The organism is Olsenella sp. KH3B4 (assembly GCA_900111695.1).
Lineage (GTDB): Bacteria > Actinomycetota > Coriobacteriia > Coriobacteriales > Atopobiaceae > Tractidigestivibacter.
This window is the reverse complement of sequence record FOHD01000009.1, coordinates 1-85,414: the sequence shown is the minus strand read 5'-3', so window position 1 is coordinate 85,414 and position 85,414 is coordinate 1. Positions and strand designations below refer to the sequence as shown.

Sequence of the window (85,414 nt, the reverse complement as noted above, 5' to 3'; positions counted from 1 at the left end):
CTGCTTGGGGACGTTCACCGTGAGCACGCCGCCGTCCATCTTGGCGGTTAGGCCCTCGGTCGCGGCGTCCTTAAGGTACACGCCACGCGTGGCGCTCCACTCGCCGGTCTCCTTGTGGAGGTAGTTCTTGCCCTTCTCCTCGTCGGACTCCTTCTTGTCAACGCTGACGGAGAGCCTGCCCTCGTTGAGCTCGACGTCGACCTCGTCCTTCTTGACGCCAGGGAGCTCGGCGGTGACCACGTACTTGTCGCCCGCGTCCTCGACGTTCATCTTGAAGGCCACGTCACCATCGGTGGTTGCCAGCGGAGCGAAGAAGTCGTCGAACGCGTTGAACGGCCAAGCCCTGCGAAGTGCCTTCTCGTAGTCACTATAAGGAACCATGCCAGCCATCGTTACCACTCCTTCTATGTGGTGGAAGCCCTTTCTCTGGGCTTCCTCGGGTTCACTTGTATATGTTCCCCGCTGTGGTTTTCTTATACAACTAATCTAAGATTTTCTGAGTTCATTTCACTTAGATTTTTTTCAAACGCCGAGGTACAGAAGTCGTCCCGGACAAAAGTTTCGTTCGAAAACTGCCCCAAGAGAGACGGTACCCCTGCCAACACGGCAGTCGCCAGCGGGTCTACAGATGGCGCGAATCGACGGTTGGTGGCAGTTTTTCTGAGGTACCCCAAGTACAAAGCAATTCGAAGTCTGATAAACCGCAGGTCAGAGAATTGCAACTGCGACGCAGGCACATAAGAGTTCTTACAAAAACTGCCACCAACCGGAACTATTGTCGCGCTGTCTGGAACGGGGGGGGTGATTCCCATGGCACTGTTGAGAAGGAATTCGACGTTTGCGACCCTTCCCAACCGCAATTCCGTCGATTTTCTTCTCAAAAGCAACGACGGGCACGAAGGCGTGAGAGCTGCCCAGCACCACGGGCGCCACCGGGAGTGGCAGGATATGAGCTAGCGTGCACATAGACACGAGAGGAGAGACGCATGGCACGAAGCGACGGCTCGGGGCGCGACGGCACGACAAGGGCACGGCTTGTGGCCGCCGCCGTCCTGGCAGCCGCTTGCCCATTGCTAGCCCTACTCTTCTCGCAGCCAAACCTGCAGGCAAGCCTCTTTCCCGGCTACCGGCGGCTCTCGAAGTCCCTCATGGCCGCCCTGGCAACGGTCGCCTCCGTGGCCCCCTTCGCCATCTGGGATTGGCTCACGGTGGGACTTGTGGCGACCGCCATCGCAACGTTGGTGCGCCGCATGTGCCGCCACCAGCGCATCCTCCCGTGGCTTTCGATGGTAGCGCTGATCGCGGCCGCAACGGCGTTCCTGGGCACTGCTGGCTGGGCGCTCAACCACTATGCGCCGGAGCTCTCCCAGGACCTTGGCCTCGAGGTGGGCCAGTACAGCGAGGACCAGCTCGCAAGCGCAACCTCGTACTACCTTGACCAGGCAGCCGCCCGCGCGTCTCTTGTTCCGCGCGAGGATGACGGCACACTCTCCCGCCAGGACTTCTACGAGTTGGCGCGCATCGCTGGGGCATCGTATGCCCCGCTCGCCCAGCGCTACGAGGTCTTCTCGGGAAGCACCGCGCCCGTGAAGTCGCTGCTGCTCTTTGGCGAGCCCCTCCTCTACAGCGGCCACACGGGGATCTTCTGGGCGGCGACGGGAGAGTCTAGCGTGCCGCTCGACACCGCGACCGCCGAGCTCCCGTTCACTATGTGCCACGAGGCGGCGCACCGCCTGGGCATCGCGAGCGAGGAGGAGGCCAACTTCTCGGCGTTTCTCGCCTGCACGGCAAGCGACGACGTGCGCTTCTCGTACTCCGGCTACTACTCCGCCTTCAACTACTGCGTGAACGCCCTTGTGGCAGAGGACCCCGAACGCGCCCAGCAGCTGGTCTCGGACGCGCTCGCAGGCGAGAACGGCGCCGGCGTGGCACTGGTCCTCCAGGACCGCGCCACAACCCAGGAGCACTACCAGGCGTTTGAGGGCCCCTTCGAGGACGTGGGCACCACCGTCAACGATACCTACCTCAGGAGCTTTGGCGAGAAGGCCGGCGTGCGCTCGTACGGCCTGGTTGTAGACTACCTGCTCGCTTGGCTTGACGCGTAGCGCTCCGCGGTGCGGCGGATGCGGTCTGCCTGCTGCCGCTCCTCCTCGGTGGGTACTGGCAGGTGAGAGCTCAGGTCCGCGGGGACGTCGTGCCCGTAGCGTACGATGTCGTTCTCGAGGACGCCCGCCGTGTCCTCGGGCAGGTATACCGAGAGGCTCCCACCCCTGCAGACAAACTCGGCGCAGCCGTCGTCGCCCACGCAGGCGTCGGACTGTCCGCCCAGCACCGAGACCCATCGCTCGCCGGCATGGCGCGACCCCACGTACATGCGCTTTGCTCCGCCGTTGCGGTCGGTGAGCACGCAGGCGACGCCCGATCCGCCATGGCGCCCGTCGCCCTCGCGCGTCCAGCCCACAACGTCGGGGTCGTCGAGATAGTCGTGCTGAGGTCCGTAGGCAAAGCGACGACGCAGCTCCATGAGCAGCGGCAGCTCGCGCACGGCGGGAATGTTGCCGTCGTTGGGCATACCAAAGAGGTCACCGTAGAAGACGCAGGGATAGCCCGCCTCGCGCAGCAGGATGAGCGCATAGGCCGAGGGCTTGAACCACTCCTCCACAAATGACTGGAGCGCCTGGCCGGGCTGGGTGTCGTGGTTCTCCACAAAGGTGACGGCGCGCGTTGGATCGGCCGCCACAAGGGTGTTGTCGAAGAGGTGCCGCAAATCAACGTTTCCAAACGAGCAGGATGCCTGGTAGAGACGATAGTGGAGCGGCACGTCAAAGAGGCTCATGGTCCGCTCGGCCCCAAGGTAGGCCTGAAGCTCGCCCACGTCTGGCGACCAGTACTCCCCCACCGTGAAGAGCTCCTTGCCAAACTCCTGGCGCAGGGCCGACAGCCAGCGAAGGAAGAACCGACGGTCCATGTGCTTGAGCGCATCAAGCCTAAAGCCGTCGAGGTTGCACGTCGAGAGGTACCACTCGCCCCAGCGCAGCAGCTCGTCGTAGACGGGCTGGTACATCTCGTCCACGTCACAGCCCATGAGATAGTCGTAGTTGCCATTGTCGCGACGGTCTACCTGCTCACTCCAGTGCTTACCGTCAAAGAGGTAGATGGCATTCGCGTGCGTTGCCTCGTCGTAGTCCACGCCGTGGAAGCAGGTCCAGTTCCACTTGAAGGCAGAGTACTTGTCGCCGCGTCCAGGAAAATCAAAGCGCGTCCAGGCGGTGATGCCATGCGGCGCCGAGACGGGCTGCTCTCGGTTGTACGAGGCCACCTCGGTCGCGCGAACACGCTCGGTGCCATCGGCTCCCATGCGGTGATCGAGAACCACGTCGGCCAGGGCCTGCATGCCTGCCTCATGAATGGCGTCGATGGCGGACAGATACTCCTCGCGTGTGCCGTACTTGGTGCGCACAGAGCCTTTCTGGTCAAACTCGCCCAGGTCATAGGTGTCATACACACCGTAGCCAACGTCGTTTGCGCCGGCCATGCCCTTGTAGGCCGGCGGCAGCCACACGGCCGTGATGCCGTTGTCCGCAAAGAGCTGGGCATCCTCGGCCAACCGGCGCCAGTGTCTGCCGTCCGCGTCGAGGTACCACGAGAAGCCCTGGAGCATCGTGCCGTTCATGCGTGCCTACCCCAGCCTGGCGGGATGCGCGCAAGCCGCGATGGCGGCAATGATGGCGAGAAGCACAGCCGGCGCAAAGCCGATGGCCCCCAGCACAAGCGACGCCACAAAGAGCCACCAGAACACACGCAACCCCGCGCGAAGCGTCCACCCCAGGATGCGGAAGACACCAACGACCAGCGCGAACACCAGCCACGCGCCCAAGACGGCAAGCATGACAGGGGCAACTATCACGGCGAGAAGCGACGCGAGAAGAAACGTAATCATGTGGACCTTCCTTTCGGGGCGTACGCAAGACGCGTCCGTGGGGGAATCCTACCCGTTTTAACAGCGGACAAGCGGCAGCCAGGACGTCTTCGCGCGGTCTTCTCTGCGATTTGTGAAACACACTTGAAACAATGTTGCCAACGTGTTACAAAGGTCTTGTAAAAACTGAAGGCCGTTTAAGAAAGTCGCAGGTGACGGCATATGCCCATGAGTTCTGGTCCGCTCTTTATCCTCGCCGTGTTTCTCTTCATGATTGCGCTGCTGGCTGGCGCCGTGCTCGTGGCGGCAGCGGCACAGGCAGTTGTGAACAGGCTGCGCGGACAGCGCGGTCCGCAGCAGAACGCGACCACCTATCCCACCATGCTCTATCCGCGCTACTAGGCACCGGTCAGAGGAGACACGCGACGGCCCGGACGGAATGCCCGCCCGGGCCGTTCTCATGTGCAGGCGCACCTACTGGCTACCCCCTACGCGCAGCTCCTAGTCGCAGCTGGTGAAGGCCTCGCAGCGTGAGGGTTGCATCGACCTCGGCCGCGTGCGACATGAGCGGGGCCACTCGCTCGGCACCGCTGCCGGTAAGCACGACGCGCGCCTCGCCTCCAAGCTCGGAAAAGACCCGGTCGAGCAGGCCATCAACGCGGGCCACCTCGCCAAAGACCACGCCGGACTGCATGGCCTCGCGGGTGGAACGGCCAATGGCCGCCTTTGGCGTATGCAGCTCGATGACGGGCAGACGTGCTGCCGCGCGCGAGAGCGCCTGCGCCCCAAGCGCGAGTCCTGGCGCGATGATGCCGCCGAGAAAGACCCCCTCGCCGTCGAGAACCTCGATGTTCATGGTGGTTCCAAAGTCGACCACAACAAGCGGCGCCCCATAGGTTGCGCGCGCCGCCACCACGTCGGCAATGCGGTCGGGGCCAATCTCTGCCGGATCGCGGTAGCGCATGCGCAGGCCCGTCTTGAGGCCCGGCCCCACCACAATGGGGCGCGTGTGGCAGGCCGTTGCCAGGGCCACCGACCACGCCTCGGTGAGCGATGGCACCACACACGAGAGAACCGCATCGAGTGGTGGCTCCGCAAAGGTTGCCGCGCGCTCGGGCGCGAGCGAGCGCTGCTCGGCCACGTCCCGCGCCAGCACGCCCAGGACCTGCGCAACCTGCATGCGGGCCTCGTCTGCCGTGAGGCGCGCGGGCGTGGTGAGCTCCCAGGTGCCCAGCGGCTCGTCCGTCTCGCCAGCGTCTGCCGAGAAGAGCCCGAAGCCCGTGGAGGTGTTGCCCACGTCAACGGCAAGGACGCAGTGCCTCTCGCCCGCGGCAGAGCCGGCCTGCTCGCTCTTTCCCATGTGCGCTCCCTTCTCCGCCAACGCGCGTGCCGTCCACGCACCCCATCGCCGCTGTAGCCATTCGCTATACTCTAGCAAGTCCGCGCGCAGGTCCGGCGCACGGGCACCGGTAACCCGACTCCTCGGCCAGCGCACGCCGGCCACCAGGGGGGAGCGGATATACGCAAAGGAGAACAACATGGACAACACCTCTGGCCGCGCCTCGTGGCGTGGGCAGCTGACGGCGCGTGGCGTCGTCATTGGCTGCATTGGCTGCGTCATTATCACCGCCTCCTCGGCATACACGGCGCTCAAGCTTGGCGCGTTGCCGTGGCCAATTGTGTTTGCGGCAATCGTCTCGCTCTTCTTCCTCAAGCTTCTGGGCAACGCCAGCCTGAACGAGGCGAACGTCACCCACACCATCATGTCTGCGGGCGCGATGGTTGCGGGCGGGCTTGCCTTCACCATCCCCGGTGCGTGGATGCTGGGGTACGCCGACGAGGTGGGCTTTTTGCAGATGCTCATCGTGGCGCTTGCCGGCACGGGACTGGGCCTTGTTGCCACGGCGATCATCCACCGGCACTTCATTGTTGACGCAAGCCTGGAGTTTCCCATGGGGGCCTCTGCGGCACAGACCCTGCGCGCAACCGAGGCCGGTGGAAAGACGGGACGCCGCCTCTTTGCGTCGATGGGACTTGCCGGCGTCTACGCCGTGCTGCGCGACGCGCTTGGCGCCGTGCCCGCCATGCTGGCTGCGCTCCCCATCCCTGGCGTGAGCTTTGGGATCTACAACTCCCCCATGATGCTCTCGGTGGGCTTCCTCGTGGGCGGCGTGGCGGTTGCCTGGTGGTTTGCCGGTGCCCTGCTCGCCAACTTTGGCATTGTGGTGGCAGGCAGCGCGGCGGGGCTTTGGGCCGTCGACGCCGCGCAGGGCATCGTGAAGAGCCTGGGCATGGGGCTCATGATGGGCGCCGGACTGGCTGTGGTAGCCAAGGACATCGTGCCGCAGCTCGCGAGCATCGCGCGCGGGGTGCGCGGCGCGGGTGACGCGCGCGGAGCCAACGGCACCGGCGCGGCGGAGTCGCTCGTCACCGGCAGCGTGCGAACCGACGCCGGAACGTTTGCGGTGCTTGCCGCCGCCATCGTGGTCCTCATGTGCATGGGACTTGGGCTTCCGCCGGTCGTGAGCGTTGTGGTGGTGCTTCTCGCCTTTGTGACCACCGCCATGAGCGCGCAGTCGTGCGGGCAGACCGGCATCGACCCCATGGAGATCTTTGGCCTCATCGTGCTGCTGCTTGTCTCGGCCTTTGCACAGGTACGAGAGGTGCAGCTCTTCTTCATTGCCGGCGTGGTCGCCGTTGCCTGCGGTCTTGCAGGAGACGTGATGAACGACTTCAAGGCCGGCAACATCCTTGGCACCGACCCTCGCGCCCAGTGGCTGGGCCAGGCAATCGGCGGCGTTCTGGGAGCCGTGGTCTCGGCGGCCGTCATGATGGCGCTGGTAGGGGCCTACGGGCCTGACGCCTTTGGCCTGGGCAAGGAGTTTGTCTCGGCACAGGCGAGCGTCGTTGCAACGATGGTCTCGGGAATCCCCAGCGTTCCCGCATTTGTGATTGGCCTTGCGGCCGGAATCGCGCTCTACTGGGCGGGACTTCCGGCCATGATGCTGGGGCTTGGCGTCTACCTGCCGTTTTACATGTCGTTCACCGCTGCGCTTGGTGCCGCGCTCAAGTGGGTCATCGGCCGCGTTCGTGCCGCGCGCGCGGCCAGCCTGCCCGAGGACGACCGTGCGGCGCAGGAGGCCGGCGTGGTCATTGCCTCCGGCGTGCTGGGTGGCGAGTCGATCGTGGGCGTTATTATCGCGATGGTGAGCGTCATCGCAGGGCTTACGGCGTAGGGTGGCGAGCGCGCTGCGGCGCCGTTCTGGCACCGCAGCGCGCATCCCCGCAGCTACGCGTTGAACACGTAGTGATCCAGGCGCTCAAACGCCTCCTGCACCCGAGAAAGCGGCAGCGCGAGGTTCATGCGCACGTGGCAGGGCCCATGGAACGCGCGGCCGTCCTGCCAGTCAACGCCCACGCGCCAGCCAGCATGTTCAAGCCACTCGATGTCGCGCCCGTGGGCCTCGCACCACTCGCTGCAGTCGAGGAACAGCATGTAGGTCCCCTCGGGCTTGCTCACGCGCACGCCCTCGAAGCGCTCGCGGATATACCGGCACGCCCAGGAGACGTTGCCGTCCAGTACCTGCAGCAGCTCCTCAAGCCACGCCTCACCCTCGCGGCCATACGCGCCGATTAGCGCATGCATCGAAAGCACGTTCATCGAGTTGTAGCAGGACTTTCTGCTCTTTGCCACAACGCGGTCGCGCAGGTAGTCGTCGTAGATGATGTGGTAGCTTCCCACAAGCCCCGCCAGGTTGAAGGTCTTGCTCGGCGCATACAGCGCCACCGTGCGCCGGCGGGCGTCCTCGCTCACGGACTGCGTCGGTACATGCGTGTGCCCCGGCAGCACCAGATCGGACCATATCTCGTCGGAGATCACCACGCAGCGATGCTCGCGATAGATCTCCATCGCTCGCTCGAGCTCCCAGCGCTCCCACACGCGCCCACAGGGATTGTGGGGCGAGCAGAATACCGCCACGTGGATGTGGTTCTCCTCCAGCTTGGCGGCCATGTCCTCATAGTCCATGCGCCAGACACCCTGCTCGTCCTTGACCAGCGGCGACAGCACTATCTTGTATCCGTTCTCCTCTATGCAATGCGTAAAGCCAATGTAGGTTGGGCTGTGGAGAAGAACGGCATCACCCGGCGCGGCAAAGGCGGTGAGCGTGGATACAACGCCGCCCAACACGCCGTTCTCGTAGCCAATGTGATCAGCCGTCAGGCCGTGCACGCCGTTTCGTCGAGACTGCCAGTCAATAATGGCCTGGTAGTACTCATCGCGCGGCGAGAAGTAGCCAAACGCCGGATGCTGGATGCGCTCCGCCATAGCGCGCGTGATGGAGGGAGCCGTGGGGAAGTTCATGTCGGCGACCCACATGGGGATGGCATCGAAGCCCTCCGCCGGCGCGTCCGGAGCCATGCCGCCCGAGCCCAGCGCGTCGACCGCAATGGCATCCATGCCGTGTCGTTCCATAATTGATGTGAAGTCGTACGTCATGCGATCTCCTCTCGCCAGTCCTTGCACACATCCACCCAGCCCCGCGACACCGAGCAGCGCTCAAGCTCGGGAAGGGTGAGGCCAATCGCGCTGCTCTCGCTTCCCGCCGCAGGAAACACGAGGTCAAAGCGGCGCAGCGAAACGTCCAGGTACGTGCGCACGCCTGGCCTCACGGCAAACGGGCAGACGCCGCCCATGGGATGGCCTACCACCCGTGGCAAATCATCGGGCGACACAAAGCGCGGCTTTGTCCCAAACTCGCGCTTAAAGGCAGAGCTCCAGAGCTTTGCGTCACCCGCGCACACCACAAGAACGGCGCCCTCCCCCACCACGCACGCCATTGTCTTGGCAATGCGCGCCGGCTCGCAGCCCAGGTCGCGCGCAGCCAGCTCCACCGTGGCACTCGACTGGTCAAACTCGATGATTTTCTCAGCAACGCCAAAGGGCTCCAGATACGCTCGGACGCTCTCGACGGACATGGGCGGCATCCCCTCTCGAAGGGCTGCCCACTCGCCGGGCAGCATCACAAGAGAGTAGCCTATCACCGCTGACCGTAGGACTGCCCGGCGCCGAGAACCCCTTCCTCGTGCGAGGCAATGCCGTCGCTCTTGCGCAGCGCACGCTTGTTGACCAGGTGCTCCTTCCAGCCGTATGAGAGCTGGGGCGGCACGGGCGTATCCAGCTCAACGTGGCCAAAGGCGTTCACCACCCGCGTTCCGCAGGCAAGATCTCGTTCGCGCGAGAAATCCGTGATGTAGTTGGCGTGCACGTGACCGTGGACCATGAGGGCAGGACGCCAGCGTTCGAGCAGCACGTTGAAGCACTCGAAGCCGCGGTGCGGTAGGTCGTCCAAGTCCCCCACTCCACGTGCGGGAGCGTGGGCGAGAAGCACATCAAAACCGCCCAACAGACGGATGCTCGGCTCGACCTTGCGAATGCGGCGACGCATCTCCTGCTCGGTGGACATGTAGGTGCCGTCCTTGTAGCGCATGGAGCCGCCCAGTCCAACAATGCGCAGGCCGCGGTACACGTAGACGGAGTCGTCCACGCAGATGCAGCCCAGGGGCGGTTTGCGCCGATAGCCCTCGTCGTGGTTGCCGTGCACGTAGAGCACGGGACACGTGAGCATGGTGACGAGAAACTCGAGGTAGTCGGCATCGAGGTCACCCGCCGCCAGGACAAGGTCAACCCCCTCGAAGCGCGAGCGCCTGAAGTTGTCCCACAGCATGCGCTCCTCGACGTCGGCGATTGCAAGGATCCTCATGGCAGCGGCCCCCCGGCCACACCGCCGGCTAGCGGCCCCCCGGTCGCGCCGCCGGCCGGCCTCCCGGTCGCACCGCCGGCCACCGACGTCTCGTCGACGGGATGCCAGTTGTCGGGAAGGACGCCCTCCACGTTGTCGTTGAGCCAGTCCATGGACACCACGTCCTGCTCCCTCAGCCTGGGAGAGCCATCCGGCTGCACCACACCCATCTGGCTTCTCAGCTCTCCCGCAAAAGGCTCGAGCACGCCACGCTCGATGCCGCACGTAAGCTGCTCGACAAGCTTGCGCGAATAGTAGGGCAGATCGTCCGAGAGCCGCAGCCCAATGACGCCCGACGACATGCCGTACCAGTAACTTACCGCCTGCGGTCGCCCAGCGTCGCCGCCGTCCTGCCAGGATCCGTTGAGAAGCCCCTGGACAATGAGCTCGTAGTAGCGGCCCCAGTTCCACACCGGCAGGGCAAGGTTGTGCACGCGCCCGTTAACCATCTGGTAGAGCCCCAGCGCAAGTGGGTCGTCCCATGGCGCGGTAACGTCCGAGCCCGACATCACGGTGACGCCCTCGTCGGCCATCCGGTGGTAGAGGGAGTCGCCGCCACGCGTCGACCAGACCAGCCGCACCTTGACCTTGGGGTCAACCAGCGCCGCACCTATGGCAAAGGCGTTTATCTCGGCCACCGAACCAAACATAGGGACGTTAGCCTGGTAGCCCACGCGATGGTTGGTGGCAAAGCTCGCGGCAAGCGCACCCGTTACAAACTTGGCCTCATACATGCGCCCGTAGTAAGAGCGCACGCGACTGTGCGGCAGGTTGCACGAGCAGTTGAGGAAGCGCACCTCGGGATGGGTGATGGCCGCCTTGGCCGTGCTTGCCATGAGCGTGGGCGAGCACGTGAAGATCACCCGCACGCCCTGCTCGACAGCTGCGTCAACCACGGCCGTGAAGTCGTCTGAGGAGGAGCAGTCGTCGTACGCGATCGTCTGCACTGAGCCGCCAAAGTGTTTCTCGACCTCAAGACGACCGGCATCGTGGGCGCGCGCCCAGCTCGAGGTTGCAAGGGGCCCCTCGTAGAGAAACGCCAGGCGAAGCGGGTTGGCTGGCGAGTAGGGCGTGCGGTACGAGAGCCGCGAGAGAACGCCGGCGCGGGAGGTGGGATCTGCCTCCGGCTCGCTTACCAGCACCACATCCTCACGCGGACCGGCAAGAGCAAGCTCTGCCCACAGGCGGCCAAGGCGTTCGACCACAATGGAGGGCGGTGTGTCCAGAAGACGCTCGTCCGGGAAGTAGCTAAGGTACGCGAGAAGCGCGTCGCCGCAGGTTACGTCCAGGTGCGATCCGCCCGCACGCTGGTAGAGGGAGCGGAAGTACTGGTAGGTTGCGGTAAGCTCGCGAACGGCGTCATCGGGCCAGGGGGAGCAAAGATCGCGGCCGAGAAGCGCGGCAAGGCGCCGATAGGAGCCCTCGCGGGAAAACTCGATGTCGTAGGTGGGCACGGCTCGCCAGAACTCGAGGAACTCGCCGTAGAGCCGACGCTCCGGTGCGTCCCACGGGCGCGGGAGCAGGCGCGTGACCTCGGCCTCGATGGAATAGGCGCCAAGGTAGCGCATCACAGAGGTGCGCTTGTTGCCCTCCTCGACGTAGAAGCGGTGCATGTACTCGTAGACCTTGACGGGATCGCGGAAGCCCTCAGTGGTCTGGATGGTGTAGAGGTTCGACCACTTGGCGGCGAACTCCGTAGTGGGCGCAAGCACAGGCATAAAGGTGCGCGAGAAGGAACGCTGGCGGCCCTCGGTACGCGTGCCGGCCACCATCTCGAGGGGGATCTCCATGGTGCCCACGTGCACTTCGCCGACGGTGTCCCCGGGAGCAAGGACAGAGTCGAGCGCAGGCAGGTAGGGGTAGACGCCTGCCGAAGCGTCACGGCGCAGGTCGCGTTCGCCGCGACGGAGGGCCTTTCTGTACTCCTCGCTCATGGTGGCGGACGTCTCCCTTCGTGCGCACGACTTGTTCAGACAAGTATACCGTCGCAGGAGAGAATGCGCAGGCGAGAAGGCCGGAGCCGTGTGGGTCCGGACGCCACCCAAGGGCGCTACCCTCACTCCAAAAATCGGTACCGTTCGCCAATAAATCCTTGCCGTTTACCTCAACAAAGCCACGTCGTAATTTTCAACTTCGTTACCTAACGTCACCACTAGATAGCGTAGAATCTACCGCACAGTTTCAGAGCAAATGCGATGACAGGGCGAGTACTTGCCATTCCATCCCACAGCAAGCGGGCAAATTGAGAACCTGCGGTGGCTGGCAAGGAACATTCCCTCGAGCTGCTCGGGCGAACGCGCGCCGTCTCTGGGTCACCCCCCACGCAGACGGCTTGCAACTACCTCGGGCCGGAGTCCACCGTAACGGGCATCGGGAGAACGCACCACGTCTCACCTGAAATCGCATTTCTCACATGGAATAGGTTGTGCAGGAAGCGAGAGGTGACCATGGAACTTCGAAGCGATGCCATAAAGCGGGGCTTGGCCCGCGCTCCACACAGAAGCCTGCTCAAGGCCGACGGTCTCACGGACGAGGAGCTTGAACGTCCACTTGTGGCGGTTGTCTCGTCTCAGAACGAGGTCATCCCCGGCCACATCCACCTGGACAAGATCGCCGAGGCGGTTAAGGCCGGCGTCCGCATGGCAGGCGGCACTCCGCTGCAGGTAAACACCATTGGCGTCTGCGACGGCATCGCCATGAATCACGAGGGCATGCGCTTCTCGCTCACCAGCCGAGAAGTAATCGCCGACTCCGTCGAGTGCGCCATCCAGGGCCATCAGTTTGACGCCATGGTCCTCATCCCCAGCTGCGACAAGATCGTCCCCGGCATGCTCATCGCCGCCTGCCGCCTGGACATCCCCACCGTGCTGGTTTCCGGCGGCCCCATGCTCGCCGGCCGCGGTCGCCATGGCGAGGAGACCGACCTCAACAGCCTCTTTGACGCCGTGGGCCAGGTGACCGCTGGCACCATGACCGAGGACGAGATGCACTGGCTCGAGAACACCGCCTGCCCCACCTGCGGCAGCTGCTCGGGGATGTTCACCGCCAACTCCATCTGCTGCCTGGCCGAGGCCCTGGGCATCGCGCTTCCCGGCAACGGAACCATCCCTGCCGTCTACTCCGAGCGCATCCGCCTGGCAAAGCACGCCGGCATGAAGGTCATGGAGCTGCTCGAGAAGGGCATCACGGCCCGCAAGATCATCGACGCTCGCGCCGTACGCAACGGCATGGCGCTCGACCAGGCCTTTGGCGGCTCGACCAACACCATGCTGCACCTCACGGCCATCGCTCACGCCGCCGGCTGCCCCGTGACCATGGACGACTGGGACAAGGCCTGCTCGGCCACGCCCAACATCGTGCGCCTGGCACCCGCCGGCCCGCTCCACATCCAGGACCTGAACGACGTGGGTGGAGTCTCTGCCATCATCGGTGAGCTTGGCCGCTCCGGTCACCTTGACCTCACGGCCAACACCTGCCACGGGACCATGGGCGAGTGGGTCGAGCAGTGCCCGCCCGTCGACGGCAAGGTGGTTCGCCACATCGACAACCCCTACTCCCCCGATGGCGGCCTCAAGGTTATGCGCGGCTCCCTCGCGCCGGACTGCGGCGTGGTCAAGAAGAGCGCCGTCGATCCCAGCATGTACAAGCACACCGGCCCGGCGCGCGTCTTCGACTCCGAGGAGGCCGCCTGCGAGGCAATCTTTGGCGGCAAGATCAACCCCGGCGATGTCGTGGTAATTCGCTACGAGGGTCCCGCCGGCGGCCCCGGCATGCGCGAGATGCTCACCCCCACCTCCGCCATCTGCGGCATGGGGCTGGCAAAGTCCGTCGCGCTCATCACCGACGGCCGTTTCTCCGGCGCGAGCAAGGGCCCCTGCGTTGGCCACGTAAGCCCCGAGGCCGCAGCTGGCGGCCCCATCGCCCTGGTGCATGAGGGCGACCAGATCTCCATCGACATCGAGGCGGGCAAGCTCGACCTGCTTGTCAACGAGGACGAGCTGGCGCGTCGCCGCGCAGCCTGGGAGCCGCCCGCGCCCAGGTACACCACCGGCGTGCTCTCCCGTTACTCCAAGCTCGTAACCAGTGCAGACAAGGGGGCATACCTGTCATGACGAACACCGACAGCCATGCGGCGTCCGTCGCCGAGAAGCTCGCGCGCAAGCAGACTGCCATCGAGGGCAAGCCCTTTGGCATGGGGTCGCACTCCGAGTACGAGGGCAAGACCATGACCGGCGCCCAAGCGATCATCGCAAGCCTGGAGTGCGAGGGGGTCGACACGATCTTCGGCTACCCCGGTGGCCAGGCCATCAAGATCTACGACGCGCTCTATGACTCCAAGCGCATCCACCACGTGCTGGCCAGGCACGAGCAGGGCGCCACGCACATGGCCGACGGCTATGCCCGTGCCACGGGCAAGGTGGGTGTTGTTCTCGTCACCTCTGGTCCCGGCGCCACCAATACCGTGACGGGCATCATGACCGCCTACATGGACTCCGTTCCCCTGGTAGTCATCACCGGCCAGGTCACGCGCGGCGTCATTGGCACCGACTCGTTCCAGGAGTCCGACATCGTGGGCATCACCATGCCCATCGTGAAGCACTCCTTCCTGCTGCAGTCGACCGACGACCTCACGCGCACCTTCCGCGAGGCTTTCTACATCGCCTCCACCGGCCGACCAGGCCCCGTCCTCATCGACATTCCCAGTGACCTCTCCGGCGCGCAGATGGTCTTCCACTACCCCGACTCCATTAGCATCGCCAGCTACAAGCCCACCTATCGCGGAAACGCGCGGCAGGTCAAGCAGGCAGCAAAGCTCATCATGAAGGCCAAGCGACCGCTCATCTACGCAGGCGGCGGCATTGTGACGAGTCACGCCTGCCAGGAGCTGGTCGAGCTTTCCGAGACCATGGACATCCCCGTGGTGACCTCGCTCATGGGCAAGGGCGCCATGCCCTGCTCGAACAAGCACAACCTGGGCCCCGTGGGCATGCACGGTTCGAAGTACGCCAACATGGCCGTCATGGAGTGCGACCTGCTCATCGCCGTGGGCGCGCGCTTCTCAGACCGCGTGACCGGCAAGGTCTCGGAGTTCGCGCCACACGCCAAGATCATCCACATCGACATCGACCCTGCCGAGATCGGCAAGATCGTGAACCCAACGGTGCCCATCGTGGGCGACGCCAAGGTGGTTCTCGCCTCGCTCAACGAGCGCCTGCACAAGGAGGGCGCCAAGCCCGTGGATGACGGTTGGTTTGCCGAGGTCTGCTCCTGGCGCGAGCGCTGGCCGTTCTACACCGACGACTTTGCCAGCACCATCGACTACCCCGACAAGATCGCACCCGAGGTCGTGCTCTCCATGCTCTCGGACAAGCTTGATCCCGAGGCATCCATCGTCACCACCGAGGTGGGCCAGCACCAGATGTGGGCGCACCAGAACATCCACCGCGAGCACGCACGCACGTTCCTCTCGTCCGGCGGTGCCGGCACCATGGGCTTTGGCTTCCCAGCTGCCATTGGCGCCAAGATCGGCTGCCCCGACGACGAGGTGGTCTGCATCGCCGGCGACGGCTCGTTCCAAATGAACGTGCAGGAAATGGCAACCGCCATCCAGGAGAATGCGCCCGTCAAGGTGATGATCATCGACAACAGCGCCCTAGGCATGGTCTACCAGTGGCAGAAGCTCTTCTACCACGAGCGCTACTCGTTCACCAAGCTGCCCGATGTCCCCGACTTTGTGAAGCTGGCAGACGCCTACGGCTGGCGGGGCAAGCGCATCTCTCGCCCCGAGGAGGTCGAGGGCGCACTTGACGAGATGCTCGCCTCCAAGGAGCCGTACCTTCTGGACGTGGTGATTCCCACGGACCAGACCGTCTACCCCATGGTTGCCCCCGGCGCACCCATCGACGACATCATCGGCGCCCTGGACGTGACGCTCGGCGGCGTACGCGTCTCCGGCAAGGGCTTTGGCAAGGACGGTCGCCCCGCTACCGCGGACGGCGAGAAGGACGGTGACGAATGATGAAGCACATCCTCTCCGTGCTGGTCGAGAACAAGCCGGGCGTGCTCTCGCGCGTCACTGGCATGATCAGCCGCCGTGGGTTCAACATTGGCTCGCTCACCGTCGCCCCCACCGAGGACGAGAACCTCTCGCGCATGACCATCATCGTCGAGGCCGACGACGTGGGATTCGAGCAGATCACCAAGCAGCTAAACAAGCTCGTCTCGGTCTTCAAGATCTCGGACCTCACCGAGGACGACGCCATCGAGCGCGAGCTCATCCTCTTCAAGGTGCAGTGCTCTCCGGAGCGCCGCCACGAGATCATCGAGATCGCCGGCGTCTTCCGCGCCAACATCGTGGACGTGGGCAAGAACACGCTCACGGTGGAGGCAACGGGCACCGAGAGCAAGCTCGACGCGCTCGAGGATCTCTTCCGCAGCTACGGCATCCGCCAGCTCACGCGAACCGGCAAGATTGCGATGTCGCGCGGGCACGACCAGTAGCACCCCCGCGACGGCGCGAACGCGCCACAGCTACGGCGCCTGCGCTCAGGTCCCACACACGGTTCAACCCGCCGACCGGCGGATGAACATAGAAGGAAGCGGCACAAACGAAAGGAAGCATGACATGGCCGTCACCATCTACTACGAGAAGGACTGCGACCCCTCGATCATCAAGGGCAAGAAGGTCGCCATCATTGGTTATGGCTCCCAGGGTCACGCCCATGCGCTGAACCTCATGGACTCTGGCGTCGACGTGCGCGTCGGCCTTCGCGAGGGCTCCAAGTCCGCTGAGAAGGCCCGCGAGCACGGCCTCAAGGTGACCGACATGGCGACTGCGGCCAAGGAGGCCGACGTCGTGATGATCCTGACCCCCGACGAGACCCAGCCGGCGGTCTACAAGGAGTTCATCGAGCCCAACCTCGAGCCGGGCAACACCCTCGCCTTCGCTCACGGCTTCAACATCCACTACGGCTACATCAAGGCTCCCGAGGGCGTCAACGTGATCATGGTTGCCCCCAAGGGCCCGGGCCACATCGTGCGCCGTCAGTTCACCGAGGGCTCCGGCGTGCCTGACCTGGTCTGCGTCGAGACCGACGCCACCGGCGATGCGTGGCCTCTCGCCATGTCCTACGCGTGGGCCCTGGGTGGCGCCCGCTCCGGCCTCATCAAGGCGACCTTCGCCGAGGAGACCGAGGAGGACCTCTTTGGTGAGCAGGCCGTTCTCTGCGGTGGCCTGGTCGAGCTGGTCAAGGCTGGCTTCGAGACCCTCACCGAGGCTGGCTATCCCGAGGAGCTTGCCTACTTCGAGTGCTATCACGAGATGAAGATGATCGTGGACCTCATGTACGAGAAGGGCATCCACTTCATGAACTACTCCATCTCCAACACCGCCGAGTACGGCGAGTACTACGCCGGTCCGCTGGTGATCAACGACAAGTCGCGTGAGGCCATGAAGTACATCCTCAAGCGCATCCAGGACGGTTCCTTCGCCCAGGAGTTTGTGGACGACTGCAACAACGGCCACAAGAAGCTCCTCGAGGAGCGCGAGAAGATCAACACGCACCCCATCGAGACCACTGGCGCGCGCGTACGCTCCATGTTCTCCTGGCTTGCAAACGGCGAGGACTAACCTCGAAGCCGCGTGAGCTTGGCATTGCTGCATGATTGCCCCGCCGGGACCACCTTCCGGCGGGGCTTTTTGTGCCTTGAACGGGGGTGAGACAAAGGTGAGACAAAGGGACAGTCCCTTTGTCTCATGGAGCGAAGCGCCTTGTCCATCACGCGAATTCGATCCGTTTGCTAGTCCCTTCCAGCACTATGCAAGAGCGTCGTCGAAACAATTCGACATGTGTGCCCGTGCGCTGCATGAGGGCTATTCCATCGAAAGTCTTCCAGACAAGGAGCCAATTTCCAGCATTGCATACATGGCACCCATTGCTTCCAAATCAGCCACCAGCGAGCGAATGCATGTTATGCCTTCGGCTTAGCTCACAATGCAATTCCGAACTATTTTCAATGATGAGATGGAGAGATGCGGACTGGATTTCGCACAAAAATGGTCTATCGGACGGCGGAATCGCAATCGCTGCATAAAAATGGGTTATCGGACAGTGCCCCGACTCTACTGAAATCAAATATATAACTATATATACTCTGGTTCGCATGACATTTAAATAATATGCATAATCTTGCATATATAGTTGCAGGTTTGATGTTTGTAGCCTGGACACACTGTCCGATAGAGCATTTTTATGCACGGATTCCCAAATCCCTGTCCGTTAGAGCATTTTTGTGCAGCGCATGAGACAAAGGGACAGTCCCTTTGTCTCATGGGGAGGCGGGGTCATGCGCATAGCGTTGATAACGGGTGCGTCGAGCGGCCTGGGGCGCGAGTACGCGCGCTGGGCGAGCGAGCACGGCAATTACGACCAGATCTGGGCAGTAGCCCGCAGGCACCAGCGCCTCCAGGAGCTGGCGGTAGAGCTCTCAACGCCCGTACGGCCAGTCACTCTCGACCTCACTGAGAAGACCTCGATCGCGCAGCTCGAGGGGCTTCTCGACCAAGCGGCGTCGCAATGCGAGGCGCGTGGCGAGAAGTTCACGGTGGCCCTTCTCGTCAACGCGGCCGGCCTGGGGAAGTTTGGCACGTACGCCGACCTCACCTGCGAGGAAGTCGACACGATGGTCGACCTCAACTGCCGTGCACTTGTCGACGTGACGCAGGCAGCTCTCTCGCACATGGAGCGCGGCGGGCGCATCATCCAGATAGCGTCGAGCGCCTCGTTTCAGCCGCTGCCCGGGCTGAACGTCTACGCGGCAAGCAAAGCGTTTGTCCGTAGCTACACGCGTGCCCTCCGCTTTGAGCTGCGCGGACGCGGCATCTTTGTGACGGCGGTATGTCCGCTGTGGGTGAAGACCGAGTTCATCGACGTCGCGCGGCAGACGGCCAATGGTCAGACCGTGCGCCACCCCTTCCCCGTGCTTAGCGCGCGCCGGGTGGTTCGCTGGTCAATGCTGGTAAACGCCCTAAACTACCCCGTTGCCACGTGCTGCGTGACGGGGCTCCTCATGAGGATTGCCGACAAGATCATCCCCGCGCCCCTGATCATGTGGATCTGGGAGGGCCTGCGCCGCGTATGAGCGCGGGACCTCAGAAAGCCTGAAAGGTGCGCGCCAACAGACGGGTGTACCATGACAGCCCACTGTCCGGAAGAAGTCAGGAGTACCAGTGCAAGAGGGAGCAAAGCCAGCCGCCCGTGAGGTCTTGACAGCCGCGTGGCCGGTCATGCTCTCCTACGTGGCCGTGGGCCTTCCCTGTGGCGTGCTTGCCGCCAAGGCCGGCATGACGCCGCTCATGAACTTTGTCCTTGGGTTCTCGTACCTCTCTGGCGGCGGACAGTTCATGATGAGCAACCTGTGGCTGGCCGGAGCCCCGCTGGGCTCGATCATCGCTTCGGTGGCGGCCATCTCCACGCGCTTCGCGCTCTACTCGGCATCCCTCGCGCCGCACCTCAAACGCTTTGGGCGCAGGCAGTCGCTGGCCATTGCGTGCTGCTACACGGAAGAGGCGTACGGCATCACGCTCTCGCGCCTTGCCTCGGGCGAGACGTGGACTGCCGGCCACGCCCTTGGCCTCAACGTGTGCGTGCAGCTCACCTGGGCTCTTTCGTGCGCGGCCGGCGCCGCGCTTGGCTCCGTGGTCGACATCCCCACCGCCATCGCAGGCTTTGCGATGACCTCGCTCTTCATCTACCTGCTCTACTCGCAGCCCCACACGCGCGGCACCGCATGCGCTGCGCTAGGGGCGGCGCTCACCGTTGCGCTCTGCAAGTGGAGCGGGTTGGCAGGTGTGGCCGTGCCGCTTGCGGCGCTTGTGGGCGTAGGCGCGGGGATGGCGTCGGGACTCGCGCCGCGCCGACGTAACGGTAACGGCAGCGCCCCGGCCGCGCCCGCCGCAGGAGGTGACGCGCGATGAGCACCTCTCAGTTCCTCGTGCTGTGGCTCTTCTCGTTCGCGTTCATCCTCGTGTGCCGCGTGGCACCCGTAGTCGCCCTGCGCGGGCGACCCCTCTCGCCGCGCGTGGTGGAGGCGCTGGGCTACATCCCGCCGGCCGCCTTTGCGGCCCTGGTTGCAAACGACCTGCTCTCCCCCACCATGTTCGACGCCGGTCTGTGGGCGGGGCTCATGCCGCTGGTGGCGGCGGGTGTGGTGGTGCTCGTGGCATGGCGAACCCGCTCGATGCTATGGTGCTGCGTGTCGGGAGTCGCAGCGTACGTCCTGCTCTCCCTTGTCTAGCGGTGCCAGGTGGCTGGAGGAGAAAGCATGGTCGAGCAGAGCTTTAGCGTCGAGGGCGAGAAGGCCACCCTCCGTGCGATAGAGCCGGCTGCAGGTGGCAACGCTCCCCTGGCCAGCGTTCCCGTGGTCTACCTTCACGTCTTTGAGGGTGACGGGGCAGACGTGTGGCGGCGCCTTGGCGAGGGGACCAGGCAGTCCATGGCACTCGTGGCGATAGAGCCTAGGAGCTGGGATAACGACCTCACTCCGTGGCCAGCCCCGCCCACGTTTCGCGGCGCCAGGCCCTACGAAGGCTTCGCGGAATCACAGCTCGAGCTTCTCGGCCGCGCAATAATGCCCGAGGCCGAGGCGCTTCTCGCCCAGCACGGCATGGCGCCGGCCTTCTCGGCGCTTGCGGGCTACTCGCTGGCGGGGCTCTTTACCGCGTGGGCGGCAACGCGGTGCAGCCTTTTCGAATGCGTTGCCAGTGTGTCGGGCTCGCTGTGGTATCCGGACTTTGTCAAATACGTCGCAGGTAACAGGCCAAATTCCACCGTGCGGCGCGCGTACTTCTCGCTTGGGGACGCCGAGCCGCGCACGCGCAACCGCACGATGCGGAGCGTGCTCGAGGACACACGCCGGGTTGCGGAGCGCTTCGAGCAGTTTGGCACCGCAACGCGGTTTGAGCTCAATCCCGGCAACCACTTCACCGATGAGGACCTGCGCACCGCCCGCGGCATTCGCTGGCTGCTGGATAGCGATGCAGAGACGGGACCCGCAGGCGAGACGCGCTAGGCCTGGCCTGGGGCGGCATCTGGCAGATCGCAGACGTCCTCGAAGTGCGTAATGCCTGCGTAGGGCGCCAGACGGGGGTCCGCCATGAGCGCGCGAGCCTCCTCGGCCCTGTCCCAGTAGTGCATGGGGAAGAGCGCGTTGGTACCCACAACGTCCATGAAAGCAGCAACTCCTGCCGCTGGATCCTGAAGGCGTGGGTCGAGTGGAACAAACGCCAGGTCAACGGCGCTGTTGGCAATGCGCGAGAGCTCCGTGCGGAAGAACTTCTCGGATGCCTCGTTCTGTTCGGCCGGGCGCGCCCACTGCCAAGAGTTGAGATCACCCGAGAAGTAGACCGAGGTACCGCATGCGTGGACGAGAAATGCCACGCCCTCGTCGTTGGACTCGAGGGTCTGGATGGAGAGCGTGCCGGGGGCTGCCCCAGGAGCGACAGGTAGCTGCAGCTCGTAGGTTGCGTGCGGCTCGACAGAGATCACGCGCGCATCCGCCGGCGCGTCTGCCGCGACGTCCTTGTCCAGCACGTAGCGCACGTCTGCGAACTGCTCGCGCAGCGGCCAGATGCACTGCCCGTAGTGGTCGTGGTGCTCGTGCGAGACAAACACGATAAGCGGCAGGTCTCGCCGAAGCTTGGGAAGCTCGCCCGTGTACCAGTCAAAGAGCAGCGTGCAGGCGGTAAGCTCGACGGCAAAGCCGCTGTGGTAGATGTGCGTGACGCGCATGGTTTGTCCTTTCTGGCCGTGCTGCCGGGGGCAATGGCTGAGGCAATCGCGGGTACTACTCCGCCCAGAAGACGCGACCGTCCTTGCGCGCAGGCTGGGCCTTCTCGGCGTCAGGGTAGCCAATCACCACGTGGCCGATGCCCTCGTAGTCGCCCTCCACGCCCAGACTTGCCAGCAGCTCCTTGTAGCGAGGCTCCTCGAACTCCTCCTTGGCACGGTGGATCCAGTGGCCACCCAGGCCAAGCGACTGCGCGGCAAGCAGCATGTTCTCGATGGTCGCCGAGCCGTCGTACACGCGCGTGGGCATTGCTGCGCTGGCGAGAACCACAAGGACAACGGGCGCGCCATAGAACGGATCCATGCCCTCTGGGGCACCCATGATACGGCGGTTCTCCTCGGCCAGCTCGTCGCGAAGCTTGCGGTTGGTCACGGCAACGATGATGGGAGACTGCTTGCCCATGCCCGAGGGCGCCCACAAACCCGCCTCGATGACGCGCTCGACCAGCTCGCGCGCAACGGGAACCTGCTTGAACCTTGGGGTGCTGCGACGTTCACGAATGCATTTCTCGACCTCGTTCATAGCTCCTCCAATGTGGTTGAAACGCGCGGCCTGCCCATGCATGGCCTCGCTCCCTCGTCTCCCTGGGCGGCTCCCCGGCGGCCCTCGGCTGCTCCCCCAGCTGCGTTCCCTGCAGAGAATATCGCTCTTTCTTAATCATCGCTTACGTTTGCCCAGTTGTTGCCTATCGGTTTTAGGAAATAGCGATAATCTGCGCAAGCCGAGGCCAATGAGACCCCCCCAGAGAGGGGCAAGCTCACTCAGCTTGCGCCTACGCAGCCACCTGCTGGGCGAGAAGCACGGCGGCCATGCCCAGGCCGGCGCTCAACATCACGTACGCCACGGCGACCAGCGGCTCACCGCGCTGCACCAGACCAACGCTTTCGAGCGCAAACGTGGAAAACGTCGTAAACCCGCCGCAGAGGCCCACCTTGAGAAAGAGGACGAGCCGCGAGTCAAGCTCGTGACCCGCAGCAACAGTGGCAACGATAAGCCCAATCACAAACGCGCCCACAATGTTGGTGAGAAGGGTCGCCAGCGGGAAACCCGCGTCTCCCACACTCTTGAACGGCGCAAGCGAGATGAGGTAGCGGAGAAGCGAGCCAAGCGCTCCCCCAGCGCAGACGGCAAGGCAATCAAACAGCGCAGGCATGGTCGCGACCTTCCAAACGAGACGAGCGGGATTCCGCCCAACGCAGAAGCCATCAGCACCATGCGGTTTGGCGAGCGCGCCCGCCGGGGAGGCCTCATTCCCTGGCGGGCAGCGTAGCACAGTCGACAGATGCCTGCCCATCCGACTCTCTGGGCCACAGCAGGCCCTTTTCCTCAAGACGCAAGACTTCCCGACCACCCACCTGGCACAAATTGACGGTTGGGGGTAGCTTTTTCGGGGGTGTCCCAAGTACAAAATGGTTCAATGTTTGTTAAACCGCAGGTCAGAAAATTGTTATATGCATCCATACATATCAATTCTTTTCCGAAAACTGCCACCAACCGTCAATCTGTACTGGCGGGTTCGAAGAAAGCATCCAAAAACGGCCGGTAATTGGACAAGGCGTGGGGAACGCCAGTCACGCCGAGGCCTTCAGCCCCGCGTTACCAAGGCTTAACAAAAATAGGGGTTGCGACAGCAGGCATAACGGGCGTAAAGTGTGCCGCAACAAGCACAAACTGCCCAAGCGGCAAGATTCACGAGAGGAGCGCCAGAGATGAACCGCATCGCCACTAACGTCGCACGTATGTCCATGAACTGGTGGTGGCGCGATTCGCAAGCGGTCGGTCGATCGTGAGTCTCTCGCGCCATATATTCGCGAACTAAGAGGGCTCCCGGTTTGACCGGGGCCCTCTTTTTTGTGCAAGCACACCCAACGAGCTATTCGAAATCACACACAGCGTCATCAAGCAGAAGGGAACAAACCATGTCCGAGAACACCACCAAGCAGCAGGCCCGCACCGTCACCTCCGAAGATCACGGCAAGCTCGACGTCCGCGCCCTGGTGCTTCTCGCCGTCCTGCTCGCAGCAGGCTTCATCCTCAACTTCACCGTGGGCAAGGCCATCGCCAGCGTCTCCGGCGGCATGATCAGCCCCGAGTTCATCATCTCGGCATTCTGCCTCACCATCCTGGTCATTCGCCCCAACGTCCCGCAGGCCTTGGTAATCGGCCTCATCTCCGCGGCCGTAATCCAGATCACCACCACCTCCCCCTTTGTTGACTTTGCTGCCGAGGGCGTGGCCGCCATGCTCATGGCCGTCATCGTGAGCGCCGGCATGCGCGGCGGCGCCAAGAAGTTCGTGCCTGCCATCGGCACCTTCGTCACCACCGTGGTCTCCGGCGTCATCTTCATGGTCATCCGCATCGCCATGGTCGGTGCCGCCCAGGAGCTCGCCGCCGCCATGCTCCCCGTGGTCTTGGCAACCGGCATCTTCAACGCCATTCTCGTCCAGGCCCTCTACATCCCCGTGTGCAAGGCCCTCAAGGTCAACGACTAGCCCGCCCTCGACCACACCTCCGCAAGCAGCGCAAACGAAAGGAACCCACCATGTCCCAGCAGAACGCAAGCCAGGCACGCACCGTTACCACCGCCGAGCACTCCGGCACGGCCGATGTCTCCTCGCTCGTCCTTCTCGCCGTCCTTCTTGCCGCAGGCTTCATCCTCAACATGACCGTGGGCAACGCCCTTGCCATCGTGGGCATCAAACCGCAGTTCATCATTGCCTCCTACGCGCTGGCAATCCTGCTCTCCAACGCCGGCTTTGGCCAGGCGGCCGTCTTTGGCCTGGTCTCGGCCGCAGTCATCCAGCTCACCACCTCGATTCCCGGACTTAACTTCGCAACCGAGCTCGTCGCCGCACTGGTGATGGCCGCCCTCATCCGCCGTCCCATCGAGATCGGCGGCCGCAACGTCACCCCGCTCGTCGCCGCGTTCCTGACCACGCTCGTCTCGGGCGCGCTCTTCGCCGTGGCCGGCACGCTCATCATGGGAGCGGCGCTCGGCACCGTGGTTGTGAAGATCCCCCTCGTTCTGGGCACCGCCGTCTTCAACGCCGTCGTGGTGCAGGCGCTCTACTTCCCCCTCAAGAAGGTCCTCAAGAAGTAGTTCCGCTAGGATAGCGAACCGCACGTGAGACAAAGGGACAGTCCCTTTGTCTCACGTATGGGGCAGGGGTACCCTTGCCTCCACTCCAACATTGGCATGAGACAAAGGGACTGTCCCTTTGTCTCACGAAAGGCTCTTATGACCGCACGGGAAGATAAGTCCATCATCGAGATGAGCCACGTAACGTTCTCTTACGACGCGCCCGCCGAGGGCGGCGCCGAGAACAGCGAAGACGCCGCGCTGCGCGACGTGTCGCTGAGCATCGGCGAGGGCGAGTTCGTGGGCGTGATTGGCCCCTCGGGCGCCGGCAAGTCCACGCTCGCCTCCGTGATGTCGGGCGCCATCCCCCACCACTACCACGGCGCCCTTTACGGCGCCACGCTGGTGGACGGGCACGACACCTGCGACGTATCGCTCACCGACATCTCGCAGATAGTTGGCAGCGTGCTGCAGGACATCGACACCCAGATGGTTGCCTCGGTGGTCGAGGACGAGATGCTCTTTGGCCTCGAGAACTTTGGGGTGCCCCACGACCAGATTGAGGAGCGTATTTCCCAGACGCTCGAAACCGTGGGCATCTCCAACCTGCGCGATCGCGAGATAGCCACGCTCTCGGGCGGCCAGAAGCAGAAGGTGGCCATCGCCGCCATTCTCGCCATGCGCCCTCGCGTCCTGGTGCTCGACGAACCCACCGCCGCGCTGGATCCCGCTTCCTCCAAGCTCGTCTTTGACACGCTGCGCAAGGTGCGCGAGGAGGGCGTCACCGTGGTGGTCATCGAGCAGAAGGTGGCGCTGCTTTCGGAGTACTGCGACCGCATCCTGGTGATGAGCAAGGGGTCGCTCGTGCTCGACGGCGCGCCGCGAGAGGTCTTCTCGCACGGCGACGAGCTGCGGCGCATTGGCGTCGACAGCCCGCGCGTGGCGCGCGTGTACAACTCGCTTGCCAAGGACGGCCTGGTGGCGGGCGGTGCGCCGTGCCTTACCGTGCCCGAAGCCAAGACCCTCATTACCGGATTGATACAGCCAGCGTCCAAGACCAGCTGCCACGTGGCGAGCGCCGAGGAGGGCACGCGCGAGGCGGGCTTCCGCGCCGGCTCCAAGCACGTAGCCGCGCCGCGCCCGCATGCGGAGGGCGCGCAGCCGGTGGTGAGCCTCGAGGACGTGAGCTTTGCCTACCCCGGGGGCACGGCTTCCGTCGACCACCTGAACATGCGGGTGTTCCCTGGCGAGGTCGTGGGCATCGTTGGCCAGAACGGCGCCGGGAAGACCACGCTCACCAAGCTCCTTAACGGCCTGCTGCGCCCGGCTTCGGGCACCGTACGGTTGGCGGGTCTCGACACGCACGAGGTTCCCACCAGCGCAATTGCCGCCCACTGCGCAACGCTCTTCCAGAACCCGGACTACCAGCTCTGCAAGGACACCGTGCTTGAAGAGGTCGCCTTTGGCCTCACGTTGCAGGGCGTGGACGAGAAGGACGCGCGCACGCGGGCGAGCGCGGTGATCGAGCGCTTTGGGCTGCCTGCGGACGAGGCGCCCTTCTCGCTCTCGCGTGGTCAGCGACAGATGGTCGCCCTGGCCTCCGTGGTGGTGACGGAGCCGGAGGTGGTCCTTCTCGACGAGCCCACAAGCGGCCTTGACTACCGCGAGTGCATGACCGTGATGGACACGGTGAGCGAGATGGCCGAGCGCGGCTGCGCCGTAATCATGGTCTGCCACGACATGGAGGTTGTCTCGGACTTTGCCGAGAGGATCGTGGTCATGGCAAACGGGCACATCCTCGATCGCGGGGGCACGCTCGAGATGTTCTCCAACGCGGAGCTCATGCGGGAGGCAAGCGTGAAGGCGCCGCAGGTCATCGAGCTGTCAGAGGCACTCGCACGCGAGCTGTCACCCGAGTTTGCCGGTATCAGCCAGGTGTCTGGCATCGTCGACCTCACCGAGGAGATGGTACGCCGTGGTTAACGTGATCGACTACGTGCCGGGAGACACCCTGCTGCATCGGCTGAACCCGGTGACAAAGCTGGGCATTGCCGCAGCAATCATCGTCGCGATGTTTCTGGCCGACACCTACCCCATGCTGCTGGCACTTCTCGCCCTCACCTTTGCGCTGGGCGCGTATGCGCACGCCACGTCCAAGCTGGTCTCGCTGCTCAAGCTGCTGGTGCCGCTGGCGGTGGTGATGCTTCTGCTGCAGACCGCGTTTGTGCGCGGAGGCGAGCCGGTAGTTGCGTGGATGACCACGGACGGCCTGGTCACGGGTAGCAAGGCATGCCTGCGCCTTCTGGGTGTGGCGCTGCCGCTCATTCTCATGCTGAGCGTAACCAAGCTCAACGACCTTGCCAACGCCTGCGTTGAGGTACTGCACATTCCGTACCGCTACGCGTTCACGTTTACCACGGCGCTGCGCTTTGTGCCGGTGTTCAGCCAGGAGATGAACGCGATTATGGAGGCGCAGACGGCGCGCGGCGTTGAGTACGACACCAAGAACCCCATCCGTAAGCTGCAGCTCATGCTGCCGCTGTGCGTGCCGCTGCTGGTGAGCTCGGTGGGCAAGACCGACGCGACGGCGCTTGCCGCCGAGCAGCGCGGCTTTTACCTGCGCACGCGCGAGAGCAGCTTCAAGCGCTATCCCATGGCGGGTCGCGACGTAGCGGTGCTCGTGGCATGCGCCGCGCTGGTGGTTGCCGGCGTGCTGCTGTAGCGGCGAGCGGGGCGCGGGCCGGAGCCGCCGAGGCCGGTCGCGGGCCGGGGCGCCACGAGGCCACTTTTGGCAGCAACTCCGCACGTAGCCCCCGCCGTGGCGTCAATCCGGCGCCACGGCGGGGGCTACTCTGCATCAAAGCCGCAAAGCGCCTAGAGCTTCTCGTCCAGGCCATGAAGCATGTCGGCAGACCTTCTCAGCGCCTCTAGCTCGTCCGGGAGAAGGTCAATCTCCACAATCTCCTTGGCACCGGTACTGTCGACAATCGTAGGCACCGAGAGGAACGTGTCACGGATGCCGTACTGCCCGTCGAGGTAGACCGAGACCGGCATGATGCGGTTCTCGTCAAAGAGAATCGACTTGGCAATGGAAGCCGTGCTTGACGCAATACCGTAGCAGGTGTTTCCCTTGCGGCTGAAGATGTCCCATCCGGCCTTCACCGTGCGCTTGCGCAGCTCGTCGGGGGTAACGCCACGCGTGCGCGAGGCATTGTCGCGCAGCACGTCGTCCACGCGCTTGCCACCAATGGTTGCGCTGTTCCACGAGACAATCTCCGAATCGCCGTGCTCGCCGAGAACAAAGGCCTCGACGCTGTTGGAGGCCAGGTCGTACATGTCGGAGAGCGCACGGCATAGTCGTGCCGAGTCCAGCAGCGTGCCAGAGCCAATGACGCGCTCGCGTGGCAGACCCGAGAGCTTCCACGTGTAGTAGCTCATCACGTCGACGGGGTTCGAGACAACCAGGAAGATGCCGTCGAAGCCCGACGCCATGACCTGTTCGACCACCGAGCGCACCACACCCAGGCTGGGCTTGAGCATCTCGAGTCGGTCGTTGGAGTCCTTGGGCATGGGCGCCGCCGCAGTGATGATGACAATGTCTGCGTCCGAGCATTCGCTGTAGTCGCCGGCGTGCACGTTAACGTTGCGGTTCATAAAGAAGACCGAGTCGCGCATGTCGGGCGCCTCGCCCACCGCATGCTCGTGGTTTACGTCGATGAGACACACATCACCACAAAGCCCCTGGTTAATGATGCTGAACGCGGTGGTCGAGCCGACCTTGCCGGCGCCCACGATAACGACCTTGGTGTCCTTGAAGCTCATGTGGTTCCCCTTTCTGGCTCGCGGACGCTTGGACTGCCAGGCAATGCCAGGGGCCAGCGCCACGTGACGAGCCTAGCCCCACGCACAGGCGCACTCAAGACCACTCACGATTCCTCGCAGCACAAGCGCAATTGGCAGGCTGGGAGTCACCTTGGACAGTTGACATGCTTGCTCAGGCGAGTAGGGCACGTGCACAAAGCCAGCGCGTACTGCGGAATGGGACGTCGCAAGCGCATGAAGTGCCGAGAAGAGCACCGCGTTGCAAACGTAGGTTCCCGCGGAGTACGAGACTGCAGCTGGGACGCCAGCATCAATCATTGCCTGTGCCATTGCACGAACGGGCAGAGTCGAGAAGTACGCATCCGGCGCGCCCGCCGAGAGGCGCATGCCTTGCGGTTGCGCGCCGTCGTTGTCGGAAATGCGCGCGTCGGCGTAGTTTATGCCCACGAACTCAGGCGTCACCTTGGCACGGCCTCCCGCCTGACCCAGGCAGAGCACGACGGAGGGGTTCTCGCGCCGGATTGCGTTAAGCACGGCAGCCGGCCCGCGACGAAACGACACGGGGATTCGCTCGCAGACCACGGCTCGGCCGGCAATGACTGTGGGCAGCGCATTTGCCACCTCCCACGAGGGGTTTGTTTGCTCGCCGCCAAAGGGCTCGAAACCCGTGACCAGGATCTTCTCCATACGTGCCACCTCCCGTGGACAAAGAGTCGCGCTCACCCAGAAGACGGGTGCCCGGCAGTACTCTAGCGGTCGAAGGTGAACGTGATGCCGATAAAAGGCTGCCAGCCGCCGCGTTTCTTGGCTGCCCTGCGGCGGTTCTCCTCTTCTTGCTCACGGTCCTCCTCGTTACACATGCGCTTGAATTCCTCGAAGCTAAGCTCTCCGCTACGGTACTGCTCAAGTGCGTCATCCAGCTCATCATGCATGTAGCTTGCCATAGCGGCCTCCTGACCTGGGACCAACGTACCAAAGCCGTTGCTTTGGATTGGACCGAATATACCCGACGGACGCGACAATAATTAGGGATTCAGGATTGGATACCGGGAGGCTCGCGCACGTATTGCAGACGTCATTGGGAGAATGCCGCGGATTCCGAACGGTTAGGATTTTTCCGAACGGTTAGGGTGCCTTAAACTGCGAGGGCGCGCGGCATCCCCGGACATGCCGCGGATTCCAAACGGTTAGCCCGTCTTAAACGTTCGGTTTTTTCCGAAACTTCGAATTGCGGCGGCAACTGGGCGGGCGGTAATGCGCCAAAGCGCTGGCCGGCGCGCAAAACTGCCTCCCACGCGAATTACCTGCGTCTCCCCCACCTCGCCATAAAGTTAGTCTATTCTTACACGCTGCTAATTACGCTTTGGCAGCCGCCGCACCGCGCACCGCTGCCGCACCGCGAACCGCCGTGCCCAACGCCAACCGCGGGCAACCGTCCGCAGGAGGAGGGACACTATGATGGACAAGAGGCTCCTGACACTCGTACCAGGGGCAATGCGACACGTGCTCGCTACCGTGGGCTGGCAGTGGCTCGGCCTCGTGGGCAACGTGCTTCTCAGCTGGGAGATCTGCCGCGTCGTTGGCGCGCTCCTTCTCGGCACCGCGCCCAGCATCCCAGAGGCCGCGTTCGCCCTGGCCGCGGCCCTCGTCGCACGCCTGGCGTCCACGCGGCTCTCTGCCCGCGAGTCCTTCGTCGCGTCACAGGACGTGAAGGGCGCGCTACGTCGTCGAATATACGAGAAGCTCCTACGCCTTGGCACCGGGTACGCGCAGGACGTCTCCACCGCCGAGGTCGTGCAGCTTTCCGTCGAGGGCTGCGAGCAGCTCGAGACGTACTGGTGGGCGAGACAAGCGTGGACCAAGTGGACCCGGCAGCTCTCTCGCGCCACGTAACCATGGTCGCCGCAGATGCTCACGTGTTCTCCGGCACCGTGCGCGAGAACCTTCTTATGGCACGGCCCGAGGCAACGGATGACCAGCTGTGGGCGGCGCTCAAGACGGCTCGCCTTGACGGCGTTGTGCACGAGCGCGGTGGCCTGGACATGGCAATCGAGCAGGACGCGGCAAACCTCTCTGACGGCCAGCGTCAGCGTCTGGCGCTTGCGCGGGCGCTTCTCCACGACACTCCGGCCTACGTCTTTGACGAGGCAACGAGCAACGTCGACGCCGAGAGCGAGGAGCAGGTCATGGCGGCCGTCCGCGAGCTCTCGCGCGAGCGCGCGGTACTCGTGATCTCTCACCGCCTGGCAAACGTGGTTGACGCGGCGCGCATCATGTGGCGGATGCTGGGCTTTGTGAAGCCCCTGGCAGGCGTCATGGTTGTCTCGGTAGCCTGTGGCGTCGTGGGCTTCTTGACGGGCTTGACGCGCACACGCGAGCTGGTGGAGACAGAACGGGAGGTGCGCCAGGCAGGTGCCCGCGGATCCTCTGCCGTGAGCGCCGTGATCCTTCTCGCAACTATTGCCGAGCTCGCGCTTGGAGCGCAGCTTGTGTCTGGGGGCGACGCAACGCCCGAGGCCACCGTGCTGGCAACGGTCTTTGTGCTCTCGAGCTTTGGCCCGTTCGCGGCGCTTGCCAACCTGGGTGCAACGCTTCAGGGCACGCTTGCCTCCGGTGCGCGCGTGCTGGAGATCCTGGACGAGAAACCCCAGGCGGATGAGGTCGAGAACGGCGTCGTCGTGACCTTCTCGGACGCCTCCGCCGAGCACGTGGACTTCTCGTACGGGGCCGAGAAGGTCCTCTCGGACGTCTCCGTGCGCATCCCCGCGGGACGCATCGTGGGCATCTCCGGCCGCAGCGGATCTGGCAAGTCGACCCTGGCGCGTCTGCTCATACGCTTCTGGGACGTTGACCAGGGCCGCAAGGCATCGATACACGACTTCATCGAGAGCCTGCCCGAGGGCTACGACATCATGGTGGGCGAGCTTGGTGGGACGCTCTCCTCGGGCGAGCGGCAGCGCCTGGGGCTGGCCCGCGCGTTTCTCCACGACGCACCGTTCCTGCTCCTGGACGAGCCCACGAGCAACCTCGACTCACTCAACGAGGGCCAGGTGCTGCGTTCGCTCGACGAGGAGCGCGGGCGGCGAGCGCCGGACCCTGGCGGAGGAGAGCTTGAGGTGCTCTCGCGGCCAGGGCCCGGCGTAACTGTAAACAGCCGCGATTTGGCCGTCCGGCATTGGTGATGCCGTTGTTTTTTTGGACGCACGGCCCTGTTCGTCTCGCGTACCATTAGGCCATCGAGCAAGCTTGCGCACCGCTCGATTGGACATCCACTTTCTAGAGAAAGGTGAAGGCGCACTTATGGCATGGCTGTCATCACAACGCACCCGAAACCAACTATGCGCAGGTGGTTGGCCATGCTAGTCAAGGTTCCCCTCGAACTTGACGAGTGCCTGCAGCCACAATGGGATCGTACGCGGCTGGCATTTGTCTGCGCCCCGCTCGGCTTTGGCAAGTCCGAGTTTGCACGCCGCATGCTCCAGGGTCTTGACGTGCTCAAGATCGATGCCGCCGCTGTCGACGTTGCTCGGGCAGTGACCGTCCAAGATGCCGAGAAGCACGATGCCGTCCTTGTCGACAACATCCACGACTCTGTCACCAACAAGCAGGGATCCGCACTGGCAGCCGTTGTCTCTCGCTGCACCAGCACGCGCTTTGTCTTCCTTTCCCGCGCACCCATGCCCGGCTGGCTCACCCCCTTCTTCGCCAACGGAGAGCTGCTCATCGTTACCGCAGAGGACCTCTTCTTCACCGACGCGGACATCGCCCACCTACTTATCGCAAATGGGATTCCCTCCACGCCCGAGCTTGTGGAGCGCATCGCGACCGCGTCCGAGCGCTATCCCATGGCGGTTGCCACGGCTGTTGTTCACATCCTGCGCGACGGTGACTCAACTTGGGAAGCAAGCCTCCGCAACGAGGTCATGACATACTTCGAGAGCGAGTTTGAGCGCCGCTTTGACGAGAAGACCCAGGACGTCCTACTTCTGGTTCCCCTCTTCGACACCATTGACGACGACCTTATCGTCAATGCGCTTGGAGAGGAGGAGGGGTCGCGCCTGCTGAACGCCCTCCATCACGCGACGAGCTTCATCACTCGTGAAGCAAACACGTGGAAGGTCAGCGAGGGAATGCTCGACTTCTGCAAGTGGGAGCGTGCTCGTAGGCGCGATAACGTTGCTTCCATCGATATTGTCAACCGAGTCATTGGCTATTACGAATCCCGGGGAAACTTCAAGAGCGCACTTGAGCTTTGCTCACGGCTCAAGGATCACAGCCGCATGCTCGCCATCCTCGACGAGCACGCACGCCTCAACCCTGCAAGCGGCAGCTACTACGAGCTTGAGCACTACTGCCACGAGCTGCCAGAGGATGTTGTTCTCTCTTCTCCGCGCCTCATGCGCATCATGTCCATGCTGGAGTCCATGGCCATGAGCATCGCAAGGTCGGAGGGCTGGTACGACGCACTCGAAAACTACGCAAAGGCGCCTGAGCGCACGGCCGAGGAGCGTCGCCTTGCCCAGTCCTACCTGGCCTATCTTGACATTTCGCTTCCCCATAGGCAGCCGGCAAGCATCGTCGCTTCCGTTTCTGCGCTGGCCAAGATGCGCGGGGGCGACAACCCCGAGCTTATGCTCTCTGTTACAAGCGGCCTGCCAAGCGTTCTCAACGGCGGACGCGACCTGAGTCCTTGGGTCCCGTCCGACGATACGACCGCCCGTGCGATAAGCAGGGTTGCAAGCAAGGCGCTGGGGCGCATGGGCGTGGGCATTGCAGAGATCGGGCTGTGCGAGAGCAAGTTCGAGAAGGGCGAGGACGTAACGATCTACCTCGCACGGGTTAACGCCATGCTCCCCAGGATACAGCGTGCCGGGACCCCTTCGCTCGAGTTCGCCGCCGTGGGAATCCAGTGCCGCTGCCTAATCGATCAGGGAGACGCGCGCCAGGCGCTCTCTCTTCTCGGTGCGCTTCGCCGCCGGCTCTCGCAGGACGATAGCCCCGAGACCAGACGTATCCTCATGAACCTCGAAGCACTGCGCTGCCGTGCGTGGATGCGGCTGGGCGAGTGGGAACGCGTCCACACTTGGCTGGAGGAGAATGCGCCGGACCTCTCGGAGCGACTCTTCTACATGGATCGATACGTCTATATCACCGTTTGCCAGGCGTACACAGCGGAGGGACGCTTTTCGGAGGCCCGCATGCTCATGGCGGCGCTCACCGAATACATCACGCTGTGCGGCAGGGTCATCGACACCATTCACTTTGACATTCTGGCGTCGATTGCGGCGTGGCGCCTTGGCGAGAAGGACTGGGGTCGGTGGCTTTCGCATGCGCTGGCAGCGGCGCGCTGCTACGGATACGTGCGCACGATCACGCAGTACGGTGGCGCGGTGCTGCCGCTCCTGCTGGAGTTCTCCGAGCGCGACGATATTAGCGACGCCGAGAAGGAGCAGCTTGCGCGGCTGATCAAGGGGGCGCGTGCGCAGGCGTCGTTCTATCCGCAGCTCCTTGCTGGCACAGTCGACCCCTCCGAGCTGCCCTCCATTCAACTCACCGAGACCGAGCGACAGGTCCTACGCCTCATCTGCCAGAACAAGACCAACGCCGAGATTGGCGAGCTTCTCGGCGTGAAGCTGTCCACGGTGAAGACCCACGTGTGTCACATCCTTGCCAAGCTGGGCGTAAGCCGCCGCGCACAGGCAGCGAGTGAGGCACAGCGGTTGCGGCTGGTGTAGGAGCACGGGGGCGAGGGCGGCCACGAGGGCGGCGGTGGCGGCGCCGGGTGCTGGGGCGGGCGCGGCGGCGCTGGACGCGGGGGCGCCGGGCTTCTCGCCGTCACGCAAACGCGTAGCTGGTCATCGATATAGCGCCGAGGTTGCGAACGTCATTGAAGACCTCGGGCTTCTCGCCCTCGGAGGCGCCAAGGACCGTAAGCAGCGGCAGGTAGTGGTCGGGCGTGGGCACGGCGTAGGACGCATGCGGCAGCCGCTCGTAGGCAATGACCTTCTCGTCATCGCGCGCCTCTACCGCGGCGCGCACCGCGGAATCAAACTCGATGCAGGCAGGCGTGCCCGCGGGGTTGTTCCAGTCGGCCTCGCGCAGGTTGTGCACCACGTTGCCGCTTCCCAGCACCACAAACCCCTCGTCGCGCAGAGGTACAAGGCGACGTCCCAGGTCATAGGCGTAGCGGGCGTCGGCCAGGCCGTTCACCGAGAGCTCCACCACAGGCACGTTGGCCTTGGGGAGCATGTGGTGGAGCGGAGTCCAGACGCCGTGGTCGATGCCCCAGGTGTCGTCCACTTCCACGTCGCTGCCCAAGAGCTGCCTCACGCGAGCGGTGAGCTCGGCGCTGCCGGCAGGGCGATACTTGATCGCGTAGAGCTCCGGCGGGAAACCGTACATGTCGTTCACCTGACGCGGCGTGGGGTCGCTCTGCACGAGCGTTCCTCGCGTGAACCAGTGGGCCGAGACGGCGAGAATCGCGCGCGGCTCGTCTGCCAGGATTTTCTCGCCCATTGCGCGCAGACCGTGCGCCACCTCGTCATCGCGGAGCGCCATCATGGGATCGCCGTGGCCCACAAACACCGTCATCTGCCTTTTGTTTGCCATCTTGTCCTTCATTGTCGAGACTTGTCCATTAATGCTACTTGGTACTTGTTTTGTATCTACCTTCTGGGCTCTATTCTACGCGGCGAGAAATGCCATGCAATAGGTATCTTTTAAGGTACCGAGAACGACAGCTTGGCGCGCCACTCCTGCCCCGGCGGCTCCGATGGCCCCGGCTGCCCCGGCGCCGCACCCCCTTCCCGGAGAATATCGCTATTTCTTAATCCTCACCGAGGTTTCCCCAGTTGGCGCATGGCCGTTTTGAGAAATAGCGACATTCTCTGCAGATCGAGTCGGGAGGGTCGCAGTGGCGGCGAGAACCTCGGCACCGTCGTCGGCCGTAATCAACCCCGCTAGCCGCGCTAGCCAGTCGCTCTTCTCGGCACTACAATTGTCCCCGCCATATACCCCATCCCCGTACGGAGGCACCAATGAGAGACATCCAGGACTCGTGCAAGGTTGCCGTGGTACAGTCGCGGCCCCGGCCGTTCGACCGCGATGCCTGCCTGGCCGGGGCACTTGACGCCATCCACCGCGTGGCGGAGGAGCGCCCAAGCGACCTCGTTGTGCTGCCGGAGCTCCTCATTCCCGGCTATCCTCACGGTATGACCTTTGGCTTTGTGGTAGGCGCTCGCGAAAGCGGCAGCAAGGAGCTGTGGAAGCGCTACTACGACGGTTCGGTTGTGGTAGGCGGCCCGGAGACCGAGGCCATAGCAGCCGCGGCGAGAGAAACGGGTGCCTGGGTGAGCGTGGGCGTTTCCGAGCGCGACGCCACCTCGGGCACGCTCTACAACACCAACCTGGTCTTTGCGCCCGACGGCCACCTTGACGCCTGGCACCGCAAGCTCAAGCCCACCGGCGCCGAGCGCCTGGTGTGGGGAGACGCGCAAGACCACTACTTCCCTGTGAGCCAAACGCCGTGGGGCCCCATGGGCACCCTCATCTGCTGGGAGAACTACATGCCGCTGGCGCGTGCGGCGCTCTACCAGAAGGGCGTGGCCATCTACCTTGCCCCCAACACCAACGGCAACCCCGAATGGCAGGCAACGGTCGAGCACATCGCCATTGAGGGTCGCTGCTTTGTGGTGAACTGCGCCCCCTACCTGCTGCGCGACGATTATCCGGCAGATCTTCTCGCCTCGCCCGAGGTGGCGCGCCTGCCCGAGGTGGTGTATCGCGGCGGCTCGAGCGTAGTCGACCCATTTGGCCACCCCGTACCTGGAGGGGAGCCGCTCTGGGACAACGACGGCATTCTCTACGCCACGCTCGACATGCAGGAGGTACCTGCGTCGAAGTGGGAGTTCGACCCCGTGGGGCACTACGCGCGCCCCGACGCCGTGCGACTAGAGGTGAACGACATCTAGCCCCCGGCGCCACGCGGGATTGGGATTAAGTTCCCCGGCAATGGGATCCCATTCCCCGGCAATGGGATTCCATTGCCGGGGAGTTCAATCCCGCGGCGGGGCGCCCTAGCCCCGGTAGTAGTACACCGCAATCTGCGTGCGGTTGCGCAGCCCCAGCTTCGCGAGGATCGACGAGATGTGGTTGCGCACCGTCCCCTCGCTCATGTAGAGCGCCTCCGCAACCTCCGCGTTGCTCATCCCGTCCGCAATGGCGCGCACCACCTCTCGCTCGCGCTCGGTGAGCCCACGCATCTGGGGCTCCCCCTCCCGCGGCCGCTGCGCGCTGGCAGAGAGCTCCGCGGCCCTTGCCAGCACCTCGCCCTCAAGCACGCTCTGCCCCGCCATCACCGACCTCAGCGCCGGCGCGATGGTGGCCACGTCCTGCTTGATGAGGTAACCGCGTGCCCCAAGACGCAGTGCCCGCACAATGTAGTCGTCGTCAGAGAACGTGGTGAGAAAGACCACGCGCGCGGCGGGATCGGCGGCCAGGATCTTCTCGGCAGCGCTCAGCCCGTCTCCCCCCGGCATCTGGATGTCCATAAGCACCACGTCGGGCGAGCAGGACGAGAAAAGCGAGACGGCATCCTCGCCGCTCGTTCCCGTTCCAACCACCTCGACATCTGGCTCCGCACCGAGAATAGTCGCCAGCGAGCGCACCACAATAGCGTCGTCGTCCACCACGATGACCCTCATGCCTGCCCCTTCCTGGGAATCGACGCGAACACCGAGAAGCGCCGCCCGTCCGAGCTCACCAGCAGCGTGCCGCCAAGCCCCTCAACCCGCTCGCGCATGCCGCGCAGCCCCATGCCGCGCCCCTCGAGGCCAGCCGCGTCCGCCGGCACGTCGCCGTCGTTCTCGACGCGCAGCTGCCAGATGCCGGGAAGCTCCGCCGCCCGTACCGTCGCGTGCGCGGCACGCGCGTGGCGGGCCGCGTTCGTAAGCGCCTCGCGCGTAACGGAAACCAGGCAGCGGCTCACCTCGGCGGGTGGCGCAGCCTCAAAGTTGCAGGCCACGTCTACGCGAGCGATGCCGCTCTGGCCGGCCAGCCGGTTGAGCTCAACGCCCACATCGACGGCCGAGTCCTCCAGCGCGTGGACGCTTGCGCGCATGGAGGTGAGCGCCTCGCCCAGCCCGTCAGAAAGCTCGCCCAGCTCCGCCACGACATCGGGATCCGCGCGGTGCACCACCTTGAGCGCCTCAACCTCGAGCACCAGCCGCGTGAGCTGGTGGCCCACGGAGTCGTGAATCTCGCGAGCAATGCGCGTGCGCTCTGCCAGCGCGGCGGCGTGTGACTCGTACTCGCGCGCGTCCTCGAGCTCGCGGTTCTTCTCGCGCAGGTCAATGACCTTATCCTGGAGGTCGTCCTGCAGGCCGTGGAGCTGGCGCTCAAGCCCAACGGCACGTCCGCAGCGCAGAGAAAGCGCCAGCGAGCAGGCCACCAGGGCGAGAAGAACCGCCGCCGTCCCCCCGGCCAGCCCCGCCAGCCACGTCCACACGACGCAGCACGGCGCCAACGCCAACACCCACCGCGCGCGAATGCGGGGCAGGTCGTAGCACGTGAGCGGCAGCGCCGCCCAAGCCCCCGGCACCAGCGCGGCAGCCACGCACGCCGCACAGCACACGGCCTCGGCGGCAACCGGCCGCCGCCCGCGGGCAAGCTCGAAGCCAGCGCTCGCGCCCACGGCAACGAGCAGCGCCACCACGCACACGACGTCCACCTCGCCCGTCAGCGCCACAAGGGCCAGACAGGCGAGAAGCGCCACACACTTGTCGGCAATTCTTTCCATGGCCGCAATTATACGAACGCCGTAAGCGTCCCCGCGCTGCGCGTCGCTCATCGGCTAAACCCATGACATTTGTCACCCCTCACCTGCGCAAGCGGTGACACCCCTCACTTCCCGCGCAGCAACAACAGCGCAACACTATTCCCAGGGCAGACGAGAGGAGCCACCATGGCGTCGAGCGAGGCCGTCGTTCGTATCCGCAACCTGGTCAAGCGCTACGGGGAGCTAGTGGCCGTGGACCACCTGTCGTTGGACATCGCCCCGGGCGAGGTCTTTGGGCTTCTCGGCCCCAATGGCTCGGGCAAGACCACTACCATCAACTGCATCCTGCAGCTCCTCTCGTACGACCATGGCGAGATAGAGCTCTTTGGCCAGCCCATGCGTCCCAACAGCTACCAGCTCAAGCGCCGCATCGGCGTGGTGCCGCAGGAGGTCGCCGTCTTTGACGAGCTCACCGTGCGCGAGAACGTGGACAGCTTCTGCGCACTCTACGTGAGCGACCGCGCGCGCCGCCGCGAGCTGGTGGACGAGGCCATCGAGTTCGTGGGGCTCCAGAAGTTCGAGGGCTTTCGCCCCAAGAAGCTCTCCGGCGGCCTGCTTCGGCGCCTCAACATCGCCTGCGGCATCGCGCACCGGCCCGAGCTCATCATCATGGACGAGCCCACCGTAGCCGTGGACCCGCAGAGCCGCGAGTCGATCCTCTCGGGCATCGAGCGCCTCAACGCCGGGGGCGCCACCGTCATCTACACCTCGCACTACATGGAGGAGGTCGAGCGGCTCTGCTCGCGCATCATGATCATGGATCACGGGCGCAGCGTGGCAAGTGGCACCGCCGACGAGCTCAAGGGCATGGTAGGCACGGGCGAGAAAATCTCGGTGGAGGTGGACGAGATGGACGATGCCACGCTCGAGCACGTGCGGTCGCTTCCCCACGTGCGCGCGGCCGAGATGGACGCCAGCGTGCTGCACGTGCAGTGCACCTCGGGCGCGCACAACCTGGCGGACGTTCTGGGCGTGCTCTCGGGGGCGGGCGTCTCGTACGGGCGCGTGCTCTCCGAGCCGCCCACGCTGAACGACGTCTTCCTCGAGATCACTGGCCGCGCCCTGCGCGACGAGGCCTAGGGGGCAACCATGCTCGCAAGCCTAAGGAACAGTGTGCTCTCGCTCGTGCGCGACAAGGCCCTCCTTGTGTGGGTGCTGGCCTTCCCCATCATCATGACCTGCATCTTCATGGGTATGTTCTCGGGGATCGAAGACGCTTACACAGCCGTGGGCTCCACGCTGGGCGTGGTGCGTGACGAGAACTACACGGCCGCCCTTGGGCTGGACGAGACAATCCAGGCAATCTCGGACGCCTCATCCGACCAGCGCATATGCGACGTCACCTACTACGAGAGCTCCGCAGAGGCGAAGGCCGCGGCAGACGCGGGCGAGGTTGACGCCTATCTCACGGTGGACGGCGAGGGCACGCCGCAGCTCAACGTTACCCACGCGGGCATCGCCGAGAACGGCAGCCTCCCCACCTCGTTTCTTGTCGAGGTTCTCGACTTCTACTTGCACGCGCGAAACGCCATCGAGAAGGTCGCGGTCACGCGGCCTGAGCTTCTCGCCACCGGCGACGCCCTAAGCGCCTTTACCGGCAACGCCGTCCAGACGGTGCGACTCTCCGCAACCAAGAACCCGCCCAGCGCCGACGCGCGCTACTACTACGCGCTTCTCGCCATGGCTACCGGCATGGGAGCCACCGCCGCAATGGAGTCGGTGCGTCGGCTTCTGCCCACCGCGGGACCGCTGGGCGCCCGGCAGACACTCGCCGCCGTGCATCGCTGGCGCATGCTCGTGGGAGCGCTTCTCGGCGCGTGGCTTTGCCAGCTTGCGTGCCTGATTGCAGCGACCCTCTTCATGTGGGGCGTCGCGGACGTTCCCTTTGGCGAAAACGTTCCGGGTGTGGTTGGCGCGCTTGCGGCGTCGTCGCTCATGGCGTGCGCGGCCGGCGCTCTCTGCGGGACCGCCCCTCGCATGGAGACGGGGATGATATCCGGCATTACCTGCCTGCTCTCGCTCTTCACGGGCCTCTACGGCACTGCCTCGCAGCAGCTTGCAGACTCCATCGAGGCCACAGCGCCGGCACTTGCGCACGTAAACCCCCTCTGGCAGACAACCAACTGCTTCTACGCGCTGCTCTACTACGACACGCCCGGCGCCTTTCTCGAGAGCTTCGCCGCCCTGCTGATGATGGCGCTCGTGTTTCTCGCCCTCGCGTCCTTGCGCATGAGGAGGACCTCGTATGACCACCTTTAGGACCTACCTCAAGATCTTCCTCTCCCACCGGGTCTACATAGCCATCTACCTGGTCATGCTTTCGCTCGTGGGCGTGATAATTGGGCTCTCCACGAGCCAGGCAGCCACAGGCGAGTTCCAGCCGACCTCCGTGAACGTGGCCGTCATTGACCGCGACGGGTCCGAGCTCTCGGCTGCGCTGGCGAGCCACGTGCTTGCGGGCAACAACCAGGTGGACGTTGCGGACGAGAAGCGCGCCATCCAGGATGCCGTTGCCCGCGACCAGGTGAGCTACCTGCTCGTTATTCCCGAGGGCTGGGGAGAGGGACTGCTCGACGCGGCACGACGGGGCACGCAGGCGCCCAATCTCGAGACGTACGTCTCGTACTACTCGGGCGCCGGCAGGCTTGTGGACGTGGAGGCCACCGGCTACGCCGACGGGCTCTATGGCATGGCGGCAACGCTGGGCGGCAGCGAGGCGGACGTGGTTGCCGCCACGGACGCGTCGTGGGAGGGCTCCACGCGGGTGAGCATGATCGAGCAGGCCGCGGCACCGCTGCCGGCGAGCATCGTCACGGCCGCAGAGTTCGCCTCGTACCCCATCTTCTCGAGCGCGATGGTCTGCATCGCGGTGCTCATGTCCTCTGTGGGGCGCCAGCCCGTGCGTGACCGCAGGCTGGCCTCGCCCGAGCCCGCCCATGCGCGCAACCTGGCGCTTCTCGGCGCCTGCGTCACGATTGCGCTTATCGCCTGGGTGTGGAACTTTGGCCTTGAGGTTGTGGTGTTTGGCGGTTCTGCTCTGGGGAGCTCGCCCGTGCAGGTGGCGCTTGTGGGGGCAGCGCTTCTCGTCTATGCGCTGGTGTCCGCAAGCGTGGGCTTTCTCGCCGGGCAGCTTGGCGTGAGCGAGAACGCCGCCAACGCGCTTGCGAACATCCTTGGCATGGTGATGTCGTTTCTCGGCGGGGCGTGGACGGGGCTCTCGCTGCTGCCCGACGAGCTTCTCGCCGTGGCGCACTTCACGCCGGCGTACTGGGCGACGCTGGTGATTGACGGCGCGGCAGGCATGGGCGAGGTGAGCGGCGCGACCGTGATGCCGCTCGTGGGCAACCTAGGCGTGTGTGCGCTCTTTGGCGTGGCGGCGGTGCTCGTGGGGTTGGTGCTGGGTCGCAGCCGCGCCCGCGCCCAGGTGGCCTAGCCCCGCGGGATTAAGTTCCCCGGCAATGGGATTCCATTCCCCGGCAACGGGATCCCATTGCCGGGGAAGAAAATCCCGCGAGCTAGAAGGTGACGTTGCCAAACTCCGAGAGGCGCAGGTCGGGGTTGTGCTCGATGGCCCAGTCCAGGTTCCAGTCGCTCGTGAACAGCAGCAGCCGGCCGCCGCGCATGTCCTCCACGCGGCAGGTCTCGCGCGTGAGCTTGAGCTTACGCACGTCCAGCTCCTCGGGCGAGTTCTGGATCCAGCGGATAATCGAGTACGGCAGCGACGTCCTGCTCACCTCGACGTGGTACTCGCTCTTGAGGCGCTGCTCCAGCACCTCGAACTGCAGCACGCCAACGGCGCCCACAATAACGCTCTCGAGGCCCGTCCCAAGCTCGCGGAAGATCTGGATCGCGCCCTCCTGCGCCAGCTCCTCCATGCCCTTCACGAACTGCTTGCGCTTGAGGGTGTCCACCTGCGTGATGCGGGCGAAGTGCTCCGGCGCAAAGGTGGGGATGGGCGGGTACTGCACGCGCATGCCCGGCGCGCAGATGGTGTCGCCAATCGAGAAGAGGCCCGGGTCGAAGAGGCCCACGATGTCGCCGGCGTACGCCTCGTCCACAGTGGCGCGGTCGTCTGCCATCATCGCCGTACCGGTTGCAAGCTTGATGGTGCGGTCACCTTGCATGTGGTAGGCGTCCATGCCGCGCTCGAACTTCCCCGAGCAGATGCGCACGAAGGCGATGCGGTCGCGGTGGCGGCGGTCCATGTTGGCCTGGATCTTGAAGACAAAGCCCGAGAACTCGTCGCGCGAGGGGTCCACGGCCTCGCCGCTCAACGTATCGGTGTAGGAGAGCGGCGGCGGAGCCAGGCGCAGGAAGTCCTTGAGGAAGGGCTCCACGCCAAAGTTGGTGAGGGCCGAGCCAAAGAACACCGGCGTCAGGCGGCCGTGGCGAACGGCATTGAGGTCAAACTCGTTGTCCGCGCCATCGAGCAGCTCGATGTCGTCCATCAGGTTCTTGTGGTTCTCCTCGCCGATAAGCTCGTCCAGCGCGGGGTCGCCCAGCTCGGCCTCGATCTCGCCCACCTTCTTGGTGGCGTTTGCGTGGCCGTCTCCCTCGAAGGCAATCACACGGCGAGAGTTGCGGTCGAAGACGCCCTTGAAGTTGCGCCCCGAGCCAATGGGCCAGGTCATGGGATAGGTGCCGATCCCCAGCACGTCCTCGATCTCCTCCATGAGGTCGAAGGGGTCACGCGTGTCGTGGTCGAGCTTGTTCACGAAGGTGAAGATGGGGATGTGGCGCAGGGTGCAGACCTTGAAGAGCTTGATGGTCTGGGCCTCGACGCCCTTCGCGCCGTCGATGACCATGACCGCCGCGTCGGCAGCCATGAGCGTGCGGTAGGTGTCCTCGGAGAAGTCCTGGTGGCCGGGGGTGTCGAGGATGTTCACGCAAGAGCCGTTGTAGGTGAACTGCAGGACCGAGGAGGTAACGGAGATGCCGCGCTCCTTCTCGATGTCCATCCAGTCCGAAACCGCGTGGCGCGCGCTGGCCTTACCCTTGACCGAGCCGGCGGTCTGGATGCTGCCGGTGTAGAGCAGGAGCTTCTCGGTGAGCGTCGTCTTGCCGGCGTCCGGGTGCGAGATTATGGCAAAGGTGCGCCGCGAGGCCACCTGTTCCGCAATGCTTGGCATGTGCTTCCCATCTTGTTTCTATGCAACTGACCTCGCGTATTGTAGCTAACGCCGGGCCACGTGCGCCGCATTGCACAAAATGCCGAGACGGACGAGCTCGTTCACGCAAGCGAATCGACGTCCATCTCCGTTATTTCGAATACGAGAGAAGCAAAGGGGAGCCAACCGCAACTCTCTCACCGAGCCTCCTGCGCACCCGCCGTGCCATACTGGGGCAAAAGCCAAGGAGGCACGCATGACAAGAAGTACGAGAATTGCGGACACAACGCGCGAGGAGCGCATCCAGATCGTAGCAGAGGCACTTGCCTGGGGCGATGACTGCGGCGATTGCTCGCTGGACACCTGTGGCATCGACAAGTTCTACCAGCCCTACATTGACGGCGAGCTTGAGCTGGCGGAGCTCAACATGACCCGTGCGAGCACAACTTACGTGCTTGGCGACGCGGACCGCGGAGAGCGTGGCACCAGCTGCGTCATGTAGGGCAGAGAGGCGGTTCCCATGCAGTGGGTCGAGGACAGGCTGCGCGAGCTAGCCGACAAGGACGGACAGTACCGGGAGTTCAACGCCCGAGTAGTTGCAACGGCGGACCCTGCCACCATGCTGGGCGTCCGGGTGCCCAAGCTACGCCGTCTTGCGCGGGAGGTCTCTCGCTCGGGCGACCGTGACGCGTTTCTCGCCGAGCTGCCCCACCGCTGGTACGAGGAGTACCTGGTGCACGCCTTCGTGCTTAACGAGACGAGCGAGGTCGCCGACGCGGTGCGCCTGTTGGACGCACTACTCCCCTTTGTGGACAACTGGTGCGTGTGCGACGCGCTTAACCCGCGCGCGTTCCACAACGAAAAGGCCCTGGGCGGGCAACAGCAAGAGGTGCTGTTGCCTCTCGCCCAGCGTTGGATGGGCTCGGGACACACCTTCACCAGGCGCTTTGGCGTATCGATCCTCATGCGCGACCTTCTCGGCGAGGGTTTTCACCCCTCGCAGCTGCGCCTGGCCGTGGCCGCGGACAACGGCGAGTACTACGTGCGCATGATGATCGCCTGGTACCTGGCGGAGGCGCTCGTTCCCCATGAGGAGGACGCCCTGGAGGCCATTGCGTCGTCCGAGCTTGACCCGCAGCTTCGGCGCATGGCCATCCGCAAGGGAATCGAGAGCCTGCGCGTGCCCGCAGAGACCAAGGATGCGCTGCGCCGCCTGCGGAGGTAGGTGCGGTATCTGCGCCGCCTGCGAACCGCAGAGAATATCGCTCTCTCTTAATACTGGCACACCTCAACTGGGAAAACGCTGCAGCCGTTTCAGAGATAGCGATATTCTCCGACTCTTGCCAGAGATGGGTCTGGCCCTCCCTGCCATTTTCCAGTGGATGAACCCGGCTCCCCGTAGGCTTTCCCGGGCTTCCGGCGGGGCCTCGTGTTCAAAATTTGCGAAGGAGCGACGCCGTAGGGTCACTTTTCTACGCACTAGCCGCGAACACCGCACCTCTGGCGCCAGCAAACAGCCCCGGGCCGCACGGACCCGGGGCCAGCCCCCAACGCAAGCACGCGGCGAACGCACACTAGAAGGCAAACGGATACTCGCCCAGCGTGTCGTACGTATCGTCATCGTAGACCTCGATGACGCCCTCGACGTTCACCAGCTGGTCAAGGCTCGCAACGTCATTGTCGCTAAACCACATGAAGCACTCGGCGTACTTCCCGGGCTGAATTGTTTCTACCAGCGCGGGATCCACCATCTTGCCGTCAACCGAGAACGTTCCGTACTGGGCGATGGCGGTGACGGACTTGTCGGACTTGTTCGTGATCTTGAGCGTGTAACCGGGGTCACCGGCCCAGTCGGCCTTCTTGTCAACGACCTCGATGGAGCAGATGTCATCATCGGCGATGGTCTGACCGATGGGAGTTACGGTCTCTTCGCCAGTGTCAGTCGACGTTGTCCCAGCGTCCGTTCCCGTTGCGGTCCCGGTAGCGGTACCGGCATCGGTCCCGGTCCCCGCCGTTCCCGTAGCCGTATCGGTACCGCTAGACGCCGCTCCGCTCGAGCCGCTTGTGGACACCGTTCCCTTCTCGAACATCATCTTAGTACCGTCCTGTTCCAGGGTCAGGACGCCATTGGCAAGCGTGGCAGGAACGCTCTGCCCCTCGACGGTGAACGTGGCCTCGGAAGCGCTCTTCGCCTCCCACGTACCAGACATCTCCTCGCCCATGACGTTGAGCGAGAAGGACTTATCCTCCTTGACGCTCAGTGTGATGGCCAGGCCCATGTCTTCCATGAGCTTGAGGTCCTCGGCGCTAGTTGCCTCGCCGTTTTCCTCCATGCCCGTAAGCTTCCAGTCGCCAACATAGTTCTTTGCCGCGTCTCCGCCACACCCCGCCAGCACAAGACACAGCGCAAACACCGACGCCAGCATTGCCACCCATTTCTTTCCGATACTCACTCTCACCACTTCCCTTCTGCTCTCCAATGGCACCGCACTCATACCGCCACCCAAGCAACCGCTATGCGCCCATGGCTCCGCCGCAGTACTCACAGCGCCCGTTGGCATCCGGAATGGTCGTTGCACCGCAGAACGGGCACGTACGCGCCGTCTTTGGCGTTGAGGCGGCGGCGACCTTCTCGCGCTCGCTCTCGCGCAGCTGCGTGAGGGCATCGCGAATCTCGCCCGCCTGCCGCTCGGCCTCGCGGAACTCCACCGAGTTGCGCTCCTCAATCCGGTAGTCGTTCACCTTGAACGTGATCGAGTCGTAGTAGGGAACGTTCACGTGAATGGTCACGTAGACGTCGTAGTCGATGTCGTAGCGAGGCGGTTCGTAGCTGTGCCGCTCGCCGTCCTTGTCCTTCCAGTAAAGCTCGGTGCGACTCTCGCGTGTCTCGGTGTCGCAGCCCGTGACCTGCGAAAAGTCCAACACGTCCGGGTTGGCGTCACGCCAGCGCGAGACCGAGGTCACCAGGAATCTCCCGGCGTCCTCATCCAGGAGCACCTTGGTGTCGCAGCCCAGCGTGCGCGTGACGTTGAAGGCGTCCACGCGTGCCTTGTTGGCCTCGCGCCAGTCGAGCTGCTCGCGAATCTGGTCGACCGTTGAACTTCGCCTGTCACTGAAGAACGGCGAGAGCTTCTTGGCACACTCCTTGCAGAGGTTGCCGTCCTCGAGCTTGCGGTTGCCGAGAAGCCCAATCTCACCGCCGCAGATGCTGCAGGTCTTCTTCTCGAACATCTTTCCGAACAGTCCCATGGTCGCCTCTCCTTTCCATCTCTCACGATTGCCTGCGTCCCCAACACTCGTCACCACAGATTGTTTCGCGAGCCCTTCGCGCACAGAAGTGCCCCGCGGCCCATCCAAGGCCACGGGGCATGATGCGACGTCCAAAATGAGACAAAGGGACTGTCCCTTTGTCTCACATCCCGGGGACGATGAGGCCGTTGGAGACGGCGTGCACCACTAGGCGCAGGATGTTGTCGTAGCCGGTCTTTGCGAGAATCTCCGAGATATGCCGCTTGACCGTTCCCTCGCTGAGGTAGAGTTCCGCGGCTATCTCCTTTCTCGTCTTGGACTCGCACACCAGACGCAGGATGTCTATCTCCACCGGGGTAAGCTCCACGCCGTCGGGGATGATTCGCTGCTTGGAGAGCGGGAACGTGGAGTAGCCCTCCATGGTCGAGCGGATGATGCCGAGAAGTTCGCCCGTCCCAACGTTCTTGTAGACGAAGCTGTCCACGCCCGCCTCGCGGGCCCGCTCGACAAACGTAATCTCGGGAAGCCCCGTCATCACAACCACCCGAACGTCAGGCAATTCCTCCTTGATGAGGCGCGCCGACACGATGCCACTCGAATCGTTCTCGGTGCACACGTCGAGAAGCGCGCAGGTAGCGCCGGTGCGTCGCGTTGCCTCCAGGGCATCCGCGGCATTGGCGAGAGACGCCACAACCTCCATGTCCTGCTGCGCGTTGATGGTGCAGGCAAGTGAGTCCCGAAGCATCGCCTGGTCCTCTACAAGCACGATGCGAATCATGCGCGCCCCCTCTCATCCTGGGTTTCTGAGGTGAATGCCTGGTCCTCTGAGCCGAGCGCGCCGGCCCACGCCTCCGATACCGTGCCATCTTCACTCGCCGGCAACACGACCTCGACGGCAAAGGGCGGTCCCGTCCTCACGGCAAACGTGGCGCCCACGCCTGCGGCAATCCGGCGCATCCCCGGGATGCCTGTTCCCTCGACAATTTCCTCTGGCACACAGCCGTCGTTGGTCACACTCAGCGCCACCGCGTCGCCAGGACCCCGGCAGATTCTCACGTCCACGCGCCGCGCCTGGGCGTGCTTTGCGGCGTTGGTCACCGCCTCGAGGACTATCTCGGCAAACGCGCGGGCCACCGCCTCGTCCGCCGGAAGCTCGCCCACAATGCGGACCTCCACGCCCACAAGCGAGAAGGCGCTTCGGATGGACTCCAGGCCAGCGCTCGCGGCAGGCAGGTCCGTCTCGGCAAGGTCGTCCACGATGCCGTTGAGAAGCCCGGTTATGCGCTCGAGCGACTCCGGGTCGTCGCGGTCGTCCTCGAGGAAGCGATGGAGTATCGAGAGGCGCGAGCCGATGGTGTCGTGCACGCGCGCCTTCATGCGCATGATCGCCTCGGCCTCGGCCACCTTGCGGACCTGCATCATCGACGCGCGCAGCTCCTCGTTCGCCGCCTCCAGGAGCCGGTTGACGCTCTCCAGGCGCGCGTTGATCGCCACCTCCTCGGTCACGTCGAACGCCATCACGCGCTCGCAGGGCGTCCTGCGCAGCACCGCCTTGTCGCGCACGAAGAGGCAGGTCGTCTCATTGTCCACGTCAACGAGCAGCTGGTCGACGGCGACCTCGCGGGCCTGCCCCTCGAGTCTCCCCCACAGCCCGCGCGCGTCCGCCAAGTCCGTCGACAGCCCCAGGCGCGTCAGGCTCCCACGCATGGCGTCGTTCATGAAGAGAACCTCGCCACGCTCGCTTACCCACATCACGCCCTCGTGCAGGGCGTCCAGCGCATCGATGACCGAGAGGCGCGAGACCGAGGTCTTGCTGTTGCGAACGTCGAGCGCCAGCGATGCAAGGACGCGCGCCGCGAAGAACGAGACGTCGACGATCAGGAGCAGCGAGGAGCCCTCCCCCATGGCGTCGATGACCGGCGGCGTGCAGCAGGCGAGAAGCACCGACTCGGCCGCCATCCAGGGACGGCGCAGGCGAAAGGCGCAGACGCCGCCCAGGGTGGCGATGAGGACGTTTGCCCAGAGCAGGGGTTCCACCCGAAGGAGCACAGGATGCAGCCACAGGAGGACGATTCCTTGGTTCTCCATGACCGAGTTCGACACGGTACAGACGAACAGCAGGTGAACGGCGAGCATGGCCTCATACCAGACGCAGAGCCAGTGCGGCCTGCCATCCTGCCGCACCGAGGCAAAGCACGCATGGATGGTCTGGCCCGCGGTAAGCAGGTAGGAGACCCCGCAGATCACGAGGAGCGTCGAGACCCTCATCGAGAAGAGATGGCTCACGTCTCCCCACCCTCCTCCCGCACGTCGCCGCCCACGCTGAGGCGAACAGCCGCGTTGAGCGAGGTTGGGGACAGCTCGAGGGAGAGGCTGCCGTGGGAGCCCGCAAGGTCTTCTCGCAGGCTCGACGCCGCGGCCTCCAGGCGCGCCGCGTCCATCTGCGCCGCGTCAAGCGCCGCCCGCATCTCCACGCCCTTCTCGTCCCCGCTCACGAAGAGCATGAGGATGGGGTCGGTGGCAAAGAGCGCAACGGAGGCCACGTCGTACAGGCAGTCGTAGAGCGCACTCACCACGGGCGCCGGAAGCTCGCTCTCCAGGCTCACCATCGCCGCGCAGTCGACGCCAATGGAGCGCAGGTCAGAGGCCGTCTCGTTAAAGACGAGCTGCAGACGGTCGCGGTCGAACTCGGGATTGCTCCTCTCGGAGAGGACGAGTGCGCCCTTTCGCTTGCAGTAGGCCACAAGGAGCTTGACCTCGGTGAGCATGTCTCGCCTTCGCGCCCGGTCGCTTGGCGCCCCCCCTTGGAAGCGTGGCGAGAAGCTCGCGCATGTGTCCCACCTTGTCCGAGATGGACCCCTCGATGCCCAGGAGCAGGCGCTCCTCGCTCTCGAGGCGCCAGAGCTCGCGGCGGAGGCCGCTCTCGTGCCTAAGGACCTCGTTGCTTCTCCGCAGGCGGTCCTGACGCTCGGTGAGCATGCGGCGCTGCTCGTCCAGAAGCGCCACGTCCTCGGCAAGAAGCGCCGCCCCGCCGCTTACCCCATAGACCTTGAAGAGCGCGTGCGGGATGGCCGAGGTCCTAAACCTCGTGACCCTGTCGCGCGTCCTTGACCGCGCCACCCGCAGCGCGAGGTCGAGGACGGAAGCGGGCACGAGGGCAAAAGGCCAAAGTCCAGCGCAAGCTCCAAGAGCACCACAACTACCAGGGAATAGTTGAGGGAGAAGTTGGTCTTGATTGCAAACTCGTGGCGCAGGGCGTACATGAGGCCGTAGGCGCCAAAGGGAACAGCCGCCATGACGAGAAGCGCGATGACGCCGTGCAGCCTCCGACGCGACGCGGCAAAGAGGAGGACAAAGAAGCCCAGGTACTCCGCCACATAGACCGCAACCGCAAACCAGTAGCCCCAGTTGTAGACGTAGACCTCCTGCCAGTCTGGCCTCGAGATGTCAAACGAGAAGACCTGCAGGTGGAAGGAGTTGGTGAGCACCAGGGCAATGATCGCGATGCTTGTCGCCCAGGCAGCTCGTCGCAGGAGAGGAGCCCACGGCTTGTTGTCGAGCGCCGACGCGCGCAGGGCGCACAGCAGGCAAAGCAGCGGTATGAGCGTCATGGGCACGTAAAAGAGATACCAGAGAAAGGCTGTGAGCTGGGGATTGTTGATGGGGTGACGGTATTTGATAATCACGTCGAGCATCCACAGGCCCACGAGCAGGGCAACGCCCTTGAGGCAGTGGCGAATGCGCGAATCCGAGCACCTCACATGAACCGAGAATCCCCAGACCGCCGTTGCCGGGGCCATGAGGATCATGAGCCCTGAGGTCGAGGAGGGCACCACGCTGTAGGAGCCAGACGGCCAGAAGAAAGACCCGTACAAGAACCTTGCGCTGCCCGGCTCGGGCGGGGGTATGCTACCAAACGCCTGCATGGCGAGAAGGACCAGGCACAGGAGGGCCCCTCCGGCGCATGCGCCGGCGATGGCCTTTCGCGCAAACGTGTCGTCAGACCTGCTCACGCGGGTGTCCCCTCTCACTCGCGCCCCAATGGCGACCCATACGCCCATTCCCCCAACGGCGGCCCACACGCCCATTCTAGTCACGCCGCACGCGGTGCTTTGGGTCGCGCGGCCAACGTTCGACAGGCGTTTAGGGACGTTCGGTAATTCCACCAGGAGGGCGCACGAATCACCCTGATGGTGAGGGCGACCGTGCCCAACGGAAATAACGACGAAGGAGCGTGAACCATGGGACTTCTGAGAGCTGGAATGGGTGCCGTGGGCGGGGTTCTCGCCGACTCCTGGCGCGAATACTTCTACTGCGACTCGCTTGACGCGAATACCCTCGTGGTCAAGGGACGCAAGAGGGTTTCAGCGCAGGGACGCTCGTCGAACACGCACGGCGAGGACAACATCATCTCGAACGGATCCATCATCGCCGTGAACGAGGGTCAGTACATGATCATCGTGGAGCAGGGCGCGGTGGTCGAGGCGTGCGGCGAGCCCGGCGAGTTTGTGTTCGACAGCTCCATGGAGCCAAGCCTTCTCTTTGGCGAGGGCGGCTCACTGGGCGAGAGGATACGGGCGTCGTTCGAGCGCGTGGGCACACGCTTCTCGTTTGGCGGTGACACGGGCAAGGACCAGCGCGTCTACTTCTTCAACGCCAAGGAGATTGTGGGCAACAAGTACGGGACAGCCGCTCCGGTGCCCTTCCGCGTGGTGGACAACAACATCGGGCTGGACGTTGACATCTCCGTGCGCTGCAACGGCGAGTACTCCTACCGAATAGTCGACCCGCTCATGTTCTACAAGAACGTGTCCGGCAACGTCGAGCAGCCCTACACGCGCGACAAAATCGACTCGCAGCTCAAAAGCGAACTGCTCACCGCGCTGCAGCCGGCGTTTGCACGCATCTCGGCCATGGGCGTACGCTACTCGGCGGTGCCCGCGCACACGAAGGAGCTGGCTCAGGCCCTCAACGAGGAGCTCTCCGAGTCCTGGGGGCAGATGCGCGGCATCGAGGTGGCGGCGTTTGGCGTGAACTCCATTGTTGCCTCTCCCGAGGACGAGGCAATGATCAAGGAGCTGCAGAAGGCCGCAGTAATGCGCGATCCCACGATGGCAGCGGCAAGCCTGGCGGCATCGCAGGCGGATGCCATGCGCATGGCGGCGTCCAACAGCGCCGGCGCGGCGATGGGGTTCATGGGCATGGGGATGGCCAACGCCATGGGCGGAGGCATGAACATGCAAGGGCTCTATGGTATGGGTGTCGGCGGCCGCGCCGCGGGAGGCGGTCCGTCGTCGGGTACGCCGAGCGGCGCCGCGGGCGCGGCATCGGCGGGTGGCGCGGGCACGGCGGGCGGCTCGGAGACCTGGACTTGCTCGTGCGGCGCCCAGAACACCGGTCGCTTCTGCGGCAACTGCGGAAGCCCCAGGCCCCAGCCGGCTGACGGGCCGTGGACCTGCTCGTGCGGCGCCCAGAACACCGGGCGCTTCTGCGGCAACTGCGGTAGCCCGCGCCCGTAAGCGACGCGCGGCGTGCCACTTGCAACAACGAGCCCTCCGGCGCCGGATTGACGCCGGAGGGCTCACTTCGAAAATGAGACAAAGGGACTGTCCCTTTGTCTCATGCGCGCTTGCTGCCAAAACATGCCCTGTGGCGCCAGAAAAACGCGGACCCGCATCAGCGAGTCCGCGCAAGAGCCCAACTGTAGACGAACCAGTTGCTTCGCTACTCCTCGGGAGTGTGATTGATGACCGGGCTCTTGGTCTTGATGAAGTTGGGGACAAAAGCCACAACGAGCAGAATGGCGAGAATGACGTAGACGCCGGTAGGACCGAAGGCGGCAGCGGTGCGGCCAAGGGTGATGCCAATCACACCAAAGTCGAAGTCACCGAAGGTGGTGTTCTGGAAACCGAAGACGCTCAGAACGGGAAGCAGCAGGGCCGGGGCAAAGGTGATAAGCAGGCCGTTGACGAAGGCGCCAAGCGCTGCACCCTTGCGACCACCGGTCGCGTTGCCAAAGATGCCGGCAGTTGCGCCGCAGAAGAAGTGGGGAACCATGCCGGGGATGATGAAGACGCCCATGGTAGCGCCCACGATGAACATGCCAACCACGCCGCCGATGAAGGAGGCAACAAAGCCGAGAATAACGGCGGTGGGGGCATACGGGAAGAACACGGCGCAGTCGACGGCGGGAATGGCGCCGGGGATGAGCTTGTTCGAGATGCCCTGGAAGGCAGGCACGAGGTCGGCAAGAATCATGCGGACGCCATTGTAGACGATGGTGACGCCAACAGCGAAGGAGAGCGCGCAGGTCAGTGCGTAGACGATGAAGTTATCGCCACCGGCGAGCTCGTCAACCACAGCAGGATCGGCAACCCAGGCGACAATACCCGTGAGCAGGTAGAAGAACGCCATGGTCAGACCGGTGGAGATGGTGGTGTCACGCAGGAAGGCAAGGCTCTCGGGAACCTCAATCTTCTCGGTGCTGTTCTCCTCAGCATCCTTCTTGAAGATGCTGCCCACGGCAGCGGAGATGTAGTACGCGAGGGAGCCAAAGTGACCCATAGCGATCTCGTCGCCATCGGTGACCTTCTCGGTGAAGTGCTGGCCAACGGCAGGAAGCATGGCGCTCACGAGGCCGAGGAACAGGCCACCGGTGATGACCAGGGGAACGTCCGAGAAACCAGAGGCCTGAAGCACGGCGGAGAGCAGGCAGGCCATGAAGAGGCTGTGGTGACCAGTGAGGAAGATGTACTTAAACTTGGTGAAGCGGGCAATCAGGATGTTGACCACGTAGCCAAGGATCAGGATGACCATGGTCTGGACGCCCAGAACCGTCTGTGCCATGGAGACGATGACCTCGTTGTTGGGGACGACGCCCTGGATGTGGAATCCGGTCTCGATGAAGGTGCCGAGAGGGGCGAGGTTGGTCTGAATGAGTCCGGCACCCGCAGAGAGCATGAGGTAGCCGAGGATGGGCTTAAGGGTGCCGGTCATGATCTTGTGGGCGGGACGCTTGAGTGCCACGAGGCCCACAAACGAGAACAGACCCATAATCCACGCCGGCTTGGTGAGAATAGACTCAAAGAACTTGAGTATGACGAGAACTGCGTCCATATCCATCTCCTTCGATAGTTACTGCTCGCACCTGGCTGCTGTCCCCAGGCGCAACGTCACTGCTACTGGGCCTTCGCCGCAGCAGCCTTAATCGCCTCGAGGGCGTCTTCGCGGATCTTCTTCTTGTTCACATAGCTGCGAACAATCACGATGTTGCCGTGGAGCTCGGGCGCAAGCTCCTTGACCGTGATGAAGAGGTCCGGATTTGAGGAGGAGGCGCCGTTCAGGTCCATGGACTCGACGTCGGCGGCAATACCCTCCTCGTCACAAATCTCCTGCACCTTGCCGGCGAGCATCAGGCTCGAGCCGATGCCGTTGCCGCAAACCGTAATGATGTGCATGTTCCTTCCTTTCATCCTCAGCCCGCGGTCGCGCGGGCGTCGTTCCAAACATCTCCCGTTGGTGCGGCCTCTTGAGGCCGCCCTTCTCGGAGGCAAGCCCTACTGGAAGAACGAGTCCATCGTTGTGATGACGTCTTCCGACGTCGCACACGCCGCAAGCTTCGGGATGGCGTCCTCGTCATCGAATATCTTCGCCAGCTCGGCCAGGCAATCGAGGTGCTCGCGGGGGTTGGGAGCACAGATGCCAATAAGCACGCTCACCGGGTCGTACTCGTCGTGGCCAAACCTCACGGGCTCGTCAAGTGTGAGGATGCAGATGCCCTCCTCGGAGACGTTGCCGTTGGACTGGGCGTGAGGCATTGCCACGCCCTCCTCGAGCACCACGTACGGGCCGAACTTCTCGATGGAGGCGATCATCGACTCGGTGTAGCTGTGGTCGCACTTCCCAGCGGCCTCGAGCAGCGCTCCCGCCTGGGTAACCGCGTCGCGCCAGTCCGTGGCGTGGACGTGGCAGCGAATCACTGCAGGGGTGAGGAGATCCTTAAGCATCACCATCACCTACGGCAGGATGTGGAAGCCCAGGGCCTGGGCATCCTTGTTAAAGCCACGCACGGTGTCGAGCGAGTACTCGAAGAGGTCCTTGCCCACGTTCTTGCGCTTGGCGAGGATAGAGTTCTGCACGGTGATAATCTGGCAGCCTACCGACTCGGCCTGGAAGATGTTAAGCAGCTCGCGCGTACTTGCCCAGAGAATCTCGCACTGGGGCTTGGGAGCAGCAAGCTTCACGGCATCCGCAACTACCGGCAGGGGGTCGACGCCAGTGTCGGCGATACGCCCGGCAAAGATGGAGATGATTGACGGCACGTCGGGCGAGACGGCATCGATGAAGTCGGCGATCTGCTCGTTGGTGAAGAGGGTCGTGACATTGATCTTGATGCCGTCATGCGAGAGCTTGCGCACCAGATCCTTAGTGGACTCGCCCTTGGTGTTGAGCGCGGGAATCTTCACGTAGACGTTCTCAGCCCACGTTGCGATTTCACGTGCCTCGGCCTCCATGCCCTCGAAATCATCGGCAAAGACCTCGAACGAGACGGGCAAATCCTTGATCTGGGAGAGAACCTCCTTGGCGAAGGCACGGTAATCCGTGACCCCACCCTTCTTCATGAGTGAGGGGTTGGTCGTGAACCCCTGGACATTCCCCTCACGGTACATGTCGAGCATGCCCTCGATGTCGGCGCCGTCTGCAAATACCTTGATGCTCATTCCTCCGCCCTCCACGAAAGGATTCATAAAGTTCAGATTTATGTTCATAAGTTAATATCTTATGTTCTGAACTTCATTTACATGGAGGTAGTGTACACACGTGGAGACTATGTGGTTGATTTACCTTATGAGATTCTGTGAGCGGCTGATTATCAACCGCGAGCGGCCAATCCCCAACAACTGACGAATAATTCGTATTTCTTTCGTTATCGGAACTCTAAGATGAACGGAAGAGTGCTTTTCGCAAGCATGCACGCCGGTTTTCGAAAGGGATGGCAGCAGGTGTCCTCCGAGGAATCATCTCCCGCAGATCGACAGTCGTTTATTCTCGAGTGGCTTGACAGCAACCCCAGCATCGCGGTCTCTGACGTGCAGAAGAGGTTTGGGGTATCAGACGTAACGGTACGTCACGACCTCATTGCCCTTGAATCCGCCGGGAAGGTTCGACGCGTTCGCGGCGGCGCGGTCTCTCTCGCTCGCACCATGCTCATGAGCTACCCGGAGGAGCGAATCAACTTCAATGTCGCAGCAAAGGATCGAATCGCCCGTGCTGCAGCGGAACTCGTCGAAGATGGAGACGTCATCATTGCCGATATCGGAACCACTGCATACCAGTTTGTGCGTCAACTCGAGGACAAGAAGGGCATCACCATCATCACCGGAGATCTCTCGATTGCGCACTTTGCGAGCTTCAATCTTCCTGGCGCAGAGGTAATGCTCCTTGGAGGCAAGGTACGAAAAGAGCACCTGTATCTTGCCGGTGCCATGACACTCGACGCAATGTCAAAGCTTTATGCCGACAAAGCATTTTTGAGCTGCGACGGTTTCCACCATGATCACGGATTTACGGTCGAGCACGACTTCAGCACGACCATCAAGCGCGCCTATATCGCAAACTCCCGCCAGAGCGTCATGATGATTGACTCGAGCAAGCTTGGGCGAACAAGTTTCTATCGCTTCTCAACCATGGATGACTTTGACTATGTCATCACGGACGAAGACCCTGAAGGCTACCTTGTCAAGTCAGTTGACCGTTCCAAGCACGCACCGCAACTAGTGATCGCGAGCTAACGAGTGCAGCGCGCCGCTTGCAGAAGCGAGCCCTCCGGCGCCGGACGCCGGAGGGCTCGCTTCGAAAATGAGACAAAGGGACTGTCCCTTTGTCTCACTACGCCTTCGCGGGGATAATCTCGATCCACTGGCCCTCGGGGTCGGCGATGAAGTAGAGCCCCATCGCGTGGTTCTCGAAGACGATGCAGTCCATCTCCTCATGCAGACGGTGGAAGGCATCGTAGTCGTCGACCTCAAACGCAATGTGGGTGTCATCGCCGCCATTGGCGTAGGGCTCAGTGCGCCCGCGGTTCCACGTGAGCTCCAGCTGGAACGGCGACGCGTCGTTCTCCATAAACGTGTTGGTCCAGGAGCCGTCCTCGGGGCCCATTTCCCTCACCACGTGAAAGCCAAGCGCCTTCTCGTAAAACGCAATGGTCTTCTCCTTGTCCAGCACATGCGTGCAGCGATGAACGAACTTTGCCTTCATGGTTGCCTCCTTCGAAAAACACGGACGCGAGCGCCGGCCCGCGTCCGCCCACCTGCCATGCGCTCGGTCTAGGATACCAGCGGCAGGCGCCGCGCACGTACGCTATCGGTTGGCGAGCCTCTTGCTGAACGACGTGTCGGAGTGGCGAGCCCACACCACGTAGACAAGCACGCTCAGCACGCAGGCGAGAGACACGATCGACCACATGGCCGAATAGCCCAGACCTGTGATGAGCGAGCCCGCGATGCCGCCGCCCAAGCCATACCCAATGTCGTACCCGCAGAGGAACGTCGAGTTGGCGGAGCCGCGCGTCTCCTCCGTCGAGGTGTGCACGGCCATCGACTGCAGCGACGGCTCGAGTCCGCCAAAGGCGTAGCCCGCAAGCACGGCCGAGAGGATATACGTCATGACGTTGGGGACAAATGCCAGAAGCAGGAACGCCACGAGCATCGCTGCGTTGCAGGAGTAGACAAAGAACGCCTCGCCGCGCTGGTCAACCAGCTTGCCCAGGGTAATGCGCACCAGAAGCAGCATCGCGGACATCACGAGAAAGTAGATCGAGCCCGAGGGCAGCGAGGCCTCGGAGGCAAAGATCGCCACGAAGTTCTCGAGCGCGCCAAAGGTGAACATGAAGATGAGCATGGTCACCGTGGCAGGCAGCGAGTCACGGTTGATGATGGTGCGCAGGTCAAGCTTCTTCTTGGGAACGTCGACCTTGGGCGCGCGCACAAAGGCAAACAGCACAAGACCCAGCCCGGCGATAACGGCAGCCACGGCGTAGAGCACGTTGAAGCCAAAGCCCTCCATGAGCGAGAGTCCCAGCGCCGGCGCAATGGCGGAGGCCAGCGCCGTCGCCATGCCAAAGTAGCCCATGCCCTCGGCAAAGCGCGGACGGCAGATCACGTCGGACGCCACGGTAGCGGTGGTCGAGTTGGAGAACGACAGGCCAACGCCATGCATCATGCGGATGGCAATAGCCACGGACAGCACGGGGACAAACACATAGCCCAGCGGCGCCAGGCCCATGAGGACAAGGCCGGCAACAAGCGCTGCCCTACGAACGCCATTGTCGAGCCACCAGCCCACAAACGGCCTGATAATCACGGCCACAAACGAGAAGGCCGCCGCGCAGATGCCCGCCACGGCCTCGGTACCGCCAAGGCTCTGGATGTAGAACGGAAAGGTCGAGAGACTCATGATGTGGTTGGTAAAGACGCACAGGTTCACCAAGATGATGAGAACCAAATCACGCGTCCACAGCTTGAGCTCGCCCTTGCCCTTTGCGACGGCAGTTGTTGCTTCTGACAAAAAAATCCCTCCTAGACGGGTCGAGAATGACCGTCCAGCGGGATTCGATCATGCATGATGCGCGGAAGCGTCACGGCTGGACGGCGTAGCCATCAATTGGACTTACGCCGTGCGGCAGCTCATTGACGTAGTGCAGTATAGTCGAGAAGCGCGGGAACAGGCGAGAAAGTCGTGCTGCGTTAGTCCTCGCCCGCACCATTGGCCTGGTGCCTCTGCGGCTTGGCGACGTCGATGCTCCCCTCGCCGGGAGACCAGTATCCCAGCTTGACCCCGCGCTGGTAGACGGCGACCGCCTTGGCAAAGTAGCCGCGCGCATTGAGGTGGGTCCAGTCGGACCGCAGCTGCTTTGAGATGCATCCCAGGCGAGCGTCCGCCACGTCCTCCTCGGTGGGCGTAAGACCCGAAATCTCGAGCCCGTGCTTGATGAGAAAGACGCGCATGTTGATGAAGTGGTCGCCAAACGCCTCGCGAAGCGCGGCCTCCCAGTTGGTCTCGCGCGGGGCGTAGTCCTCCGTAAAGGGAACCTGGCTCGTGTCGCCCACCGAGGTGCCCGGGTCGTCGGTATCGCCCAGGATGAGGTAGTCCTCGCAGCCGGAGCGCTCGATCATCGCGCGGTACTGGTCGATAAGAACCTGGTAGTCGTTGTTCCAGCCGCCATTGCTGCCAATCTCAAGCACGAGGATGTCGCCGGTGTGCTGCTCGCCCTCCTCGATGACGTCGGGGTCGATGTGGCTTACGGGCTGATCGTCGGCGTCGTCGGCGTCCGCGGCGTCGGCGTCCGCGTCCGCGTCGTCCGCGACGTTGGCGGCGTCGGCGTCGTCCTCATCCGCGGCGTTGGCGTCGGCGTCGTCCGCATCCGCGACTTCCACGCTCTTCTCGGCCGCCTCAAGCTCCTCCCACGTAAGGCCGCCCTGCATGGCGGCAATCTCCGCTGAGGTGGCCCCGGCAACGCCAAAGTTGTAGGTGTCGAGCCCCGTGAGCTGCGAAAGAACCTGCGGATACGACTGGTAGCTGGTATCGTACAGCTCCCCGTCCGCAAGCGAGACAAGCGCCCCTTCGTCGGTGTCCGCACCCACGCCCTGAGTCATGCTGTCGCCCCAGCAGACAATCTCGCGCGTATCTTCGTCGCTGGTGCCAGGGTAATAGCGCCAATCGAGGCTGGACTCGGCCTGAACGTCCCCGTCCACCGCATCCGACGAGGTTTCGTCGTTCGTGGGGAACTGTCGGCAGCTCGCGAGCGAGGCCGCAAGCACGGCGGCGATAGCGACAATGCCAAGCCTCTTCACAAGCACACCTCCCCCTCGCGAAACCCCTTCGAACGTACAGAAGGATAGCCGCGTGAAAGGGAGGCGTAAGGAATTCCACGTTACATACCCGTAGCTAAAACCGCGTCCTTCGCGGACGCCGCTGCCTCGCTACATCTCGCTGCCGGACTCGGCCTGAAGCGGCGTCGCATCCGAGCCCTTCTCGGCCTTCGCCTCTCCCACATGCGAGAAGCACTTCGCAAACACCAGGCGCGAGACGGGGCCCGCAGCAAAGAGGTTCCACAGGAGCGCCATCGGGAAGTTCTTGATGAGCGTTCCCACCCAGATGGCGGGGAGCTGCACCACGGGCATGCCAGCAAGGATGACATTGAAGAGGATGCTCGCAACCAGGCTCATCGTGGGGCACATGATGAGGACGGTGCAGCAGGAGCGAATGGTGCCCTGGATGAAGGCGCTGTCGCGCTTGGGGTCGGCGAGGCGAGCCGCCAGCGCCGCGCCGCCGCGCGTGCCCCACAGATTCGAGAGTAGGAACACGAAGAGCCACATGTACGAGGCCTCGACCAGGGCGCCCAGGAACACGTCGTTGGTCATGTTGGAGAAGCCGCCGGGCATAGTGGGGATGCCCATCTTCCACGCCACGTTGTAGACCTCCATCCCGTAGGCCATGGTGACGGACATGAGAATCCCAAAGATGACTCCCTGTACCTTGTTCTTTGGCATGCCTTGCTCCTCTCCGCCGCGCTCGTGCCAGGCGCGCGACACAAAAAATGCGTGCGGCCGCCCACCAGGGGCAACCGCACGCTTTGCTAACTACACCTTTTAGCCGCGAGGATGACATTGTGGGGCATCCTGCTCGCGGCGGCTTTGCGCTACACGCATGGAAAACCATAGCACGAGCGTCGCACCGCGCGACAAAATCAACACGTGGTGGCCTGGACGGGCATTCCGGCCCCGCGCGTTCGCAGAGAGTGCTCACTTACGTTCTGAATCGAGATTGTGTGTAAGTCGGTTCCCGCAAGTGCGGCCAAAATGCGACACTTCGGGGCATTCTCTAGAGTCAAGAATGGTTGTCTGCGGTAAAAGAGCGGCTATGTTGGCCCCAAGCGAAAGCACGGAGCTCCCTGCGGCACCTCGCCACAGGAAAATAATCCACTTATGTTGACTTCTGTACGTAATTTGGGCCGAGTTGGTTGCGCGGACGGCATCGAGGGGGGCCGAGTTGCATGCAGACCCCGCGAAACAGTCGCTTCTGGAGGCGCAGGCAAGGAACGGCCCGCATACTACCAAGACAGCAGCTCGTACCCGTCCTCGGTGACCACCAGCTGAACCTCCCACTGCGCGGAATCCGAGCCGTCTGCCGTGCGCACGATCCAGCCGTTGGCCTTGTCGGTCGTGATGTCGGGCGCACCTGCGTTGACCATGGGCTCGATGGTAAAGCACATGCCGGGCACCAGGATGGGGCCAGTACCGCGCTCGGAGACAAAGCTCACGAACGGATCCTCGTGGAACTCGCGACCAATGCCATGGCCACCGTACTCCTCGACCACGGTGTAGCCGGCCTCGCGGCACAGCTCGTTCACCGCCGCACCCACGTCGCCCAGGTGCCCCCAGGGGCGCACGGCTGCAAGGCCCGCCTCGACGGACTTTTTGCAAGTCTCGACCAGGCGTCGGCGCTCGTCAGAGACCTCGCCAATGCAGTACATGCGGCTGGAGTCCGAGAAGTACCCGCCCTTGATGGTGGACATGTCAACGTTGATGATGTCGCCATCCTGAAGGACGTCCTTCTCGTTGGGGAAGCCGTGGCAGATGACGTCGTTGATCGAGGTGCACACGCTGTAGGGATAGCCCTCGAAGTTGAGGTCGGCCGAAACGGCATCGTGCGCCGAAAGGTATTCCTCTACCCACCGGTTGATGTCCATGGTCGAGACACCTGCGGCGATGTGCTCGCCAACGTAGTCGAGGACGCCCATGTTGACGGCGGCCGAGGCCTTGATGCCCTCGATGTCAGCGGCGGTCTTGAGGAGCGAGCGGGGCAAAACCTCCTCGCCGTCGAGGTACAGGCGCTCCATACGCTCGTCGGACGGACCGTGGCACTTCTTGTACTTGCGACCGCTCCCGCACCAGCAGGGGTCATTGCGCCCAGGAACGGGCAGCTTGTCAAACATGGCGTCTCCCATCGGGTCGAACTTGATTCGCATTTCAACGATACCCTCGGTAGAGGTGCGCCGACACCAGGATTGCAAGTTAGATGAATCTAATCACAGCAGTTGGCTTGTACGGATGCTTTGTAGGGGGTTCGTAACGGAGCCTTCTGCACGCACCCCTGCCCAAAATTTGCGGTTGGCGGCCCAAATCCGGGGTTCCGCTTAGTATCACTTTGAAGGTGCCATTTCGCTACCTGCGACTCCGCAAAAAGTTAGAGGCTTCGTACTCGGCGATTCGCCCAAAATGGGCCGTCAACCGCAAATTTTGGGCAGCGCGTCCCCCGTTCGGCCGTTTTTCGTACCGCACGGGCGATTAGCAATGACCTGAAGCGGGTTTGTAGGGATCCAGAACCCGCTCTATGATATGAAGCTGGCTTTAGGTTCATAAATTGGAGGCGCCGCATGTACACAATCGGCCAGGTGTCGCAGATGTTCAACCTCCCCATCTCGACGCTGCGCTACTACGACAAGATGGGGCTTCTTCCCGGGCTCGCACGCACGTCGGGAATTCGTCGCTTTGACGATGATCAGCTGGAAGCACTGCGCGTAATCGAGTGTCTTAAGCAATCTGGACTAGAGATTCGTGACATCAAAAAGTTCATGGACTGGTGCCAAGAGGGTCCCAGCACGTATGCCGAGCGCCTGGAACTCTTCCGAGAGCAGCTCCACGGCGTCGACGAAAAGATCGCCGAGCTGGAACGCACGCGCGCAATGCTCAGCTGGAAGTGCTGGTACTACAACCATGCATGCGAGCAGGGCAACGAGGATTTTGCAGCCAACCTGCCCGAGGACCTCCCCCAAGACGGCCGCCGCCTATGGGATGCAGCTCACGACGAGACGAGCGGGACAGCATAGCCGCAGCAATTCAACGTGCACGCTTCGAGGGGAAACGCGCTGAAGCGGCACGGCGATGTCCTTGCGTGGTAACCTGCCGTATCGTTATTACCAGCGATAACCCCGCATTCCGAAGCTCTACGCTTCAACACAGGAGGAACTATGGAACTCACCGGCCGTCAGATCCGCCAGCTCCGCAGCATGGCCAACCGACTCGAGGCGACCATCGGCGTTGGCAAGGCCGGCATCACGGACGCCGTTGTGCGCCAGACCGACTCCGCTCTTGAGGCAAACGAGCTGGTCAAGTGCTCGGTTCAGGGCACTTCGGGCATGGATACCCGCGAGGCGGCAACCGCGCTCGCCCGCCCCACGCACGCCCAGGTGGTCCAGGTAATCGGCCACAAGTTCGTGCTCTATCGCACCTCTCAGCGCGAGGACATCGAGCACATCCAGCTGGTGTAGGAGCAAGAGCGGCCATCGACGCGGCCTCTCGCAGGCCTACATCGTGTACGCAGCCACAACCTCGCCGTAGTAGGCGATGTGCATGTCGCGGTTGGAATCGCAGTTGGTACTCGGCACGTCCTCTGGATAGAAGCGCGCGAGGATGTCCGCCGGCAGGGCGTTGCGGTCCTGGAGCTGGCGATGCACGACACGGCACTCAAGGGTAAGGGCGGTCTCCGCAATCGCTGGCACGGACACAACCTGGGGCTCCACCGTGTGCAGCCCCAGCTCGGCAATCTTATCGATGTCGCGACCAGTAATGCTTCCAGCGCGGGCAAGAATCCTACGGTCAAAGCCCTCTCCCGGCACGCCAATGGTGAACTCGCCCGTCTCGTCCAGCAGCGTACGGGTAAAGCGGCCCTCGCGCACAAAGGTGACAAACACCGGACGCGCCCACTCCACGCCCAGCGTACCCCACGAGATGGTCATGGTATTGACCTTCCCGTGTGCCGCGCTGGTGAGCAGCACGCCCCTGTTGACGGCAGGCAGGATTTCGCCTGCGTGCTCTAGCACATCGATCTTCTCGCCCATCAGATCACTCCCCTTTGGTAGGTCCCGCGGCAAGGCGCCTGGGGACAGATTGGAACTGCCACGGTTATACCCCGGCGCCGCGCCTTGGCTCCTTGCAACAGCGCAGGCTACAGTGCATATTTGGAGGCAAGCGCCGCCCGGCCTTCGATGCACCAATACCGGAGCAGCATCCCCGCCCCCGACGGCAAAGACGAGAGGAACGCGCAGCAATGACGTCGAGGCAGACCATCCGCCACAGGCTCCTAGTCTCCAACGTGATCATGGTCGTGGTGCCAGTTGTTGTGACGGCACTCGTTGGCGTGGCGTGTCTCGTCGTGATGCTCAACACTGCCAGCCACAAGGGCCTGGGGCTCGACAGCGAAAGCGACTTCTACTGGGCCGCCACCACGGCGGCGGAGCTTGTCGAGAACACCGTGGGCGACACCTTGCCGGCGTCAGCCTCGTTTGACGGCGTCACCTCCCTCCTCCAGGGGCAGGGCCTTGACCTCGCCGTCATTGAGGACGGACGCACGGTCTTCTCCACCAGCGGCGTCACGGGAGCGGATCTCTCGCTCGCGCTTGCCGCCAGCGCCACGGGCGAGAGCCCCATCACGATGCGCTCGGGCGAGCGCATGGCGTTCCTCAAGGAAGAGGCCTCCGGTGACGACACGGCGAGCTACCATGTCGCCGTGTTTGGCTCGCTCACCGAGGTCGCAGACGGCACTATCAAGCACATGGCCGCAGCCAGCGCCTTCATCCTGGCGCTCACCGCCGCAGTCTCGGTCCTTCTCGTGAATCGCTTCTGCCACCGCTACGTGTTCGACCGCATCGAGTGGTCGCTTGGGCACCTTGAGGAAGGCGTCCGGCAGCTCTCCGCCGGCAACCTCTCCTACCGCATTCGCTACGAACGCGACGACGAGTTCCGACCCATTGCGGACTCGTTCGACCGCATGGCCGCCCAGCTCCAGGCATCCGAGGAGCGACAGCAGCGCGACCAGCGGAGCCGCCAGGAGCTCATCGCGTGCATATCGCACGACCTGCGCTCCCCGCTCACCTCAATCCGCGGCTACGCCGAGGGGCTGATGGACGGCATTACCACGACGCCCCAGATGCGCGAACGCTACGCCACGCGCATTGCCGCCAAGGCCGAGGAAATGGACGGCCTGGTATCCGAGCTGTTCACGTTCTCCAAGCTTGACCTTGGGGACTTTCCGCACGAGGAGCACCCCGTGCGTGTGGACACGTTCCTGCAAGGCGTCCTAAGCGACCTTGCGCCAGAGCTTGAGCGCACGGGCAACACGTTCTCCCAGGTGGACCTGACCCCCGCAACGGTGCTCGCAGACGAGCGTCTCCTGCGGCAGGCGCTGTCAAACGTGCTGCTCAACGTTTCGCGCCACGCACCTGGCGCTGCAGTCTTGGTCCGCACGGACACCACCACGAAGGGAAGCCGTGTGCGGGTTGTCATAGCCGACAACGGCCCCGGCGTGCCCGCGGAGGCACTCGGACGCATCTTTGACGTGTTCTACCGCACCGACCCGTCGCGCACGGCAGCGTCCGGTGGCAGCGGCCTTGGCCTGGCCATTGTCCAGCGCGCCATGCGGGCGATGGGCGGAGATGCCACGGCAGAGAACGTCGTGCCGCACGGGCTGCGCATAACTCTCACGCTGCGTGCGACTGACGCGCCCGCCATGAGGTCCGGCACGGAGGAGGCTCCTGCATGAGCAAGATCTTGATTGTTGAGGACGACAAGGACATCGCCGAACTCGAGCGTGACTACCTCGAAGCAAGCGGCTTTGACACCGCGATTGCCCCAGACGGCCGCCGAGGCCTCTCGCTTGCATGTGGCGGTGGCTTTGACCTGGTCATACTCGACCTCATGCTGCCTGGCGAGGACGGTCTTTCCGTGTGTCGGTCAATCCGCGAGCGCTCTGGCGTCCCCATCATCATGGTGACCGCGCGCAGCGAGGACATCGACGTGATTCGCGGCCTTGGAACCGGCGCCAACGACTACGTGACCAAGCCCTTCTCGCCAAGCGTGCTCGTGGCGCGCGTGAAGGCGTGCCTCGCCAGCACCGAGCGCGCGATAGGCGCGGCCGTGGCAACCGCCAACGCAAACGAACCCCAGGCAGACGACATTGTGTTTGGCGATGTGTGCATCTGCCCGGCTTCGCACGCCGTGCGCGTGGCGGACAGCGAGGTTGCGCTCACCAACCGCGAGTACGAGCTGCTGCTGTTCCTCGCACAGAGGCCGGACACCGTATTTAGCCGGCAGGCCATCTACCAGCGCGTATGGGGCGAGGACGCCGTGGGCGATGGTTCTACGGTCACGGTCCACGTGAACAGGCTGCGCGAGAAGCTCGAGCGCGACCCGGCGAACCCGACGCTCATCCAAACCGTGCGCGGCGCTGGCTACATCCTGCACTCTAATGCCAACGCGTAGACCGCCTCCGCGTTTAGCCAGCGTTTATCTTGGCGTGCCGGGGCGTTTAGCCCGCTTCCTTAGCATGTGTCACCGCCAATACGCCACGAGGTGCCGTCGCGGCACTACGCTAAGGAGCGACCATGCAAGGCTTCGTCCTGTCTTTTGTCGCGCAGTACGGCTACCTTGCCCTCTCTGCGCTCATCTTTCTCGAGAATGTCTTCCCGCCCATACCCAGCGAGGCTATCCTGCCAGCGGCCGGCTTCATGTCGAGCATCGGGTCGCTCTGGCTTCCTGCGACCATACTCGCGGCGACCATTGGCTCGCTCCTGGGGGCATACGTCCTGTACGGCATTGGTCGAGTCCTTAGCCAGGAGCGCCTTGAGCGCCTCATGGGCACCAAACCCCTGCGCATGCTTGGCTTTGAGCCCGCAGACGTATCGAGCGCCATTGGGTGGTTCAGGAAGCACGGGCAGGCAAGCGTGCTGGTATGCCGCTGCATTCCCGTGGTGCGCAGCCTCATCTCAATTCCCGCCGGCACCTCCGGCATGGGCGTTGCGCGCTTCTCGGCCTACACCTTCCTAGGCTCGCTTTCATGGAACACCGTGCTCTGCACGCTTGGGTACGCCGCAGGGTCGGCCTGGGAGAGCGCCTCGGCCAACGCCACGCAGGCCATCGACGTGATGACCCTCGTCGTGATTGGAGTCATTGCCGTTGCGCTGGCGTTCTTGGTGGCAAAGCGCGCGGTTCCCGCAATAAGGAACGCCGTGCGCTCCGAGGGTGCCGAGTAGGGCGAGAAGGCCGAGACGAGACTACTCGCCGGCACCGCAACCAGATCTCTCGGCATCCATTCTCGCACGGAGATCGGCAAGGTGACCAAGGATGTCTTGGGCGCAGACCTCGTATCCGTCCTTGGGTCCACCCATTGGGTCGACAAGCCCCCAGTCCTCACGGTGCACACACGGAAGCGAGGGACACGCGACGCCGCAGCCCATGGTCACCAGCCAGTCAACGCGAGGGGGCAGCTCCGCGAGGGTTTTGGGGCGCAGGGAGTCGATGACCTGCGCCGCGACCCCACGACGAGAGAGCTCCTCCAGAGCGCCCGCGTCAACGCGCTCCGCCGGGCTGGTTCCCGCCGAGAGGAACGTGGCCGTCCCGGGCATAAGGGTCTGGGCCAGCGCCTGCGCCATCTGGCTGCGACAGGCGTTGTGCGTGCAGACAAAGGCGACAACTGGGGTGTCCATCATGCGGGCTCCTTCTCAGCGCCGCAGCCTGCCATGGACAGTGTGCCTTCTACACGGTTGTCCCGGTGGGAGGCGCAGCGGCTTGACGAGGTGCCGCATGAGATTGCAGACGTTTCTCTCGCCATTGTCTTGTCCCTTCGTCCAAAGTCCTCATGGCCGAGACGCCGATTGAGCCATAGTGGCAGGCATCGATGCATCGCCGGCGGATAGCCCACGCTACCACGAGCACAGCGGTCCCATGCGAGCCGGGCCCGCAGCGCCAGCGTCACGCGTAGCGGCGGGCGATGGAAAGCGCGAGGCCCACGTAGCTCTCGCCAAAGAGCACGCAATGCAGAAGCACCGGAACCAGCTGGTGTATGCCCACGCGATCACGCCATCCGTCTGCCAGCGGCGACACCTCGTTGTAGGCGGCGAGAAGGTCGTCCAGGTACACACAGCCAAAGAGCTGGAGCATGGCGAGGTCGGTCTCGGCGTGGCCGCCCGACGCCATGGGGTCGATAAGCGCGGCGCCAGTGGCGGCGGCACGGGAGCCTTCGGCGGCCCAGAGGAGATTGCCGGCCCAGAGGTCACCGTGAATGCGCGAGCAGCGATGCCCTTTGCTATGGACAAGCGACGGTTCCGGAGAGTCGAAGTCCCCTGCCGCCATGCGATCGGCCACGTGGGTAAGAAGACGTGCCTCCGAAGCGTCTACCAGGCCGTCATTGCGAATCGTGCGCAGGTGAGGCATCACGCGCGACGTGGCGCACACGGCGCCCCAGCCCTTGGTGGCTTCAGTTGGCTCGGCAGGCACCACGGGCGTGAGGGAGCGGCCAATTGCGTAGCCGTCGCCATTCCAGTCCGGCGGCGGGCACCCATACCACGACGCTCCGGCAGCATGCGTGCGTGCGAGAGCGGCACCGGCGAGACGGGCCTTCTCGCGCGTGGGTGCGCCCTCCTCGATGCGCTCCTCAAGCAGGCGATGAGCGCCTGCCTCCACAACGCGCGAGCACACAAGGCCGCCGTCCTTCTCAGCCTCGCCAAGCCAGCGCAGGCCGGCCGCCTCGCCCGTAAGGTCTGCCCGCGGGTTCTCGTCTCTCTTCTCAAAGGTATCGAACGTCCGAACCGCCCCCAGCACCGTACGCATCTCCACGCGCTTCTAGCAAGCATCATAGTGCGGGTTAAGCGTCCGGGATTCTCGCCTTTGCCTTCCCGCGAGTGGGTCCCGACGGGATTGCGGAAATCGCTACTGTGGCGCCGCCCCGGCGCCACGGGGCCAGTTCCAGCAGCAACTCCGTACGAAACCGTCGCTGCGGCGCCAACCGCGGCGCAACAACGCCGCCTCCCCCGCCGCCGACACCCAACAAAACCTATGAAGAGTTTGTCCGCGTCGCAAGCCGCGCCCCCTTGGCAGGGCGCGAGACATGCTAGGGTTTTGGGGACACAACTCATTGCAGGTATCCTTGGAAACGCACACCCTCCCGGTGATAACGAACAACACTGCATCAACCCGGGAGGTTTACATGCCGAAAAACCGCATCCAGACTGCTATCTTCACCCTCATGATGGTTCTTGTCATGGTGTATGGGATGATCTGCTACAACATCACGCTCGAGGTCGGCGGCCTATCCAACTTCGTCTTTGTCGAGGCCCTGCCCGAGCTTGCCTTTATGGGACCAATCGCATTTCTTCTCGACATGCTCGTGGTCTCCCCCATTGCGTCACGTCATGCGGCAAAGCTAGTTGGCCCGCGTCCCCAGACGCCCTTTGCGATGGTCGCCGCGATCTCCGCGCTCAGCGTCCAGCTTATGTGCCCGCTCATGAGCCTCGCTGCCACGCTGATCATCAAGCGCCCGGCCAACGTCAACATTCTCGCGACGTGGATCCAGACTACCATCCTCAACCTGCCCATGGCGTTCTTCTGGCAGTTCTTTGTCGCGGGGCCAATCGTGCGCGGGGTCTTTGGCGCCCTGTTTGGCGAGAAGCGCGAGGCCGCAGGCAATGCCGCGGAACAGGCGGCACGATAGCCCTCTTGCCGCAGACGCAAGCAGGTCCTCGCTGAGAAACACCGCAAAGCTCCAGGCATCACCCAGTGGCGCCGCCGGCCCTAGCCGACGGCGCCACATGTCAACGCTTTACTGCTCGTCCTCGATTGCGGAGATCTTCGCAATACGACGGACGTGGCGCTCATCGCCGCTGAACGGCGTATCGAGGAACGTGTCCACAATCTTGAGCGCAAGGCCAGGGCCGGTCACGCGCGCGCCCATCGTGAGGATGTTGGCGTCATTGTGCTGGCGCGTGGCCTCCGCCGAGAAGCAATCGCCGCACAGCGCCGCGCGGATGCCCTTGAACTTGTTGGCAACGATGGAGACGCCAATGCCGGTACCGCAGATGATGATGCCGCGGTCGCATTCGCCGCTCTGAACCGCGCGCGCAACCTTGGCGGCATAGTCCGGGTAGTCAACGGATTCGGTGCTGTAGGTGCCAAAGTCCTTGTACTGAAAACCAAGCTTGTCCAGGTGCGCCTTAACCTCCTGGAGGAGCTCGAAACCACCGTGGTCACAGCCCAAAGCAATCATGTCTCATCCTTCCCTCGTTGTTGGGGCCAGCCGACGGGAAGCGTCGGCCAGGCGACATCTCATAGTACGACTGGAAACCAGGGGATACCGCTCCAAACGTACGCCGCCACGGTAATGCCCCACATGTTCGCCGCTCCGCAAAGCCTGCCGCAGCAATTCTCATACAAATGCTCTTGACCTAAAGTCAGGTTTAGATAGTACAACAGCAACCGAGAAGGGAATCCATCCAGGAAAGCCCACGGCGAGAGGAGCACCATGCTCGGCAACTTTACCTACTACAACCCGGTCCGCGTCCACTTTGGGCCAGATTCCCTCGACCAGCTCGGGGAGGAGCTCAAAGGCTTTGGCCCCAACGTCATGCTCACCTACGGCGGCGGGTCCATCAAGCGATCCGGCCTCTACGACAAGGTCGTCGCCATTCTCACCGCCGCGGGAAAGAACGTGTTCGAGGACCCGGGCGTCATGAGCAACCCCACCGTCGAGAAGCTCAACGAAGGCCGCAGGATTGCGCGCGAGAACAACGTGGACCTCGTCCTCGCGGTGGGTGGCGGCTCGGTCATCGACTACGCGAAGGGCGTCTCGGTGAGCGCCTGGTACGACGGCGACGCGTGGGAGAAGTTCTACCTCAAGATGGAGAGCCCCGACGGCAGGATCATCCCCGTTGGTGACGTGCTCACCATGAGCGGCACCGGCTCGGAGATGAACGCCGGCTCCGTCATCACCAACCACGAGCAGGGCCTCAAGATCGGTCACGTCTTTGGCCCCGAGGTGATGCCCAAGTTTGCCATTGTGAACCCTGAGCTCACCTTCACGGTTCCGGACTACCAGATGCGCGCCGGCATCTACGACGCCTTCAACCACATCTGCGAGCAGTACTTCTCCGGCACCGATGACAACACCTCCGACTACATGGCCGAGGGCCTCATGCGCAGCCTCGTCCACGCAAGCCGCATCGCCGTGAAGGACCCCACCAACTACGAGGCGCGCTCCAACATTTCCTGGGTCTGTACCTGGGCGCTCAACACGGCCATCGCCTGCGGCAAGGCAACCGACTGGGAGGTCCACATGATTGGGCAGGCCGTGGGCGCCCTCACCAATGCCACGCACGGCATGACGCTCTCTGCTGTGAGCCTGCCCTACTACCGCCTGGTCATGCCCTATGGCGTTGAGAAGTTCGCACGCTTCGCGCGCGTGGTGTGGGACGTGGACGATTCCGGCAAGTCCGAGCTCGAGGTGGCCCAGGCCGGCCTCGAGGCCATGAGCGCGTGGATGGACGAGATTGGCGTGGTCAAGCACCTGAGCGAGCTCGGCTTCACCGAGGACATGGTCGACGATGCCGTGAAGGGCACCTTCATCCTCACCGGCGGCTACCATCCCCTGACCCCGGACGAGGTCGCGCAGATCCTCCGCGAGAGCATGTAGCAGGGCCACGCAGTCGTGTCTGGCGCCAACCTCGCCACGGTTGTCGAGCAGCACCGCTAGATGCGAAGCCACTCCTGCACAAGCTTGTGCAGCTTGCGGTAAGAGACGAGGCTGCCACCCGCAGGGTGCAGCTCCTCGTCACCCGCATAGACCACGTAGCAGTCCTTCTCGTCTAGGCCCAGTTCGGAGGGGGCAACCTGCCTGAGCATGTCAAAAAAGCGTGACTTATACGTGGCAGATGACTTGATCTCTATAGCTTTCGCAGGCCGCAGCCCCCTCCTAACCACAAGGTCTATCTCGCGCTTCCGAGTGTCCCTCCAATACGAGAGCTCGGGCTTGGACCCCAGCGCATAACCGGCTTTCAGAACCTCGGCAACGACAGCGGTCTCGAACAGCGCGCCCCTGAACTCGCTGAGGAGTAGCTCGTCAGCCGAGCGAATTCCCATGAGGTACGCAGCAAGGCCCGTGTCCAGAAAGTAGAGCTTCGGGGCCTTGGTAAGACTCTTGCTCCTGTTGCTGAAGAGGGGCTCAAGCAGGTAGACGATTCCGCTGGCCTCAAGCACTGACAGCCATTCACGAACGGTGTTCGTCGCAATGCCACAGTCGGATGCCAGGCTGCTTATATTCAGCTGCTGCCCAGTGCGCAATGCACAAAGCTGCAAGAACGTCGTGAACTCCCGCACCTTGCGAACGCCAAGTTCCCTGCGGACGTCACGTTCAACATAGGTCTGGACATAGTTGGAAAAGAACGTCTCCGGCGGAATCGAGGCCGAGTGCAGCCGTGGGTACCCACCAAAGAAAAGCCAGTCCTCTGCGTCATTGGGTCCCAAACCGGCGTCCTCGAGCTCCTGGAGCGAGAGCGGCAAAAGGTACAGGAGGGCAACCCGCCCCGCAAGCGACTGGTTGATTGCATCCATCAGCAGGAAGTTCTGCGAGCCCGTGAGCACAAAGCGACCTGTCTGATCGCTCGCGTCCACGACCTTCTGCAGGTACTGAAAGAGCTCGGGAGCCCTCTGTGCCTCGTCGAATATCACGTTCGAACCATAGGCTCGCAGAAAGGTGCGGGGGTCGTCCTCAAATGCGCCAAGAGTATCCGGATCTTCCAGACTCACATACGCATAGTCGGGAAACGTCTCCCGCGCAAGCGTGGTCTTGCCACTCTGACGTGGGCCCGTAACGGAAAGTACGGGATACATGTGCGAAAGCCTCAGCAATTCGGATTTCATCTCTCGCGGAATGATCATGTGGCCCTCCGTTGAAGTGCAGCATCTCTCCCTACTGATAGATTTTACCTAAATCTACTGAACGATACTATCAAATACTATTGAACGATTTTTTCATGCTCTACTAAACGATTTTCTCCACTGCTAATGATTGATTTCCACCAGGGCCGCACGCGCCAAGGCAGAGGCCTTGCGCGCGTTGCTAGCCCAGCTGGTCGTACTCCTGGTCGCTCACGGGCTCCAGCCACTCGGCGCATGCGCCCTCGGCGGGCACGGCCAGCGCGATGTGCTGGAACCACGAGTCCGCCGCGGCACCGTGCCAGTGCTTGACCTCGGGCTGGATGCTCACCACGTCGCCCGGCTTCAGCTCCTGCGCGGGCTTACCCCACTCCTGGTACCAGCCGCGGCCGGCAATACAGATGAGCACCTGGCCGCCCTTGTGGTGGATGTGCCAGTTGTTGCGGCAGCCCGGCTCGAAGGTGACGTTGGCGGCGCCCAGCTGCGGGTCGCCCAGCGGGGCCAGCCAGCTGTTACCGACGAAGTACTGGGCGTAGGCGGTGTTGGGCTCGCCCTTGGGGAACTCCCTTGAGAGGCCCGACGGGTCGGCAACGCGCACGTCATCCTGAGCCACGGGCTCGTCGTCCTTCCAGACCTCCTTGGCCAGGTTGAAGGCAGCCCAGCCCTTTGGCCAACCGGCATACATGGTTGCATGTGTGATGATGGCTGCCGCCTCGGGGCGCGTGACGCCGTTGTTGCGCGCGTTCTCTAGGTGGTAGCGCAGCGAGCTGTCGGTAATGCCCTGGCTCATGAGGGCCACAATGGTGACGATGCACTTGGTCTTGGCAGAGATTGCCTCCTGGTCCCACACCTCGCCAAAGAGCACATCGTCGTTGAGGTGCGCGAACATGGGGGCGAACTCGCTCAGCGCGTCCCTGCCTGCCGTCTGCTTCATGTCAGTTCCTCCTCATACCAGGGCTGCCACGCGGCCAGCCCAATCCGAAACCTTGCGCGGGTCCGTCACCATGCGCGCCCCGCCGTCCGAGGCAAACGTCACCGTGAGCGGCTCGGCAATCCGCGCGCCCTCGGCCAGCCCCGCGATGTCATCCAGCGTGGAGCCCGCCCATCCGGCGCAGGTCGAGAAGGGCACAACGACCTTGCCGTTCCACTTCCGCGAGTTCAACAGCGTGCGAACTGCAGGCGCCCGTGTTGCCGTTTGACCAGCTGTAGTACAGGACCAGGACTCGTCCCATGGGCACCTCCACTGTGGTTGCGTCGTAGGGCACACGGCCCTCCTTACCACGCACTACGCTACCGAGCTGCTCTTGAAATGTGAAATGCCTATGCGTATAAGTTTGGAATACGTAATTTACATTTCCACAAGAGCGAAGTGTTGCCATGGAGCTACGAACCCTGAAATACTTCCTCGCCGTCGCGCGCGAGCAGAACATGACCGAGGCCGCCAACGTCCTGCACGTGACGCAGCCCACGCTGTCACGTCAGATGGCCGACCTGGAGCGCGAGCTGGGGTGCGCCCTCTTTGTGCGCACGAACCGCGCGACCATGCTGACTGCGGACGGCATGCGCCTGCGCCAGCGCGCCGAGGAGATCCTGCAGCTGGTGCAGCAGACCGAGGACGAGATGGGCACCAAGCGCGAAGTCGCAGGCGTCGTGCGCATCGGCGCGGGCGAGACCCAGGCCATGCGCGTTCTGACCGATGCCTTTGCCGAGCTGCGTCGCAACCACCCGCGCGTGACCTGCCAGCTCTACACCGGCAACGCCGACGCCGTGGAGGAGCGCCTGGAGCGCGGCCTTGTGGACTTTGCCCTGATGATCGAACCCGTAAACGTGGAGAAGTACGACCACCTAGAGCTGCCGGCGCGCGACACCGTGGGGGTCGTGGTGGGAACGCACAGCCCCTGGGGCATGCTGGACGCGGTGACGCCGCAGACTCTGGTACAGATGCCACTTCTCGTAAGCTCGCGCACCACGCACCAAACGTTTGATCTTGCAACCTGGTCAAACGGCCTCGTAAAACCGGGACAGCTGAACGTCGTGGGCACCTTCGACCTGATAGGAAACGCCGCGCTCCTGGCAGAGGCGGGCACCGCATGCGTGCTGGGCATCGACCACCTGCCGGAGCTGCAGACCAGCAGACTGCGCTTCCTGCCGCTGGAGCCTGCCCTCACCACCGGCTCTGTGGTTGCGTGGAAGAGGCACAGGATCTTCTCGCCTGCGTGCGAGGCGTTTCTGGAGCAGCTGCGGGCAACGCTGGGACAGTGACCGCATAACACGGCTGTTGACGAACCCAATTGGTGTCGCAACAATGAGCACGGAAAACAAGCTCGGAAAGGAGCCAACTATGGCGACGCAGATTCAAGCGCTCACGATTGCGGGTAACGCGGCGGAGGGGATTGTCGTGCCAGCACTCGCAGGAGAGGGACACGCCTCCCTCATCGTGATTCGCTTGAAGCGAGGCTTCCTGATGTGCGGGTACCTTAGCCTCGAGAAGGCGGAGCAGCTCGGCGATGCGGCAGTACGCGTTGCCGGCGCAGGCATCGACGAGGTCCTTGCCAACCCCATCACCGGCATGACGAAAAAGGCACAGGAACTCGGCATCGCCGACGGCATGACCGGTGCCGAAGCGGCCGCCATCCTTAACCGCTAGGTCTCAGGCCTTCCGTGACAAGAATCTACATCGACGCCGACGCGTGTCCTGTAATTCGCGAGGCCCTTGCCTGCGCACGCGCGCGAAACATCCCCTGCGTCATCGCCGGAAACAGCACCCAGAATCTAGAGCGGCGGCTGAGGGCACATGACCCACGCAGTCCTAAGGACCCGCGCCATCCCGACCGCGGCTTCTGGGTCGAAATCCTACAGGTTGGCGTCGGAGCCGATTCTGCAGACTTCGCAATCGCGTCCGCCGTCACGCCAGCGGATGTGGTCGTGACGCAGGATATCGGACTGGCCGATATCGTCTTGGGCAGAGGAGCCCGTGCCATCGGGGTGCGAGGGCGCGTCTACAACCCGCTTACGATTGACTCTGCGATGTTCATCAGGCACGAGGAGAAGAAGCTCCGACGCGCCGGCGGTAGGACATCAGGACCCGCAGCGTTCACGGAAGAGGATCGCGATCGTTTCAGGCGGAACCTTGCCAGCCTCGTGACGCAGGCGTTGGAAGGAACGGGGGCCTCGGGACCACAGGCGGAGTTACCCCAATGATGCTAATGAAACTCTTCGAACTCGTGAGGCCGTTCCCAGGGCCTCATAGTGGCATCCTGGTAAGATCCCTGCTGCCAAAAAGGAAGCGGCGAACCTCCATCACGTTGTCCGTAACAACGTAAAACACCATATAGTTCCCAACTGGGAACCAGTAATATGCCTGCCTCCCGTCCGACCGACGGTACACGGTTCCAAAGGTAGGTCGCTTGGCGTGCTCCAGGATTGCCCGCTCAGTTTGGTCCAACAGGTTCTCCGCAGCTGCTGGGTTTTTCAACTGGGTCGCGATATACGAAACAGCCGAGTTGAGGTCGTCCCAGAAAAGGGGCAGGTATCTCAGCTCATAGCTCTTTTCGACCCCGTCAGGCCCGCTTGGCATTTAGCCCCTTCCGAATCGAGTCGAAAACCTCCTCGTGCGTATAACGCAGCGACGTCGTCGAAGCCTGCACATCAGCCTCGTCAAGAGCAGCATCCACCGACCCGTTGATCCGATCAAACTGTTCTATTGACATGACCACCATCGAGCCATAGCCATTCTTCGTGAGAAAGACGGGGCCATGTTCCTCGACGTCCTTCTCGACGTCTGAGTAATGATTGCGCAGGTCAGAGACTGGCCGGATGTTCATGAGCACCTCCTGACATATCGTAATCTTATCGATATTTTATCATTTACATTCCGCTACCAGGCAGTGCAACAAGAAATGACCTGGAGACCCTAGCCCAGCCGCTCACGCAAGGCGGCAAGGGCCTCTGCGGCGTCGCAGTCCAGGATGACGCTCTGCCGCTCCAGCTGCGAGGGGGCGAGCACCTCTCCCCTGTTGAGCTGCACGTAGGTGGCGTGGCGGTTCTGGGCCGCCATGCGCCAGAACGGGTACTTGATGATGCCCGGCGTGTTGCCGCCCACGCCAACCTCCAGAAGCACGATACGATCGCGTCGATGCTCGCGCAGGAAGTCGTCGTAGCGCTTTGCCGCCGCATGCCAGCCCTCGTCCTCCACAAACGTGTCGTCGCAGCGCAGGTTGAGGGACATGGGTGCACCGCAGCGCGGGCAATGCGGCACCAGTTCGCTGGGAACGCGCAGGTTGCTCTGCCGCTCTGCCATCTGGCGAACCAGCTCCTCGTTGTCGTAGGTCTCCTGGTGGCAGGGCGTGGAGCACTGCAGCAGGCCGTAGTCCCCCTGCGTGTAGAACAGCCGGTCGCGGTCGATGCCCGCGCGCTGGAACTGGTGGTCCACGTTGGTGGTCAGCACGAAGTACTCGCGCCCGCGCAGCATGTTGAGCAGGTCAAGGTAGGGCTGGCCCACAGGGCAGTCGTAGCGGTTGAGCAGAATCGAGCGGCTCCACCATGCCCAGAGCGACTCCTCGTCCGGAAAGGGATAGAACCCGCCGGAGTACATGTCCGTTATGCCATATGCGTCACGGAAGTCCGCGAAGTTGTCGTCAAAGCGCTTTCCCGCGTACGCGAAGCCCGCAGCGGTCGAGAGGCCCGCACCCGCGCCCACCAAGATGGCGTCGGCATCGCGCACCGCGTCCGCAATCCTATCCACGCACCCCGAGAAGCTCCCGGTAGATGTCGTAATCCACTGGCTTGAAAACATCAAAGATCACCTTCATCTTGCTGTTGGTCTGATTCTTCCAGTCGCGCACCGTGGCCACCGCCACCTGCGCGGCCTCGCGGTTGGGGTAGCCAAACTCTCCCGTCGATATGCAGCAGAACGCCAGGCTGGCGAGCCCCTGCTCGTGCGCCAGCTCCAGGCAGGACGTGTAGCAGCTCTCCAGCAGCGCACGGTCATGCGGCGAGGGAATGGCGCCGCCCACGATGGGACCCACCGTATGCAGCACGTGCGCAGCGGGAAGGTTGTAGCCGGGCGTTATCTTTGCTCGACCCGTGGGCTCCTCGTGTCCCTGCGCATCCATCTGGCGCGCGCACTCCAGCCGCATCTGGATACCCGCGTACGTCTGTATGGCGTTGTCGATGCAGCGGTGGTTGGGCACGAAGCAGCCCAGCATCTGGCTGTTGGCCGCGTTGACGATGCCGTCCGCCGCAAGCCGGGTGATGTCCCCGCGCCACACGGCGATGCCCTCGGGCGAGAAGGACATGCCATTCTCGCCCACGGCGCCGCCGCGCTCGGCCAGGCGCCCACGCAGGTACGCATCCTGCACGCGCAGCAGCTCGGGCTCGGCCGGCACGGGCGGCCGCACGTTCATGAGGGCCCTCAGCAGCAGCCGCTGGCCTTCCGCGTCTTCGGGCATCGCGGGGACGTCTGCACCCCAGCTTTTCCGCTCTTTGCAGAGCGCACGGATGAGCCAGACCCTGCGCTCGTCCTGCGTCATGTCCTTCTCCTCCATGTTGTGTCCCTTCCTCCCTCGCGGGCGAGACCGCTCGTATGGGACGTTCGTGTTTGCCGGGGCAATAGTAGCAAACATGTCAAGTTTTTCTTGACACGTTACGTGTCACAACATATATTACATGTAAGCCACAAGAGAGGAACCCACATGAATGCACAGGACTGTCTGCAGACGCTTCGCGAGATCAAAGACGTATCGTTTGCCACGGTGGACCAGGAGGGCCACCCCCAGATCCGCATCATCGACGTGATGCTCGTGGACGAGGGCGCGCTGTACTTCTGCACCTCGCGTGGGAAGGACTTCCACGGGCAGCTCATGCGCGATCCCCACGTGGCCATCGTGGGCATGACGCGCGACTTCAAGATGGTGCGCCTTGGCGGAGAAGTGCGCTTCATCACCGATGACCCCCACGCTTGGATTGACCGCATCTTTGAGCAGAACCCGTCGATGAACGACGTGTACCCCGGACAGTCGCGCTACGTGCTGGACCCGTTCGTGATCGACAACGGCTGCGTCGAGATCTTCGACCTGGGAGTCTCCCCCATCTATCGCCAGACCTTCTCGCTGGGAGGCGCACCCACGCACCTGCAGGGCTTCCAGATAACCGACGCCTGCATAGGCTGCGGCACGTGCGCGCGCAACTGCCCGCAACAGTGCATCACCCCAGGCAAGCCCTTCGCCATAGCCCAGGAGCACTGCCTGCACTGCGGGCTGTGCTACGAGAACTGCCCCGTTCAGGCCATAGAGAAAAGGGGATAGATGCTTGCGCAGACTTGGGACCTTCTGGTCCAGCGGTGGGACTTCTTCTGGGGCCTGCTCCTTGAACACATGGAGATATGCCTGGTTGCCGTCCTTATCGCCATCGTGTTTGGCGGCATCGCCGGCATCCTCATCAGCGAGTACCAGAAGGCGGCCAAGCCCACGCTGGCCGTCGTGAACTTCCTGTACACCATCCCGTCCATCAGCATGCTGGGCTTTCTCATCCCCTTCAGCGGCGTGGGTGACGCCACCGCCATCATCGCGCTTACCGTCTACGCGCTGCTGCCCATGGTGCGTTCCACCTACACGGGTATGACCAACGTGGACCCCGCCGTCATGGAGGCCGCTAGGGGCATGGGCGGCACGCGCATGCAGACGCTTGTGCGCGTGCAGCTGCCGCTGGCCCTGCCTGTCATCATGAGCGGCATCCGCAACATGGCCACCATGACCATCGCGCTTGGCGGCATCGCGTCGTTCATTGGCGCGGGAGGCCTGGGCGTGGCAATCTATCGAGGCATCACCACCAACAACGCTGCAATGACCGTGGCGGGCAGCCTTCTCATTGCCGTGCTTGCCCTGGTGGTAGATGCCATTCTGGGCTTTGTCGAGAAGCGCATGCGGGTGCGCGGTGCCAAGGCGCACCGCACCAACCGCAGGCTGGCCATTGGTGCCGCAGCGACATGCGCGGCCGTGGCGCTGGGCGCAACCGTACCGGGCATGCTCGCCGGGACCAGCGACACCATCCACGTGGCCACCAAGCCCATGACCGAGCAGTACGTAATGGGAGAAGCCCTCAAGATGCTCATCGAGCACGACACCAACCTCAAGGTGGAACTCACCGAGGGCGTGGGTGGCGGTACCTCCAACATCGAACCCGCCATGGAGTCCGGCCAGTTCGACTTGTACCCGGAGTACACGGGCACCGGTTGGGCAATGGTCCTCAAGAACGAGGGCGCCTACTCCGAGGACGAGTTCGACCAGCTGCAGGCGGGCTACCAGAATCTTGGCATGAGCTGGGTGGGAATGTACGGCTTTGGGAACACATACGGCATAGCCGTGCGCAAGGACGTCGCCGAGAAGTACAACCTCAAGACCTACTCGGACATGGCCCGCGTGGCAGACCAGCTGACCTTAGGCGCCGAGGCAGACTTCTTCGAGCGAGAGGACGGCTACGACGCCCTCTGCAACACGTATGGCATGAGCTTTGGCAACACCATGCAGATGGACATCGGCCTCAAGTACGATGCGCTTGCCCAGGGCAGCGTCGATGCCATCGTGATCTTTACCACCGATGGAAAGCTAAGCACCGCAGACGCCACGGTCCTCACCGACGATAAGGGCTTCTTCCCCTCCTACCAGTGCGGCAACGTCGTGCGCGACCAGGTGCTGCAGCAGCACCCCGAGCTGCGTGGCGTGCTGGAGAAGCTCCAAGGCACCATCTCCGAGCAAGACATGGCACGCATGAACTACGAGGTGGAAGAGGAAGGCAAGGACCCCAAGACCGTGGCCGAGGAGTTTCTCCGCTCGAAGGGACTGATCTGATGAGCACCACGACGACCAATGACGTCGCCATCGAGTATCGCGACATCTGCAAATGCTATGGCGAGAAGAGCGTGCTCGAGCACCTGAACCTCAGGATTCCCAGGGGCGAGTTCGTCACCATGATCGGCTCCTCCGGCAGCGGCAAGACCACGGCGCTCAAGATGGTCAACCGGCTAATCGAGCCCACTTCTGGAGACGTGCTGGTCGATGGGCGCAACGTCCGCGACGCGGATCCCATCCAGCTGCGCCGCAACATCGGCTACGCCATCCAGGGCAGCGTGCTATTCCCCCACATGACGGTGGAGGAAAACATCTCCTACGTGCCCAACCTGTTGAACAAGCACGACCACGAGCGCACGCACAAGGCAGTGCGCACGTGGATGGACATCGTAGGGCTCTCCAAAGACCTCCTGGAGCGCTACCCGTCCGAGCTCTCTGGCGGACAGCAGCAGCGCGTGGGCATCGCACGGGCGCTGGCGGCTTCCCCGGACATCCTGCTGATGGATGAGCCGTTCGGCGCCGTCGATGAGATCACGCGCTCCCAGCTGCAGGCGGAAATCTCGCGCATCCACCGCGAGACCGGCATCACCGTACTGTTCGTGACACACGATATCGGCGAAGCGCTGCTTCTGGGCACGCACATGCTGGTGCTGGATGCGGGCAGGGTGCAGCAGTTCGGCTCCCCAGAGGAGATTCTCGCACGCCCGGCGACCGAGTTCGTACGGAAGCTGGTGGCGCGCCAGCGCCACACCTGCGACCTGGCGGAGGACCAGCTGTGCGCCTGCGGACACAGCGGCGCGGCGCGCGCCGAGGCGTCACTCGTCGCACGGTAACGCCCATGCGCATGACGCACTGGAATAGGAATCAGGAAGGAAGAAGAACGATGGGCGACTCGATTCCCAAGACGATGCGAGCCATAGCGGTGCACGAGGCCGGAGGACCCGAGGTGCTACGGCTGGAGCATCGCCCCGTGCCCGCCCTGAAGCCGGGCTGGTCGCTCGTACACGTGCGCGCCCGCGGACTCAACCACTCCGAGGTGTTCACACGCCAGGGCCTCTCGCCCTCCGTCAGGTTCCCGCGCATCCTGGGAATCGAATGCGTGGGAGAGGTCGCGGCCACCACCGACGCGGCTCGCCTGCCCGAGGGACAGAAGGTCGTCTCCATCATGGGCGAGATGGGTCGCGCCTTCGATGGCAGCTACGCAGACTACGCGCTGCTGCCCAACCAGCAGCTCTATCCCATAGAGTCCGACCTACCCTGGGAAGTGCTGGCCGCCATTCCCGAGACCTACTACACAGCGTACGGTTCCCTGCTGAACCTGCACCTGGAAGCCGGCCAGACGGTCCTCGTTCGCGGCGCCACCAGCGGCGTCGGCATGGCATTCGCGAAGCTGGCCCGCTCCATGGCACCGGGGCTGCGCCTTGTGGGCGCCACCCGAAGCGAGGCGCGCGCAGACCTGCTGCTCAAGGGCGGCTACGACGACACGGCGCTTGACCTGGACGGGAAGCTGCAGGTGGAGGGCCGTCCCTGCCAGCGTGTCCTGGAGCTCGTGGGGCCAGCAACCCTTAAGGACACATGCAGCCATGTGTCGGAGGGCGGCATCGTCTGCAGCACAGGCCAGCTGGTCGGTGTATGGTACATGGAGGACTTCGACCCCATAGTCGACCTGCCGCCCAACGGCTTCCTGACGAGCTTCTACTCGGGGAACGTGGACGAAGGGAAGCTCGCGGGACTCATCGAGTACGTCGAGCAGAGGGGCGTGGACATGAGGCCCACCAGGGTCTTCTCGCTCGACCGGATGGCAGATGCGCATCGCTTCCTGGAGAGCTCAGAGGGCTTTGGTAAGATAGTGGTTACGGAATAGGCAGACGAATGCAGATAACCAGCAAGCTCACGATGGCGGCGCACATGGTGTGCGCCATAGACTACTTTGGCGGCACCAGGCCCGTCACCAGCACGTTCCTGGCTGGCAGCATCGGCACGAGCCCCGTGATGGTGCGCACGATCATGGGCATGCTCAAGCAGGCGGGCATCATCAACTCCAGCAAGGGCAAGACCGGCATCACGCTCGCACGCCCGCTGGAGCAGATCACCCTCCTCGACCTGTGGCGCGCCGTGGACCAGAGCGACGCGGACTCGCTCTTCCACTTTCACGAGAGCCCCTGCCCGCAGTGCCCCGTGGGCGGCAACATCCACGCAGCGCTGGACGGCAGGCTTGAGGCCGCCCAGCAGGCATTGGAGAGCCAGCTGCAACGCACCACCCTGGCATACGTCGAGAAGGACATCCGCCTGCTAGCAGCCAGCTAGGCGTTGCTGAGCGGACCTCTCGCGGCCTACGCTCGTTCGCAGTACGCTCCCACTGCGGCAGCGGCAAACTCGGCGGCACCAGGCCCGGCCGCTGCGTTGATGTTTTTCGTGAAGTCGCCACCACTGCCGTATGCCTGGCCAAGCCCCGCCAGGATCTCGTTGGTGCAGTCGTAGTAGTTCTCGGTGATGAATGCCTGGATCTTTGCAACCTGCGCCAGCGCCTCCTCGCACGAGGGGTCGGCCCCTTCGGCGGACATCCGTCCAAACGGCACGAAGAGCTCCATCAGGCTCTTGCCAATCGCGACCTGCTCCCCCTTCGGCCTTCCGGCCCACCTGTTCTCGTATTCCTTCCATTGCGGGGTCTTTCCCCACGACGCCTTCGCCTGCTCGGCGTATTCGTCCAGCTTGCTCGTGTCGAACGGCTCGAATTCCAAGATGCTCCCCTCTCCGCCCCTTAGGGCCTTCGCCATGTCTATCAGGCTGCCGATGTGCTCCCGACGAAGCTCCAGAAGCTCGATCTGCTGGTCGAGCGCCTTTTTCAGGTCAAAGTCCGGACTGTCGAGAATTGCTCCTATGTCGGCGAGCGAGAACTCCAGCTCCCGGAAGAGCATGATCTGCTGCAGCCGCGCCAGGTCGTCATCGCTGTAGAGCCTGTAGCCCGCCTCGCTGCGGGCGCTCGGCTTGAGCAGGCCTATCTTGTCGTAGTGATGCAGCGTTCGCACGCTCACGTGCGCAAGCTCACTGACCTCATGCACGGTTCTCACGGACCCTCCCCTCGCTCGTCTTGGCCACACTCTAAGCCATGACGTTACGTCGGGGTCAAGCCTTGTTCTGTCAGACAGTTCCCACTTCGCCGATATCTAGTCCGCCCGGTCGGCGAGAAAGGCCAGCATCCTCTCGAACGCGTCGCGTGCGACCTCGTCCGAGCGCTCGGGGCCACGAAGCAGTGCGGCATTTCCGGGCCACGCTCGACGCCAGCGGGTCGCCCATGCCCTTGCCGCCCCCAAAGAAACCGCCGCCATGGGAGTAGACCGACGTAGGCCTTCGCACGGAGGTATCCGAGTCGGGGTAGGTAATGTCTAGAAAGCTGTTGGGGTACTCGTCGGCGTAGGCAATATCGGTAACGATGCGCTGGCCGTTGTCCCGCACCGCATCCATGGGCTCGCCCTCAGGTTCATAGGTGTTGGTCGTCTTGACCGTACCGGCCGAAAGCGCCTGGATTGCCCCAACCGCAATCTGCGTGTGAGTAGCCAGCGCCAGGGCGAGCACGACAAGAGCGACGCATATTCCGCCGACCACCCTTGCGAGCAGCCGTAGACGCCTCTTTGTCTTCTCTTTCATCTCGGCCCCCCTGAAGAACGCCCTTGATTCACTGCCGTTGATGCAATCGTATCGTCCGTTCAGCAACCGGTTCGATACCACACGCGCGAACGATACGCATCGGCGGCTTTCGTATCAGGAGGTCTGTCGTGTCTGCATATGCCACGGACATGCTGGGGCCAGCCCCGCTCTCGCTCATGGCCGAGAAGGACATTCGAGGGGCGGCCACCGACGAGCTTGCCGTAAGGGCGGGCGTGGGCCGGGCCACGCACTCTCGCAGCTTCTCGTCTAAGGAGGGGCTGCCGGCCGCCTGCCCTGTTCGCCGGTGGCGCGCTTACGAGAAGGAGCACCGCCTCAAGGAGCTCGCGTTCTCGAATCCCGAGCGTGCCCTGCGCCACTCCGGGTTCTGCCTGTCTCTGCGCGCGGAAGACGGCCTCATGGTCGAGCAACGCCGCACGGATGCCATCCCGGCCGCGTTCGAAACGATCGCAAGCGACGCCGGCCTGGGACGCGACGGAGGCTACGAGGCCGCCTTCCTCGCCTATGGGCTCTACGGGATGTTCGTCACATGGGCGCGCAGTGGCTGGAAAGAGACCCCGCAGGAACTGGCGGCCTTGGTGTCGGGCCGCATGTTGGGCGGGGCTGTCGGATAAAGCGAGGGCAGTCCGTCCGGACGACGAGCGCGGGCGCTGGCTGAGCGGAGTGCCAAGATGGAACCCGAGGTGCTTGCCGATCTGGGCGAACCCGCGACCCCAGGCCCCTAGGCCTGTTCCTGCTGCGCGATGCGCCCCCTTGTGGTGTCGGCCAGATCGGCCAGGGTAGTGGAATCAAGACGCTCGAGCATAGCCTGTTCCGCAGCGTTGAGCTCTTTACCGAGCACGGCATGCACGTTGCGGCCAATCGGACACTCGGGGCTAGGATGCTCGTGCATGCGAAAGGCGCTCACATTGAATCGAGCGACGAACTCTCTTGCATCGACGCTTGCCCTGCCGCTTAGCCCGAGCGTGCTAAGAACCACGCTCGGGCCGAATCGCGGCATCGGCCGAAGGCGAGCAAACCTTATTCATCGGCGACTTATAGCCTCATCCCATTCTCGCCTCGCCTTGTCTCCCATCCAATCTGCGTGACCGCCTCCGACAGCTGCCCATCATGCGTGACCAGCAGGAACGCGCCGGGAAAACCAATCAGCATGCCCTGAAGCGCTTGGGACCCCGGACGAACGATCGGACCTTCTCGGTCCGGGAGGGAGCCCGGGATGTATACCAAAGAGGAGCGCGAGGGGATACTCTGGGAGTTCCACCAGAGCGGGATGAGCGTGGCGGAGGCCTGCCGCAGGCTCGCGCTGTTCCCCAACGAGTGGAACCTGAGACGGTGGCTGCGCATGGAGGAGGCGGGCGAGCTCGCCGCCCGCGAGATGCCCGACCGGGCCTCCCGCATGCACTGCGCCCACGGCGAGGGGAGCCCCGCCTACCGGAGGGCGCGCCCCCGCGCCAGGCCGGCGGCACGCGCGCGCACGG

At 63.6% G+C, this 85,414-nt stretch carries 90 protein-coding genes and 1 riboswitch; of the genes, 43 read left to right on the top strand and 47 right to left on the bottom strand.

What is annotated here, in order from left to right; genetic code table 11:
• Positions 1 to 390, bottom strand: a 390-nt coding sequence (locus BMX94_RS08940) for an Hsp20/alpha crystallin family protein (protein WP_091005728.1), incomplete at its 3' end; no start/stop codon positions are given.
• A 596-nt stretch (positions 391 to 986) separates the two neighbouring features.
• On the opposite strand from BMX94_RS08940, the gene BMX94_RS08935 reads away from it, so the two are divergent.
• Positions 987 to 2,105, top strand: coding sequence for a DUF3810 domain-containing protein (locus BMX94_RS08935; RefSeq protein WP_091005726.1), 1,119 nt, complete (start codon positions 987 to 989; stop codon positions 2,103 to 2,105).
• On the opposite strand, the gene BMX94_RS08930 is transcribed toward BMX94_RS08935, so the two are convergent.
• Together BMX94_RS08930 and BMX94_RS08925 are read right to left on the bottom strand one after the other, a co-directional pair.
• Positions 2,078 to 3,673, bottom strand: a complete 1,596-nt coding sequence (locus tag BMX94_RS08930) for an alpha-amylase (protein ID WP_091005725.1) — start codon at positions 3,671 to 3,673, stop codon at positions 2,078 to 2,080. The two genes, BMX94_RS08935 and BMX94_RS08930, sit on opposite strands and share 28 nt — an antisense overlap.
• 6 nt (positions 3,674 to 3,679) lie before the next feature.
• Positions 3,680 to 3,940: a hypothetical protein gene (locus tag BMX94_RS08925; RefSeq protein ID WP_091005723.1), complete on the bottom strand. Its 261-nt coding sequence runs from the start codon at positions 3,938 to 3,940 to the stop codon at positions 3,680 to 3,682.
• Between the two features lie 207 nt (positions 3,941 to 4,147).
• Here BMX94_RS08925 and BMX94_RS08920 point away from each other — a divergent pair, with 207 nt between their 5' ends.
• Positions 4,148 to 4,321 (top strand): hypothetical protein, encoded by a 174-nt coding sequence (locus BMX94_RS08920; RefSeq protein WP_218138479.1) that lies wholly within the window; start codon positions 4,148 to 4,150, stop codon positions 4,319 to 4,321.
• Positions 4,322 to 4,400: 79 nt separating this feature from the next.
• Here the strand turns inward: BMX94_RS08920 and BMX94_RS08915 are convergent, their stop codons facing one another.
• Entirely contained in the window at positions 4,401 to 5,279 is an 879-nt protein-coding gene (locus tag BMX94_RS08915; RefSeq protein ID WP_091005719.1) for a type III pantothenate kinase, read from the bottom strand.
• A gap of 178 nt (positions 5,280 to 5,457) precedes the next feature.
• On the opposite strand from BMX94_RS08915, the gene BMX94_RS08910 reads away from it, so the two are divergent.
• Positions 5,458 to 7,155 (top strand): OPT/YSL family transporter, encoded by a 1,698-nt coding sequence (locus tag BMX94_RS08910; RefSeq protein WP_091005717.1) that lies wholly within the window; start codon positions 5,458 to 5,460, stop codon positions 7,153 to 7,155.
• Positions 7,156 to 7,208: 53 nt separating this feature from the next.
• Here BMX94_RS08910 and BMX94_RS08905 read toward each other — a convergent pair whose 3' ends face one another.
• The 4 genes from BMX94_RS08905 to BMX94_RS08890 all read right to left on the bottom strand — a co-directional run bounded on the left by BMX94_RS08905 (position 7,209) and on the right by BMX94_RS08890 (position 11,654).
• Positions 7,209 to 8,417 (bottom strand): MalY/PatB family protein, encoded by a 1,209-nt coding sequence (locus tag BMX94_RS08905; protein ID WP_091005716.1) that lies wholly within the window; start codon positions 8,415 to 8,417, stop codon positions 7,209 to 7,211.
• Complete coding sequence (locus BMX94_RS08900) at positions 8,414 to 8,896, bottom strand: YbaK/EbsC family protein (protein ID WP_091005742.1); 483 nt, start codon at positions 8,894 to 8,896, stop codon at positions 8,414 to 8,416. The genes BMX94_RS08905 and BMX94_RS08900 overlap by 4 nt, the downstream gene beginning before the upstream one ends.
• Before the next feature lie 62 nt (positions 8,897 to 8,958).
• Positions 8,959 to 9,681: a metallophosphoesterase family protein gene (locus tag BMX94_RS08895; RefSeq protein ID WP_091005715.1), complete on the bottom strand. Its 723-nt coding sequence runs from the start codon at positions 9,679 to 9,681 to the stop codon at positions 8,959 to 8,961.
• Positions 9,678 to 11,654, bottom strand: a complete 1,977-nt coding sequence (locus tag BMX94_RS08890) for a BMP family ABC transporter substrate-binding protein (RefSeq protein ID WP_091005713.1) — start codon at positions 11,652 to 11,654, stop codon at positions 9,678 to 9,680. The genes BMX94_RS08895 and BMX94_RS08890 overlap by 4 nt, the downstream gene beginning before the upstream one ends.
• A 513-nt stretch (positions 11,655 to 12,167) precedes the next feature.
• Between BMX94_RS08890 and ilvD the strand changes: the two genes are divergently transcribed.
• From ilvD to BMX94_RS08850, 8 genes are all read left to right on the top strand, one after another.
• Positions 12,168 to 13,832 carry a dihydroxy-acid dehydratase gene (gene ilvD, locus BMX94_RS08885; RefSeq protein ID WP_091005712.1) on the top strand — a complete coding sequence of 555 codons (1,665 nt, stop codon included), beginning with the start codon at positions 12,168 to 12,170 and terminating at the stop codon, positions 13,830 to 13,832.
• Positions 13,829 to 15,739 carry a biosynthetic-type acetolactate synthase large subunit gene (gene ilvB, locus BMX94_RS08880; RefSeq protein ID WP_091005710.1) on the top strand — a complete coding sequence of 637 codons (1,911 nt, stop codon included), beginning with the start codon at positions 13,829 to 13,831 and terminating at the stop codon, positions 15,737 to 15,739. The genes ilvD and ilvB overlap by 4 nt, the downstream gene beginning before the upstream one ends.
• A complete protein-coding gene (gene ilvN / locus BMX94_RS08875; protein ID WP_286160069.1) occupies positions 15,736 to 16,221 on the top strand; it encodes an acetolactate synthase small subunit in 486 nt (161 codons plus the stop codon). Before ilvB ends, ilvN begins: the two co-directional genes overlap by 4 nt.
• 124 nt (positions 16,222 to 16,345) lie before the next feature.
• On the top strand, positions 16,346 to 17,350 hold the full coding sequence (ilvC, locus tag BMX94_RS08870; protein ID WP_091005708.1) for a ketol-acid reductoisomerase: 1,005 nt from the start codon (positions 16,346 to 16,348) through the stop codon (positions 17,348 to 17,350).
• 716 nt (positions 17,351 to 18,066) lie between these two features.
• Positions 18,067 to 18,861 (top strand): SDR family NAD(P)-dependent oxidoreductase, encoded by a 795-nt coding sequence (locus BMX94_RS08865; RefSeq protein ID WP_091005706.1) that lies wholly within the window; start codon positions 18,067 to 18,069, stop codon positions 18,859 to 18,861.
• 88 nt (positions 18,862 to 18,949) lie between these two features.
• Positions 18,950 to 19,696, top strand: a complete 747-nt coding sequence (locus tag BMX94_RS08860; protein WP_143052304.1) for an AzlC family ABC transporter permease — start codon at positions 18,950 to 18,952, stop codon at positions 19,694 to 19,696.
• Entirely contained in the window at positions 19,693 to 20,016 is a 324-nt protein-coding gene (locus tag BMX94_RS08855) for an AzlD domain-containing protein (protein ID WP_091005703.1), read from the top strand. Before BMX94_RS08860 ends, BMX94_RS08855 begins: the two co-directional genes overlap by 4 nt.
• 27 nt (positions 20,017 to 20,043) lie before the next feature.
• The gene (locus BMX94_RS08850; RefSeq protein ID WP_091005701.1) at positions 20,044 to 20,790 is read left to right on the top strand and encodes an alpha/beta hydrolase; all 747 of its coding nucleotides are present in this window, start codon (positions 20,044 to 20,046) and stop codon (positions 20,788 to 20,790) included.
• Here the strand turns inward: BMX94_RS08850 and BMX94_RS08845 are convergent.
• The 3 genes from BMX94_RS08845 to crcB form a co-directional block, all read right to left on the bottom strand.
• The gene (locus BMX94_RS08845; protein WP_091005699.1) at positions 20,787 to 21,509 is read right to left on the bottom strand and encodes an MBL fold metallo-hydrolase; all 723 of its coding nucleotides are present in this window, start codon (positions 21,507 to 21,509) and stop codon (positions 20,787 to 20,789) included. The two genes, BMX94_RS08850 and BMX94_RS08845, sit on opposite strands and share 4 nt — an antisense overlap.
• Positions 21,510 to 21,564: 55 nt before the next feature.
• Positions 21,565 to 22,089 carry a nitroreductase gene (locus tag BMX94_RS08840; RefSeq protein WP_091005697.1) on the bottom strand — a complete coding sequence of 175 codons (525 nt, stop codon included), beginning with the start codon at positions 22,087 to 22,089 and terminating at the stop codon, positions 21,565 to 21,567.
• A 250-nt stretch (positions 22,090 to 22,339) separates the two neighbouring features.
• A complete protein-coding gene (gene crcB / locus BMX94_RS08835) occupies positions 22,340 to 22,720 on the bottom strand; it encodes a fluoride efflux transporter CrcB (protein ID WP_091005696.1) in 381 nt (126 codons plus the stop codon).
• A 36-nt stretch (positions 22,721 to 22,756) separates the two neighbouring features.
• Positions 22,757 to 22,831: riboswitch (Fluoride riboswitch) on the bottom strand.
• Between the two features lie 655 nt (positions 22,832 to 23,486).
• Between crcB and BMX94_RS08830 the strand changes: the two genes are divergently transcribed.
• The 4 genes from BMX94_RS08830 to BMX94_RS08815 all read left to right on the top strand — a co-directional run bounded on the left by BMX94_RS08830 (position 23,487) and on the right by BMX94_RS08815 (position 27,368).
• Entirely contained in the window at positions 23,487 to 24,059 is a 573-nt protein-coding gene (locus tag BMX94_RS08830; RefSeq protein WP_091005694.1) for a hypothetical protein, read from the top strand.
• 50 nt (positions 24,060 to 24,109) lie between these two features.
• Positions 24,110 to 24,667 (top strand): tryptophan transporter, encoded by a 558-nt coding sequence (locus BMX94_RS08825; protein ID WP_091005692.1) that lies wholly within the window; start codon positions 24,110 to 24,112, stop codon positions 24,665 to 24,667.
• A 138-nt stretch (positions 24,668 to 24,805) separates the two neighbouring features.
• Positions 24,806 to 26,629 (top strand): ABC transporter ATP-binding protein, encoded by a 1,824-nt coding sequence (locus BMX94_RS08820; protein WP_091005690.1) that lies wholly within the window; start codon positions 24,806 to 24,808, stop codon positions 26,627 to 26,629.
• Positions 26,622 to 27,368, top strand: a complete 747-nt coding sequence (locus BMX94_RS08815; RefSeq protein ID WP_091005688.1) for an energy-coupling factor transporter transmembrane component T family protein — start codon at positions 26,622 to 26,624, stop codon at positions 27,366 to 27,368. The genes BMX94_RS08820 and BMX94_RS08815 overlap by 8 nt, the downstream gene beginning before the upstream one ends.
• Before the next feature lie 152 nt (positions 27,369 to 27,520).
• On the opposite strand, the gene BMX94_RS08810 is transcribed toward BMX94_RS08815, so the two are convergent.
• The 3 genes from BMX94_RS08810 to BMX94_RS08800 form a co-directional block, all read right to left on the bottom strand.
• Complete coding sequence (locus tag BMX94_RS08810; protein ID WP_091005686.1) at positions 27,521 to 28,468, bottom strand: L-lactate dehydrogenase; 948 nt, start codon at positions 28,466 to 28,468, stop codon at positions 27,521 to 27,523.
• A 72-nt stretch (positions 28,469 to 28,540) separates the two neighbouring features.
• Positions 28,541 to 29,155, bottom strand: a complete 615-nt coding sequence (gene pcp / locus BMX94_RS08805) for a pyroglutamyl-peptidase I (RefSeq protein WP_091005684.1) — start codon at positions 29,153 to 29,155, stop codon at positions 28,541 to 28,543.
• 62 nt (positions 29,156 to 29,217) lie between these two features.
• Positions 29,218 to 29,412 (bottom strand): hypothetical protein, encoded by a 195-nt coding sequence (locus tag BMX94_RS08800; protein WP_091005682.1) that lies wholly within the window; start codon positions 29,410 to 29,412, stop codon positions 29,218 to 29,220.
• A gap of 511 nt (positions 29,413 to 29,923) precedes the next feature.
• On the opposite strand from BMX94_RS08800, the gene BMX94_RS10540 reads away from it, so the two are divergent.
• The 3 genes from BMX94_RS10540 to BMX94_RS08790 all read left to right on the top strand — a co-directional run bounded on the left by BMX94_RS10540 (position 29,924) and on the right by BMX94_RS08790 (position 34,203).
• Positions 29,924 to 30,361 (top strand): 6TM ABC transporter family protein, encoded by a 438-nt coding sequence (locus BMX94_RS10540; protein ID WP_143052303.1) that lies wholly within the window; start codon positions 29,924 to 29,926, stop codon positions 30,359 to 30,361.
• Positions 30,322 to 31,650 carry an ATP-binding cassette domain-containing protein gene (locus tag BMX94_RS08795; protein ID WP_286160068.1) on the top strand — a complete coding sequence of 443 codons (1,329 nt, stop codon included), beginning with the start codon at positions 30,322 to 30,324 and terminating at the stop codon, positions 31,648 to 31,650. The genes BMX94_RS10540 and BMX94_RS08795 overlap by 40 nt, the downstream gene beginning before the upstream one ends.
• 174 nt (positions 31,651 to 31,824) lie before the next feature.
• A complete protein-coding gene (locus BMX94_RS08790) occupies positions 31,825 to 34,203 on the top strand; it encodes a LuxR C-terminal-related transcriptional regulator (RefSeq protein WP_091005680.1) in 2,379 nt (792 codons plus the stop codon).
• A 100-nt stretch (positions 34,204 to 34,303) separates the two neighbouring features.
• On the opposite strand, the gene BMX94_RS08785 is transcribed toward BMX94_RS08790, so the two are convergent.
• A complete protein-coding gene (locus BMX94_RS08785) occupies positions 34,304 to 35,077 on the bottom strand; it encodes a dioxygenase family protein (protein ID WP_091005736.1) in 774 nt (257 codons plus the stop codon).
• A 428-nt stretch (positions 35,078 to 35,505) separates the two neighbouring features.
• Between BMX94_RS08785 and BMX94_RS08780 the strand changes: the two genes are divergently transcribed.
• Positions 35,506 to 36,438: a carbon-nitrogen hydrolase family protein gene (locus BMX94_RS08780; RefSeq protein WP_091005678.1), complete on the top strand. Its 933-nt coding sequence runs from the start codon at positions 35,506 to 35,508 to the stop codon at positions 36,436 to 36,438.
• A gap of 105 nt (positions 36,439 to 36,543) precedes the next feature.
• On the opposite strand, the gene BMX94_RS08775 is transcribed toward BMX94_RS08780, so the two are convergent.
• Entirely contained in the window at positions 36,544 to 37,170 is a 627-nt protein-coding gene (locus BMX94_RS08775) for a response regulator (RefSeq protein WP_091005676.1), read from the bottom strand.
• Positions 37,167 to 38,264 carry a sensor histidine kinase gene (locus BMX94_RS08770; RefSeq protein WP_177171397.1) on the bottom strand — a complete coding sequence of 366 codons (1,098 nt, stop codon included), beginning with the start codon at positions 38,262 to 38,264 and terminating at the stop codon, positions 37,167 to 37,169. Before BMX94_RS08770 ends, BMX94_RS08775 begins: the two co-directional genes overlap by 4 nt.
• Before the next feature lie 165 nt (positions 38,265 to 38,429).
• On the opposite strand from BMX94_RS08770, the gene BMX94_RS08765 reads away from it, so the two are divergent.
• Genes BMX94_RS08765 through BMX94_RS08755 form a run of 3 tightly spaced genes read left to right on the top strand, consistent with a single transcriptional unit; the run spans position 38,430 to position 41,736 of the window.
• Positions 38,430 to 39,383 carry an ABC transporter ATP-binding protein gene (locus BMX94_RS08765; RefSeq protein WP_091005672.1) on the top strand — a complete coding sequence of 318 codons (954 nt, stop codon included), beginning with the start codon at positions 38,430 to 38,432 and terminating at the stop codon, positions 39,381 to 39,383.
• A gap of 9 nt (positions 39,384 to 39,392) precedes the next feature.
• Positions 39,393 to 40,562: an ABC transporter permease gene (locus BMX94_RS08760; RefSeq protein ID WP_091005670.1), complete on the top strand. Its 1,170-nt coding sequence runs from the start codon at positions 39,393 to 39,395 to the stop codon at positions 40,560 to 40,562.
• Complete coding sequence (locus tag BMX94_RS08755; protein WP_091005668.1) at positions 40,549 to 41,736, top strand: ABC transporter permease; 1,188 nt, start codon at positions 40,549 to 40,551, stop codon at positions 41,734 to 41,736. Before BMX94_RS08760 ends, BMX94_RS08755 begins: the two co-directional genes overlap by 14 nt.
• Positions 41,737 to 41,818: 82 nt before the next feature.
• On the opposite strand, the gene BMX94_RS08750 is transcribed toward BMX94_RS08755, so the two are convergent.
• Positions 41,819 to 43,432 carry a peptide chain release factor 3 gene (locus tag BMX94_RS08750; protein WP_091005666.1) on the bottom strand — a complete coding sequence of 538 codons (1,614 nt, stop codon included), beginning with the start codon at positions 43,430 to 43,432 and terminating at the stop codon, positions 41,819 to 41,821.
• Between the two features lie 235 nt (positions 43,433 to 43,667).
• Here BMX94_RS08750 and BMX94_RS08745 point away from each other — a divergent pair, with 235 nt between their 5' ends.
• A complete protein-coding gene (locus BMX94_RS08745) occupies positions 43,668 to 43,913 on the top strand; it encodes a hypothetical protein (RefSeq protein WP_091005665.1) in 246 nt (81 codons plus the stop codon).
• An 18-nt stretch (positions 43,914 to 43,931) separates the two neighbouring features.
• The gene (locus tag BMX94_RS08740) at positions 43,932 to 44,636 is read left to right on the top strand and encodes a DNA alkylation repair protein (RefSeq protein WP_091005663.1); all 705 of its coding nucleotides are present in this window, start codon (positions 43,932 to 43,934) and stop codon (positions 44,634 to 44,636) included.
• A 349-nt stretch (positions 44,637 to 44,985) separates the two neighbouring features.
• Here BMX94_RS08740 and BMX94_RS08735 read toward each other — a convergent pair whose 3' ends face one another.
• The 6 genes from BMX94_RS08735 to BMX94_RS08710 all read right to left on the bottom strand — a co-directional run bounded on the left by BMX94_RS08735 (position 44,986) and on the right by BMX94_RS08710 (position 50,673).
• Complete coding sequence (locus BMX94_RS08735; RefSeq protein WP_143052302.1) at positions 44,986 to 45,843, bottom strand: hypothetical protein; 858 nt, start codon at positions 45,841 to 45,843, stop codon at positions 44,986 to 44,988.
• A gap of 82 nt (positions 45,844 to 45,925) precedes the next feature.
• Entirely contained in the window at positions 45,926 to 46,660 is a 735-nt protein-coding gene (locus tag BMX94_RS08730) for a DUF4428 domain-containing protein (protein ID WP_091005659.1), read from the bottom strand.
• Positions 46,661 to 46,823: 163 nt separating this feature from the next.
• Positions 46,824 to 47,438, bottom strand: coding sequence for a response regulator transcription factor (locus BMX94_RS08725; RefSeq protein ID WP_091005657.1), 615 nt, complete (start codon positions 47,436 to 47,438; stop codon positions 46,824 to 46,826).
• Positions 47,435 to 48,946, bottom strand: coding sequence for a sensor histidine kinase (locus BMX94_RS08720; RefSeq protein ID WP_091005655.1), 1,512 nt, complete (start codon positions 48,944 to 48,946; stop codon positions 47,435 to 47,437). The genes BMX94_RS08725 and BMX94_RS08720 overlap by 4 nt, the downstream gene beginning before the upstream one ends.
• The gene (locus BMX94_RS08715; RefSeq protein WP_091005653.1) at positions 48,943 to 49,428 is read right to left on the bottom strand and encodes a hypothetical protein; all 486 of its coding nucleotides are present in this window, start codon (positions 49,426 to 49,428) and stop codon (positions 48,943 to 48,945) included. Before BMX94_RS08715 ends, BMX94_RS08720 begins: the two co-directional genes overlap by 4 nt.
• Positions 49,429 to 49,695: 267 nt before the next feature.
• Positions 49,696 to 50,673 (bottom strand): hypothetical protein, encoded by a 978-nt coding sequence (locus BMX94_RS08710; RefSeq protein WP_091005650.1) that lies wholly within the window; start codon positions 50,671 to 50,673, stop codon positions 49,696 to 49,698.
• Between the two features lie 228 nt (positions 50,674 to 50,901).
• On the opposite strand from BMX94_RS08710, the gene BMX94_RS08705 reads away from it, so the two are divergent.
• Entirely contained in the window at positions 50,902 to 52,179 is a 1,278-nt protein-coding gene (locus BMX94_RS08705; RefSeq protein ID WP_091005648.1) for an SPFH domain-containing protein, read from the top strand.
• Between the two features lie 205 nt (positions 52,180 to 52,384).
• Here BMX94_RS08705 and ulaA read toward each other — a convergent pair whose 3' ends face one another.
• From ulaA to BMX94_RS08685, 4 genes are all read right to left on the bottom strand, one after another.
• A complete protein-coding gene (gene ulaA, locus BMX94_RS08700; RefSeq protein WP_091005646.1) occupies positions 52,385 to 53,776 on the bottom strand; it encodes a PTS ascorbate transporter subunit IIC in 1,392 nt (463 codons plus the stop codon).
• 62 nt (positions 53,777 to 53,838) lie between these two features.
• Positions 53,839 to 54,117 (bottom strand): PTS sugar transporter subunit IIB, encoded by a 279-nt coding sequence (locus tag BMX94_RS08695; RefSeq protein WP_032111222.1) that lies wholly within the window; start codon positions 54,115 to 54,117, stop codon positions 53,839 to 53,841.
• A 99-nt stretch (positions 54,118 to 54,216) separates the two neighbouring features.
• The gene (locus tag BMX94_RS08690; protein ID WP_177171396.1) at positions 54,217 to 54,666 is read right to left on the bottom strand and encodes a PTS sugar transporter subunit IIA; all 450 of its coding nucleotides are present in this window, start codon (positions 54,664 to 54,666) and stop codon (positions 54,217 to 54,219) included.
• 9 nt (positions 54,667 to 54,675) lie between these two features.
• Positions 54,676 to 55,380, bottom strand: a complete 705-nt coding sequence (locus tag BMX94_RS08685; RefSeq protein ID WP_091005642.1) for a transaldolase — start codon at positions 55,378 to 55,380, stop codon at positions 54,676 to 54,678.
• Between the two features lie 282 nt (positions 55,381 to 55,662).
• Here BMX94_RS08685 and BMX94_RS08680 point away from each other — a divergent pair, with 282 nt between their 5' ends.
• Positions 55,663 to 56,451 (top strand): DeoR/GlpR family DNA-binding transcription regulator, encoded by a 789-nt coding sequence (locus BMX94_RS08680; protein WP_177171395.1) that lies wholly within the window; start codon positions 55,663 to 55,665, stop codon positions 56,449 to 56,451.
• 97 nt (positions 56,452 to 56,548) lie between these two features.
• Here BMX94_RS08680 and BMX94_RS08675 read toward each other — a convergent pair whose 3' ends face one another.
• From BMX94_RS08675 to map, 5 genes are all read right to left on the bottom strand, one after another.
• Complete coding sequence (locus BMX94_RS08675; RefSeq protein ID WP_091005638.1) at positions 56,549 to 56,920, bottom strand: VOC family protein; 372 nt, start codon at positions 56,918 to 56,920, stop codon at positions 56,549 to 56,551.
• 102 nt (positions 56,921 to 57,022) lie between these two features.
• Positions 57,023 to 58,228: an MFS transporter gene (locus BMX94_RS08670; protein WP_091005636.1), complete on the bottom strand. Its 1,206-nt coding sequence runs from the start codon at positions 58,226 to 58,228 to the stop codon at positions 57,023 to 57,025.
• Positions 58,229 to 58,407: 179 nt separating this feature from the next.
• On the bottom strand, positions 58,408 to 59,514 hold the full coding sequence (locus BMX94_RS10640) for an SGNH/GDSL hydrolase family protein (protein WP_177171394.1): 1,107 nt from the start codon (positions 59,512 to 59,514) through the stop codon (positions 58,408 to 58,410).
• A gap of 129 nt (positions 59,515 to 59,643) precedes the next feature.
• Positions 59,644 to 60,213 carry a DUF2798 domain-containing protein gene (locus BMX94_RS08660; RefSeq protein WP_091005634.1) on the bottom strand — a complete coding sequence of 190 codons (570 nt, stop codon included), beginning with the start codon at positions 60,211 to 60,213 and terminating at the stop codon, positions 59,644 to 59,646.
• A 560-nt stretch (positions 60,214 to 60,773) separates the two neighbouring features.
• Positions 60,774 to 61,658 carry a type I methionyl aminopeptidase gene (gene map, locus BMX94_RS08655; protein WP_091005734.1) on the bottom strand — a complete coding sequence of 295 codons (885 nt, stop codon included), beginning with the start codon at positions 61,656 to 61,658 and terminating at the stop codon, positions 60,774 to 60,776.
• Positions 61,659 to 62,099: 441 nt separating this feature from the next.
• Here map and BMX94_RS08650 point away from each other — a divergent pair, with 441 nt between their 5' ends.
• Positions 62,100 to 62,552, top strand: coding sequence for a MerR family transcriptional regulator (locus BMX94_RS08650; protein WP_091005632.1), 453 nt, complete (start codon positions 62,100 to 62,102; stop codon positions 62,550 to 62,552).
• 141 nt (positions 62,553 to 62,693) lie between these two features.
• Positions 62,694 to 62,993 (top strand): YhbY family RNA-binding protein, encoded by a 300-nt coding sequence (locus tag BMX94_RS08645; RefSeq protein WP_091005631.1) that lies wholly within the window; start codon positions 62,694 to 62,696, stop codon positions 62,991 to 62,993.
• A gap of 36 nt (positions 62,994 to 63,029) precedes the next feature.
• Here the strand turns inward: BMX94_RS08645 and BMX94_RS08640 are convergent, their stop codons facing one another.
• Positions 63,030 to 63,563, bottom strand: a complete 534-nt coding sequence (locus BMX94_RS08640) for a flavin reductase family protein (protein WP_091005629.1) — start codon at positions 63,561 to 63,563, stop codon at positions 63,030 to 63,032.
• Between the two features lie 209 nt (positions 63,564 to 63,772).
• Between BMX94_RS08640 and BMX94_RS08635 the strand changes: the two genes are divergently transcribed.
• The 3 genes from BMX94_RS08635 to BMX94_RS08625 all read left to right on the top strand — a co-directional run bounded on the left by BMX94_RS08635 (position 63,773) and on the right by BMX94_RS08625 (position 66,752).
• Positions 63,773 to 65,263 (top strand): sensor histidine kinase, encoded by a 1,491-nt coding sequence (locus BMX94_RS08635; RefSeq protein WP_091005627.1) that lies wholly within the window; start codon positions 63,773 to 63,775, stop codon positions 65,261 to 65,263.
• Complete coding sequence (locus tag BMX94_RS08630) at positions 65,260 to 65,982, top strand: response regulator (protein ID WP_091005625.1); 723 nt, start codon at positions 65,260 to 65,262, stop codon at positions 65,980 to 65,982. Before BMX94_RS08635 ends, BMX94_RS08630 begins: the two co-directional genes overlap by 4 nt.
• Positions 65,983 to 66,104: 122 nt before the next feature.
• Positions 66,105 to 66,752, top strand: a complete 648-nt coding sequence (locus BMX94_RS08625; RefSeq protein WP_091005623.1) for a DedA family protein — start codon at positions 66,105 to 66,107, stop codon at positions 66,750 to 66,752.
• A gap of 21 nt (positions 66,753 to 66,773) precedes the next feature.
• Here BMX94_RS08625 and BMX94_RS08620 read toward each other — a convergent pair whose 3' ends face one another.
• A complete protein-coding gene (locus BMX94_RS08620) occupies positions 66,774 to 67,208 on the bottom strand; it encodes an arsenate-mycothiol transferase ArsC (protein WP_091005621.1) in 435 nt (144 codons plus the stop codon).
• A 262-nt stretch (positions 67,209 to 67,470) separates the two neighbouring features.
• Positions 67,471 to 68,328, bottom strand: a complete 858-nt coding sequence (locus tag BMX94_RS08615; protein ID WP_091005619.1) for a fructosamine kinase family protein — start codon at positions 68,326 to 68,328, stop codon at positions 67,471 to 67,473.
• A 376-nt stretch (positions 68,329 to 68,704) separates the two neighbouring features.
• Here BMX94_RS08615 and BMX94_RS08610 point away from each other — a divergent pair, with 376 nt between their 5' ends.
• A complete protein-coding gene (locus tag BMX94_RS08610; RefSeq protein WP_059055933.1) occupies positions 68,705 to 69,208 on the top strand; it encodes a DUF2798 domain-containing protein in 504 nt (167 codons plus the stop codon).
• A gap of 108 nt (positions 69,209 to 69,316) precedes the next feature.
• Here the strand turns inward: BMX94_RS08610 and rpiB are convergent, their stop codons facing one another.
• On the bottom strand, positions 69,317 to 69,760 hold the full coding sequence (rpiB, locus tag BMX94_RS08605) for a ribose 5-phosphate isomerase B (RefSeq protein WP_059055936.1): 444 nt from the start codon (positions 69,758 to 69,760) through the stop codon (positions 69,317 to 69,319).
• A 255-nt stretch (positions 69,761 to 70,015) separates the two neighbouring features.
• Here rpiB and BMX94_RS08600 point away from each other — a divergent pair, with 255 nt between their 5' ends.
• On the top strand, positions 70,016 to 71,182 hold the full coding sequence (locus tag BMX94_RS08600) for an iron-containing alcohol dehydrogenase (protein WP_091005617.1): 1,167 nt from the start codon (positions 70,016 to 70,018) through the stop codon (positions 71,180 to 71,182).
• 56 nt (positions 71,183 to 71,238) lie between these two features.
• Here the strand turns inward: BMX94_RS08600 and BMX94_RS08595 are convergent, their stop codons facing one another.
• The 3 genes from BMX94_RS08595 to BMX94_RS08585 form a co-directional block, all read right to left on the bottom strand.
• A complete protein-coding gene (locus BMX94_RS08595; RefSeq protein ID WP_218138478.1) occupies positions 71,239 to 72,378 on the bottom strand; it encodes an ATP-binding protein in 1,140 nt (379 codons plus the stop codon).
• 229 nt (positions 72,379 to 72,607) lie between these two features.
• Positions 72,608 to 73,357 carry a carboxymuconolactone decarboxylase family protein gene (locus BMX94_RS08590; protein ID WP_091005613.1) on the bottom strand — a complete coding sequence of 250 codons (750 nt, stop codon included), beginning with the start codon at positions 73,355 to 73,357 and terminating at the stop codon, positions 72,608 to 72,610.
• A gap of 12 nt (positions 73,358 to 73,369) precedes the next feature.
• Positions 73,370 to 73,585, bottom strand: a complete 216-nt coding sequence (locus tag BMX94_RS08585) for a hypothetical protein (protein WP_143052300.1) — start codon at positions 73,583 to 73,585, stop codon at positions 73,370 to 73,372.
• Positions 73,586 to 73,800: 215 nt separating this feature from the next.
• Here BMX94_RS08585 and BMX94_RS08580 point away from each other — a divergent pair, with 215 nt between their 5' ends.
• From BMX94_RS08580 to BMX94_RS08570, 3 genes are all read left to right on the top strand, one after another.
• Entirely contained in the window at positions 73,801 to 74,685 is an 885-nt protein-coding gene (locus BMX94_RS08580; protein ID WP_091005609.1) for a LysR family transcriptional regulator, read from the top strand.
• A 79-nt stretch (positions 74,686 to 74,764) separates the two neighbouring features.
• A complete protein-coding gene (locus BMX94_RS08575; RefSeq protein ID WP_177171393.1) occupies positions 74,765 to 75,070 on the top strand; it encodes a DUF1805 domain-containing protein in 306 nt (101 codons plus the stop codon).
• A 14-nt stretch (positions 75,071 to 75,084) separates the two neighbouring features.
• Positions 75,085 to 75,624 carry a YaiI/YqxD family protein gene (locus BMX94_RS08570; RefSeq protein ID WP_091005605.1) on the top strand — a complete coding sequence of 180 codons (540 nt, stop codon included), beginning with the start codon at positions 75,085 to 75,087 and terminating at the stop codon, positions 75,622 to 75,624.
• A gap of 43 nt (positions 75,625 to 75,667) precedes the next feature.
• Here the strand turns inward: BMX94_RS08570 and BMX94_RS08565 are convergent, their stop codons facing one another.
• From BMX94_RS08565 to BMX94_RS08550, 4 genes are all read right to left on the bottom strand, one after another.
• A complete protein-coding gene (locus tag BMX94_RS08565; protein WP_091005603.1) occupies positions 75,668 to 76,000 on the bottom strand; it encodes a type II toxin-antitoxin system RelE/ParE family toxin in 333 nt (110 codons plus the stop codon).
• Positions 75,984 to 76,247 carry a type II toxin-antitoxin system Phd/YefM family antitoxin gene (locus tag BMX94_RS08560; RefSeq protein ID WP_091005601.1) on the bottom strand — a complete coding sequence of 88 codons (264 nt, stop codon included), beginning with the start codon at positions 76,245 to 76,247 and terminating at the stop codon, positions 75,984 to 75,986. The genes BMX94_RS08565 and BMX94_RS08560 overlap by 17 nt, the downstream gene beginning before the upstream one ends.
• A gap of 89 nt (positions 76,248 to 76,336) precedes the next feature.
• Positions 76,337 to 77,167, bottom strand: a complete 831-nt coding sequence (locus tag BMX94_RS08555; RefSeq protein WP_286160067.1) for an SIR2 family NAD-dependent protein deacylase — start codon at positions 77,165 to 77,167, stop codon at positions 76,337 to 76,339.
• Complete coding sequence (locus BMX94_RS08550; RefSeq protein WP_286160066.1) at positions 77,160 to 77,969, bottom strand: protein-ADP-ribose hydrolase; 810 nt, start codon at positions 77,967 to 77,969, stop codon at positions 77,160 to 77,162. The genes BMX94_RS08555 and BMX94_RS08550 overlap by 8 nt, the downstream gene beginning before the upstream one ends.
• 147 nt (positions 77,970 to 78,116) lie before the next feature.
• Between BMX94_RS08550 and BMX94_RS08545 the strand changes: the two genes are divergently transcribed.
• Genes BMX94_RS08545 through BMX94_RS08525 form a run of 5 tightly spaced genes read left to right on the top strand, consistent with a single transcriptional unit; the run spans position 78,117 to position 82,577 of the window.
• Complete coding sequence (locus BMX94_RS08545) at positions 78,117 to 78,728, top strand: 4Fe-4S binding protein (RefSeq protein WP_091005599.1); 612 nt, start codon at positions 78,117 to 78,119, stop codon at positions 78,726 to 78,728.
• Positions 78,729 to 80,270: an ABC transporter permease/substrate-binding protein gene (locus BMX94_RS08540; protein WP_091005597.1), complete on the top strand. Its 1,542-nt coding sequence runs from the start codon at positions 78,729 to 78,731 to the stop codon at positions 80,268 to 80,270.
• Positions 80,270 to 81,103 carry an ABC transporter ATP-binding protein gene (locus BMX94_RS08535; protein ID WP_091005595.1) on the top strand — a complete coding sequence of 278 codons (834 nt, stop codon included), beginning with the start codon at positions 80,270 to 80,272 and terminating at the stop codon, positions 81,101 to 81,103. The genes BMX94_RS08540 and BMX94_RS08535 overlap by 1 nt, the downstream gene beginning before the upstream one ends.
• Positions 81,104 to 81,153: 50 nt before the next feature.
• Positions 81,154 to 82,134: an alcohol dehydrogenase catalytic domain-containing protein gene (locus BMX94_RS08530; protein ID WP_286160065.1), complete on the top strand. Its 981-nt coding sequence runs from the start codon at positions 81,154 to 81,156 to the stop codon at positions 82,132 to 82,134.
• Between the two features lie 8 nt (positions 82,135 to 82,142).
• Positions 82,143 to 82,577: an Rrf2 family transcriptional regulator gene (locus tag BMX94_RS08525; protein ID WP_091005593.1), complete on the top strand. Its 435-nt coding sequence runs from the start codon at positions 82,143 to 82,145 to the stop codon at positions 82,575 to 82,577.
• Between the two features lie 26 nt (positions 82,578 to 82,603).
• Here BMX94_RS08525 and BMX94_RS08520 read toward each other — a convergent pair whose 3' ends face one another.
• Positions 82,604 to 83,341 (bottom strand): MerR family transcriptional regulator, encoded by a 738-nt coding sequence (locus tag BMX94_RS08520; protein WP_091005591.1) that lies wholly within the window; start codon positions 83,339 to 83,341, stop codon positions 82,604 to 82,606.
• A 70-nt stretch (positions 83,342 to 83,411) separates the two neighbouring features.
• The gene (locus BMX94_RS08515; RefSeq protein WP_091005589.1) at positions 83,412 to 83,918 is read right to left on the bottom strand and encodes a hypothetical protein; all 507 of its coding nucleotides are present in this window, start codon (positions 83,916 to 83,918) and stop codon (positions 83,412 to 83,414) included.
• 128 nt (positions 83,919 to 84,046) lie between these two features.
• Here BMX94_RS08515 and BMX94_RS08510 point away from each other — a divergent pair, with 128 nt between their 5' ends.
• Complete coding sequence (locus tag BMX94_RS08510; protein ID WP_091005587.1) at positions 84,047 to 84,550, top strand: TetR/AcrR family transcriptional regulator; 504 nt, start codon at positions 84,047 to 84,049, stop codon at positions 84,548 to 84,550.
• 107 nt (positions 84,551 to 84,657) lie between these two features.
• On the opposite strand, the gene BMX94_RS08505 is transcribed toward BMX94_RS08510, so the two are convergent.
• A complete protein-coding gene (locus BMX94_RS08505; protein WP_177171391.1) occupies positions 84,658 to 84,828 on the bottom strand; it encodes a helix-turn-helix domain-containing protein in 171 nt (56 codons plus the stop codon).
• A 324-nt stretch (positions 84,829 to 85,152) separates the two neighbouring features.
• Between BMX94_RS08505 and BMX94_RS08500 the strand changes: the two genes are divergently transcribed.
• On the top strand, positions 85,153 to 85,414 hold a 262-nt coding region (locus BMX94_RS08500; RefSeq protein ID WP_143052299.1), incomplete at its 3' end, for a helix-turn-helix domain-containing protein.

Coding starts and splice junctions, on each gene's coding strand:
- BMX94_RS08935 (WP_091005726.1), top strand. CDS start 987: ATGGCACGAAGCGACGGCTCGGGGCGCGACGGCACGACAAGGGCACGG.
- BMX94_RS08930 (WP_091005725.1), bottom strand. CDS start 3,673: ATGAACGGCACGATGCTCCAGGGCTTCTCGTGGTACCTCGACGCGGAC.
- BMX94_RS08925 (WP_091005723.1), bottom strand. CDS start 3,940: ATGATTACGTTTCTTCTCGCGTCGCTTCTCGCCGTGATAGTTGCCCCT.
- BMX94_RS08920 (WP_218138479.1), top strand. CDS start 4,148: ATGAGTTCTGGTCCGCTCTTTATCCTCGCCGTGTTTCTCTTCATGATT.
- BMX94_RS08915 (WP_091005719.1), bottom strand. CDS start 5,279: ATGGGAAAGAGCGAGCAGGCCGGCTCTGCCGCGGGCGAGAGGCACTGC.
- BMX94_RS08910 (WP_091005717.1), top strand. CDS start 5,458: ATGGACAACACCTCTGGCCGCGCCTCGTGGCGTGGGCAGCTGACGGCG.
- BMX94_RS08905 (WP_091005716.1), bottom strand. CDS start 8,417: ATGACGTACGACTTCACATCAATTATGGAACGACACGGCATGGATGCC.
- BMX94_RS08900 (WP_091005742.1), bottom strand. CDS start 8,896: ATGTCCGTCGAGAGCGTCCGAGCGTATCTGGAGCCCTTTGGCGTTGCT.
- BMX94_RS08895 (WP_091005715.1), bottom strand. CDS start 9,681: ATGAGGATCCTTGCAATCGCCGACGTCGAGGAGCGCATGCTGTGGGAC.
- BMX94_RS08890 (WP_091005713.1), bottom strand. CDS start 11,654: ATGAGCGAGGAGTACAGAAAGGCCCTCCGTCGCGGCGAACGCGACCTG.
- ilvD (WP_091005712.1), top strand. CDS start 12,168: ATGGAACTTCGAAGCGATGCCATAAAGCGGGGCTTGGCCCGCGCTCCA.
- ilvB (WP_091005710.1), top strand. CDS start 13,829: ATGACGAACACCGACAGCCATGCGGCGTCCGTCGCCGAGAAGCTCGCG.
- ilvN (WP_286160069.1), top strand. CDS start 15,736: ATGATGAAGCACATCCTCTCCGTGCTGGTCGAGAACAAGCCGGGCGTG.
- ilvC (WP_091005708.1), top strand. CDS start 16,346: ATGGCCGTCACCATCTACTACGAGAAGGACTGCGACCCCTCGATCATC.
- BMX94_RS08865 (WP_091005706.1), top strand. CDS start 18,067: ATGCGCATAGCGTTGATAACGGGTGCGTCGAGCGGCCTGGGGCGCGAG.
- BMX94_RS08855 (WP_091005703.1), top strand. CDS start 19,693: ATGAGCACCTCTCAGTTCCTCGTGCTGTGGCTCTTCTCGTTCGCGTTC.
- BMX94_RS08850 (WP_091005701.1), top strand. CDS start 20,044: ATGGTCGAGCAGAGCTTTAGCGTCGAGGGCGAGAAGGCCACCCTCCGT.
- BMX94_RS08845 (WP_091005699.1), bottom strand. CDS start 21,509: ATGCGCGTCACGCACATCTACCACAGCGGCTTTGCCGTCGAGCTTACC.
- BMX94_RS08840 (WP_091005697.1), bottom strand. CDS start 22,089: ATGAACGAGGTCGAGAAATGCATTCGTGAACGTCGCAGCACCCCAAGG.
- crcB (WP_091005696.1), bottom strand. CDS start 22,720: ATGCCTGCGCTGTTTGATTGCCTTGCCGTCTGCGCTGGGGGAGCGCTT.
- BMX94_RS08830 (WP_091005694.1), top strand. CDS start 23,487: ATGTCCGAGAACACCACCAAGCAGCAGGCCCGCACCGTCACCTCCGAA.
- BMX94_RS08825 (WP_091005692.1), top strand. CDS start 24,110: ATGTCCCAGCAGAACGCAAGCCAGGCACGCACCGTTACCACCGCCGAG.
- BMX94_RS08820 (WP_091005690.1), top strand. CDS start 24,806: ATGACCGCACGGGAAGATAAGTCCATCATCGAGATGAGCCACGTAACG.
- BMX94_RS08810 (WP_091005686.1), bottom strand. CDS start 28,468: ATGAGCTTCAAGGACACCAAGGTCGTTATCGTGGGCGCCGGCAAGGTC.
- pcp (WP_091005684.1), bottom strand. CDS start 29,155: ATGGAGAAGATCCTGGTCACGGGTTTCGAGCCCTTTGGCGGCGAGCAA.
- BMX94_RS08800 (WP_091005682.1), bottom strand. CDS start 29,412: ATGGCAAGCTACATGCATGATGAGCTGGATGACGCACTTGAGCAGTAC.
- BMX94_RS10540 (WP_143052303.1), top strand. CDS start 29,924: ATGATGGACAAGAGGCTCCTGACACTCGTACCAGGGGCAATGCGACAC.
- BMX94_RS08790 (WP_091005680.1), top strand. CDS start 31,825: ATGCTAGTCAAGGTTCCCCTCGAACTTGACGAGTGCCTGCAGCCACAA.
- BMX94_RS08785 (WP_091005736.1), bottom strand. CDS start 35,077: ATGGCAAACAAAAGGCAGATGACGGTGTTTGTGGGCCACGGCGATCCC.
- BMX94_RS08780 (WP_091005678.1), top strand. CDS start 35,506: ATGAGAGACATCCAGGACTCGTGCAAGGTTGCCGTGGTACAGTCGCGG.
- BMX94_RS08775 (WP_091005676.1), bottom strand. CDS start 37,170: ATGAGGGTCATCGTGGTGGACGACGACGCTATTGTGGTGCGCTCGCTG.
- BMX94_RS08770 (WP_177171397.1), bottom strand. CDS start 38,264: ATGGAAAGAATTGCCGACAAGTGTGTGGCGCTTCTCGCCTGTCTGGCC.
- BMX94_RS08765 (WP_091005672.1), top strand. CDS start 38,430: ATGGCGTCGAGCGAGGCCGTCGTTCGTATCCGCAACCTGGTCAAGCGC.
- BMX94_RS08760 (WP_091005670.1), top strand. CDS start 39,393: ATGCTCGCAAGCCTAAGGAACAGTGTGCTCTCGCTCGTGCGCGACAAG.
- BMX94_RS08755 (WP_091005668.1), top strand. CDS start 40,549: ATGACCACCTTTAGGACCTACCTCAAGATCTTCCTCTCCCACCGGGTC.
- BMX94_RS08750 (WP_091005666.1), bottom strand. CDS start 43,432: ATGCCAAGCATTGCGGAACAGGTGGCCTCGCGGCGCACCTTTGCCATA.
- BMX94_RS08745 (WP_091005665.1), top strand. CDS start 43,668: ATGACAAGAAGTACGAGAATTGCGGACACAACGCGCGAGGAGCGCATC.
- BMX94_RS08740 (WP_091005663.1), top strand. CDS start 43,932: ATGCAGTGGGTCGAGGACAGGCTGCGCGAGCTAGCCGACAAGGACGGA.
- BMX94_RS08730 (WP_091005659.1), bottom strand. CDS start 46,660: ATGGGACTGTTCGGAAAGATGTTCGAGAAGAAGACCTGCAGCATCTGC.
- BMX94_RS08725 (WP_091005657.1), bottom strand. CDS start 47,438: ATGATTCGCATCGTGCTTGTAGAGGACCAGGCGATGCTTCGGGACTCA.
- BMX94_RS08715 (WP_091005653.1), bottom strand. CDS start 49,428: ATGCTCACCGAGGTCAAGCTCCTTGTGGCCTACTGCAAGCGAAAGGGC.
- BMX94_RS08705 (WP_091005648.1), top strand. CDS start 50,902: ATGGGACTTCTGAGAGCTGGAATGGGTGCCGTGGGCGGGGTTCTCGCC.
- ulaA (WP_091005646.1), bottom strand. CDS start 53,776: ATGGACGCAGTTCTCGTCATACTCAAGTTCTTTGAGTCTATTCTCACC.
- BMX94_RS08695 (WP_032111222.1), bottom strand. CDS start 54,117: ATGCACATCATTACGGTTTGCGGCAACGGCATCGGCTCGAGCCTGATG.
- BMX94_RS08690 (WP_177171396.1), bottom strand. CDS start 54,666: ATGCTTAAGGATCTCCTCACCCCTGCAGTGATTCGCTGCCACGTCCAC.
- BMX94_RS08685 (WP_091005642.1), bottom strand. CDS start 55,380: ATGAGCATCAAGGTATTTGCAGACGGCGCCGACATCGAGGGCATGCTC.
- BMX94_RS08675 (WP_091005638.1), bottom strand. CDS start 56,920: ATGAAGGCAAAGTTCGTTCATCGCTGCACGCATGTGCTGGACAAGGAG.
- BMX94_RS08660 (WP_091005634.1), bottom strand. CDS start 60,213: ATGCCAAAGAACAAGGTACAGGGAGTCATCTTTGGGATTCTCATGTCC.
- map (WP_091005734.1), bottom strand. CDS start 61,658: ATGTTTGACAAGCTGCCCGTTCCTGGGCGCAATGACCCCTGCTGGTGC.
- BMX94_RS08650 (WP_091005632.1), top strand. CDS start 62,100: ATGTACACAATCGGCCAGGTGTCGCAGATGTTCAACCTCCCCATCTCG.
- BMX94_RS08645 (WP_091005631.1), top strand. CDS start 62,694: ATGGAACTCACCGGCCGTCAGATCCGCCAGCTCCGCAGCATGGCCAAC.
- BMX94_RS08640 (WP_091005629.1), bottom strand. CDS start 63,563: ATGGGCGAGAAGATCGATGTGCTAGAGCACGCAGGCGAAATCCTGCCT.
- BMX94_RS08635 (WP_091005627.1), top strand. CDS start 63,773: ATGACGTCGAGGCAGACCATCCGCCACAGGCTCCTAGTCTCCAACGTG.
- BMX94_RS08630 (WP_091005625.1), top strand. CDS start 65,260: ATGAGCAAGATCTTGATTGTTGAGGACGACAAGGACATCGCCGAACTC.
- BMX94_RS08625 (WP_091005623.1), top strand. CDS start 66,105: ATGCAAGGCTTCGTCCTGTCTTTTGTCGCGCAGTACGGCTACCTTGCC.
- BMX94_RS08620 (WP_091005621.1), bottom strand. CDS start 67,208: ATGATGGACACCCCAGTTGTCGCCTTTGTCTGCACGCACAACGCCTGT.
- BMX94_RS08615 (WP_091005619.1), bottom strand. CDS start 68,328: ATGCGTACGGTGCTGGGGGCGGTTCGGACGTTCGATACCTTTGAGAAG.
- BMX94_RS08610 (WP_059055933.1), top strand. CDS start 68,705: ATGCCGAAAAACCGCATCCAGACTGCTATCTTCACCCTCATGATGGTT.
- rpiB (WP_059055936.1), bottom strand. CDS start 69,760: ATGATTGCTTTGGGCTGTGACCACGGTGGTTTCGAGCTCCTCCAGGAG.
- BMX94_RS08600 (WP_091005617.1), top strand. CDS start 70,016: ATGCTCGGCAACTTTACCTACTACAACCCGGTCCGCGTCCACTTTGGG.
- BMX94_RS08595 (WP_218138478.1), bottom strand. CDS start 72,378: ATGTATCCCGTACTTTCCGTTACGGGCCCACGTCAGAGTGGCAAGACC.
- BMX94_RS08590 (WP_091005613.1), bottom strand. CDS start 73,357: ATGAAGCAGACGGCAGGCAGGGACGCGCTGAGCGAGTTCGCCCCCATG.
- BMX94_RS08580 (WP_091005609.1), top strand. CDS start 73,801: ATGGAGCTACGAACCCTGAAATACTTCCTCGCCGTCGCGCGCGAGCAG.
- BMX94_RS08575 (WP_177171393.1), top strand. CDS start 74,765: ATGGCGACGCAGATTCAAGCGCTCACGATTGCGGGTAACGCGGCGGAG.
- BMX94_RS08565 (WP_091005603.1), bottom strand. CDS start 76,000: ATGCCAAGCGGGCCTGACGGGGTCGAAAAGAGCTATGAGCTGAGATAC.
- BMX94_RS08560 (WP_091005601.1), bottom strand. CDS start 76,247: ATGAACATCCGGCCAGTCTCTGACCTGCGCAATCATTACTCAGACGTC.
- BMX94_RS08550 (WP_286160066.1), bottom strand. CDS start 77,969: ATGGAGGAGAAGGACATGACGCAGGACGAGCGCAGGGTCTGGCTCATC.
- BMX94_RS08545 (WP_091005599.1), top strand. CDS start 78,117: ATGAATGCACAGGACTGTCTGCAGACGCTTCGCGAGATCAAAGACGTA.
- BMX94_RS08540 (WP_091005597.1), top strand. CDS start 78,729: ATGCTTGCGCAGACTTGGGACCTTCTGGTCCAGCGGTGGGACTTCTTC.
- BMX94_RS08535 (WP_091005595.1), top strand. CDS start 80,270: ATGAGCACCACGACGACCAATGACGTCGCCATCGAGTATCGCGACATC.
- BMX94_RS08530 (WP_286160065.1), top strand. CDS start 81,154: ATGGGCGACTCGATTCCCAAGACGATGCGAGCCATAGCGGTGCACGAG.
- BMX94_RS08525 (WP_091005593.1), top strand. CDS start 82,143: ATGCAGATAACCAGCAAGCTCACGATGGCGGCGCACATGGTGTGCGCC.
- BMX94_RS08515 (WP_091005589.1), bottom strand. CDS start 83,918: ATGAAAGAGAAGACAAAGAGGCGTCTACGGCTGCTCGCAAGGGTGGTC.
- BMX94_RS08505 (WP_177171391.1), bottom strand. CDS start 84,828: ATGCACGAGCATCCTAGCCCCGAGTGTCCGATTGGCCGCAACGTGCAT.